The sequence below is a fragment of the Clostridium taeniosporum genome, assembly GCF_001735765.2.
GTDB lineage: Bacteria > Bacillota > Clostridia > Clostridiales > Clostridiaceae > Clostridium > Clostridium taeniosporum.
Genome location: NZ_CP017253.2, coordinates 3,071,074 through 3,186,416 on the forward strand (window position 1 = coordinate 3,071,074; position 115,343 = coordinate 3,186,416).

Consider the following 115,343-nt stretch of genomic DNA (forward strand, 5'->3'; position numbering starts at 1 on the left):
TAACTTCATTATTTAATACTTCAAAGAATACATCTCCTCTTAAAGTATCAAATGTATCCATTATAAATTCATTATTACTTACTGATAATTCAACTTCATCACTACTAAAATTTTCTTCAAAAACCCCATTTAATAAATTAACCAACACTTTTTTAGATGTAGAAAATAAAAACTTCAATATCTCATCAAGTTTTACTTTTTCATTACTAACTGTCAAATTATCACCTACCTTACTCTATCTTAATTATAACCTAAATTTCATATCCTTAAAACAACTAATAATCTTTAAACTTGTACCTGTAAAAATTTACACCCCAGAGGTCAATAAAAAAATTATATATTTATTTTTTATTGAAATTTGATATTATAAAGATAGAAAAAGCTTAGTGCTGAGAACACTAAGCTAATCCTAGAACGTTTTTAAGTTTTAGGGCTATTGATTTTTTATTGGATTGTTAAAAGTTAACTTTTTAATTGTTTTATATGATTTAATAAGTTTTTTCTAAAATAATTATCTTCTTTTGTTATATTATCTTCTAAAAAATCTTTTATTGTTTTTGCAACTCTCTCTCCAGATTTTCCATCTATATATTCACAAAGAATCCTCTTTAAATTATTAATTTCTTTTTTTTGATTTTCAAATATTTCTCTATTATCTAATACTTCTAATAATTCATTTTCTTTTTTCACACTTATAATATGTTTTTTTATTTTTTGATCCATACTATTTTCATCTGTAAGCCATACACATTCTTCATTAAAATCAAAATCAAGTTTTATAATATTTAAATCTGCTAATATTCCCTCTGTCATAACTCCACTGTTGTCTATTAATAATATATCTGTTAATGAAAATACTTTTAATAAATCATATCTATCATCAATTACATTAATAAAATTATCCTGAATATACTTTCTTCTATTTAATTCATTTGCCAAATAAGCAGTACCATGATGCATTTTTACAATTACATTATATTTACTTTGTAAATCTTTAATTGTCTTTATCCACACATTAATTGATGATAATTCACCATATGTTGGTGCATATAAAATAGTTTTTTTATTACTATCTAAATTAAAATCACTTAATGCTTCTTCCTTAATTAAATTTTTGTCATTAAACCACTTATCAAATTTAGGATACCCAATTTTTTCACAACTATTATATATATTCAATTTTGAATAATCATAATTCCCCATGCAAAAAATCGTATCATAATTAATGTTCCACCATCCACATGAATAAACTTCTTTTGACGGCCCACCATATTTCATTCCCAAATTATACTTAGCTATATTCCAAACTTCTTCTCCCATATCTGTATTAGTAATTAAACATTTATATTTAATAGACTGATTTAATACCTCTGAAAGCATTATTATATCTAATTTATTTTTCATTTTTTCTTTAATAAATTTTACACATGAATTATACATATTTGACCACTCATCGTTAAATTTTATACTATCATTAATAATGATTTCAGGTTCTATACCTAATTTATTTAATTCCTTTATTACAGGGTTATATAAATAATAATGTAATGGGGTCTGTATTATAAATGCAACTTTATTCTTTTTATCTTCAAAGTTTTTTTGATAGCTTTTATAAAAATATAATTGTGCCCAGTGATTGTCCGAAATATATCCAAGCCCCATTTCATAAAGATTGTTCATTATCTCTTCTGCTAAAATATAATTTTTTTTCTTTTCTATTAAATATTCTATCAAATAATCAATTGAATACGGTTCAAAAATAATTTTTTGATTTTCCTTAATAGCTAAATCAATAGAATTAAAAATTATGTTCCTTGCAATGTCATATTCATGTAAATCTATATAAAAACTTGCAAGAAAAAAATATAAAAATGAATCATTTTTATTTTCATTAATATAACTATCTAAAATATTTAAAGCTTCATATTCCCTTCCACACAATTTATACAATAAAATTTCAAATATTCTTTTTGAATCGTCTCTCTCTTGAATTTTATTCAAATAATTTTCATAGTATTTATATCTAACATTTTCTTGAAAAAACGCTCTTATGTAACTGATAGATTTTTCTACTTCTCCAGTTTTAAAAAAAGTTAATGCTAATTGCTCCAAATCAGATTTTTGATTATTTCTTATAATTTTTTCTGCTAATAATTTAGCATTTCCGTACTCATTTAATAAATTATACATAGTAAGAACTTCATTGTTAATAATATTATCACCTATATAATTATTGTATTTATTTATACATAACCTTAAAAAATCATTATTAGTATCTAATTTTTCATCACTTATATGACATAACATATTATCTACTAATATACTCCAATCATATTTTTGACTTTCTATTTTTAAACTTTTTCTATATTCTGATGAATTATAACTAGATGTATTAATAACTTCATCTAACTTATATAAAAAATCATCATAATCTTTTGTAATTACTGCTCCAAATTTATCTACAAGTTCTGGTAACATAGTAGTTATAACAGGCAATCCTGCACTTATATACTCGAAAAATTTTAAAGGACTAACACTTGATGTTAATTTATTTTTCTTAAATGCTATAATTGATACATCGACATTACTAGTGTAATATTTTAAACTAAAATAATTTTTTATACCTAAATAATATACATTCTTAAAATCAGGCAACTTTTCCTTAAATATATTTCCCAAAAAAATAAAATTATAATTTGGTCTTTTCTTACATAAAAAGTTTAATAATTCAACATCTACCCATCCAGCTATAGCACCCATAAATAATATTTTAGGACCATTTATCATTTTCAAATCTTCTGGTATTATTTTTTTATCTAACTCATAATCTTTTGTATTAACACCATTTGGAATATAATGTACATTTTTATTATATGGCATCATTTTAGCGCATAACTTTTTGGCTGAAGCTATAACACATTTACTTATGGATGCAAGCTTTCTTTCCTTCTGAATTATGTCTAATTTTCCCCATGCAATATCATGCACAAATTCACTCCAATCATCCATACAATCATATATGATATTTGAGTGTTCATCTAAATCACTCAATAAATCTAAACAATCCGGATGTCCACATAAAAATACTACATTATTTTTTTTATAAAATTTTTCTATTATCGGTAATATACCATTGAAATTATACTCTGAAAATCTATCCAACTCATAAATATTATTATTTGTCTTTTTTACATAAGTACACTCTTTAAAATTTCTAACCAAACTGTTGAAATTTTCCAAGTCTATTTTCTTAATTTCAGAAATATTAATATAAATAACATCATAGCCTTTTAACGCTAAGCAATCAGCTATATGTTGAGGTCTTTGTTTCATTTTATTATCGTTGTAAGATACTGATGATAAAATAACAACTGCTTTCATATTCTAACTCCTTTCCATCTATTAATAAACTGTTAAAAAAATAAGCTCACTCTTGTGAGTGAGCTTATTCAAAATTTAAGTTATCTTAATAATTGAAGAACTCCTTGTGGTTGTTGGTTAGCTTGAGCAAGCATTGCTTGTGCAGCTTGGCTAAGGATGTTATTCTTAGAGAATGTCATCATCTCTTTAGCCATATCAACATCTCTAACTCTTGATTCAGCTGCTGTTAAATTTTCTGAAGAAGTTCCTAAATTATTTATTGTGTGTTCTAATCTATTTTGGAAAGCTCCTAATTTAGATCTTTCAGCAGAAACTTGTTCAATGGCTTTATCAAAAACTTTTACTGCTGCTGTAGCTTTTTCAAATGAACTAACATCTAATGCATATTCATCACTTCCAGAATTATCTGTTAACTTATCTGATTTTGTAAATTTTGCTTCATTAGTTAGAGTTACTTCATCATCAGTTATGGCAACTCCATTTGTTGTATTACCTTTTGTTAATTTAGCTGCTCCTTCAGAAGTCTCGCCTGATATTCCTAAAGCTTTTGATCTCATATCATATATATCAATTTTAAAGCTTTGATTTGCATTGGCTCCTATTTGTAATTGTAAACCACCTGTTGTACCAGATAATTTTTGAGTACCATCTACAAGTTTTTGAGTATTAAATTCAGTATTATTTCCTATTCTATTAATTTCTGAAGTTAATTGATTAATTTCTTTTTGTATCTCTGCTCTATCAGTATCTGTGTTAGTACTATTAGAAGCTTGAACTGCTAATTCTCTCATTCTTTGAAGTGTACTATGAGTTTCATTTAAAGCACCTTCTGCAGTTTGAATTAAAGAAATCCCATCTTGTGCATTTCTTGAAGCTTGATCTAAACCTCTGATTTGACCTCTCATTTTTTCAGAGATTGCAAGACCTGCTGCATCATCTCCAGCTCTGTTTATTCTTAAACCTGAGCTTAATTTTTCCATTGATTTTCCACTGTTGACAGTATTCATTGCCATGTTTCTGTGAGCGTTCATTGCGTTCATATTGTGATTGATTATCATAATAAAATACCTCCTTGAATTTTAAAGTGGACATCCTTTTCCACCGTAATTTGTTTTTTATATTTATAGAAACCCTTACGGGATAACTAACATTATTTAGTTGAGAATTGAGAGTGGAGAGTGAGTTGATAATTTTTCTGTGAAAAATTTTAAATTTACAAATTGAAGTTTTTCTTTAGAAAAACCTCCTAAACTCTCAATTCTCCACTCTCCACTCCCCGCGTTGCTGGACATTTATTTGAAATCAAAAAAAGAGCGATCTTCATTAAAACTTAGCTTCCTGCTAATATTTAATGAAAATCACTCTTCCTGAGCTTGTACTATTATTTAATTTTGTTTTATGCTTTAATCTGTCCAGCTTTGCTTATTCGTATATGAACACTTTGCTAGAACATAACATAATTTTAAAACAAGTTTAAAATATTATTTACATCTTTTTTCGTATACTTCGCCTCTTACGATTTCAATTTCTCTTGGTGCATCAATGGCAAGTCTTAGATTGCCCTCATCAGTCTTTACTACTGCTACCTTTATTTTGTTGTCTATTACTATATATTCACCTGGCTTACGGCCTAAAACTAACATTTAACACAGTCCCCCTAACGCTTGTCGTATAAATAAAAATAGGAGAAACACACCCTATATAACTTAGCTTCCTGCTAAACTTAATAGGTTATATGCTCCTCCTGAGTACCTTCATTGCTTCTTGCAATAAAAGCATTTTAAATTTAAAGTAAAATAACTTCTTGTTATTTTATAAGACAAGCCTCTTCCTGAGACATCTAAATTCATCCTGAATATCTTATATTTATATTATCGTAAGATTTATTATCCACTTTATACTTAATTTAAATATTTTTTCTAAGAGCATAAATAACTTTTATGTAAATTTATTTATTATCTGTAACTCACTCCTTTTAATTATAGCATATATATGGTTTTCTTCAATAAAATTCTAATTTTATTCTTATTAATTTAAGATAATAAAAAAGAATTACTTAATTCATAAAATTAAATAATTCTTTTTAACAGTTTTAAATAATCCTTACATTATATAATTAATAAAATAAATTATCTTTAATATTCTTTTTTACATAAATAAATCTTATGTTATTCACATTATTTATTCCTACTAAAATTTTAATATAATCAACAGTTATAATATTATTTAATTAACATCACATATTTTGTTCATTAAATCATTAATAATTTCTTTCTTAATACATTATTTATTCTTATTAAAATTTAAACATAATAAAAAACCTAACCTTTTTATTTAGTTCATAAACATCCTATACTAAATTCATTTAATTGTGAATATTTTTGAAACATTTCACTCTTTGTTTTTTACTAAACTCTTTTATGATCTTTAAATTATCAAAGTTATTAACATTATCAACAACATGTTGTGGATAACTTCATGCTAGTTACTCAACATATTGTGTAGTCAATAAATTTTTATGGGAATTAAGCTCATTATTTATTACGCTTTTTTGTCATATGCTGTCCTTCATAATAGAACAAGCCTACTAGTCCACGAATCATAGTTTATTTTTAATTTATTTTTAAAAGAAATTCAAACTATAAAGAAATTAATTATTTCATCTCTTCTTATAATCTATATATTGACATCTTGTTTACTTTTTTATAATTTAACTCTAGATTAATATCCTAATTAATACATATTTCACATTAATAATTAAAATTCTTACATATTACAAAGCAATTATATTAACAAAATTTTAATAACATTTCTTGAAGTTCCATAAACTTCATTTAATAAATCATAATTTCAAACTCTTAATAGATCATAACTTTCAGATTTTCTTAGATGGTTAATTATTTAATCAATATCTGAAAAGTCTATATCTTTATACTGTTGTATCAATTATATTACTAAAATTTAATTATTTAATATCTAAAATATCCTTTATTACCTCTCCTGCAATTATCATTCCTGCAACAGGTGGTACAAAAGATATACTACCTGGTATTTGTCTTTTACTAGCACATTTTTTAGTGCCTCCTGTACAAACACAACCAGTTTTACAAGTAACTACATCTTCTGCTTTAGGCTTTAAAGGTAATTCTTCTGAGTATACAACCTTTAATTTTTCTACTCCTCTTTTTCTTAATTCATATCTCATTACTTTAGCTAATGGACAAACTTTTGTTTTAAAAACATCTGTAACTTTAAATTGAGTAGGATCTAATTTATTTCCAGTCCCCATAGAACTCATTATTCTTATATCATTTTTATAGCAATATTCTGCTAATCCAAGTTTTGCTGATACTGTATCTATTGCATCTACAATATAATCAATATCTTTAGGAATTATATCAACTATATTATCTTGAGTAACAAAAGTTTGATGAGTTATAACATTACAATTTTTATTTATAGAAAGAATTCTTTCTTTCATAACTTCAACCTTAGATTTACTTATTGTTTCATATGTAGCATGTATTTGTCTGTTTAAATTAGTTAAACAAACTGTGTCATCATCAACTAGTATTAATTCACCAACACCAGCTCTTGCAAGTGCTTCAACAGTGAAACTTCCAACTCCACCAATTCCAAATATCATTACCTTGCTATTTTTTAATTTATCTAAACCATCTTTTCCTATTAACAATTCTGTTCTTGATAAAGAATGTTGTGCTAACATCTTACTCTCTCCTTACATCTTATTTAAATTATTAAATACATCATATTACACAAAAACTAAATTATATACTCTAACTTGTGAATTAAATTAAGCAATTTTAATAAACAGCTTAAAAACAAAAGTGATATGCCACTTTTGTTAGTTGAGAATGGATAATTGATAGTTGAGAGTTTTAGTGTGTATCTAAACAACTGCACAAGTCTAGTTATATAAATTAGCTTCTTATATAATAATATAAATTATACTATAAAATCTTTTTCTCATATTATATCATAAATAAGAGTATTCTACTCAGTTAACTAGGATATTGTATGACAAAAAAGTGCCTATGTCACTTTTTTAGTTGAAAGTTGATAATTGAGAGTTGAGAGTTTTAGTTGAAAGTTGATAATTGATAATTGAGAGTTGGAGTTTTAGTTGAAAGTCCTATGGACTTTCTAAAAATATATATTTTAAATTCCCAAAAGGAATTTTTTCATTAACTCTCCACTCTCCACTCTCCACTTACCTATTCTCTCAACTATTTATCCCATCTAACCTTAATTTAAATTTATTACTATTAAATTCTCCTCTTAGTGTTTATAATATAAACTAATATAACTTAATTTTTAGGAGGATTTTTATGACAATTGGAATAATCGCTGCTATGGCAGAAGAATTAGAGATATTATTAAAAGATTTAAATCTTGAAGAAAAAAAAGAAAAAGCAAATATGGTTTTCCACAAAGGAACTATAAACGGAAAAAACGTTGTTGCTGTTGTTTGTGGAATAGGTAAAGTAAATTCAGCTGTATGTACTCAAATATTAATATCTGAATATAGTGTTGATAAAATTATAAATGTTGGAGTTGCTGGTGGTATTGGAAAAGATATCTATCCTGGTGACATAGTTGTAGCTGAAAATCTAGTACAACATGACATGGATACTTCAATATTTGGAGATAAGATTGGTCAAATTCCAAGACTGGATACATTTGATTTTAAATGTGATGAAGAAATGGTTGCTGCTGCTAAAAAATCTTGTGAAGAAATTTCTGAATTAAATAGTTTCACTGGAAGAATAGTTTCTGGAGATCAATTTGTTGCTAATTTAGAAAAAATTCAATGGCTTGAAAAAGAATTTGGAGCTATTTCTTGTGAAATGGAAGGTGCTAGTATAGCTCAAGTTTGTTACTTAAATTCAATTCCATTTGTAGTTATTAGGTCAATTTCTGATAATGCAAATAACGGTGCACATATGGATTATGAAAAATTCACTCCAATTGCAGTTAAGAATTCAACTAAAATATTAAACAAAATGATTGAAATACTATAACAAAAGTGGCTGAGCCACTTTTGTTAGTTGAGAGTTGATAATTGAGAGTTGAGAGTTTTGGTAGAGAGTCCTACGGACTTTCTAAAAATATATATTTTAAATTCCGAAAAGGAATTTTTTCATTAACTCTCCACTTTCCACTCTCAATTCTCAACTATTATTATTTCCCTCTTAACTACTAAATTATATAGTTTTTCCTATATTCCAAATTTCATATTCACTAATATCAATGTCGTCATTCCAACTCACACCATATCCACCAACATCCACTTTTGCTTGTTCAAACAATAATTTATTTTTCAAATCACAATAAAAATCATCATTTAGTTTTTTATTAAAATCAACTTCTTTAGTTACCCCATTATCAAATAGAACTATTAATACATATCGCTGAGAATCTATTTTTATTTTTTAATTTTTGGAACATTCATAGTTCTTATTTCAAACCTTCTAATTTTCTAAACTCTTTAGTATTCCACATATCCATTAAATCCTTTTGATACTTCTCAGCCCATTCTTTTACCAACTTTAAAGCTCTATTAGATAAATCTCCCTCTATCATCTCCAATGTATTTATATCTATAACTCCAACATATTCTCCATATATAGCATGAAAATGTGGTGGCGTATGATCATTGGGATACATCTTTACTACTATTCCATAAAATCTTGTAATAACTGGCATGTTATTCACCTCATTTACTTATTTAAGTATATTATATCCTATGATATCTTTTTAATAAACAAAAAAGTAAGATCCAAATTATTGAAACAATAATTTAGACCTTACTTTTTCTTAGTTGAAAGTTGATACCGGTACTAGTCTTATGGAAAAATATTATAAAATATTGAGAGTTGAGAGTTTTTGTAGAAAGTCCATGGACTTTCTAAAAATATATATTTTAAATTCCCAAAAGGAATTTTTTCATTAACTCTCCACTATCAACTCTCAACTCTCAACTCACCTATTATCTCCACTCTCAATTCTCAACTATTTATCACATTCTCAACTACTTTTATTTCATATTAAATTTATCCGTAACTTGAATTTTACAACTTGCTGAATTATCATTTACTTTTTTAGTATCATAAATTCTTGCAAGTTTTATCTTTGATGTTCCCTCATTAATCCACTTAGAACCAACATTTTTAAATTCTAATGTATTAGTATTTCCTGAGCAATAAACAGTTTTTACATAAGCACTATTTTCAGATTCAAATCCGTACAATACATAAATTCCTTCTGCAAAGTTTTCCTTACTTTGAACTATGCAATTGTATTTATTATCTTCATTTTTAGTAGTTACACTACTTATTTCATTATTTAATTTAGATTTATTTACAACTTGCATCTTTTCTGATTCAAAGCTTGTACTATCGTTATCACCTGATTTAGAAATAATTTTTGATACTATATAATCATTTTGATTCATTTCTCCTAATATATCTGTTATAAAAATAGTGGCTTTCAAACCATTTACTTTATCTGGTCTTTCCCATTTTACAGTATCTACAATTTTATTATTAAAATCATACATTTCACATTTCACGTCATACTGAGCTTTATCTTTAATTTCATAATTAAAAGATATATCTTGTTTATCTATATTCAATTTAGATATAGATACATGTGATTTATCTGAGTCATTTGAGCTTGAACTTGAACTACTATGATGCTTTTTAGATTTACTTGATTTCTTATCTGAATCATCATTAGATTTTTCAGAATCATTTTTTTGTTCATTATTATTTGCAGTATTATTATTTGAATTTTGATTTGTAGTTATATCTACATTTCCTGGTGCAAATTCTTTAGTTGCCTTAGGAACTTCACTACTTATACATTCTCCACTTTCAGAGAAAGTATATGTTTTTCCTTCAATAATAACATTACCTTTTTGCATTTCTCCATTCAAAGCTAAGGAATAAACCTTACCATTAACCTTAACTACACCAGTTTGCATTGCCCCAGTTGATGATGTATAGTACCATTTTCCATTATCGCTTAACCAACCTGTTTTCATAGCTCCTGAATTATCAGTACAATACCATGTTCCATTATCATTTATCCAGCCTGTTTGCATTGCACCACTTTGGGATGTATAATACCAATTTCCATTAACACTTATCCATCCAGTCTTTATAGCTCCTGAACCATCTGCATAATACCAAGTTCCATTATCATTTACCCAACCTGTTTTCATATAACCATCTTGTCCAAAGTAATACCAGTGACTATTTATATTTTCCCAACCTATAGAATAAGCACTACCTTTATCATTCCACCATCCATTAGAATCTTGTTTCCATGCTGCTGATGCTCCAACTGGAGATACAGAAGCTATAATTGATAGTGCCATTACTGCTGCTGTAATCTTTTTTAATCTAGCACTTTTCATAAACTTTACCCCTTCCATAATTTAAAGATATTTTTTCATAGCGTACTTTACACTATCCATAATTTCAACTCATAGTATTTTTAAATCAACTAAACTTTTAAATTTACTAAAAATAAATCTCTTAACCTATAATTAGATTTAAACTGGTTAATAATTTATTTAATAGAAAGTAACCTCCTTTTAATAATTTATTTAATAAAAAGTAATCTCCTTAATCATTATTTAATTTTTATCTCTATTTTTCATAGAGTAATTTATACTTTTTAACTAATTAAATACTATATTTCTTTTTCATGTTTACATAAATATGAAGTAACTAATGCTGTTATTGGAACTGTTAATATTATTCCAATACTTCCTGCTAGTCCTTGAATTAATTCCGTACCTATTACATCCAAGTTCATCAATCTATTAAAGGTCATATTAGAAGAATAAATTAGAATCAATAAATTTAAAGAGCCTCCTGCGAAAGCTAAAATTAATGTATTGGACATTGTTCCTATTATATCTCTTCCTATATTCATTCCACTTTTAAACAACTTACTTATTGACATCTCATTATTTATTGAATGAATTTCAAATATAGATGAAGATATTGACATAGCTACATCCATTACAGCACCTAAAGCAGATATTAATATTCCTGCAAACATTATCCCTTTTATTTTAAGACCTGTAGTTTCAGATATATACATAATGCTTTCTGCATCAGTTAAATTTACTCCTGAAAGATTAGCCCATAATCCAAATACATAAGCAAATATACCTGCTATAATAACTCCTGATAAAGTTCCAAGTATTGCTGCTAAACTCTTTTTATTTTTTCCTGATATAAGCATAAGAGTTATTGTTATACTTACAGCAGCCACTATAAGTGATGATAATATAGGACTTACCCCTTTAAGCATTAAAGGCAACATCAAATATATAACACAAACTATTGTAAATATTAATGATACTATTGCCTTAATTCCCTTAAATCCACCTATTAATAATATTGAAATTAAAAATAGTAGCCCCATAGCTATCAATATATGACTTCTTGTAAAACTTGAAATCATCATATCAGTTATCTTTCCATCTTTAATATAAAATGCAGTAATAACTTTGCTTCCAACCTTGGTCTTTGTATTATAAAGTCTACTTATATTATTAAGCACATTGTATTCATTATCTTTGTATGGGCCATCTAAAATCCTAACTTTAACCTTTTGATAGCCTAATTCTATACCCTCAATATACTTATCTTCTTTAAGTTTTTCCTTATTAATTTTAATTACTTCTGCCTTATAATATTCAACACCTCTGTTGGCCTTATCTTCTACAAATCCACCTACAAATATGAATTTTGACATATATATAATAGCCAATCCCAAAACCAAAGTTACTATTATAAATATAATATCTGTTTTATACTTCTTAATTTCCACAGAAAACGCTCCTCTTATTTCATCATCTAATTAACTCTTTTTCTTGTCCAATCTTTGTTTTCCCAATGTTTACTTATAACATTTTCTTCAATACTATTATCATCAGAAGCTAATTTAATTTCACCAGTATTTCTTACTCTTAATCTAGCTCCTTCTGGATCCCATGATGCTAATCCAATTGCAGTAACTTCATCACCAACTTTAATATTATGATTCCATTTACCTAAAGATTTTTCTTTATTAACTCCGTCCCAAATATATCCTTCAACATATATTCTTGATACACCTGTTCCATCATCAATATATAAATTTTGATTGTCCATTCTTACAACTTTTCCTTTTACTTTAACAAGTTTTCCACCATTGCTAGGTAACATGCTATCTTTTGTTGAAAGTTTAATAGGTTTTATATCAACTATATTTTCATCTATTAACTTAACATTTTTAGCTTCAATATCACCTGAAGCAGGGCCATTATCTCTATCTGCTAATGATATTTCAAGTTCACCTTGATATGCATCAACTACACCTGTAATTCTAACTTTTTGACCAACTTTTAATTTAGTGCCAGATACTCCAAATACGCAAGCCCCACCAGTTTCATCTGAAACATAAACAACTTCAAAGAATGAATTCTTAGGTTCTACAGCTTCAGATTGTGAAGTAACATATCCTTCAACAGTAACTTTTTGACCATATAAATCTGGTTTTCCATCATTGTCGCTATCTTTTCTAATATCACCTAATTTAACTGACTTAATTTCTTTCCCTGGCATCATCCAATCTACAATATTATTAGTAATCTTTATATTAGAATACTTTTCTCCATTAGTACCATCAATTTCAAAATCAGAAAAGAAAGTATTTCCTGAAACAGCTATTTTAGCACCATTACTTAATTGTTCTACTCCAAGTGTGTTTACACTTCCCTTTGTAACTGGTACATTATCCCCATCATTATCTGCATCCTTAGTTTCAGTAGTCTCAAATCCCTTTACTAAGAAATCAACGCCATCTGAATTTGCTCCTTTTGCAAGAACTATTGATGCACCATTATAAAAACTATATTGATCCTTACCATTTTTAATTCCATCAATTAAATTATAATTTGGTGAATCATAATTAGTTAAATATAATCTATATGGTTGTCCTCCATTATTCTTTTCATCTATAACTTCATCATCATTTATTCTTAACTTAGTTCCTATAGCTTCTAAAACAGAATTCATTTGACTTCCATTGCTATATTCACCTTTTCCATCTTTATAATCTGCTCTAGTTGATAATATTATATTTCCACCCTTTTCTACATATCTCTTTATAGCTTGTATTTCACTATCATCAAACTTACTTGCCTTAAATCCTGAAGTATCATCATCTTTGCTTTGTGGATTTGTAAGAACTAATACCTTAACATCTTTTAAAGTTTTATCAGTTATTTTATCTTTATTTATTATTGTTAAACCATCTTTTTCAGTTAATAAATTCTTAAATGCAGTATACTTTCCTGCATAATCTCCTGTTATATATTGATTAGAATGATATCCATCAACTAATATCTTTTGAACTTTTTCAGGATCAACAACCTTTACCTTAGCACTAGTAGTAAATGATTTTTCACCCTTTTCTAACTTAACAGTTGCTCTTGCATATAAAGTATATTCCCCTTCTTTTTGTGCTTTCCAATTGAATTTAACGTTTTCAGTTTTAGTACTTTCTATCTTTTCAATAACTTTTTCACCTATTTTATTAGCATCATTTATTTTATTTTTAAAGAATTCAAACTTAACATCTTTAACTTCATTTTCACCATTATTAAAGAATCCAACATTAAATTCTACATTTTCCCCTGGTAATGTCATATCAGTATCTACTTTTGCATTTGATAAACCAACATTTAAAGCATCTCCAACCCATACTGGTGATGTTACTGATATATCCTTATCTTCTTGAACAACCTTAACATAATAATAACTATATTCTGGATCTAAAGAAAATTCCCAATTAACTTCATTAGAATTAAATGTTTTAGAATCAACTTCAACTCCACCATTAGCTATAATTGAAACTTTCTTTATCTTATCAGTAGGATCCTTTGCATTTATTTTAAAATTAAGCTTATCCACATTTCCTAAACAACTTCCCATAACTTCATCATTTACTGTATAATCTATTGTCATATCAGTATCTTCAGAAGCATATACTCTCTTTTCTCTAAGAGCATCATATATAGAATCCCTTGAATTATCATCTGCAAGTACTATTGTTCTAGCATTATTAGATGTAAACCAGTTACCCTTATGATTATCTTGGCTATTAGTTGGTGCAACATGCCAGCCTTTATCTAAAGCTCTTGTATAATATTCATAGCTTGGAAAATATCCTGAACCTCTTATTGGACCTTCACCATTACCTACTTCAATTAAGTTTACATATTTATCTGCACCTTCACTATAGAATCCAAAATCAGCAAAATCACCAAAAGTCTTACCTGGATGATTTAATTGTGATATTGATTGTGGTTGAGTTTGAATAGTTTTATAATAATTAGGTAAATCCATAGCTCTATTAGTTCTTGTCTCAAATCCTGGTGTATTAAATGTATTTATATGACCCCATCCACCAGTAGAGCCTGACCATGTCATTTCATATCCATAAATAGCAGTAAAATTTTCATCTTTATTATATTTATCTGCTATTTTATGAGCTTCCACCCATTCTTTACTAGCTGATCCATCTGCAAGATTTGCTGCTGTATCATTATCAAACCAATTTGAATGATCTGTTACTGCATAATAATCAGCTCCATTTTTCTCTACCCACTTGTAAGCTTCATCTAATGAACCTTTTCCATCTGAAATGTTGGTATGTGCATGAAGTTGTCCAAATAAATGTCTAAAATCACCATCTTTAAATACTCTAAATGTCCATTCTTTAGAAGTTAAATTTCCAACACTATCTTTAACTTCTACTTTAACTATATGTGAGCCATATTTAAGTTTTTCACTAGGTGTATACTCAATAGATTCTTTTGTAATTTTAGATTTTGAGGTAACATCATTATTATCTAAATAAACTTTAATAGATTCTGTTTTTATCTCTTTATCAGACTTAATTGAAGCTTTTATTGTAGAAAACTCTTCCTCTTTAACTCTAGAATTTTCTGCTGGATTAATATTATATATTTCAGGTGCAATACCATTTGTAACTCTTACTGAATAAGTATCTGTATTACTCTCCCCATTTTTATCTTTAGCAGATATATAATATTCAAGTCCTTTTAAATCTAAATTTTCTTTTCCTAAGGTAACACTATATTTATTACCTTCACCTTTAGTCATTTCTAACTTTTTAAATTCTTCAGTTCCAGTAACTTTATAATTTAGCTCTACACAGCTTACTTCAGTTCCTGTTACTTCTGCATCTATTTTAAAATCGTTATTAATATCAGCCTGATTAATAACATCATGTTTTATGTTTAACTTAACAAATTCACCAATCTTATCAAAAGTACAAGATCCACCATAAATTTGAATCGTCTTATTATATACTCCTATAGTACCTTCTACATTTACAGTATCACCTTTTTTTATATCAACTCCACTTGGCATAAAGAAAACATCTAAAGTTTTATCACCTTGTTTTAATTTATAATCTTTTCTTACTCCATTAACTACCATATCTACAACTGCATTTTCTATTCTTATATATTTAGATTCATATTTTCCTGAATTTAATTCTTCTATAGATGCAGTTTCTGGCTCCAAATCTACATTTTTTTCAACAACTTCAATTTTACTTACTTTTAATTGTACTAATTTATGAAAATCACCTTTTTCACCTGTAACTTTAACCTTATCTCCTTTTTTTATTTCATTAAACTTAATTTCAGTTTTATAATTAGATATAGCTATGCCACCGGTTTCATCTTGTATATAAAGTGTTTTATTTCTATCATTGAAAGAAACTACACCTTCTACAGTTGCTTCTTCACCTTTTTTTACCTTTAAAGCATCTTCAATGCTAATAACACTCTTTGCTTCTGTTGAGTCCTCTACTTTTTCTTCAATATTTTCTTTCTCATTAATAATATTCTCTTTTTCATTATTACTATTTTCTTGATCTTTATTAATATCTTCTTTGTCTTTTTCTATATTCTCTTGATTCTTATCAGCATCTTCTTTATTTTTCTCATTAACTTTATTTTCATTTACTTCTTTGTCTGTATTCTTATTGTCTTGTTTATTTTTATTCTTATTATCAGAATCATCTTTTGATTTTATGTCATCGTTTACATCTTTTTCAGAATTAACTTCATCTTTTGAAGCAGTTTCTGAATTACCCTCTAACTTATCTTTATCTGTTACCCCTTTAGAAGCATCATCTTTATTTACATCAGTTTTATCTTTATCACTTTTATCTTTTAAAACCTTGTCTTCACTATTTTCTTCCTTAATATTATTATCTTTAGATTTAGTTTCAGATTTAACTTTAGCTTCATCAGACTTAGTTTTATCAACTTTAGTATCTGAACTATCATTTAAAATTGAACCAATCATATCACCTAAGGCAAAAGCTCTTTCACTTGGTAATACAACAGAAGTAGTTAAAACTGATACAGAAACTAATAACGCAAGTAGTTTTTTATTTTTCTTTAACATTACTTCCCCTCCCATTATTTGTAAATACTGTTATATTTATTAGTATATTATATATAAAATATCTTTTCAATTATTAAAGATATTTTTATAAATTCAAATTATTTATTATAAAAAATTTAACTTAACAATAAATTTTATGATAATATATTGAAAATATACTAATTTATTCAATATGGTCTGTTTTTATTTATCATCAAAAATTCTTTAAACCTATTCCTATAGCCACTTTTGTTAGTTGAGAGTGGATAATTGATAATTGAAAGTTTTAGTTGAAAGTCCTATGGACTTTCTAAAAATATATATTTTAAATTCCCAAAAGGAATTTTTTACCATGCTCTCAACTCTCCACTATTTCCCCTCCACTCTCCACTCTCAACTATTTACCCTCCATTATCAATTCTCAACTATTATTATCTCCCTCTCAACTCCCTTCATCATTCTGAAATTTCACTTACTAAACCTTACATCACTCACCTTCTATAAAACAAAATAATAATATATCAAAATTCCCAAAAGGAATTTTTTCCTACACTCTCAACTCTCCACTCTCCCCTCTCAACTATTTATAATACAAAAAAGATGACAATCACCATATAAAATGACTGTCATCTTTTTTACTAATAGTATTTTTATATTTTAGAAAACTTTTTAAACTTAAGGCATATGAAAATAAATAATAAGTCAAAAATGCTAGTTATTTATTTAAATGTGCCTAAATAATATCCATATATTATTTAGTAGTTTTATCTTCAACTTTTATTGTTTTATCTGCATTAACAGTTATTGTTTTTGTATCTGGAGTTACATAGTAGATTTTTGCTAAATCTAAGCCATCTTTATTATAACCTCTTATAACACGAATAACAGATTTTACTGTATATGTTCCTGGCTTAAATGTATATTTTCCATCTTCATAAGATATACCTTTAGTAGTACCAGCATTGTTAGTAACATATAAATCTCTTGTTACATAATCATAACCATTTTGTTTAAGTTCATTATCAAACTTAAATTCATATGTGTTTGTATTATCTTCATGTTTTACAGTTATCTTTTTAGCAGTAGAAAAAGCATTATCTATATCTTGTTGTACATTAGTTTTATCTTTATCAGTAGATGAATGATGATGATGTGATCCACCACCGCCTCCACCGCCATGTGATCTTTCTTCTTCTTCATTTTCAGCTGGTTTATTTGAATCTTCTTTTACTAAAGTTCCATCAACATTAAATGAATTAGTTACTGCTGGCTTTTCATCTCCAATAGCTTCACCAGTAGCTGCAAATGTATATTCAGTTCCATCAATAGTAATCTTTCCTGTTTGCATTACTCCTGATTCTGCTAAATAATATATTTTTCCATCAACTTCAATTACACCAGTTTGCATTGTTCCTGATGAATTAGCAAAATACCTAGATCCATTATCATTTATCCAACCTTTTTGCATTGCTCCTGATTGGTTCATAAAGTACCATTTGCCAACATCGCTTGCCCAGCCTGTTTTCATTGCTCCTGATGGGCTCATCAAGTACCATTCACCACAATCACTTATCCATCCTGTTCTCATTGCTCCTGATCCATCTGTAATATACCAAGTTCCATTATTATTTATCCAACCTTTTTGCATTACTCCTGATTGGTTCATGAAATACCATTTACCACCATCAGTTACCCATCCTGTTTTCATTGCTCCTGATCCATCTGTAATGTACCAAGTTCCATTATTATTTATCCAACCTGATACCATTGCTCCTGATGGATTCATGAAATACCATTTGCCACCATCATTTGCCCATCCTGTTTTCATATATCCGTCTTGTCCAAAATAATACCAATTACTGTTTATGTTTCTCCATCCAGTTGAATAAGAACTTCCTTCTGTATTCCACCATCCAGTTGAATTTTGCTTCCATGCTGCTGAAGCTCCAACTGGGCTTACAGTTGCTATTGTCATTGCTGCAACTGCTGTTGCAACTATCTTCTTTAAATTTAAACCCTTCATTATTAAATTACCCTCCTTAATTATTTCTAAAATCATACGTAAAATCATTAAGTCAATTTTTAAACTATGTTTTTTAATCTTCTCTTATTAAAAATAACTAATAATATTCCTATAACAAAAATAATAAAACTTTCTTGTAATGACATTGTTAAAATCTTATTTATTATATAAATGGCTGGTTCTTTAAAATATTCAGGGCCAACATTTATACCATTATTACTTATAAAAAAGTAAATTCCAGATAATATTAAAATAAATAATATTCCTATTATCATTAATACTTGTCCAATGTTTTTTAATGTTAATTTAATATTTCCTTCATTTAACTTAACTAAAATTCCAATAAGAATAACTGAAATTAATACAAAAATCAAATTAAACTTATGAAGAAAACTTATTATATTTGATGACACTTTAAATAACTTTGAATCTATTAAACTATTCAAAGTCAACTTTTGAATTTCATTATCTATAAATTTACATGCTTTATCTGATATCTTATCAGATATAGCTCCAATTTTTTCTTCAAATGTTTTAGCACCATCAGAAATAACCGAATCTATAACATCTTTAAATTCACCATTATATAATTTATTATTTTTTATTGCTTGTTCTTTAATTAAGTCAGTTTTACTATCTTTTGAATTTTGGCTGTCATCACTATTAACTTCATTATCTTGTGATGAATTATTATTACTATTATTCTTAGAGTCTGATGAATCTTCTTCATCTAAATATCCATTTTTTCTTAACATATCCCATACTTGTTCTTCACTAATCCCCTTCTCAGCCAATTTTTGTCTTGCTTGTGCTTCTGTTAATCCTTTAGCTTTTAGCAACGCTCTTCCTTTAGCTTCTAATTCAGCCCTAGTGGCTAAATTCGCAAGAACAATTGGTGATCTATTGGAACTATTATGAGAACTAAATGTATAATTCATCTTATATTGATTACCTTGAACTTCGCTTTTCATAAAATTCATATTTTTTATATTAAAATTATTATTAAAAGATACGTTCTTATTAGATGTAACATCTTGTCCTATAATACTTTTTAAAACATCTTTAACTCTTGTTTTATATACTTCGTTATCTATGATCGGTTTATTATTTGTACCATTTTTTAAATCATCTATTATACATGTTAAAACTACATTGCACTCTTTTTTTATATCTTCATCAGTAATAATGGATTTTTTAATATCTTCATCTACATTACTACCTAATAATGAATCCATTTTTTCATATAATTTTTCTTCTACTTTTGTATAAGTATTACTTTCATTCAATAATTTCAAATATATATTTTTATTTAAAACAACCAAATTAACAAAAGTAGATAATATTGAAAGTGTAATACTAGACATTAATAAGATTATGGTTATGAATTTAATACACTTATTTTTCTTCATTATTAATGCCTCCTTATGTTTTATTTTTAAATAATATTAAGTTATACATTAATTACTTTGTCATTTTATAATAATTTAATATTGAATTAGGAGCATATTTTTTTATTGCAGTTTTTAATTGACTCCATGAATCTATTCCAGAAAGTTCATTCTTCATATTATATATATTGTCAGTATTTACTTGGAAAAGTATTTTATTATTTTTTTCTAAAGTTGCTGTTGTTTTTCCATTTATATTTTTACCAATTTTTAAATCTCCATATTTTGCAACTTTAAAATCACGTTTAATTACATTAGCTAAGTTTTCTGCTTCTTCATAGTTATTTAATTTGCCTTTAACAAATTTTTTTATTATATTTAAATTTTTTGTTGTCTTTAATGTGTTTTGATTTTCTTTTATTTTTTCTAGATTTTCTTTTATACCTTTAGTTTTATCAAAAGTATTTATTCCTAAATCTTTTGCTAAATTTTCAAATTCTTTAATTAAACCATCAGTAGCATAATCTTCTATAGGTGTATCTATTCTGATGTCTATACCCTCAATTACTTGATTTTCTTTAAAAAAACTAATAGCAAGTTTCTTAGCTGATGCTTCTCTACCTTCAGTTGTTTGCGCAGCAAAAGCACTAGCTGAAGTACAACAAGCAACAGCTAAACTAATTGCGCATATTGACATTAATCTTTTCATTTTCATTTTTGTTCTATCCCCTTTCAAATATGAAGTTTTACAAGTATAATTTAACGAAGCATTACATAAATGTTTATTTTAGGTAATATATAGTATATAATACTCTATTTATAGTTAAATTACAATAATGTAATTATGTTCTTTATACTCCTATTCATGTATTTGTTTTTAATCAATATTAAAGTTCTAATGACTATAATTCCAATAACGCCACCTGTAAAATCAATTACTACATCCTTAATACTAGAATTTCTACCTGAAATATATAATTGAAAAAATTCGTCACTTACTGCTGCTATTAATACCAAAAATAATGAATAAATCATAGCATTATTTTTATTTAAAACAAAAAAACTAAAAACTCTAAATAATATAATTGATAACATACCAAATTCAAAGCCATGAGCAAATTTTCTTATTACTAAATTAAATTCCTTCCTATTTATATGTGCTTTAGAAATAGTAGGTATACTAATATCACTTTCCTTAATATCTGTAATAACTTTTTCTACAACATTATTACTTCTAACATTAGATTCTTTGCCATTTTGACTTGAATTAAAAAATATAAAACACAAACATAAAATACTTAAAAATATGTAAAAAACTTTTTTCATTACATTAACTCCTAAAATTGTAAATTTATTTATAAATAACATTATAATATATTTATCTCCATTTATTAAATCTTAATTTATTTAAATTATTGCCACCATTTAATAAATCCAGTACTAGTCTTATGGAAAAATATTATAAAATATGGTAACATACAATAAGTAAAGTTAATTTATTAATAATTAACCAATTTTTAAATATTTGCTAAAATATTGAGAGGAGCACAAATATGAAATTAAAGAAATTAAAAAATATAGTTGCTGCAACAGTAGCCGCTTTAGTAATAGCAGTTATGTTCCCAACAGGAGCATCTGCAGCTTGGAAACAAGATAGCAATGGATGGTGGAATACTAAAGGTAGTTCATATTCTGTTGGTTGGGAAAATATAAATGGAACTTGGTATTATTTTGGACAAAATGGTTACATGAACACTGGTTGGATTAATAGCAATGGTACTTGGTACTATGCTGATAATTCTGGTGCTATGAAAATTGGTTGGATCAACAACAATAATAATACTTGGTATTTCTCAGATGGTTCTGGTGCTATGCAAACAGGTTGGATTAACAACAATGGTGCTTGGTATTTCCTAAATGAGTCAGGTGCTATGCAAACAGGTTGGATTAACAATAATAATACTTGGTATTATTCAGATGCAAGTGGAGCTATGCAAACTGGATTAATTACAATAAATAATAATACATATTATTTTAATGAATCTGGCGCTATGCAAACTGGAAACCTAACATTAAATGGTGTAAATTATACATTTGCAACAACTGGTGAAAAAATAAATTCAACTAAAAACAATACTAATGATGTTAATACTAATAACAATACTGATAAAGATACAGCTACTTCTGAAAAATCAAGTAGTTCATCTGGTGGATCAGGTGGCTCTGGTAGATCTGGTGGTGGTTCTAGTAGTAAATCAAAAAAATCATCTAAAATATCTAGTAATTCATCATACTCAGATTTATATGGACGTTGGACTGTAAAAAAACATATAGAATCAAATATAGATTCTACTTTAAAACCTTCATTAATACCATATGCTCTTAATGAAAGTTTTACAGTTAAATCAGATAGAATTAGTTCACTTATTCTTACAATAATCGATCCTATTATAGAAGAAGATAAATTAACAGCTTCAGAATTTGAAGATAAATATGATGATTCATTAAAAAATATTGGAATTTCTGGAGACAAAGTTAAATGTATAACAGTAACTGATAAAGACAATAAGAAACATACAGTTGATGTTTTAGTTGCAGACGATGGTTCTGTATATGCTATAGTAGAAGGTGCTGTATTTAAGCTAGTTAGAAAATAGTAAAAAAGTCCAAGCTCTATTTCTAGAACTAACATTGTAAAAACAAAGTATGAGAATGTAGAATAATTTGTGTAAATTAAATATTTCAATATATTATATAACTGGAAATTTTATTTCCAGTTATATTTTTAATATTTATAAGATATTATTCCAAATCTAACTACATCATCCTAAACATGAATAAAACAAAAGTAACTACTCCACGCTTTAACTCTCAACGTTTCACTTTCCCCTCTAAACTAAAAAGAACAAAAAGCAAATAGGGCTTTTTCATCCTATTTGCTTGTATTTATAATTTATATAAATATGTCTTTTAAATTAGTATTTTAACTAATTAATTTGTTCTTTTCTAATATCATTTATTTGCTGCTGTGTTAATCCAGTCAACTCAATTATGACTTCATTACTCATACCTAACTTTATTGCTTTTACTGCTGTTTCTTTTGCTTTCTTTTCTATTCCTTTTTCTATTCCTTTTTCAATCCCTTTTTCTATACCTTTTTCTATACCTCTTTTTTCTACTTCTGGATCATATAATGTTTTTGTCATTGTACTCACCTCTTCTTCTAATCTATCATCCTTAAAATAATTTCTATTTAAATATTCAATTAAATTCTGTATTGCAAGCAACATCTTATGAAAGTCCTCGCCTACTATTTCATTGTTATCAAATAAATTTTTAGATTCATTTGCTATTTTCAAAGCTATTTCCCTTGCCTCATGTGACAAATCCTTTATTTTATCAATATTATTACTTCTTCTTGCATACTCTAAGTCTTTTCTTAAATTAAATAATTGCAACGGTAAAAAAGGATACATCTTATTTTCTATAAGTTCCTTATCAGTATATTCCCAATATTTCATTACAGGAACTGAATAGATAAAACTTTGTTCATCAGGTAAAACTATTTTTAATTTTATATCATCCTTTATATTATTATTACGCTCAATAAATATTACTTTTTGTTTAGGAAAATATATAGTTTTAAAGTCATCCCTATTTCCCGCTTGTTCTTTACCTTTTTTAAATCCATATTCAAACATTCTTATTACCATTGTACTATCATTTTTAGTCTGAAACTCTAAATGATAACTAACTTTATCGCTAGTTTCATTATTTAGTATGTCAAAGAACACATCTCCTCTCAAGGTATCAAATGTATCCATTATAAACTCATTGTTACTTACTGATAATTCAACTTCATCATCACTAAAATTTTCTTCAAAAATTCCATTTAATAAATTAACCAACACTTTTTTAGATGTAGAAAATAAAAATTTAAGTATCTCATCAAGCTTTACTTTTTCATTACTTACTGTCAAATTATCACCTACCTTCCTCTAATTTAATTATAACCTAAACTTAATTTTCTTAAAACAAAAAGCACATAAGACTTTTTATCTATACATTTTCTCATAATACTTTTGATAATCTCCAGAAGTTACATTTTTCATCCATTCTTTATTATCTAAATACCACTTAATAGTTTTCTTTATTCCAACCTCAAAAGTAGTTTCAGGATACCATCCTAGCTCTTCTTTAATCTTATCTGGAGCTATTCCATATCTTTTATCATGACCTTTTCTGTCTTCAACATACTTTATTAAATTTTCAGTTACAGCCTTATCAACATTTTCATTTATATAAGCTATAACAGTCTTTACTATCTGAATATTAGTTCTTTCATTATGACCACCAACATTATAAACTTCTCCCAGTCTACCATCATTAATGACCATATCAATAGCTTTTGCATGATCTTCTACAAATAGCCAATCTCTGATATTCATTCCATCACCATACACAGGCAAATCTTTATGATTTAAACAGTTATTTATTAATAATGGAATTAATTTCTCAGGAAATTGAAATGGTCCATAGTTATTTGAACATCTTGTTATATTTATAGGCATTTTATAAGTATCATAATAAGCTTTAACCATTAAATCAGAACTTGCCTTACTTGATGAATAAGGGCTATGAGGATCTAAAGGTGTTGTTTCCATAAAGAAACCTGTTTCCCCTAAAGAACCATACACTTCATCAGTTGATACATGTAAAAACTTAACTCCATCTTTAAAACTTCCATCTTCTTTTTCCCAAGCATTCTTTGCACAGTTAAGCATATTAACTGTACCCAATACATTAGTTTTTGCAAATATTTCTGGTTCTTTTATACTTCTATCAACATGAGATTCTGCTGCAAAATGAACCACATAATCTATATTATATTTTTCAAAAAGACTAGAAACCAATTTCTTATCACAAATATCTCCTTGAACAAATATATATCTATCATCATTCTCAACAGATTTAAGATTTTCTAAATTTCCTGCATAAGTTAATTTATCTAGATTAACTATTTTAATATCTTTATATTTATTAAGCATATATAAAACAAAATTTGAACCAATAAATCCAGCTCCACCTGTAACTAAATAAGTCTTCATACTTTATTTCCTCCAATCAATAATATACCTTGTGCACATATTCACAAAATACAAATTTATAATATTTTATACACAAATTATATTTAAATTACAAATTCAATAAACTTGTCTATAATAGAAAATTACACTTTATAAGTATATTTATTATTTATCTAAATTATCTATAAATAATCTAATTCTATTTATCAAATTTTTAATTCCCCTATTCTTATTTTGAAACAGTTACTAATCTTTTCAATTAGCAACGTTCCTAACCTGTATTATTCTCTAATTTCTAAATTCTCTATAAATGATTTTATTGCTTCTTCCCAATCTCTCATTTCATCACCAACAGTATTTCTAAGCATCATATTGTCAAGTGATGAATATTCTGGTCTTTTTGCTGGAGTCTTATATTCTTCTGATGTACAAGGTTTAACTTCACATTTTTCACCAGATAATTCAATTATCATCTTAGCAAAATCATACCAAGTACACTCATTATTTCCCGTGCAATGATATATCCCATACTCTTGTGTTTCTATAAGTTTTAATATATGATAAGCTAAATCATTTGCATGAGTTGGATTTCCTTTTTGATCATTTACTACATTTATAGTATCTTTTTCTTTACCAAGCTTTCTCATAGTATAAACAAAATTATGACCTACATATCCATAAAGCCATGCTGTTCTTACAATAAAATATTCAGTGCAAAATTCTCTTACATAGTTTTCTCCTAAAAGTTTAGTCTTTCCGTAAACGCTATAAGGTGCTGTTAAATCATATTCAGTTAAAGGCTTTTCCCCAATTCCACTAAACACATAATCAGTTGACACTTGAACTAATTTAGCTCTTATTTTCTCACAAGCTATAGCTAAATTTCTAGGGCCAAGAGAATTAACTTTAAATGCAAAATCTTTATTACTTTCACATCCATCAACATTAGTAACTGCAGCACAATTGATTACCACATCTGGATTTAAAGTAATTATCTTTCTATTAACCTCATTTAAATTAGTTATATCTAATTCATCAATATCAAAAGCTATAACTTCTGCTTCTTTTAAATTTTTAGATATTTCCCCTATCTCAGCATATCCTTTTTTTAATATATCTTGAAGTTCCCTGCCTAACTGCCCATTACAACCTGTTATTAATATCTTCATAAATCTAAAACTCCATTCTCATTAATATCTGTATATATTTTCAATATAATTCTTGTCTCTATAAAATATTCTAAATATTTCTTGCATTAAATAACTATATAAATTACAGTAATAACTTGGCATTACAGTTAATTTAAAAAACTTAACTACTAATAATATATTGTAAAATCTTTAATGCAACATATATATAATATTATACACTTTAAAAATGTTAAAATTATTTCATTCAAATAATTATATATACTCTACTTACATTAATTTTATTAAAATTAAACAAACAGCAAAAGTCACTACTCCACGCTTTTTAGTTGAGAGTGGATAATTGAGAATTGAAAGTTTTGGTTGAAAATCCTAAAGATTTTCTAAAAATATATACTTTAAAATTTCCTCAACTCTCCACTTTCCACTCTCAATTATCAACTAATATTTGCTTTAACCTAGATTTTATCAGCCTTTCAGACTTTGAAAATTCTATACTTTCCTATACATTAAAAAAGCCAGAGCTTTCACCCTGACTAAAGTTAATTCTAAATTAAGTATATTTAATTTATCCCTCAACAACTTTAACTTTTTTTCCTTTAAATACAACAGCAAGTTTTAATACATGATTTATATTTCTTTCCTTAAGTTCAGCTTCATACTTATTCTCTTCAATTTGATTTAACGCTTCTTCAATACCTTTTTCTATGCTCTTATTCATAAAATCATCAATCTTTTTAAACTCCATTATAATTCCAAGCTTTGAATTATCTTTAGGAATAAGCATAACATCATATCTTCCATATCCACTTTCCTTATTTGATTTAACCTCATATTCATCAGTAAGAGATACAATCATTCCAAGTACAAAAGCATGATAAACTCTTTCTGGCTCTTCTCCAGATATATCAAAATAGCTTATATTATTTAAAACAAATTTTCCAAAAAATCCACCAAAAGTTTCAACATCCCCAGATACTAATGCCTTTAACATAATTTTATACTTTTCAAATTTTAAACTTTCCTTAAACCACTTCTTAATTAAATTCCTATAAAAAATTAAAACTTCATTATTAGGAATTTTAAGATCACACTCAAAATACCCTTCACTAACTATTGAACTTACAGGTTTTAAATATCCACTTAAAGTTAAAAAGCTCCAAATATTTTCATCATCTTCTTCTACTTCTTTCATCACAATATGATCATCAACTATCTTTTTTATAGAATCCCCTTTTATAAGTTCCTCAAGATTTTTCTTAGTATCTTCATTTCCTTTAGAAAGCAACCTTTTTATCAAATCATTGCTACTGCTGTTTATCCAATAAGGCATAAATCCCATTGCATTATTTTTAATATAATTAAGAACTGACCAAGGATTATATATAACTTTTCCACCAAACATATAGCCATTGTACCATTTTTTAACCTCATCACTTTTTTCCATAAGATTATAATATTTTAATAAATCCATAACCTCATCTTCAGTAAATCCGAATTTATCATTAAAATTTAATCCCAAAATAGTATCTACTTCTAAGTTATTAAGACCTGAAAAAATACTTTCCTTCGCAACCCTAAGTATTCCAGTAACTAAAGCTTTTTCTAAATATATATTATCCTTAAGTGCAGCAGTTAAAATATTTCTTATTAATACAATAGCTTCTTCGTAGTACCCTCTTAAATAAGATTCCTGTACTGGAACATCATATTCATCTATAAGTACAATAACTTTTTTATTATAATACTCATTAACAAACCTCATTAAGTTACTTAATGCTTCTGAAAACTCAACCATAGTGGCTTTACCTTCTAATATTTCTCTAAACTTATCTTTATCAAAATCTGATAGTTTTTCACTTTCAAATAAATAATAATGCTCTCTATATATAGAGTACATTAACGATTTTATTCCATCTTGAAGATTTTCAAAATTAAGATGTTTTTGATTCTTAAAAGAAAGAAAAATAACAGGAAACTCTCCTTGAAGCTTCATTATTTCTTCTTCATTTTCTATTTTTAGTCCCTTAAATAAGTCCCTATTTTCTTCTTTATTTTCTATATCAAAAAAAAACTTTAACATACTCATATTTAAAGTTTTCCCAAAACGTCTTGGTCTTGGCGTTAATATAACTTTTGCCGAATTTTCTATAAACTCTTTTATAAGTAAACTCTTATCTACAAAATAATGATTTTCTCTTATGAGCTCACTAAAATTAGATGTTCCAACCTGAATACTCTTTTTCATTACCGCACCGTTGCCAAAACCTTATAAAACTCTATAAAGCTTGTTTAATTCCCTGTTCAATGTGTCCGATTTTGTAATTCCTAAAAATTACTACTTTCGTTTTATGTGACACTCCGAGGGCTTAACTTCGGATACAACGAATCCTACACCTCAAACATAACTGTTTAAGTAGTTATGCTGAATATCTGCTTAAATTAATTGAAGCATTAAAATCTCTGTCAATTACTGCTCCACATTCTTTGCAGATATAAGTTCTTTCTGATAGTGATAATTTAGCTTTTACATGACCACACTCACTACATATTTTTGATGATGGATACCATTTATCAGCTTCAATAAATTCAATTCCATAGAACTCACATTTATATTGAATTTGTCTTTTAAACTCATATAACCCTTGTTGTGCTATAGCTTTAGATAAATGTTTATTCTTCATCATGCCTTTAATATTAAGTGTTTCCATAACTACTCTTGATGGCTTGGTTTTCACTATCTCAGTAGTTACTTGGTGTAAATGGTTGTTCCTAATATTAGATAATCTTCTATGAAGTAATCTAATTTGTTTTTCAAGTTTTATAATGTTGCTTGTTTTGACGAACTTCCTCCCTTCTTTATTTAACTCATATTTTTTAGATATTTTACGTTGCAACCTACGTAGTCTTTTTTCTAATTTTTTAACTAATCTTGTTTTATTGATATTTTTAAAAGTCATTCCATTGGAGCATATAGCAAGGTCTTTAATACCAACATCTATTCCTATGCTTTCATCTGTTAATTCCACTATTGGATTTTCTATTTCAGTTCCTACAGATAAATACCAATACTTTCCGTCAAAGCTTACTCTTGGATTATTGTATTTAATATTTATAGTTATTTGTTCTGCTGTTATAATCCAACCTACTTTTTCAATAAGAACCATTTTAGGCTTAACTTTTAGCTTCATATTATCATTATAGAATGAAGGTTTGCTTTTTTTTCTACTTTTAAATCTTGGTTTATCGGCTAAACCTTTAAAAAATCTTTTATAAGCTTCACAAGCATCTTTAACAGCCTGTTTTGCTACATTATTAGATACTTCATTAAGCCATAGTAATTCATCTTTTTTAAGTATGGTAATTTCTTTTCTAAGATCATTATTACTAATAAACTTTCCACCATTCTTATAATTTTCTTCTGCCTTGCCAATGTCCAATTATAAATAAATCTTGCAGTACCAACTGATTTCCAAAGTTGTTGTTTCTGCTCTACACTTGGAATAATTCTAATCTTCTTTGACAGTATCATCTTTCAATAACTCCTTAATCATCTTTTTAGCTTTATTGGCTCTTTTACCTTGGAGTCTACAACTAAAAACTGTAAAAATTTGAATTAAATCTTCAACTAATTCCTGTTCTTCTGTCTTTTCAGTATTGTCTATAATTTCAATAGTAGTTCCATATTTATTACATAGATTTTCTATGATTTCAAAACCAAATCGCAATAATCTGTCTTTGTATAAAATTACTATCTTTTCAACTTCTGAATTAGTTATCATATCTATTAATTGATTCAATCCTTTTTTATTGTAGTCAATTCCACTTCCTATGTCAGTAATAACGTCAAAAGAATATCCTTTAGCAATCATATAAGTCTTAACATTTTCTATTTGCCTTGCTAAATCATCTTTTTGCTTATGAGAACTAACTCTACAATATCCTATTACTTTCTTAGTTTTAACTTCAACACCTTTGAGTCCTAAAAAATGATTAAGTTGCTCTTGTGAATAATACCTATAGCCACTTGGTGCTACATGATGTGGTTTTAAAACATTATCCTTATCCCAATTCCTTAATGTATTGTTTAAAATCATTATTGTGCTTTTCACTTACTTTGCATAAATATATAAGACTATGGCCACTTACGATTCCCTCTCCCTTAAATATTAAATATGCTTTTAATGATTTTTCAACTGCTTGCTGACAATGAAATGCTACTACATCATTTCCACACTCATGTTCTTTTAGTATTTTTGCAGACTTAATATCTCTTTCTGCCTTATCTATCCAATCCTTATATCGCAACGTATCAACCATATATTTTCACCCCTGTATTTATAATAGAGTATGCAAAGCTACTTTTGTCATTTATACAATTATTCCATTCCTCATTTGTATATAAAACTAAATCAAATGGAATATTGCTTTCTATATTCACATATATATTTGTTAATAATTCCCTTTTATTCATTGTATCCTTAATAATACATAAGTCAATATCACTATCTTCTCTAAAAATTCCTTTTGCTACAGAACCAAAAAGTATTATCTCTTTGGGATTAAATTTTTCTATTAGTTGTTTCTTTATATAATCTATTTCTTTATTAAAACTATTAACATTCATTCTGAATTCTCCTTTAGTATCTCTACCAAATTTATTAACATTCTTTTTAATAGTCAATATATTTTATCTTCTAATGACCTTTTAAAAAATATATATCATACATCTTATATTATAGCCTATTTATAATGTACTTAAAACAAATAAGAGTATTCAAACTTGTACCTGTAAAATTTTACACCCCAGGGGTAAAAAATGTCCTGATTAATTTTCCTGCTGGCGGTTTATCACTAAATCCACAGATTTCAATATCATCATCCTCATCATCCCAGATTGAAATAATATCACAGGCTTCATCTTTCTTCTTTGGCTTATTTCCCTTTTTCTTATTCTCATCTTTACTAAACACAAATTCTTTATCTAAATCCACTTTATCTTTTGTACTCACATCATTCTTTAATAAGTTCTTATTTAAAGTTGATCTATCATTACTTTCTGAAAGTTCTGTAACATCTATATCTTTGTTTCTATCTAAAACTATTTTATCTTGACTTTTCTCTTTATTATCTAAATTACATTTACTATTTTCTGATTTGTCATTAACTATAATTTTCTGAATATTAACCTCATTTTCAATATTTCCTAATTCCTCTACTTTATCTTCTACACCATAACTATTATCTCTATTCTCTATAAGTTCTTTATTAACTATGCCATCAATATCACTAGACTTATCCACTGCACCTTCCATATTATCCATAGCTTCTAATTTATCTATATTATTATCTTTTTTCTTAGATTTAATATTCTGATGTTTAGCAAAATTTCTAACTCTATAAACATTACCTTCAATTAATTCAACCATTTCTAAATCCATAAATACCTTTAAAGCTAATTTAACCTTTTTCGCACTTCTATTAAATTCTAAAGCTAAAGTTTCAACTGTATAAGGAATACTTTTTGAAAGGTACAAATCTCCTTCTAAATTAACTTTACCTGCTAAAGTTAAAAGTCTAGTCCAAATATAATGAATAAGATCCCTGTCCTCCATTGTATCTATTATCTTAAACTTAGTATCGTTATACATATCTACTCTTAACTTTACTATTTTTCTTTCCATATAAAAAACATCTCCTTTTAATTTTTTATCATATACATTAAGTTTTACTTTTAAATCCATACGCATTTTCTTATATAAGTTATGTATCTTAAGCTTCTAAATATATATATGCATTAGAAATGAATATTACATGAAAATATAAATTTTTTTATAAAAAAACAGATAAGACCTTTAAATCTTATCTGTTATATTGATCGTCACCAGCTTGAACATATTACAAATTTTATACCCTAAAGTAAACTAACAACTAATTATTAATCTTATTTCTTAATTCTCTAACCTTTTCTATAGGTAAGCCTGTTCCTTTAGATACTATTTCCTCGCTTACTCCAAGTCTTAAAAAACCAATAGCATCTTCTATTGCTTTCTTTTCTATCCCTTTTTCTATTCCTTGTTTTAATCCTCTTTCTATAGCATTATTCTGCATTCTTTCTATAGTTTTTCCTAAATTACTAACCATAAAATCTACCTCCTCTTGATTACTTTTTTCAAGAATATCATCAATTTCACCTTGCAGATTATCCCTTACTCTTGGTTTTACTATATTTTTAAGCCAACTTTTAAATACACTAAATTGCTCTGGTGATATCTTTTTCAAAATTAATTCTATATCATTTATCTTTGCTTTATTTAATTTTTGTAATTTCTTCAATTGTAAGTCCTGTTCCAATTGATATTTGTTCTATACTTAATCCCATATTTAAGAGATTTTTTGCCACTTCAATTTTTCCTTGTTCTACACCTTTTCTTTCAGCCTCATTTAATGCACTTATCTTATCTTTTAATATTTTAGAGCGCATTTCATATAATTGCCTTTGATTTTTATCATTACTTATTCTTATAAGTTCATCCTTAGCTTCCCTTATTTCATCTATAGTCATCTCTAAATTTCTAACTTTTTCACTTTCAGGATCTTGTAAAAATTGTGTCCATGCAACTAACAAATCTTTTTCATCACATTCATCCTCTAATTTTGGAATCTCTATAAAATGTATTTCTTCCACATTAGTTAATTCTTCATTAGTATCAACTTCTTTTAATCTATATCTATTATGAAACCTCTTAGTTTTTAAATACTTAAAATTTAAAATATTTATACATACTGTTCTTTTAAGTTGTGAATAATCATCGCCTTCATTTAATTGTTCTTCATAAAGTTTGCTCCAATAATATAAACTTCTTTTTATCATGTTATATTCATTTTTCAATTGTATTTCTATATTTATTATTTCATTATTACTGGTAGTTGCTTTTACATCCAGCCTTGAAAATTTATCTTCTACAAAAGCTTTTTCTATGTCTGTATTTTTTATTTCTACACTTTTTATTGGATCATTATTTTTTAATACTGAATTTAAGAATGATATTAATATCCTTGAATTTTTTTCTGTACCAAAAATATTCTTAAATATAAAGTCAATTTTAGGATCTAGTAAACCTTTTAGCATAAATATACACCTCATCTTTATTACTATACCTTCATTATATCCTAAGTTTCATTTCCGTAAAACAAAAAAACAGATAAGACTTTTACATCTTATCTGCTATGGTGACAGTCACCAGCTTCAACATATTACAAATTTTACACCCAATGGGCAATTAAAGATTTTCCACTACACCTTTTAAATATTCTGTAAACTCTTCATTTATATTAGGCTTTTTTAAAGCATATTCCACAGTAGCTTGTAAAAAACCTAACTTATCTCCTACATCATATCTTCTTCCTTCAAAATCATAAGCATACATAGCTTCTTGCTCCATTAATTCAAGAAGAGCATCTGTAAGTTGGATTTCTCCTCCCTTACCAGGCTCAGTATTTTCTAAAATTTCAAATATCTTTGGTGTTATAATATATCTTCCTAATATAGCTACATTAGTTGGTGCTTCTTCAATAGATGGCTTTTCAACAAGTCCCTTTACCTTATATACTCTATCTTCTATATGTAATCCATCAACAATACCATATTTATTAACATTTTCTCTTGCTACAGTTTGTACACCTAATACACTAGTTTTATACTCATTATAACAATCAATAAGTTGCTTTAAACAAGGTTTTTCTTCATTATATACAATATCATCACCAAGAAGAACCGCAAAAGGTTCATCACCAGTAAAAGCCTTTGCACAATGTATAGCGTGTCCTAATCCCTTTGGTTCCTTTTGTCTTATAAAGTGAATATCAACCATATTAGAAATATCCTTAACCATTTCTAACATTTCCTTCTTACCACTCTTTTCAAGCTCTATTTCAAGCTCTAAAGAACGATCAAAGTGATCCTCTATACTCTTTTTGTTTCTTCCTGTTATAATAAGAATTTCTTCAATACCAGAATCAATAGCTTCTTCTATAATATATTGTAAAGTTGGCTTATCAACTATAGGTAACATTTCCTTAGGTTGAGCCTTAGTTGCAGGTAAAAATCTCGTCCCCAGACCTGCTGCTGGAATTACTGCTTTTCTTATTTTTTTATTCATATTTTTAAATTCCTTTACTATTTTATTTTTAGTTTAATATAAGCAGATGATTTAATTGTCATCTGCTTACTTTTTAAGTTTCTATCTGTATTTTAATATCTTTATTATATGCGATTTAAATATATAATAGGTTTAATTCTTGATAATATTACACCAATTATTCCACCACTAAAATCTACTAAAACATCAATAACGCTAGATGTCCTTTGAATCATAAAAAATTGTAATGTTTCATCAAGTACAGCTGTTAATAATACAACAAACAATGTGTATATTAAACAATTATTAAATTTAAAACTAAGATCATTAAATAATAAGTATAATGAAATTGCTAACATACAATATTCAAATGCATGTGCACATTTTCTTACAACAAAGTTTAATTTCTGTTTTATATTATTACTTTTTAACGAATTAGAAAATTTACATTCATCTACTATTGGTATTACTTGATTAACTATTTTTCTACTTCTCTTCTGAGAATATTTCCCTGATTGACTAGAGTTAAAAAATATAAATATTATACACAATAAAGATAATATTATTAACAATAATCTTCTTTTCATATTATAAATCCCCTAATTGAAATATATTCTTAAGATAAATGATTATAGTACTCTACATACCAATTTGCAAACTTTTGTAATCCTTCTTCTATGCTAGTAGATGGTTTAAATCCTACTGCTTTTTGTAATAAATCTGTTGATGCATATGTTGCTGGCACATCTCCTGGCTTTATAGGTTCAAATATCTTTTTAAATACTATTTCTTTATCCATTGCCTTACTTAAAGCTTTTTCTAATGTTTCTATAAAAGTCATTAATTTTTCTGGATTATTATTTCCTATATTAAATACTTTATTAGGAACTTCTCCTTCAGGAGGATTACTTATGAGTCTTTCAATTCCTTCAACAATATCATCTACATAAGTAAAATCCCTATATAGATCATTGTCAAAATCACCATTATTAAATATCTTAATTGGTTCTCCAGAAAAATATTTATTAGCAAATCCAAAATAAGCCATATCCGGTCTGCCCATTGGACCATAAACAGTAAAGAATCTAAGTCCTGTAGCTGGGATTTTATAAAGGTGACTATAAGTATGAGCCATTAATTCATTTGATTTTTTAGTAGCTGCATAAAGAGATACTGGATGATCAACAAAATCAGATTCTTCAAATGGTACTTTTTGGTTAGATCCATATACAGAACTTGATGATGCATAAACTAAATGTTCAACTGGATTATATCTACATGCTTCAAGTATATTAAAAAATCCTATAATATTACTTGCAATATATACATCAGGATTTTCTATTGAATATCTCACACCAGCTTGAGCTGCTAAATTGATAACAACATTAGGCTTGTACTTTTCAAAAATTTTCATTACCATATCTTTATCTGATATATCACCTTTAATAAAAGTAAACTTCTCAAAAGGTTTTAATTTTTCTAATCTATCATATTTAAGATTTATATCATAATAATCATTTATATTATCAATACCAATTACTTGGCAGCCTTTTTGTAATAGTTTTTTAGCTAAATAAAATCCAATAAAACCAGCTGCTCCAGTGATAAGATACGTTTTATTTATATCTAAAGATTTATTATTCACTTTTTTCCTCCTAAAACTAAATGACTATTGCATAATTTATTTAAAATATCATTTATGTATTAAAATATAATTTAGATATTTTGCAATACTCTCCATATTCCTTTTATTTCTCAAATTTTATGATTAATTTCTAGTTGCTGCTACTTCTGAAATAGTTTCAGACATTCTAATAGTTGGACGACCTATTGAATAATATTCAATTCCATTTTCAAGCATTTCATTTATATCATAAATATTTCTTCCATCATAAACTAAAGATGTTCTCATAAGTTTTTTATAATCTTCAGGCCTTATAGCTTTTATTTCACCCCATTCAGTAAATATAAAGCATACATTAGCATCTTTTAAAGCTTCTTCTGGATTTGAAACATATTTTATATTACCTTGTCCATTTTTTCCTTCTGGATATCTTTTTTTAAAGTTTTCTTCACCTACTGGATCATAAGCATAAACTTGAGCTCCATGTTCTAATAATAAAGGTACATTTTCAAGAGATGGTGCTTCTCTTAAATCATCTGTTCCTGGTTTAAATGTAAGTCCAAGTACTGCTACCTTTAAACCATTAAAAGTAATAAGACGTCTACAAGCTTTCTTATATAACTTTGTCTTTTGGTCTTTATTTACGTCAATGGCTGCTTTAATAGTTCTAAGCTTATATCCATTTTGTCTTGCTAAATATTCAAGTGCCTTTGTATCCTTAGGGAAACAAGAACCACCATAACCAATACCTGAATTTAAAAATTTACTTCCAATACGTTCATCAAAACTCATACCTTTAGCTACATCTTGTATATTAGCTCCTACAAGCTCACAAAGATTGGCAATATCATTCATATAAGATATTTTAAGAGCAAGGAAGTCATTTGATGCATACTTTATCATCTCTGCTGACCTTCTATTAACAGATACTATAGGAAGATTAAAAGGTTCATATATTTTCATAAGTATTTCTTCTGCCCATTTACTTTCAGTTCCTATAATAATTCTTGCTGCATGAAGTGTATCATGTACAGCTGTACCTTGAGCTAAGAATTCAGGATTAGATGCTACTTCTATATTTACATCATTAACTAAAAAATCACTAATAAACTGTTCAACCTTATCATTAGTTCCTACAGGTACCGTAGATTTTACTACTACAAGACAATCCTTTTCTACATTTTCAGCTATCTGTCTTGCAACTGTAGCAATATAACCTAAATTTGCAGAACCATCTGATTGTTCTGGTGTTCCTACTCCTATAAATATAGCATCTGCTTCTTTATAAGCTTTTTTATAATCAGTTGTATAATCAAGCCTACCTTCTGCATAATTTTTTTGCATAAGCTCTTCCAAATCTGCTTCATAGATTGGAGAGACTCCACTCTTCATTAAATTCACTTTATTTTCATCAATATCTACACAGGTAACTTGATGACCAGTTTCGGCAAAACAAACGCCTGCCACAAGTCCTACATACCCTGTTCCTGCTACCGCTATTTTGTACATAATATACCACCTTAATTTTAAAAATTATTAATCGTTAGCTTCAACGTATTTTTCTTTAGTAAACTTAACCTTAAATTTTTCTAATATTCCATTCATTTCTTTGCGCATACTAGGGAATAAATACAACACTCCAAAATAAAATAATGAACATATTATAATTGATGTAAAACTCCATAATAAATTATTATTAATTTGTTTTAATAAACAAATTAATATTCCCATAGCAAATGTAGAAACGGCTGTTGGCATAACATTTTTAAATACTCTTTCTATAGGAAATTTGATTATGAACTTCATTATAATAAAATGAACTAATACAAACTCCATACGTATCCACGATCTAGCATAAACAAATAACCAAAATCCATATTTCGAACTTATTATACAAACCGGAATAAGAACTACTAAATGTAATATTTGGGCTAAAAAAGATATTTTAGGTTTTCCTTTAGCTCTATATACTTCACTACAAAGATCTCCTAAAATTATTTTTATTGCATTTGTTAAAGCACATACTCCTATAATAGCGCTTGCCTCATTCCACTTACTTCCTAACATTATTGATGTAGCTAAATCACTATATAAATATATTCCTACACCTAAAGGAAATATTAATATAGACATATTTCTTTGTGTATTAAAATACATTTTATTAAAGTTTTCATTATCATGTTGTAAACGAGATAAAGCTGAAAAGAATACTGGTACCACTGATGCAAATATTAATGACATAACAATCCCTACCATAGAACTTGCTGTTTTATATATACCCAAATAGTATTGATTGAAAATGTTTCCTATAACTAATATATCAATCCAACAGCTAAGCCAAATAGAAATAGATTCAATTAATGACCAAATGCTAAAAGATAGCATTTCTTTTAATAAATCTATCTTATAAAATAATCCAATCTTCCATTTCGATTTCATAGTAAGTATAACTGCATTTGAAAGTTGTATAATAATAGAACCAATAATAAGAGCCCAATACCCTTCAACTAAAAATGTTAATGGAATTGTTACAATAAAAGGTATACACACTGATACCATTCTAACTGAAAAAAGAGTTTTAAAATCAAAATCACGTCTATATAGCGCCATTTGTATACTTGAAAAAGATGTAAGTAATAATTGAACACAAGCTATAGCAATAACATTACCCAATCCTGGATTACCAACCATAACAGCTATTTGTTCTCGGAATACTATAATAATTGCCCACAAAAAAATAGATATTACAAAATTTGTCCAAAAAGCTACATTTGCATTTTTGAATTTTTCATCTTCATCATTAAATTCATGCTGTACTAAATATTTTTGAAATCCAGCATCAGTAAACATATCTGCAAAACTCATAATCATAGTTACGGTAGCCACTACTCCAAAAGCTTCTGGTGAAATAATTCTAGCTAAAATCATATTTATAATAGGACTAACTAATTTAGCAGCTATTTCCGTAATGGTAGACCATTTAGTTGCATTTATAAATTTACTTTTAATGTTTTCTTCTTTCATTATAATTTTTCTCCTTAGAATCAATAAAATTTAATTTTTATACTCCCATTTAATAAAATATAAATTAACATTTTTTATAGGTTATTCAATTAAATTTTCTGTTTTATTTTTAAATTTTTTGATTCAAAACCTGACGCCAAATAAATTAATACTAAAACTTTTATTGCCATATTTCCGCCAGTTAATAAATCTCCTTTAGCATGGACTAAAAAATAGTACACTGCTAAAAAACTTATTATAATATTTAATCTTTTGTAATTTAAATATTTAATATTATTCTTTATTTTATTAAATATTTTAAAATAAAAATCATATAAAAAGACACTAAAAATACCACTAAATAATAAGTGTCTCATATAACCAGCATCTGTACTCATATAATATCCAATACCATTTTCATTAATATATCTTCCATCACCTATTATTAGCGTTTTAAATGACACTGGAAAATACATTTGTTTTAATACATTAGTTGAACTCATTTCAAAAGATTTATTACGAAACAAATTAATAAATGCTTCAAAAGCAAATGGTATAATTTTTTCTTGAACAAGTATAATAAAATCACTAAATATTAAATTTAAAAAAACTATAGAAATAAAACATATAATAAATAAAAATAATATAAATTTAATTTTTCTTATATTTATACATTCTTTATATTTTTTTTTATAATTAATAACTAATATAAGAAAACTAATAAAAACTCCAATTAATCCAGTTCTAGCTGTAACTATTGTAGCAAAGCATATAACTAAATAAGATAACGATAACTTAAATATTTCTTTGTTATTTTGAAATTTGTTAATTAAGTAAACATCAATTATTAATCCAATTGACAATACAAAAGATAATTCATATGTAGTGTTCGACGCTACACCTAATCCCCTAATACCATCATACCTTAATCCCATATCATATAAAGATTCGCCTGTTTTTAAAATAGAATATATAAATATCTTTATTTTTTCGCTAATAAGCATAAGTATTACTAAACATGATTGAATAAAGCATATAGAAACTATTCTTCTTAATACATATTCAATACTTATACTATTCTTCTTATTAATAAGATATATAATAGTTAAACTTCCTAGTAAATGTTCTATAATAAATAAGAAATAGGAATATGTTATTGTAAAATCAAATGTGTTGTGAATTAATGTGAAAAAAATAGATCCTATCAATAAAAACAGTGAATATTTAAAGCAAAATTTTGCCTCTTTATTATTAAAAAACATTGATTTTTTTTTCATGGTAATTTGAATAAATAATATTACTATTCCCATTATAGTAAATAACTTTGCTGTTCCAAATGGCAAAAATGTAAATGGTATATTAAAAACGAATAAAAACATCATAATAGTAATAAATATATTATTTTTTATCATATAAACTTCATTAAAATCTGTGTATTTTCAGTAAAAGAATATTTATTAATAATCTTCCTAAAATTATCAGATTTTAATTTTTCTCCTTTTTTAAAAATTTCTACTACTTCTGAATTATTTTCAATTAAATATCCTGTCTTATTATTTATAATTGTTTCTTTTACTCCAGCTCTATTTCTTCCAATTGCAGGTGTTCCACAAAATTGAGCTTCTAAATATACCAATCCTAACGATTCTTCATAATTAGATAAAAGCCAAAAATAGTCTACAGATGAATAATATTTTCTTAATTTGTCTCTATCAACTCTATCTATAAAATGTACATATTTCTCTAATCCATCTTTTTTAATTATTTGTTTAAACTTTGTTTTGAAATTTCCTTCACCAATAATTATCCAATGATATTTAAAATCTTTAGCTATAGTTTTAAATATATTATACTTATCTAAATATCCTTTATTTTCCACAATTCTTCCAACAGATAAAAGCAATTTTGATTTATTTTCTATATTTAATTCATTATATAAATTAATTGGATCATAGTAGAAAATTTTATCATCTATACCATTATAAATAACTTTTATTTTATTATCTAAATTAGTCCATTTAGAATATTTTAAAAACTTATTTTTCATATAATTACTAACAGATATAATACAATTACATTTATTAAGTAATTTATTATATTTATTTTTGAAATCTATAATTCTAAACCATCTACTTGGATTTATACATATAGCTTCTGGTTCATTACCATGAAGAAAAACTATGGTTTTCTTAAGTAATATATCATTAAAATAATAAGACCCAACCATACATGCACCAATATCATTTAATATTATTTTGTCATAAGTTTCTAATGGAAGTTTATTTATTTTATTCCAAAAATTATAAAATCTTATTTTAGGTATAGTTTTTACCTCTATTAATTTATATTCCGATTTATAATCTCTTCCAATATAATTTGTGACTAATGTAACTTCATCATCATTATTTAAAAATTTCCTAACTAAATCTTTAGCAATAACTCCTGCCCCTCCAACTAATGGTGGGTATTCATGTGAAATAATTAAAATATTTCTATTCATTTTTCCTCATCCTTATATTACATCTTCTAAGTACTAACCCTTTATAAAATATTAATTTAAACGGAACAATTAATTTAATTAATATAATTAACTTCTCTTTAAATTTCAAATTTTTAATATACCTTAAAGCACCTAATTTATTATTATTATTAATGTATTGTGTAGCTAAATTATAATATTGATTCTGTATTTTATTCCGAACACTATTAGGATTAATTCTGTATAATAACAATGATTTGTTTAGATAATAAAATTTTTTATTATCTTTATTTAACCTTATCCATAGTTCTTTATCTTGCCCAGTCCAATATTCTTCATTATATCTGTACTCTTTTAATAAACTTCCCTTAACAATCACTGTAGGATGAGGTATAAAATTATTTAACTTTAAATATTTTAATATCTTCTCAACAGTCTTAGGTCTCCAAGAACTACATAGCTTATTATTATTCTCATCTATTAATATAGTATCTGAAAAAATAATATCAATTGTATTGTCTTTGTTTAATATATTAATTTGTTCTTCAAATCTATTATGTAAAGCTATGTCATCACTATCCATACGAGCAATGTATTCACCTTTACAAATATTAATCATATTATTTAATGACTTAGTTAACCCAATATTCTTTTTATTATTAACTATAATAATTCTATTATCTAATTCAGAATATTTTTTTATAATTTTCAATGAATTATCTTTTGAAAAATCGTTAGTTATAATAAACTCAAAATTCTTATATGTTTGATTTAATATGCTTTCTATTGATTGTGATAAATATTTTTCATTATTATAAACTGACATTATTACTGATATTTTAGGATTTAAAATTTTAATCATCCTCCTTAATTAATTTCTAAATACAATTCTTGATATTTTTTAGACATAATTTCAGCACTTAAATTATTTTCTATTAATTTCACACACTTTTCTGATATCTCATTATAGTCTATATTTTCTATAGAAACTATTTTTTCTATTAAATCCTTAGAACTTCCTATTTCAAATATTTCACCTGTTGTATTATCAAAATTCAGTATTTCATTATGTGGTGGAATATTAGATAATATACAAGGTAAACCACAAGCCATTGCTTCTATTACCGTATTAGGTAAGCCTTCTGCTTTAGATGCTGAAATTAAATAATCAGATGCTTGTAAATATTCATACACATTTGATACAAACCCTAATAATTTAATATTTTCATTATGTTCTATTTCTTTTAAACAAATGTCCTTTAGTTTTCCATTTCCTAGAAAATATAATGCTTTATCATTTAAATTTTTAAAAGCTTTGATTATAGTCAATGGATCTTTTCTATCACTTAAATGTCCTACTGAAATAAATATTTTTTTGTTTAATGGCAAATTTAATTTTTCTCTTAATTTTTTTTTCTTTCTTCATTAACTATACTATATTTATCTAAATCTACACCGTTTTGAACATATCTAATATCATAATTATTTTTCTCTTTTAGCATATCTGAAACTGATTTTGAGCATGCTCTAGCGCAATTAATTTTCTTTAACTGTTTTAAGTGTAAATAAGCCATTATGTATCCTTTAATCTTTCCATATGTCATTGGATAATCATAATATGGATAATTATGCAATGTAGAAAAAGTTTTAACACATTCTAATTTTGAAATCAAAAAATCTGCTCTTATTCCATGTCCATGTACAATATTTATATTATTTTCTTTTATTATTTTAATAATATTTTTTTTAGACTTAAAAATCCCTTCAAATCTACTGAATCCTAAGTTTAAAATTTCACATCCTAAATCTATGAAATCATCTTTTCTGCTATTATCGCCTTCATTGGATAATGAAATTATATATACTTGAAATTCCCTTTTATCTAAATATTTCACTATATTATATAATATATTAATAGGTCCACTTCTTTTTAATGTAGATACTACATATGCTATCTTTATCATTTTATATTAATAACTCCTATAATTTTTTTATTTACATCAATATTTCTTTCTAAGATAGGTATCCGATATCCATTGAAACAACCAAATAGGTGAAATAAACACAACAATCTGACTTGTTGCAACAATAAACAAATCAATAAGTCCTGAATATCCTTTTTTCCAAAAGTCATGCATCATAGATATATTGCTCCTACATTTTGTCCAACTCTTCCGTCTTTTTAAATTATCCTTATTAGCCCTAAATAACAATAAAGATTTATTTATATTTTTTGCTACATATCCAGAATTCAACATTCTAACAAATAAATCAAAATCTTGATTTCTTCTATAATCTCCATATCCACCACAACTTAAAACTTCTGACTTTTTATACATAACAGTTGGATGATTAAATGGGTTTCTTCTTCTTGAAAACTTTAAAATATCCTCATGATTTATTGGAACAACTCTTGAAGATATAATATCAGTAGGTTTATCATAAAATTCATCAATAATTGTACCTACTATGCTTAATTTGTTATTATTTTCAAATTCTTTTATTTGCAATTCACACCTTTTATCGATAGATATATCATCTGTATCCATTCTTGCAACTAATTCATTTTTGCATTTTTTTAATCCTTCATTAAGTGCTTTACCAAGACCAACATTATTCTTTAAATTAACTATAGTAAATAGGTTAGGATACTTTATCTCGAAATTATTAATAATTTCATTCAATTCTTTAGTTAATGCTCCATCTTTAACTATAACAATTTCATTTGGTTTTAAAGTTTGATTTATCATACTTTCTATACTAAGTTTAAAATATTTAGGATTTTCATTCTTATATACAGACATCAAGACACTATATTTATTTTCTCTCATCAATCAATACACTCCATATTTTTATTAAAATACTATTCTTTTAATCATGTATTCCTACAGCAACTTCATTTTTGACATCATAAATTTCTTTATAATACATACATGTTTCTTTTAATCCTTCTTTTAAACTATATTCAGTATTCCACTTTAAAAATTTATGTGCCTTTTCATTTTTTAAACTGCTTTCTTTTATATCTCCATTTCTTTCTTGCTTATAAATAGCTTCTAAATTACTATTTAATAAGTCTTTCATTGTTGCAAAAAGTTCGTTAATTGAATTTTGTTTTTGTGTGCTTATATTGCAAATTTTATTATCTCCATTGGTAAGTGCTAATAAATTTGCTTTAGATACATCTTTTACATAGACGAAATCTCTAGTTTGATTTCCATCTCCAAAAATTATAGGTGATTTATTTTCTAAAAATTTATCTATAAATATAGATATTACTCCACCTTCCCCTTTGGGATCTTGTCTTATTCCATATACATTTGCATATCTAAATATTGTATATTTTATATCATAAAGTCTAGAGTATGTCTTTATATAATGTTCTGGAGTATGTTTTGATGTTCCATAAAATGATATCGGATTAATTGGATGCTCTTCATCTACTGGTAAATATTTAGGATTTCCATATACTGCTGCTGAAGATGGATATATTATTTTTCTCACTCCAAATTTTCTACAACATTCTAGTATATTTATAGTTCCTTTAATATTAACTTCTGCATCTAATGAAGGCTTTTTGAGAGATGTTTGCACATCAATTTGAGCTGCATTATGTATAACTATTTCAGGTTTTTCTATTGTAAATACCAATTCAAGTTCTTCTGCATTAACTATATCACATTTATAAAATCTAGCATTTTCATTCACATTTTCTCTCTTTCCTTGTGAAAGATTATCAACTATCACTATCTCATGATTTTCTTCTATGAGTAAATCTGCTATATTAGATCCTATAAATCCAGCTCCACCAGTTATTAAAATTTTCATATTAACTACCACCTTTTTTATTATCTAGCACCATTTCCTGTTAGTACTATTTTTACTGTTTTTAACATTATTTTAAAATCCTCAATAACACCTCTATTTTCTATATATTTCAAATCTAATTCTAATTTTTCTAACGGTGTTATATCGTATCCCCCATTTATTTGAGCATATCCTGTAAGCCCAGGTATTACCAATAATCTCTGTTTAAAATTAGGTATATCCTTTGAGAATTTTTCTATAAAATATTCTCTTTCCGGCCTTGGCCCTACTATGCTCATTTCACCTTTTAATATGTTAAAAAGTTGTGGTAATTCATCTATTCTGGTTTTTCTTATGAATTTTCCAATTTTAGTAACTCTATTATCATTTTTACCAGCCCATTGAGGTCCATTTTTTTCAGCATCAGTATACATAGACCTTATCTTATAGACACTAAATTTTCTCCCATTTTTACCTAACCTTTCTTGGCTATATATAGGATTACCTTTAGATTCTAGCCTTACCAATATACATGTAACTAAAATTATAGGTACTGCTATTACTAAAGCTATTATGGAAAATAATAAATCGAGTATTCTTTTTATAAATTCATAAAGCTGTTTTTCTTTATAGTTAATATTTAATTTTTTTTCTACTTTTATGTAAGTTTTATCCAAAGTTTCCACTACATTCACCCCTAACTAGCATGTCCATTAGTAAGCACTAAAACAAAGACTTTTTATTATAAATACTTAATATTTAAAATTATTCATTCCTTGAATTAATACTGTTTCTTCCTGAAACATACCAGCAGTGTATTAACTGTGGTTTTAAATAAAAAATTTTCTTGGTTATATTGAAATTATTTTCTGTTTTTTGCACAAAAATATATAATATTAAATTTAACTGCTTGGATTAACAATAAACAAAATTTAATACTATTTATTCTAGTTCTGTATATTTAATTTATGAGTTGTTTTTTATAGAAATTATGTATATAATCCCCTTTCGTATGTAAATAATTATACCATATTAATACTACACTGTTAAAGTTTTGTTTATAATTATTAATTTTTTATTAAATTTAAAAGATAAATAAAAGATTTTTGTCTTTTTATTAATTTATTAAAAGTTTTTTATATATATTTATCGAAAATAGTATTTATAGTAAAATTTGGTTTAATTCAGATTATCTGGTTATAAATAATTTTTTATATTTATTATCTTTTAAAGAAAGAAAAGAAAGATTTTTTCTTTTTAATTTTTGTGCCCAAAAATTCTATATCTTCATCATTTAACATTTTCTTAGAGCTATCTATAAATATTTTTTCTGAATTTTTATTTTTACTATTTGCTAATTTTATTGCATTTAAAATTCCTGTTGTTCTACTTTTTGTATTGTGTGCATCTGATCCTATGAAATTATAAATTCCATTTTTCAATAAAATTTCAGCAGTTTTCTTAGCTTCTGTTCCAAATAATCCTTCTAAACTTCCTGCATTCATTTGAAATAAATATCCTTCATCAATAAATCTATTAACAATCATAGGATTTTTTATAATTTCTCTATATCTTTCTGGATGTGCTATTACCGGGGAAATATTTCTAACTTGAAGCTCATAAAGTATATCAAAAACATTATCATCAAATTTAGTCATTGGAAATTCAATAAGCATATATCTTGAATCATTTATTGTTCCAATCTTTCCATCTAAATAATACTGTATTATATTTTCTGTAAAATATATTTCTTGTCCACTATATACTTTTAAATCTATTCCCTCTTTTTCTATAGCTGAATTAATCTCTTTAACATATTGCTTAACCTCATCAATTGTAGCTTCACCATATTCCATAAGATAATGAGGAGTTGCTACTATTTCCTTAGTGCCATCTCTTTCTGCATTTCTTAACATTTCCAAAGTCATTTCCATTTCTTTAGATCCGTCATCTATTTTAGGTATTATATGTGAATGAATATCAATCATTATTTTTTCCTCCTTTTTTTAGTTGAAAGTGGAGAATTGAGAGTTTTGGTTGAAAGTCTAAAGACTTTCTAAAAAAACATATAAATTAAAATTCCCCAAGGAATTTTCTCCTCCACTCTCAACTCTCCACTATCAATTCTCAACTAATTAAGTAAAGCCAATGTTGTTAAAATAAACAAGCATTGGCTTTTTAATCTCTATTTTATAAATTATTTATCATCTTCATGTTCTTTTCTTTTCATTTCACCATCAGTTCCATAATAGTAATAATATTTTCCCTTTGTATTTTCTACTGCGTGTAATACACATCCTATTATGTTAGCACCAACCTTTGTCAAAAGATTTTTTGCTTCTATTACTGATTCTATTTTAGTTCTTTCAGCTCTGGTTACAAGTATTGTTCCATCTACTTTTGTTGAAAGAACTTGTGCATCTGTTACTGCTCCAAGTGGTGCACTATCTAATATTATAGTGTCATATTCTTTCTTTAACTCCTCTAGTAATCTAGACATGGCTGTTGAAGATAACATTTCTGCTGGATTAGGTGGAATTTTTCCTGAAGTTAGTACATGTAAATTTTCATTACGCTTTTGTATTACCTCATCTAATTTAGATGTTCCTAAAAGCACTTCTGATAGTCCTACCAAATTAGACATTTTAAAATTTTTATGTACTGAAGGTTTTCTTAAATCACAATCTACAATAATAACTCTTTTTTCATTTTGAGCAAATGATAAAGCTAAATTTCCTGAAACAGTTGATTTTCCTTCTGCTGCTTCAGCACTTGTAATTACTATTGTTTGTATTTCTCTATCGAAAGATGAGTATTGTATGTTTGTCCTTAATGTTCTATATGATTCTGATACTATAGACTTAGGTTTCTTTTCTACAACAAAACCTTTATAGTTTTGATTTTCTAATGCTTTATCTAACTTACTTTTAAAAAACATTTTTTAACCCCTTTAATTAAAATTAACATCATCTGGAATAACACCTATTACTGGTAAGTCAAGTATACTTTCAACTTGTTCTTTTGTTTTGAATGTATTATCCATAAACTCTATTAAAAAGCTTAATCCCACACTTATCATTAAGCCTAATAAAAATGCTATTGCTATATTTAATTTTTTATTAGGGCTTACTGGTTTTTCTGGAGTTCTAACTTCTTCTATTACCTTTACATTACCATTAGGTATAAGATCAGTTGAAGATTTCATAAATTGATTAGTAATAGAGCTTACCACTTCTTTAGATATGTTTTTATCAGTATTTACATAACTGATTTCTAAAATTTGAGTATCTGCTCTTGGTGTAACTTTTAAATCATTAAGTATTTTTTCAGATTTTAAACTTAAATCTTCACTTTGTATTGCTTTTTCAACTAAATCATTTGTTTGAATTACTTCTGCATATGTTTTCAATAGTTTTTGATACATTTGTACATCACTACTATTGTAATTTTGTACTTGAGTTTCATTACTTTCTTTACCTATAAATAGCTTTGTACTTGCTTCATATTTAGGCGAAATAACAAAAAAACTCATAATCGCTGAAAAAACTGTAGCTATAATAGTTATTGAAAGTATCATTTTCCATCTTTTCTTTAAAACATCTACTATGTCTTCAATTCTTATAACTTCTTCATTCATTATTCAATTTCTCCATTAAATATATTTTTTATTTTCATACATTATAATATTTTACCATCAAAGTCTTATTATGTTAAGACCACAAATTAGTTTTTATTCCAAAATATTATTCATATAACATATTTTCGTGTATTTTTATTTACTCTTTAATGTATTTTTTAAAATTTATTCCAAATATAAATTCTCCATTAAAGGCTTCTCCTGCTTTAACATGTCCAATTTCTTTAGGTATAACTATTATTCCATTAGCCCTACTCATAGTCATTAAATGATTAGAACATTGAGATCCAACTTTATATGCATAATAATTTCCATCTTTCTTCTTTATTTCAACATATACATATTTTTCTCTGCCTATTTCACATTCAAAATCATACATTGCTATAACTTTAAATTGTTCTGAATGAAAATCATCTTTTCCCATAATTTTTTCAATAGTTGGTTTCACAAATTTTTCGAAAGTTGTTATTAATGATGATGGATTTCCTGGAAGTGCAAAAAATAGTTTTTCATTAAATGTAGCAAATGTTACTGGCTTTCCAGGTTTGATTGCTATTTTAGAAAATTTAATATCTGCTCCTATTTCTTTTAAAATATCTTTAACAAAATCATAGTCTCCAACAGATGCTCCCCCTGAAGTGATAACAATATCTGCTTTTTCTAAAGCATATTTCATTTTTTCTTTTAAATTTTCTCTATCATCAGAAACAATTCCTAAAGATAAGACTTCTGCATTTAAATTTGTTACTAATGCTTTTAATGAATATTCATTACTATTTCTTATCTGACCATTTTTAATATCAGAATTTATATCAACAAGTTCATCACCAGTAATAATAAGTGCTACAGTTGGTGCTTTATAGACCTTAACGCTGCTATATCCAAGTGATGCTAATACTCCTATTTCTACTGGTCTTATAACAGTATCTTTTTTAATGGCTAAATCACCTATTTTAATTTCTTCACCAAACTTAATTATGTTATTGTTTTCATTTATTGGTTCAAATATAAAAAGATTATCATCTTTGATTTCAATATCCTCGATTTTTACAACTGCATCTGCTCCTTTAGGGATTGGTGCACCAGTCATTATCTTATAAGCTTCTCCATTTTTTAAAGTGTCATTAATAAAATCTCCTGCCTTTATAATGCCTTTTACCTTAAGCTTACAAACATTCTCTTTACTACAATTAAGTGTATCTTCACTTTTTATAGCATATCCATCCTTAGATGATTTATTAAATGGTGGTAAATTATCCTTAGAATATATATCTTCTGCTAAAACCCTATTAACGCTACTTAATAAATCTTTGTTTTCTGTTCCAATTATTTTTGTTTCTTTACAAATGACATTTAATGCGTAATCTATATTAACCATATTAATCTCCCTTTCATACAATAACTTTTATTTTTAATACCTTTTACATATTATCTACCTAATTTTAATTATTGATTTTTTGCTTTAACTTAACAATATTTAAATTTATAAATTCTATATACTAAATATAAACTCTATTTACTAGATATAAAATAAATTTAGTTCATTTATAAATGCTTCAAACATTATGTTACCTTAAACTTGTTCCAGTTAAGACTATTTATTTGAAAATTTTACTTTATTTTTAATATTCTCTTTATATTTTTTAAATCCTTCTTTGTATTTAGCCCTGTTTTAAATACATGTTAATATATGTAATATACAAAATCACATATATATTAACATTCTATTAAAACAGAGCCTACATTTTTATAAAATATTATTTTACTCTGACTTCTCTCTTAATAAAACTCTAATAGTTAAAATCATAATAAAAGATAAAATATATAAAATTCCAGCAAAAGCTGTTGCCATTTTAATATCTGTTTGCATATATGTATATATTTGAAGAGGGATTGTCCTTGTTTTATTCATAACATTTCCTGCAAACATTAATGTAGCTCCAAACTCTCCTAAGGCTCTTATCCATGATAATATAAGTGCAGATATTACAGTCCTTTTTAACATAGGAATTATTACTTTTATGATAGTAGTAATTTTACTTGCACCTAATACATAACTTACTTCAAAAATTTCTTTAGGTATATCCTGTATTGAATTTTTTAATACCTTTATATAAAGTGAAGATGATACAAATAATTGAGCTATTATTACAGCTATTGGAGTAAAGGTAATACTATAACCAAGTTTTGAAAATATACTTCCTATAATTCCATTATCCCCAAAGGCTAAAAGTAGCCCAATACCTACTACTGCTGGTGGCAATACTATTGGAAGTTCTACTATAATATCTACAATTTTAGGGATTTTGTTTTTAGATATTTTAGATAAATAAAAAGCCGTAGGTGTCCCAAATAAGAATGTTAATAATAGAGATATTAATGAAGTTTTCATACTTAATTTTAAACAATAAATATTATCTACATTATTAATGGTTTCTAATATTTTTTTTATTCCTGAATACTTAATTAATCCTATTATGGGAACTATCAAAAAACATACATATATAACTATTAGTGCAAAAAATATATAACTTAATGATTCTTTATTTTTAAAGATTTTATTCTTTTGTTTTTTTACTATATATTGTTCTTTATAATTATTTATTATCATAAATTTCTCCTAATTATAATATACGTGAAAAAATAACAAGTTAATATATTACTCCATTTTGCATGGATATTTAACTTGTTATTTTCTTTCCTAAGCTTAACTCTATATAATGCCTTAAAATTTATTAATCTACTTTAGACACATGAAATAAAATAATAAATCAAAAAGGCGTTGTATATTTTGTGTCAGACAAGAAAGTGAATTTAGTTAATATAAAGCTATTAGCTACATTTGCTAACGCAGCATCACACAAAATAGACTAGCATACTGGTCTATTATTTTTTTGACTATGCCTTAAATCCATGTTTTTTTAGTATTTCTTTTCCCTTGTCACTAGTTAAATACTTAATAAACTCATTAGCATTTTCATTATCAGAACTCTTGATCTTAGCTATTGGATATTGTACTTTTAAATCTTCAAATTCCTTTAGCTCTATAATATCTAAGTTTTCTTTATTATTTTCATTTACATCGGTTCTATAGACTATACCTATATCCCCTTCTCCTAAAGCTACTTTGCTTACAACACTTTTTACATCTAATTCTTGACTTCTTATATTATTAATTATATTTTTATAAGTATCTTCATTGATATTTTTTTCTGCTAATTGATTATCTAATGCTTTATGAAAATAATTTCCTACAGGCACAGATTTATCTCCAGCTATTATTTTAATTTCTGGTTTAGATAAATCTTCAAATTTATCTACAACAACACTACTCTTTTTATTCTTACATAATATAAGATTGTTTGCTGCAAATTTAACGCTATCTGAAACATAATCCTCTTTTGTCAACTTGTCCATATACTTAATATTAGCAGATGCAAATACATCAGCTTTGCTTCCTTGTTCAATTGATGTAACTAAAGCTTGACTTCCTGCAAAATTAAATACAACATCAATATTTTCATCTTTCTTAATTTCTTTACCTATTTCATTAAAGCATTCTGTAAGACTAGCTGCTGCAAATACAGTTACTGATTTCTCCTTAGGTTTTTGAGCACCACATCCGTTTAAACTAAATAAAATCACACTAAGTATAATAAAAATACCAATATTTTTTATACTATTTTTTCCTACTATTTTGTTCATCTATTATTCCCCCTACTAGATTATTTATATAACTATAATATCAACATTCACTTAAAACATTATAAAACTATTATTTTATCTCCTGGCTTTATCCTTCCGCCCTTAATTACTCTTGTAAATATACCCTCTCTAGGCATAACACAGTCACCAACTAATTTTTTTATTTGGCATCCTTTATGACATTCTTTCCCAATTTGTGTTACCTCTTGAACTGTTTCCCCTATTTCTAATCTTGTTCCAACAGGTAATTCAAAAAGAACTATACCTTCTGTAGTTATATTTTCTGCAAAATTTCCATAAGTAAGATTTTTTGCTCCTAAGTTATTCATCTTATCTATACTTTCTTTTGCTAATAAACTTACTTGTCTATGCCATTTACCTGCATGAGCATCATTTTCTAGTCCAAATTCTTCTATAAATACTCCCTCTTCTATAGGTTTCTTTACAACTCCCTTTGTGCTACTTATATTAATAGCTACAACTTTCCCTGTTAAATTCATTAAATTAGTCCTCCTAAAACATTATTAGATACTGTTTTAAACATGTATTAATATATGCAATATGTAAAAGTGGCATTGTAATTGAACTTTTAGAATACTTTATGAGTATTGTCACATTTACTGCTTGTCTAAATTTTATATTTGGAGCAAGCTAAAATGAGACTATACTTATTTTAGTATTCTTAAGTTTAATTACCTATCCAGCTTTACTTATGCATATATAAATACTCTGCTAAAACAAAGCCAATTATTAAATTTTTGTGTTTATTTTTTAATATACTCTCCACTTTTTCCACCAGTCTTTTTTATAAGAGTTATATTTCCTATTTCCATATCTTTATCTACTGCTTTGCACATATCATATATTGTAAGAGCTGATGTAGACACTGCTGTTAATGCTTCCATTTCAACTCCTGTTTTTCCTACAGTAGATACTGTGGCTTGTATTTTTATTTCATCTTCATTAATCTCAAATTTAATGTCCGCTCCAGTTATAAAGATGTTATGACACATAGGTATTAAGTCTGATGTTCTTTTAGCTCCCATAATTCCTGCTACTTGAGCAACTGATAATACATCACCTTTTTTTATTTTTCCATTCTTTATTAAATCTACAGTTTCTTTTTTCATTTTTATACTTCCAATTGCTATTGCAACTCTCTTTGTATCATTTTTTTCATCAACATTTACCATATGAGCTCGTCCATCTTCATTAAAATGTGTAAATTCCATAATTACCCTCCTATAGTGGTCATTGTTCTATTTATGTAATCCCCTTGTTCTAAATTGTGTTCTTTAGGTTTATTTTTTACTATCTTAACAATTGTATTATCTATATTTTCACCATTTCTTAAAACTTTACCGATATCTATCTCATCATCTGAATGAAGACAAGTTTTAACTTTTCCATCTGCAGTCAATCTAAGTCTATTGCAGTTATCACAAAACTTACAAGAAATAGGATTTATAATTCCAACCCTTCCTTTTCCATCAGGTAACTTGTAATATTTTGCTGGTGATGATTTATCTTGGCTTTCTATTTCTATCAATTCTTTATTTTTTTCTAAAACAATATCATTTGATAGATATCTATTTAAAGCCCAATATTTAAGTTCTCCTATAGGCATTAATTCTATAAATCTAACATCTATTTCTTCATCTCTTGTTAAATTAATAAAATCTTCAATCTCATCTTCATTAAAGTCTTTAATTAAAACTATATTTAACTTTATTGGGGTAAGTCCTACTTTTTTTGCTTCTTTTATTCCTTCTAAGACTTTGTTAATATCTCCACCATTTGTTATATGTTTATATTTATTTTCATTTAAAGTATCTAAACTTATGTTAACTCTATTAAGACCAGCTTCTTTTAACTTTTTTGCATATTCCTTTAAAAATACACCATTGGTTGTTAATGCTAAATCTTTTACCCCTTCAATTTCAGATATTCCTTTTATTAAACTTAATACACCTTTTCTAACCAAAGGTTCTCCACCAGTTATACGTATCTTATCTATTCCCTTATTTACAAAAGACTTAGCTATTTCAAGAAATTCTTCTATTCTTAAAATATCATTATGACTACACTTTTTTATTCCTTTTTCTGGCATACAATATTTACATCTCAAATTACAAAGTTCAGTAACAGATATTCTTAAATAATTTATCCTTCGTCCATATGAATCTATCATTTAATACTAATGCCTCCGCTGTTAAAATTATTTAAATCCTCATAATTGTTTAAATTAATAAACATATTTAGATTTTTATCATATCTTCTAGCCTCATGTTCCTGTATATACAAAGTTTTTACGTTATTAACTAAATAAAACAAAGATTTTTTATCTGTGAAAACTATTTCTTCTATATATTTTATTATATTTTTGGAATAAAATCCATTAAATGGCTGTATATTATTATTTATTTTAGTTATGCAAGCATCTATATTTAGATTTTCTATTTTTTCTTTCATAAATTTTATATAATTTAAATTTATATTGGGCATATCACAAGCTATAAAATAAACATATTTTGAGCTACTTTCCTTAAGCCCAACATGTATTCCACTTAATGGTCCTTTTTCTTTTATTTCATCACAAACTATTTTGCATAAAAAATCTTTATACTCATTTTTTTTGTTGGTAACTATAATAATCTCTTCAAATTCTTTTTTTAAAGTATCTATTAAAACATTAATTAATCTCTTCTCATTTATCTTTAAAAATTGCTTATCAAAACCCATTCTTGAACTTTTGCCACCTGCAAGTATCACTGCAGTTTTGAATTTTTTCATAATATTCCTCTTAAAAAATCAAGTTTATTTTTACCAATTTTAACTTATATTAGTTATGTAGTTATTTTTCATAGCGTACTGTACACTATAATAAATTAAATTTTAAACATATAAATTAAAATCATATATGGCAAATTTAAGCATACAATAAAAGACCATGGTAAAACATAGTCTAATATTTTCAAATAGACTATGTTATCTATTTAAGTTTGCTAAATCTTTAAGTGCATTTACTCTCTTTTTATTAACAGATTCCTTAAAATCTTCTTCGCTAACAACTCTTAATGCTGCTGTTGGACAGATTTCTACACAAGCTGGTCCATTTTCTCTACCAATGCATAAATCGCATTTATTAGCTACTAATTTTTCTATAGATTTTAACTTGCCAGAATCCATAGATTTTAATCCATTTTGCATTACCTTTTGGCCATCTTTATATTCTTCTACCATATCAATTGCTCCAAAAGGACATGCTATTAAACATGTTTTACATCCAACACATGTTTCCTTATTAATTATAATTACACCATTTTCATTAGTAATAGAGCCGTTTGGACATGCATTAGCACAAGGTGCATTCTCACATTGTCTACATTGAACTGCTACAGTAATATTTGCTTTTTTTACAACAGTTAAACGTGGATTAAATTCCATCTCATTTGGATCACCTAAAAACATATTTTCTTTTGTATGAGCTGCCACACAAGCTACTTGGCATGTTTTACAACCTATACATTTATTAGAATCTCCTATAACAAAACTATTCATTATTAAACTCTCCTATCTATATTTAAAACATTAATACATATGTATTTTATTAATTTTTATTTTTTTCTCACTGTATATTTGGTATGTAATAACTCATGAGAAATGTGTCCTAAAGGTTCATTTAGAAAATCATTATATAATTTTTTAATATCTGGATTTTCATGAGATTTTCTAATTTCAGAATCACAATCATGTTTATATATTGCTTCTTTTCTACTCTTATAAGCCAATTCTGTATCTTCCTTTAATAAAAGTTTAGGTTGACCACCTCCACTAATACATCCTTGTGGACATGTCATAACTTCAATAAAGTCGTACTCACACTTACCTTGTTTTACTTTTTCAAGTATTGGAACAACATTTTTCAATCCTGAAACTACAGCAATTTTTAATTGTAATTCTCCTACATTAACTACTGCATCTCTTATTCCTTCTCCCCCTCTAATAAATTCTAAATCTATCTTTGGGATTTTTTCTTTTGTTATTAGTTCATATCCTGTTCTTATAGCAGCTTCCATAACTCCACCAGTAACTCCAAATATAGTACCAGCACCACTATAATTTCCTAATGGTTTATCAAAATCTTCTTCTGGTAAGTTTTTGAAATCAATTCCATTATCCTTTATCAAGTAAGCTAATTCTCTAGTAGTTATTACAAGATCCACATCCTTAAATCCACTTGAATCCATATATTTTCTATCACTTTCATATCCCTTACATGTGCATGGCATAATAGCTACATTAAAAATTTTAGCTGGATCTATATCTTCAATTTTTGCTCCATAAGTTTTGAATATAACTCCTGCCATCTGTTGAGGTGACTTACAACTTGATAAATGACTTAATAATTCTGGATATTCTTGTTCCGCAAATTTTACCCATGCTGGACAACAAGATGTAAACATAGGTAACTTTTCTTTCTTTAGAATCCTTTGTATAAGTTCATTTCCTTCTTCAATTATAGTTAAATCAGCTGCAAAATTTGTGTCATAAATTTTATCAAATTTTAAGCATCTAAGTGCTGCCGCCATTTTACCTGGTGTTAATGTACCAAATGGTAGTCCAAATTCTTCTGCTAATGCAACCCTAACTGCTGGTGCACATTGTACTATCTTATGTATGCTACTGTTATTTAATATTTCTTTTACCTTTTTTACTTGTCCCATATTATAAGCTGCAAAAAGTGGTTCTGTTGTTTCTTCTAACATACCTCTCTTTTTAAGCTTTTCTTGTACTTTAATATCATTAATATTAAAAATTTGTTCATAAGAACTACAAGCCTGAACACATTGTCCACACATAACACAAATATCATTATTTATTTTTTGTGGATTACCAAACTCACCTTCTATTGCATTAACAGGGCAAACTTCTGCACATTGTCTACAACCTGTACATAATTCTTCATCTATATTAATTACATTTACATTTTGTAACATCAAAAAATCTCCTTCACTATTTTTTTCAATGTGCCTAGAACTTATTAACCAAACTATTTAATCCTAAAGCCGCTGAAATTTTTTTATTTTGCTTTTCTTCTGATGTATTAACTAAACTTAAAGCATCCTTAGGACATGCTTTTACACAAGCAGGAGTTCCAGTTTCTATACATAAATCACACTTATATGCAGTAACCTTTGATTTATCTTTAAATTCATTATTAGATTTTTCTTTTAAACCTTTTTGCATTAGTGATTTTCCACCTTCATATACTGGCAATACTTCTATTGCTCCAAAAGGACAAGCTAATACACAAGACTTACATCCTATACAAGTTTTTTCATCTATAAAAATAATATTATCTTGCTTCTTTATAGCTCCTACAGGACATACATTTCCGCATGGAGCATCTTCACATTGTCTACATTGAATTGGTGCTGTTTTTTTATTAACCTTAACAATATGTAATCTTGGTATAACAGGAACTTTTACAGTTCCTACTGTTAATCCAACGTTATTATCTTTGTTATGTGCTGCAAAACAAGCTAATTCGCAAGCTTTACAACCTACACACTTACTATTATCACTTATAACAAAAGAATTACCGCTTGACTTCAAACTTCTTCACGCCTTTCTTAATTTAATCTATCTAAAATAAAATTCTTTGCTTATTTGCATATATGTTCATCTTATTACCTCTAACAAAACCTATTAAAGTAATATTAAGTCGTTTAGCAAGTTCTAAAGATAAACTTGTAGGAGCTGATTTTGATATAATAATTGGTATTTGTAATTTTGCAGCTTTTAGTATCATTTCTAATGACACTCTCCCACTTAATATTATTATTTTATCTTTTAAAGATATATCTTTTATAAGTGCTTCTCCTATAACTTTATCTAGTGCATTATGTCTTGCTACATCTTCTGAAATAACCCTTATATCCTCTGTATCACATAATGCTACACAATGAACTCCCCCTGTTGTTTTAAATACTTCTGAATAATCAAGATTTTTCTTCATGAATTCAAAAACCTTATTAGATTCTAAAGTTATGTTGCTATCTACCGGTTTACAATTTATATCATTAAAAAAATCCACACTGTTATTTTGTAATTTAACTTTTTTTGAATAAACACTCTCTTTAACATTGTCTAGATTTTTTATTTTTACATCTACAACTCCATTTGCTTCATCTATATTAAGATTAATTATATCCTTCTTAGAATTGATAATTCCCTCTGTTCTTAAAAAACCAATTGTCAATTCTTCAAACTTTTCTGGACTGCAAAATAATGTTGCTAATTTCTTTGAATTCAAAAAAATACTTAAAGCATATTCACGAACTAATATTTCACTTACTTCAAATACTTCATCTTTTTTTATTTTAATAGCATTACAATTTAAAACTTTATCCATTGTTGTTTTCCTTCCATATACTCATTATGCTTGTACCCTAAAATTATCTATTAAATTAACAATGTTCATATAAATACAAAACTGTATAATAGATTAATTACATTTAGAAAGTAACAAATCAGTATAATTTTCTTTTTTATCTGTCTTATTAAAAATTTTTTGCTCAATAAAATTAGCTATAGAATATGCATCATTTAAATCTAGAATAGGAATATCTAAATTTAATTTTTCATTACTTGCCACAGCTAAAAAAGTTTCTTTATTAAAATTCATATCTTCATAAAGTAATTTATTATCAATTTCTTTTCTATAAACTTCTATTTTGGGATATTTATTACTTTTGAATCCTTCTACTATAACAATATCTATATTTTCAAAAAATTTTATAATATCCTCTATGTTCTTTTCCTCTTTTTGAATTTGAATCATAGCTAATTTCTCATTAGATGAAATAATTACATTATCTGCTCCAGCTTTACTAAATTTATAACTATCTTTGCCTTCTTTATCTATTTCAAACTTATGTGCATCATGTTTCAAAACTCCAACTTTATATTTTCTAAGCTTAAAAATTTTGATTAACTGTTCTATTAATGTTGTTTTTCCTGTTCCAGACTTAGTAGCAACTATTGAAATAACAAAAGGCTTATTATTTTCTAAATATAAATTTTCCATTAAAAACTTCTCCTGCTTTAGCATTTCCAACTTCTTTAGGTATAATTATTATTCCATTAGCTCTACTCATGGTCATTAAATGATTAGAACATTGAGAACCAACCTTATATGCATAATAATCTTTATCTTTCCTTTTTATTTCAACATACACATATTTTTGTCTACCTGGTTTTCCTTTAAAATCATCCATTAATGTAACAGGAAATTCTTCTAAATTAGAATTTCCTTTTCCCATAATTTTTTCAATAGTTGGCTTTACAAAGTTTTCAAAGCTAGTTATTAATGATGATGGATTTCCTGGAAGTGCAAAAAATAATTTTTCATTAAATGTAGCAAAAGTTACTGGCTTTCCTGGCTTAATTGCTATTTTTGAAAACTTAATATCTGCTCCTATTTCTTTTAAAGTATCTTTAACAAAATCATAGTCTCCAACAGATGCTCCTCCTGAGGTAATAACAATGTCTGCTTTTTCTAAAGCATACTTAATTTTTTCTTTTAAAATTTCTTTATCATCAGAAACAATTCCTAAAGATAAAGCTTCTGCATTTAAATTTGTTACTAATGCTTTTAATGAATATTCATTACTATTTCTTATTTGTCCATTTTTAATATTAGACTTTATATCAACAAGTTCATCCCCAGTAACAATAAGTGCTACAGTTGGTGCCTTATAGACCTTAACACTGCTATATCCAAGTGATGCTAATACCCCTATTTCTACGGGTCTTATAATATTGTTTTTATTGATTGCTAAATCACCTATTTTAATTTCTTCGCCAAATTTGATTACGTTGTTATTTTCCTTTACCTGTTCAAAAATAAGAAGTTTATCTTCTTTACTTTCAACTTTTTCAATTTCTATAACTGCATCTGCTCCCTTAGGAACCGGAGCTCCAGTCATTATCTTATAAGCTTCTCCATTTTTTAAAGTGCCATTAAGAAAATCTCCAGCTTTTATAATTCCTTTTATTTTAAGCTCACAAATATTTTCTTTACTACAGTTATATGTGTCGTTACTTTTTATAGCGTATCCATCCATAGCTGATTTATTAAATGGTGGTAAATTATCCTTAGAATATATATCTTCCGCTAAAACTCTATTAATACTACTTAATAAATCTTTATTTTCTATTCCAAGTATCTTTGTTTCTTTACAAATCATATTTAGTGCATCATCTATATTAACCATATTAAAATTCCTTTATATTCATTTTTCTTCTTATTTTTTCATATTCATCTTTTACATATGATTCTGCCCAATCTTGATCATCAATTTTTTCTACTTTAACTGCACAATATTTAAATTCAGGAGTTTTACATATTGGATCTAAAGAATCATTAGTTAATTCATTACAAGCTCCTATCCACCAATGATATGTCATAAATGTAGATCCTTTTTTTGTTCTTTCGCTTATTGAAGCTCTAGATATAACACTACCTCTTCTTGAAGTTATTCTAACTAGCTCTCCATCTTTTATTTTAAGATTTTCACCATCTTCAATACTCATACTAATGAAACCTGGCTCATCTGCTAAACTTCTTAATGCTCTACAATTTCCAGTCATTGTTCTTACTGAATAATGTCCTACTTCTCTAACTGTAGCTAAACTTAATGGATACTCTTCATCTGGAACTTCCATAGGTTGTCTCCATTCGCAAGCAAATAATCTTCCTTTTCCATTATCAGTTGAGAATTTATTTCCTGAATATAAATATTTAGTTCCATTATGTTGTTCATTAGGACATGGCCATTGAACGCCTCCTAGTTCATCAAGTTTTTTATAACTTGCTCCTGCAAAATCTGGACATAAACTTCTCATTTCATCCCATATTTCTTCTGTGTTCTTATAACTCATTTCATATCCCATAGCTGTTGCTATATCACATATAATTTGCCAATCTGTTTTTACATTACCTTTTGGTTCAACAGCTTTTCTAATTCTTTGGAATCCACGATCTGCTGATGAATAAACTCCATCATGTTCACCCCAACTAGTTGCTGGTAAAACTACATCGGCATGAAGGGCAGTTTTATTCATAAAAATATCTTGTACTATTACTAATTCCATTTTATCTAAAGCTTCTCTTAATTCAGCTGCATTTGGATCACTTTGTACTGGATCTTCTCCAAATATGTAATATGCCTTTAATTTATTTTCTTTTAATACTAAATGTGGTACTTCTGTTAAGAAATATCCAACCTTATCAGATAACTTAACGTCCCAAGCTTTCTCAAATTTTTCTTTAACCTTTTTATCTGTAACTTTTTGATATCCTGGATATACATTAGGTAAAGCTCCCATATCACAAGCACCTTGAACATTATTTTGACCACGAACAGGACCAATTCCTACATTAAGTTTTCCAAAATTTCCTGTTAAAAGTGCTAATGATGCTAATCCTTTTACTACATCTACAGCTTGTGAAAATTGGCATACGCCCATTCCATAAAGAATAGTTGCAGTTTTTGCTTTTGAATATTCTCTCATAGCCTTTCTTATGTCATCAGCTTTAACACCAGTGATCTTTTCTGCATATTCTGGAGTATACTTTTTAACATTTTCTTTATATTCTTCAAATCCTTCTGTATAGTTTCTAACGTATTCTTTATCATATAATTCTTCATTTATTAATACATTACCAAAAGCATTTACTAACACCATATTAGTTCCACCTTTTATAGGTAAATGTAAATCAGCAAATTTTGAAGTTTCAGTTATTCTTGGATCTGTAACAATTATTTTTGCTCCTTTTTCTTTAGCTTTAACTATTCTTCTTGCTACAATTGGATGAGTATCTGCTGCATTATAACCAAAAACAAATACTAAATCTGTATCCTCTATTTCTTCAATAGAGTTAGACATTGCTCCATCACCTAATGAGTAAGATAATCCTGCTACTGAAGGACCATGACAAACTCTTGCACAATGATCAACATTATTAGTTCCAATTACAGCTCTCATAAATTTTTGCATTATATAATTAGCTTCATTTCCAGGACCTCTTGCTGCTCCTGTTCCCATAATAGCATCTGGACCATATTTTTCTTTTATAGCTGTTAACTTTTCTGCGACAAACTTAGTTGCCTCTTCCCATGATACTTCTTCTAATAAACCATTCTTTCTTATCATTGGTTGCTTAATTCTAGCAGTTAATATTTTAGGATCATTTAAAAAATCCCAACCATAATGACCTTTTAAACATAATTTTCCTTCATTAGTTCTTCCATTAGCTGGTTCAGCTCTAACAATTTCACCATCTTTTACTACTAAATAAAGCTGACATCCACTTCCACAGTATGGGCATACCGTTAACACTTTCTTTTCCATATTAAAAATTCTCCTTTAGTTTAAAATATTTGTTTTTTTAACTATATTTGTAAAAATAAAAAAAGCCAGTACAAAGTGTCTACTAACACAAAGTACTGGCTTATCAAAAAGCTAAGATATTTCTTTCTCTTCAATCAAACCATGTTTTTATTGATTTTTATTAATTTTTATTACTATTTCTCTATCTCTATTTTCTAAATTATGTATTTCCCAATCATAATCAAAATCTTTTCCAATAACATCATGAACTTCATCTAAAAATTCATCTTCAAGATGTGGCTTTATATATTTCCAATATTTTTTCACTTCATTGCAAGCCCCTTGGTTAACTAAAATTTCAGATAAATTAGAAAGTATTCCTTTAATGTGTATAACTATAAGATTTTTATTTATATTTACTTTAACATTATCAGGACCTTTTCCTCTATAATATTTAACAATTCTTATTGATAATTTTCTTATTTTCTCTTGTAATTCTAACTCTTCACTAAGCAAACTTACACCTCAATGCCATAATAATGGTATTCATAAATATCATTTTAACTCGACAAAATTTAATAGTCAAATAAACATTTTATCTTTTTCGACTATATTCTGTAATTTTCAACCATATTATCATAATAGCACATGATTTTCTTTATCATTCTATATGATAATAAGTTTTAACTATATAATATATGATTCAATTTAAAAACTTGATAATATATAATTTAATTTGAAAACTTATTTAGTTATATTATAATTATGGCTTGTATATTAAAATATATAATATAATAAAATTATTAATTAGGAGATTAGATATGATAAAAACAGCTATACTTACTATGAGTGATAAAGGATATATTGGAGAACGTAAAGATATCACAGGACCAACTATTAAAAACATTCTTCCAGAAGATACATATTCTTTAGTTTATTATAAAATGCTACCTGATGAAATTGATAAAATAACTGAGGAATTAGTCTATCTTTGTGATGAACTAAAAGTTAACTTAATTCTTACAAATGGTGGCACTGGATTTTCCAAAAGAGATGTAACTCCTGAAGCAACTTTGCAAGTATCTGAAAAATTAGTTCCTGGATTTGGAGAAGCGATGAGAGCTGCTTCTTTAAAAATAACACCAAAAGCTATGTTATCAAGAGGTATTTCTTGTATAAGAAATGAAACCTTAATTATAAACTTACCTGGGAGTCCTAAAGCTGCTACTGAAAATTTAGAAGTAATTTTAGATGCCATTCCTCATGGTATTGATATATTAACAGGAAATGCAACTGAGTGTGCAACACCTAAAAAATAATATTTAGCTATATGTTAATTTAATTCTTATTATTGTAATAAATATATATTAATTTAATTCTTATTATTGTAATAAGGCACATGAAATAATTGAATGTGTCTAGATGATGTGTCTATAATTTTTTTCTAATCCACATCATAATTATGTATTAATTTTAATCATAAAAAGTGGACATACCTAATTATCAATTGAAAGTGGAGAATTTAGAGCTTAAAATTCCATTAAGGATTTTTGCCTTAACTCTCCACTTTTCATTGTTAATTCTCAACTAAAATTTAATTTGAATTACATTTTATCAGTCTTTTAAACTTTGAAACTTAATAATCTCTTATACATTTTATGATTTATCTTCTACATTTTATGATTTATCTTCTTTTCATTTTAATCTTTATTTTTACTGTTCAAGTACATGGTCAATCTTTTTTATTTATCTTTTTAGAAACCAATAACTTATTCACATTTTAATTTTTTTATCAACAGTAATAGAATTTATTATTATAAATTTGTGGATACTTTTTAAAATTTATATCTTTAAACTGTGGATACACTTTATCTTTTTCTGATATAATTAATTTTTCTATTTTTTCTAAAGGCCATTTTATATTTATATCTGGATCATTCCACATGATTCCACCTTCATCTCCTGGTGCATAAAAATCTGTACATTTATAATTAAATATAGCTTCATCTGAAAGTACTAAAAATCCATGTGCAAACCCTTCTGGTATATAAAATTGTTTTTTATTTGTCTCACTTAAAATAATGCTTTCCCACTTTCCAAAGGTTGGTGAACCATATCTTAAATCTACTGCTACATCAAAAACTTCACCTTTAATTACTCTAACTAATTTTCCTTGACTATGCTCTTTTTGAAAATGAAGTCCTCTAAGAACTCCCTTTGTTGATTTAGATTCATTATCTTGAACAAAATTCATATCTAGCCCAGCTTTTAAAAATGGTTTTTTATTATATGTTTCCATAAAATACCCTCTTTCATCTTTAAAAACTTCAGGTTCTATTACATACAATCCACTTATTTTAGTTTCATTAATATTAAAATTCCCCATATACCCAATCCCCTTACTAAAATTATTTTATATACTAATTCATACTACTTTATTAGCATTTTTATATCCAAAAACTTTATAAATAATATATTTTTAAAATTAAGTTAGAATTTTCTTCTTCATTTTGCACTCTCCCCTCTTAACTATTTATCCTCCTCTCAAATCTCAACTAATATTTAATTTAACTTAGATTTCATCAAGCTTTTATAATTTTCTGTCTAATAAAAAACAAGCTAGTAAATCGCCATTATCAAGTGAATAGAAGGCGATTTACTAGCTTGGACTTTTTTCTCATTTTAATTTGTGAATAAATAATCCACTTCTTAATTTAGGTTCAAACCACGTAGACTTAGGTGGCATTACCTCTCCTATATCAGCAACTCTCATTATATCTCTAACTTCTGTTGGATACATTGAAAATGCTATTTTCATATCTGTATTTGCTCTACGTTCTAACTCTTTTAATCCTCTTATTCCTCCTATAAAATCTATTCTGTCAGATGTTCTTACATCTTCTATTCCCAATATAGGATGTAATATATTTTCTTGCAATATTGATACATCTAAACTTAATATAGGATCTTCTTCATTAAAAGTTTCTTTCTTTGCTTCTAACACATACCATCTATGTTCTAAGTACATACCAAACATATGCTTTTTATAAGGCTTAAATGGCTCAGTAGTTGGAGCATCTGATATATAAAATTTATCTTCTAATTTCTCAAATAACTCATATTTAGTTAATCCATTTAAATCTCTAACTACCCTATTATAATCCATTACCATTAAATCATTATCAGGAAATGCTACTGCTAAGAAATAATTAAATTCTTCTTTTCCTGTATAGTTAGGATTTTCTTTTCTTCTTTTTAATCCAACTTTAACTGCTGAAGCTGCTCTATGGTGTCCATCTGCTATATATAAACAATCTATTTCTTTAAATAAATCTATTATTTCATCTATTATAATATCATTATCAATTGCCCAAACAATATGGGTTATTCCATCTTCTGATACAAAATTATATAGCGGCTTTCTTTTGCTTTCATTCTCAATCCACGCTTCAATAATTTCTGATGCAAGTTGATCTTCATTATAAGTTAAAAATATAGGTCCTGTGTTTGCATCACAATAATCCACATGATTTATTCTATCTTCTTCTTTATCTTTTCTTGTAAATTCATGTTTTTTAATAACACCCTTTAGATAATCATCAATAGACGCACAAAATACTATTCCAGTTTGAGATCTTCCATCCATTATTTGTCTATATATATACAGACATGGATTAATATCTTGTATATAATCACCATCATCAAGCATTTTATTTAAATTATCTCTTGCTTTTTCATAAACCTTTTTATCATGTACATCTATTGAAGGATCTAAATCTATTTCTGCTCTATCAATATGAAGAAATGAATGTGGATTTCCTTTTGTCATTTTTCTAGCTTCTTCACTATTCATAACATCATATGGTAGAGCTGCTACTTTTGATGCTAATTCGCTAATTGGTCTAATACTTTTAAAAGGTCTAATTACAGCCATTTAAACTTCCTCCTAATTATTTAAGTATTCTTATTTTATCTATAAATGTATATCTAAAATTCATTTAAAATAAAATATTTAATATCAATTAAAAGTATACTTCTTAGTATTCTTTATATATATTGTAAACAATCTCACCAAATTAATAAACCACTTTATTTATTTTTAGTACATTTTAATGTATATTAAAAAAATCGCTAATAATTGAAACTACCTCATCACCTATCCTATTTTGTGCTTCTTTAGTTGCTGCACCAATATGAGGAGTTACACTAACTTTAGGATGATTTATTAAAGCTTCATTCTTAGTTGGCTCTTCTTCAAATACATCAATTCCAGCACCTGCTATAACATCATTATTTAAAGCTTCTAATAATGCTGATTCATCAACAACTTTTCCTCTAGCACAGTTAATTAAATAAGCATTTTTCTTCATTAAATTCAATTCATCTTTTCCTATTAATGCTCCACTTTTTTTATCATATGGAACATGCAGTGATATAAAATCCGACTCCTTTAACACCTCTTGAAATGATAAAAATTTATAACTTAATTCTTCATGTTTCCCTTCTATTGTGTTATATATAACTTCCATTCCTAAAGCTGTTGCTTTTTTAGCTAAGGCCTGACCTATTCTACCCATTCCTATTATCCCAAGAGTCTTTCTGCATAGCTCTACGCCTTGATATTTTTTCTTATTCCACTCACCATTTCTCATAGTTACATTTGCTATTCCTATAAATCTTGAAAGTGCAAACATATGAGCTAATGCAAGTTCTGCAACTGAATCAGAGCTTGCTGATGGAGTATTAGTTACATGTATATTGTTTTTACTAGCATAGGGTATATCTATATTATCTGTCCCTACCCCTGCTCTAATTATTAATTTAAGCTTTCCATTTGCTTCTTTATCTATTACATCAGCAGTAACTTTAGTAGCCGACCTTATTACCAATACATCAAATTCTTTTAATTTTTCTCCTAATATATCTTGATCAAAATGTTCATTTACAACTTCAATGCCTAATTTTTCTAAGTTTTCTATAGCTTTAGGTTGCAAACCATCGTTTGTTAATACCCTAATCATAAAAATCCCCCATTCTTTTTTAAGTTGAAAGTGGATATTTAACTCCACTTTCAATTCTTAACTTTTTTTTAATATAATTTAGACATCTGAAAAGAACCTTTTAATAATGCTCTTTCAAATGCCTCAATAAGATAATATCTTGATTATTTTAGTGTTCCTAAGTTCAATTACTTAGTTCACAAACTTTATACTATAATTCCAACATAATCATAAAATACATCTACAGTCCTAAAATTTCTTCTATATTTTTAAGCAATTCTTCTATATCTTCAACGGTACAATCAGCCATATGAGCTATTCTAAATGTCTTTTCCTTTAAATCTCCATATCCATTAGAAATCTGAAACCCTCTTTTGCCAAGCTCTTTATTTAAGTCTGCTACGCTTATTCCCCTTGTATTTTTAATTGTTGTTAATGTATTAGATAAATAATTTTCATCTGGGAAAATAGCAAAATATTTTTTAGCCCATTTTCTAACTATTTTTGCCATTTCAACATGTCTTGCAAATCTATTTTCTAATCCTTCTTTATTTAATATATTATCTAGTTGATAATCTAATGCAAACATATGAGAAAGTGATGGTGTTGAAGGGTATTGATAATCTTTCTTTTGAATATATTTATATAGTTTTAATAAATCTAAATAATATCCTCTATTAGGAACCTTTTCAGCTCTTTCTTTTGCTTTTTCTGAAAAAGTACATATTGATAATCCTGGTGGTAAGCCTAATGCTTTTTGAGATGAAGTTATACAAACATCTATACCCCATTTATCAACTTCTATTTTTGTTCCTGCTGCTGAACTTACTGCATCAACAATAAAGACTATATTCGGATACTTCTTAACTATTTTCCCAATTTCATCAACTGGATTCATTATTCCTGTTGAAGTCTCATTATGGGTAACAGCAATTAAATCGTATTTACCTGTACTTAATACTTTTTCTACTTCTATAGGATTTATAGCATGTCCCATTTCAATATCAAATAAATCTACTGGAACATTATTATTTACTGCCATCTCATACCATCTTTTCCCAAAAGCCCCTACAGAAAATACAGCTGCTCTTTTAGCAGTACAACATCTTATAGCACCTTCCATGAGTCCACTACCAGAAGTTGTAGAAAGCAATATTTCGTCCTTAGTGTAAAATAGCTTCCTTAAATTATCACTTATTCTTCTTTGTAAAATTGATGCATCTTTGCTCCTATGCCCAATCATAGAAGTTGCCATTTTTTCAAGGACATCTTTTCGAACCTCTACTGGTCCTGGAATAAATAATTTCTTATGCATTTAAAAATCACCCCATTTTATTGATAAGTTATATTGCTTATTAAGCTTATCTTTACATTAATTTATTTATATATTTCACTTTTTATTTACACATAACTCAATATCTCAACAGTGAAATCCCACTATTTACACTCGTTAAATTTTTAACGATATTTTTGATATTCTTTCACTTTTCTTGTTAAATTTTTAACGATACCTTTTAAGCCTTATATATTGCCTTATAATCATATAAATCTACATACTCTAGCATTTTTATATACCTTTAATATATTTATGCTGATAATATATCAATTGTGAAATATATTCATTATTTATATATTGATTATCAAATATATTTGTGAAATATATAAATAATTCATAAAATAAATGGAGTTATTATTTTTAAATTTAACATATTTTTACATTTATTATTATTGTATAATAATAACATTATTGTATTATTTTTTCAATATTTTCTTATTGTAATAACATATTTTCATTATCAATAAATTTAAAATCTTATATTTGATTTTTTTAATCTATAAAAAATATAAACATCTCCTTAGCCTATCCCCTATTATTATTTGAAATCAAATAACTTATATTCATATATGTCATTCTTTTTCAATTAAAATTAGAATATAAAAAAATCACCAAGGCTACTGTGGAGCCGTCGATTTTTTTAGCCATGCACCCTTTTTAAACTTGGTTGAAAGTCTTAAGAATTTCTAAAAATATATATTTTAAAATTCTGCTAGGAATTTTTTCCTTAACTCTCCACTTTTCACTCTCAATTATCAACTAATACTTGATTAAGCCTAGATTGTATCAGTCTTTCAAGCTTTAAATATTCTATAATTTCACGGACATAAAAAAGAACATTTAATAATTTTTAAATTATTAAATGTTCTTTTTTTATATTTATCTTATTTTTCATTTAAATCTATTCTTTATCAAAATATAATACCGATTCCGTCTCTCTACAATATTTTACGCATATACATTGTGCTAATTTTCTTGGACATCTATAACATAAACAAGTTATATCATTTGAATTACATCTTCCACTTTTAAATTCTGGACAGTCTTCACAATTGACTCCATTTCCTGCTGGCATAATATCAATTCCTTTCTTTCAGTTAGGCACATTCAAGTAATTTATTTTCATATGCCTTATAATATAATAATTGTATTACTAAACTATAATACCATTATTTAAAATATAAATTCAAAATTTAAATTAATATTTCTCTTTTCTTAAACACAAAATGTGCAATTGTATAACTTATAATTGTTGTTATAACCATTATTATTATCCCATTTATAGGGGTCATATTTACATTTCTATATATATACGCCACATTACCTGTTATTACAGAGCTTACTGCAGCATAACTTAAAAAATTAAGATGTGCAAAATTTGATAAAAAATGAAATACTTGAAACATTATAGTTCCTGATGCTGTTATAATAATAGATATTGCTGCTGTAACATTAGTGCTCTTAAATACTGTTGATATCAAAAACACTACAGAACAACAAGTTATTATAAATATCATTTGTAATAACAATGATTTTACAATCAATTCATTAAAAGTTCCTATGTTTCCTGTATTAGATATTCTAATTAAATCTGGATATTTCTCAGATGATATATTAGAAGCTTGTAACATATATCTCACTCCCATTGTTTTAGGATAAGTTCCAACATCAAAACCTTTTATAATTCCAATTCCTAAAAAAGTTAATATTTCCGTTGATACGATCATTGTTAATACTGTGATTGTAATTGCTATAAATTTGGATAATAATATTTTTCCTCTTGATATTGGTTGAACTAATAAAGTTTTTAATGTTGCTGGAGTATATTCTCCTGATACAATGTCACTCATAAAAACAGATATTCCTACAGCTAATAAGCCTATTCCCAACATAGCTATAACAGAATCAATATAATTATAAGTATTAAATTCATATCCATTTAACGGTTTTATATTATTTTCTTTTAAATATTTAAGTTTATCTATCCTTTCAGAAATCCATGTTTTGTTTTCTTCTGTAATATCTTTATTTTTTAAATTCTCTTCATTTTCTCTTATTTCTTCTTCAACTTCAATTTTCCATTGATCTGGATTATTGGGTTTGTTTATTTGATCTTCATATCTTTTCTTTTTTTCTTGGTAACTTTTTAAATCTCCATTTAATTTTTTTAAATATTCTTCGTCATTACTATTTTTAATATTATTCATTTCATCTTCAGCATATTTAATACTTTTTTCAACTTGTTCTAATTTATATTGTGGAGAATTATATAGCTGTCTATTTTTATTCTCATGATATAATCCAAACATACAAATACCCATAAATACTAAAAATAAACTAAATACAATCCATGTTTTAGTTCTTTTAAATATCTTTATAATTTCATTTTTTATTAATAAAAATATCATTCTATGAAAGAACCTCCATTCATAAGTTCCATATATCTTTCTTCTAAATCTTGTTTATTTTTATAAACCTCAGAAATTTCCACGCCTTTACTTACTAATTTATTTACTAATTTAGATGTCATATCTTTCTCTAAAAGCAACGTTATTCTTTCTCCATTAACTTTACTTCTAATAACATATGGCAATTTCTTAATTATATCTAGTACTATATTTATTGGAGTGTTAGTTTTTAAAATTATATCATCTTTTTCAGAATATATACCTTTATTGTCCATTTTCTCTATAGACTGAATTATACCTTTGTTTATAAATGCTACTTTATCACATAAATTCTGAATCTCGCTTAATATATGAGAGGAAATAAATACTGAAATTTTCTTTTCTTTAGATGCCTTTTTTAAAATTTCTCTAAATTCTAATATCCCTGCTGGGTCTAATCCATTCGTAGGCTCATCTAATATAAGTAATTTAGGATTTCCAATTAAAGCTGCTGCAAGGCCTAGTCTTTGTTTCATTCCAAGAGAATACTTTGAAATTTTATCATTCATCCTGTTTTCAAGGCCAACAAGTTTTATCAACTCTTCTACCTCTCTTTTAGATACTCCTCTAATTCTTGCTATTTGCATTAAATTTTCCTTTCCTGAAAGATATCTATATAACTCAGGACTTTCAACTACAGCACCCACATTTTTTAATGCTTTTTCTTTATTTTTGCTTAAATCATATCCACAAATCTTTATTTCTCCATTAGTTGGCTCTATCAATCCGACTATCATTCTTATAGTTGTAGTCTTTCCCGCACCATTTGGACCTAAAAAACCAAATATCTCTCCTTGATTTATAGAAAAATTTATTCCTTTTATTATTTCAGTATTTCCTAATGTTTTATGAAGATTTTTTATTTCTAAAACATCCATTTGTTTTCCCCCTTAACATTACCTATAATTAGAATTATAAGTACAACTAATTAATAAATATATATATAAATTCTTAAAATTTATTAAATATATATTTAAATTGTAAATTCTAGCATAAAACATATCTTTAAATTTATTATTTTATTAACACTAGTATCATATATTCCTTAAGAACATTATATTTTTCTTATATATTAATAATTTTAATATAGAACAAAAAGCTCATCCCTTTTTAGTTGATTAAACCTAGATTTTATCATTCTTAAAAATTAAAAAACGTTTATAATTTCCTAGACATAAATAAAAATAGAGCTTGTATTATTTAATCTAAATAATAAACACAAAACTCTATCTCATATAATTATTCGTTTTTATAATTTTCATATAGTAATATATTCTTCTAAATAATAAAAAATTCTACTTAATCTATTACAAAAATATCTGTACTATAGCTAATAGTATTACCCCTGGTATACCTAAAAACCCTGCAATTAATGCTGTGATTGGGTTTATTGGTAATTGAAAATTAAAATTAACTCCTACAAAATTTACTGCATATAATATAACAACTCCAAGTATTCCATTTATAAGGATTTTTAATGGCCATTTTAGTAATTTTATTATAAAAAATAATAAAACTAGTCCTATTAATCCATATATTATATATTGTTCACTCATACCCCTGCTCCCCTCTAAGGCACATTCAAATAAATAACTAGTCATTATGCCAATTTATTTTGTGAGCTCTTTCTTTCTTGGAATCTACTAATAGCACAACTATTAGCAAAATCCAAGTCATTATATTTCACAAAATATCCCTGGCATCTTTGACTTGGTATTTATTTTCATATTCCTAAATTTATTATTTTATACAAATATTTTTTTGCCAAATATAATTATCAGTTACTTTAATTCCTTTAGATTTAGCTATAAGTAATAAATAATCATATCGTTTCTTTGCCATTTCCTCTGCATATATAGCTACTTCTATTAATTTAGGATCATCAACATTATCAAACATGCTTCTTGCTGCATCAATCTGAAACTTAGCATCTTCTAGCTGTTCTAATAATTCTTCATTAATATCTACTTTTTCATTTTTATTAATTAAATACTCAATTATTTTATTTTTATTCATATAAATACCTCCAAACGTAGCTATTACAATTTTTGCCATAGGTTTGAATGTATATACTTAAATTATGAATAATTTTAATTATTTACTAAATTATATAAAAGTTCAATGAAAAAATAAAGGATTTAAACTATTCTCCCTAGTTAAAAATAAAAATATATAAAATTAAAAACTAAGAATTTCTTTATTAAATATATAATTTCAACCATTTTTATATAATCTAAATTATATTTTTTTAATATTTAATAAATTAATATATAAATAATAGTAACAAAACTTTATGAAATCCATATTATATTACTATAAAAGCTTTTCACTCATATCAAATAAAAAAAGTTCTAACTCCCATCTATATAACACCTTTTTTATGGAACCCAATTCCTATTGGGTTCCATTTTTATTTTCTATAAGTTACTTTTAAATTTATTTTCAATTAGACAGTAATTTTAAACCATCTATATTTCTTTTCTTCCTTCTAATGCTTTAGATAGTGTTACTTCATCTGCATATTCTAAGTCTCCACCTACTGGGATTCCTGCTGCAATTCTAGTTACTTTCACATCTAGTGGCTTTAATATTTTAGCTATATACATAGCTGTTGCTTCACCTTCTATATTAGGATTAGTAGCTAATATAACTTCCTTTATATCTTCATTCATTCTTGCTACAAGTTCTCTTATTTTTATATCTTGAGGACCTCTGCCTTGCATTGGTGATATATTCCCATGCAAAACATGATATAATCCGTTAAATTCTTTTACTCTTTCCATTGTCATTATATCTTTAGGTTGTTCAACAACACATATTATACTCTTATTTCTACTAGGATTTGAACATAATGCACAAGGGTCTGTATCTGTGAAATTTCCACATACTGAACAATATTTTATTGTTCCTTTAGCTTTTACTAACGCAGTTGCAAACTCTCTTACTTCATCATCTGGAAGATTTAATATGTGTAAAGTTAATCTTTGTGCTGTCTTTTTGCCTATGCTTGGCAATTTGGCAAACTCTTCAATCAATTTTTCTATGGCTACTGGATAAAATTCCATATTTTAATCTCCTTTATGTGTTTTTAGATATTTAAAAGCATACAGCTTGAAGATACACCTTCTATTCTGTATGCTTTATTTATGCTTAGGATCTTAATTTTATCTTTTAAAATAATCCTCCTGGCATTCCACCAGTTAATTTTCCCATTTTACTAGCAGTTTCTTCTTCTGCTTTTCTTAAAGCTTCATTAACTGCTGTAAGTACTAAATCCTCAAGCATTTCTACATCATCTGGATCTACTACTTCTGGCTTTATATTAATAGATTTAATTTCTTTTTTACCAGTTACTGTTACAGAAACAGCGCCACCACCTACTGATGTTTCAAATTCCTTTGTTTCAAGCTCTTTTTGCATATCTTCCATTTGTTTTTGAAGTTTTTGCGCTTGTTTCATAAGATTGTTCATGTTTCCTCCGCCGAATCCGCCGGGAAATCCTCCTTTTGCCATACAAATCCTCCTCTTAGGCACATTCAAATAAATAACTAGTCAATATACTAGTTTGTTTTGAGAACTACTACTTCCTTGGAATCTACTAATAACATAACTATTATAAATACCCAAGTCATTATATTTCACAAAATACCTTTGGCATCTTTGACTTGTTATTTTTTTATATACCTTAATAAATTTCTACTATTTATTATAAAACATTTCTTTATTGTTTACTACATTAAAATATCTATTCTATTCATCTAATACTTCAAAAGGAACTCCTTCTAATTTTTGCTTTAATAATTCCTCTTTACTCAATTCATCAGCTTGATTATTTTCAACTTCATATCTTACCATTATTTTATCTTTTAGTACTTCTGAAAATACTTCATTAACAGTTTTTCTGTATTCTGACTTTTCTAATCTATTTTTATTAAATGCATATGAAGATTCATATATTAAAGTTACTACCCCTTTATCAAATTTATATGGCTTTGCTGTAACTATAGATGCATATATAACCATAGCTCTTCTACCTTTAAATGCTTCTAATATTTCTGACCAAGCCCTCTTTATATTATCTATTGTTAAAGATGATTCTACATTAATATTATTTTCATTTTGTAAAATATGATTTTCTTCTTTCATAACTTTATTTTGCTTAGTAACTTTTTTATTAGATACTAATTCATTTTCAGATACATTTTTACTTGTTTGCGAATTTGATAATACCTGTATCTTTCCACTTTTTAAATTTTCTTCTAACTTATTTATTCTAGCAAGCATAACCTCACTTGATGTATCATACTCTATTTTACACATTTTTATTATACTAAGCTCTAAATATAATCTACTTTGTTTACTTACCTTAGAATTATTTTCTCCTTCTTGAAGAATTCTAATACCTCTCATTATTTCTTCAATACGAATCTTCTTTCCTTGCTCTTTTATAAGCTCAATATTTTCAAGAGACATATCTAAGATTTCTTCTGGTGTATTAGATACTTTAACCATAAGTAAATTTCTAAAATGACCTATAAGATCTTTTATAAATAAATGAATATCCTTACCTGAAAAAACCATCTTATCAATAATAACCATAGCTTTTTCTATATTTCTTTCTATTATTGAATCAGTTATTTCAAACAAATATTCATTTGTAACCAATCCTAAAATACTTATTAAATCATCGTATTGGATATTATTATCTCCCATAGCTATCGCTTGATCTAATATACTTAAAGAATCTCTCATAGCTCCATCAGCAACTCTAGCGATTAAGTCTAAACTTTTATTATCAACTTTAACATTTTGTGCTTCTGTTATCTTTTTTAATCTAGCTGAAATTTCTTTTTGATTTATTCGCTTAAAATCAAATCTTTGACATCTAGATAATATTGTTATTGGTAATCTTTGAGGATCAGTTGTTGCTAATATAAATATAACATTACTTGGTGGTTCTTCTAATGTTTTTAAGAAAGCATTAACTGCTCCTACTGATAACATATGAACCTCATCTAGTATATATATTTTATATTTTCCCTCTTGTGGGGGATATTTTGTATCATCAATTATATCTCTAATTCTATCTATACCATTGTTAGATGCTGCATCTAATTCTGTAACATCCATTGATAAACCTTCATTTATTTTTTTACACATTTCACATTCATTACAAGGTTCACCATCTTGAAAGTTAAGACAATTTAAAGCTTTTGCCATAACTTTAGCAGTGGAAGTTTTACCTGTTCCTCTAGTACCGCAAAAAAGATATGCATGAGCTATTCTATTATTTAAAATTTCATTTTTTAATGTTGTTGTTATATGTTCTTGACCTACTACATCATTAAATGTCTTAGGTCTCCATTCTCTATATAAAGCTGTATATCCCAAAGGTTTACTCCACCTTTCTTTTTTCCCTTAAATCTTATATTTATTATACACTAATAATTATAAAATGATAAATTATATATAATATTAAACTTAAGCTTTAATATTTTTTTAAAATCATCTTTTTAAATAGTATAGTTAATCTGTCTATCTATAAATATGTAATCTTATAATATATATTTATCTATGATAAAATACTTAAGAATACATTTAATAAAAAATAGGAGGAATATAATTATTATGAGTTTATATGATGATAAATATTTAGCTATAGCTAGTGATATCCTTGAAAATGGTTATTATGATAATAATAGAACTGGTATGCCAACTTATAAGCTACCACATCAAATAATGCAATTTAATTTAGAAAGAGAATTTCCTATATTAACAACTAAATTTGTCGCTTTTAAAACATCTGTTAAAGAAATTTTGTGGATAATGCAAAAACAAAGTAATAATATTAAAGATTTAGATGGTCACATTTGGGATGAATGGGCTGATGAAGATGGTTCTATAGGTAAGGCCTATGGATATCAAGTAAAAAAATATCACCAAATTGATAATCTTATAAAGTCATTAAAAGAAAACCCACAAGATAGAAGAATGATGATTAATATATGGAACTGGGAAGATATGCCTGAAATGAATTTAGCTCCATGTTGTTTCTTAAGTATGTGGGATGTTACAGATGGTAAACTTAACTGCATGCTAGTACAAAGAAGTGGAGATTTACCACTAGGAGTTCCATTTAATACTAGCCAATATGCTGTATTAACACATTTAATAGCTCAAGTAACAGGACTTAAACCTGGATTATTTACTCATGTAATAAATAATGCACATATTTACGAAAATCAAATTGAAGGAATGAAAACTCAATTAGAAAGAAAAGATAAAGCTTATGAGGCACCAAGACTTTGGATAAATCCTGAAATTAAAAATTTCTATGATTTTACGCCTGATGATATCAAATTAGAAGGATACAAGCATCACGAAGCGATAAAAATGCCTGTTTCTGTTTAGAAGTTAAAAATTTAGAGTTAAGAATTGAAAGTTTTGATATATTTTAAAATTACATTATAAATTTTTATTAACTTTCTGTTTTTCTCTTTAATTCTAAATTCAAACTTTTTTATATAGTTTAAAATTCGGTCTATATTTAGTAAAGTATTAATATATGCATAGATAAATTTAGATAAAATAATTAAACTTAAAAATATTAAATAAAAAATATATAATAAAAAATTATAAACTTTTAGTTACTTATTTAAAAATTTCAAAAAAGTTTATTTAAGAATTTTATGATTTAAATAAAAAGTAAGGGGGCTTATATATGTTATCAATAATAGTAGCTATTGCTGAAAATAATGTTATTGGAAATGATAATAAATTAATATGGCATATTTCTGAAGATTTAAAAAGATTTAAAGAGATTACAAGTGGAAAAACTATTTTAATGGGTAGAAAAACTTTTCAATCTCTTCCTGGAATATTACCTAACAGAAAACATGTTATATTAACTAGAGATAAAAATTTTAACATTGATTCTAATTCTGTGGAAATATTACATAATTTCGATGAACTATTAAATAAATATAGTAAATCTGATGAAGAAGTATTTGTAATAGGTGGTGGAGAAATCTATAAACAACTATTACCTCATGCTAATAAATTATATCTAACAAAGATTTATAAAGAATTTGATGGTGATACATATTTCCCACAAATAAATTATAATGAATTTAAAATCGATTATGAATCAGATATTAAAATTAATGATAAAAACCAATTAAAATACAAATTTATAAATCTAAGCAAAATAAATTAAATAACGCTTTTTTAGTTAAAAGTGAATATTAAAAAGATAAGAAAATGAGGGTATTTAAAAATAAATACCCTCATTTTCTTATCCTATTGATTTGTCCTATATTGTTAATCCTATTGAAGAATAACCTAATTTAAGTCGAAAAAAAATCCTTCATTCTTAGTGAAGGTTTATGTATATAAACCGTGCACCTCGCTTCGATAAAAATTTCCTATACGTTACCTCTGCAGTTAGCTCAGACCAGATTGATCCACGGCACATGCAGTGTGCACTTATCGCTGCTTCCTTCCGGATCTGACGAGGTTCATACGCTTTCATTGCGTGGGACCCAGTCATCAACACCACTTACAAAGGTCAGACTATAAAAAATCAATACCTCTACGAGGAATTAAATCCTGCTATAGCGGATTGCAGGTTACAGGGCACCGCTAACTCCCCATCTAGCACGGAATGGTGGTATGAAGAGGATTCGAACCTCAATAACATTTTTTCTTAATGAAAAAACTATGCCTCCATTAGGCATCAAACCATATAATCACTATGCTTTTTTGATACTTTTATATAATAGCATATAAAATTTATAAATACAAGACTATAGTAACAATATACTTTTGTAAATTCATACGTTTTTATGAATTTATTTTAGATTTTTCCTTTAATGTAAATAACTAAAACTTAAAATAACATTTTTAATACTATACTTGCTTTTAAATTTTCAATAACTATTAAAATATATCTATTTTTAATTTATAATATCATATATATTTTTTTCATTCAACCTTTTCATTCTAATATGATTTATTATATATCACCATAATTTATATTTTTAATAACACCATAATAAAAAAAATTGCTAAGCAACCATGGAGTGTCGATTTTTTTTAGCTATGTACCCTTTCCAAATGTAGTACAGGAATAATGATACGGTATATAATTATTTTTTTATCCTTTATGGATACTCATAATATCTTTAAAATTCAGTATTTTATAAGTTATCTACATATTCTTTAGTAATATAATTTTATAAGAACTAAAAAAAATCTCTCTCTACAAAAAGTAGAAAGAGATTTTTTGGCGGAGAAAAGGGGATTTGAACCCCTGATAGAGCTCGCACCCTATACACGCTTTCCAGGCGTGCTCCTTCAACCACTCGGACATTTCTCCAAAGGTATAATGCTTTTTTATAATATCATATAAAAAAAGCTAATTCAACTGAATATTTTGGTTACTTATTTTTAATTTTTCTAATATAAATAATAAAACAAATCCCAAAAATTATTCCTACTATACTTATTAGTTGGGCAACTCTCATTCCTCCAAACATCAAACTGTCAGTTCTAAGTCCCTCAACAAAAAATCTACCTATAGAATATAAAATAATATAACTAGAAATAACTACTCCATTATTATTTTCTTTCTTCTTATAAAGTATAATAATTAAAATAGTACATATTATCAAATTCCAAACAGATTCATATAAAAATGTTGGATGATAATATGTTCCATTAATGTACATTCCTTTTTGTATGAATTGTGGAAATTTACTTATAAATTCATAAGTTACTTCTCCTCCATGTGCTTCGCTATTCATAAAGTTACCCCATCTACCAATAGCCTGAGCTAATATTATAGATGGCGCTACCACATCTAAATAAGCTAAAAAATTTATTTTTTTACTTTAGCATAAATAAATGCTGCTATTATTCCACCTATTAATCCACCATGTATAGCTAATCCACCTTGTCTTATATTAAATATATCTATTAAATTATCTTTATAATTTTCAAACTCAAATAAAACATAATATAATCTTGCTCCAATAATAGCAGCTGGAAAAGCTACAAGAAATCCATCACTTAAAATATCAAAGCTTAGATTTTTCTTATTACAATTATGATAAGCTAGTATTAATCCAAAAAAGACTCCCATCAAAATAATTACTGCATACCATCTAATATCAAAATTTCCTATTTTGAAAGCTACTGGATTCATAAATATCTCACTCCTTTTCATTTGTATCTTATATTATTAATTTAAAATTAACCAAACTTTTTATCATACTTAGAGCTTATAACCTTATAAATAACATTGCTTAAAGTTATTCCTAATATACATCCTACTAACACATCTGATGGATAATGAACATATAAATACATTCTTGAAAATCCTATAAGTGCTGCTAATATAAATGCACCAATACCCATCTTTTTATTTGCTATATAAACAATAGTCGCTGCTGCAAATGAAGACATAGTATGTCCAGATGGAAAAGAAAAACTTGTAGGTGCCTTTATAAGCAATTCTATATTTTCAATAGAATTAAAAGGTCTCATTCTGCCAACTAAAGGTTTTATAATTCCATCGCCAATTAGTGCTCCAATACATAATGTACATAACATTATGAAACCATATTTTCTGTATTTTTCGCTACATATAAATGCTATTCCTATAACTATCCATATAAATCCCATATTTCCCAAAGAAGTTATTATCGGAATTATCTTGTCCATAAATGAAGTATGTAAATTATTCTGTATAAACTCCAAAATTTTATTATCAAACATTTGAATATACTGCATTAAATTCCTCCAAAATAATAGTTTTTTTATAATATATATTGTAAATAAAAATTATTATAACAATTACTATTTAAATTTATTTTTATTATTTTCTCTTTTTAATCTAAAAAATTCTATAAGTAAATTAGAACATTCCTCATCATATAACCAATTAACATTAACAAAAGACTCTAATCTTCTATTATGTATGAGATTTATCACAGATCCACAAGCTCCCATATCTTTATTAAAAGTTCCTATACATAACTTAGATATTCTGCTTTGAATTATGGCACTGGTACACATAGAGCATGGTTCTAAAGTAACATACATCTCTGTTCCATTTAATCTCCAATCGCCTAAAATTTTAGATGCTTTTCTTATAGCTAAAATTTCAGCATGAGCTGTTACATCTTTTAATGTCTCTTTCAAATTATGTGCTTTTGATATAATAACTCCGTTTTTCACTATAACTGCACCTATTGGGATTTCACCTTTTGACATTGCCACCCTAGCCTCTTCCTTAGCAATATCTAAAAAATTCATATTTCTTTCCTCCATCAAAGTTTCTGTAAAACTAAATATTATATTTTCTACACTTATATTTTAATAACTTTATATTTAAAATTCTCTAAAAAATTTTTTTCCTTAACTCTTAACTTTCAACTATCAATTCTTAACTTACCTGTCATCTATAATATTAACTATTATTTGCTAATAAATATATACAAATAATGATTAAGAGACTGCTGATTATTCTAGCAGTCTCTTATAATTATTCATTTTCTGTTTCTCTCTCTGGTTCTATCTCTATAAATATTCTAACTTTTTTAATTCTATTCTTATCTATATTTTCTACGACAAATCTTATATTATCGCATTTAATTTCTTCATTTTCTTCTGGCATTCTTCCAAGCTCTCCAATAATAAATCCTCCAACAGAATCAAACTCATCAGATTCCATATCAATACCTATTAAATCTCCAACATCATGAAGTCTTACACTACCATCTACTATATATTCATTATCTTTAATAACTTCTATACTTGTATTAACTTCATCATACTCATCTTCTATATCTCCGACAATCTCTTCTACCAAATCTTCTATAGTAACTATTCCAACAGTACCACCATATTCGTCTAATACAACTGCTATATGATTTCTTGTTTTTTTCATCTCTTTAAATAATTCTAAAATCTTTTTAAATTCAAAAGTATAAAAAGGTTCTCTTATATATTGTGACATATTAAAATTTTGTCTAGGATTTTCAATCATTAATAAATCCTTAACATTTAATATACCAATAACATCATCTATAGTTTGATTATAAATAGGTATTCTTGAAAATTGCTCTTCTTTTATAATTTTTAAAACATCTTCATAAGTTGACTCTGAGTCTAATGCAGTAACATCTACTCTTTGAACCATTACATCTTTTACTTGGAGATCTGCAAAATCAAATACATTGAAGATCATTTCTTTTTCAACGTCTTCTAATACCCCTTCTTCTTCACTTACATCTACCATAGTTTTTAATTCTTCCTCAGTAATAAAAGGTTCTGTAGCTTTAGGATTCCCTCCTAAAATTCTTATAAAAAATGATGATATTGCTGTAAATATATATACAAAGGGCTTAAATATAATCACTGTTAACTTTATAGGTTTACTAACTTTTAAAGCAACCGATTCTGATTTTTGCTTAGCAATGGATTTAGGTGTTATCTCACCAAAAATTAATACTAATACAGTCATAACCCCTGTAGCAACTCCTACACCACCTGCACCAAATATATTTGTTGCAAGCATAGTAGCAAGACCTGACGCTGCAATATTTACTATATTATTTCCTATTAATATGGCTCCTAATAACTTATTAGGATCTTCTGTAAGCTTATCTACTAACTTAGCTCCTGGTACACCTTCTTCCACCATATGCCTTAATCTAATTTTATTTACTGACATTAGTGCTGTCTCTGACATTGAAAAAAATCCTGATAACATAAGTAAAATTACTAATGTTGTTATCTCCCACGTATAACTAGGGTCCAAAAAAAATCACTCTCCTAATTGTTTTAATAATTATATTTTACTCAACATTATATCATAATATTATAAAAAGTAATATCTTGGATTAATATAAAAAACATCAGCTAATTTATAATACTGATGTTTTTAGTTGATTTTTTAATAATATCGATATCTAGCATTCTTAAAGTAACTTTATTAGTCCTTAAATCTTTATACTAGATATCAATCTATTATTAATATAAATTTATTATTTTAAATCTTTTAATGTAGGCATTGATGATATTGCTCCATAATTAGTACATGTTATTGCTCCTACTTTATTAGCAAATTTAATTATATTTTTCCATTGTTCAAAATCTATATTCTTCTTATCTTTAATTTCTGAAACTTGCTTTAACACAGCACCTACAAATGAATCTCCTGCTCCTGTTGAATCTACTTGTTTAATTTTTATTGAAGGTATTACTTCGTTTTCACCAAGTACACTTAAGTAAGTTCCTTTTGAACCTAAAGTAATAGTTACTACTTTAACTCCTAATTCATGTAATTTTTTAACTCCTTTTTCTAAATCCTTTTCTTTTGTTATTAATGTTAATTCTTCATCACTTAATTTAGTAAAATCACTCTTCTTTAAAAATTCTATGCAGTCTTTTACAAATAACTCTAATTTATCATCAGTTATTAATGCGTCTCTGTAATTAGGATCAAATGATATGTATATATTCTTAGACTTAGCATAATCTAATAATTTATAATAAGTATTTTTTAATTCACCATCTAAAAATCCAGTTGCTGATCCAAAATGTACTATGTCATTCTCTTTTATTTCTGATATATCAATATTATCAAATGAATATTCACCATCACTACCTCTTAAAAAGTCAAAATTACGTTCACCGTTTTCATCTATTCCAACTAACGCAATTGTAGTACTTCCTTTTTCAACTGTCATATCTGTATTTATATTTAACTCTTTTAATAATTCAACTAAATATTTACCAAAGAAATCATCTCCAACTTGTCCTAAAAAGTATGAATTTCCTTCTAATTTACTTATACTAGCTGCAACGTTTGCCGGTGCTCCACCTGCTTTTTTCTCAAATTTTTCTCCATATTTTAATCCTTTGTTATCAACACATACCATGTCTATTAAAAGTTCGCCAATACAAAAAACATTACTACTCATATACTACACTCCTTAAATTTCATACATTTAATTTATTAATACTCTATCTATATTATCACATTTTTTCTATATTTAACTGTAATTTTATTTCTTCACTTAAAATTAATTTTATAATATATGTATTTTAATAAATTTTTTACATATGTGTTAGTATGATGACAGTCATAGATTAGATTTTGTTGAAGTTTATTAATTGTAACTTATATAAATCAAATTCCTTATCTCTGACTTCTATATCTTTATTTTCTCTTAAAAGTTTTAATTTCTTTTTATTATAAAACCAACAAAAAGGAATTTTTTCATCAACTCTTAATTATCCATTGTCAATTCTAAACGTACCTATATTCTTAATTAATATTTGCTTATATTCTTAATTAATATTTACTTATATTCTTAATTAATATTTACTTAAACTAGATTTTATCAAGCTTTTAAGTTTTAAGAATTCTATAATTTTCTGTAAAATAAAAGTCATATCACTTAAATGACATGACTTTTGATTTACATATTATTTTTAATATAAATATTAACTAATTTCTCTATTTCGTTATTTAATGCTAATTGAACTATTTTCCCATTATTTAACTCAAAGTTATATTTATTAAGACCTTCAATATTAGTTGTATAAAATTTCTTTATTCTTGAATTATTTTCTTTATTAGATTCTGATAAATATAAATGTGTTACCGAATGTTTGTCCATCTTTAAAACAACTTTTCTCTTACTCATATTAAATATTTTTGTTATAGTTAACGTTCCATCAAAAAATTCATATTCATAATCAACATACATACACATGCTTGTCAAAAATAAAACCACTGATAATAAAATTAATGATATCGCTATTAGTAATGATAAAAAAATTATGAATAATGATAATATAAATAACACTAGTGAAATCTTTTTCACAACCTGGCTACTTTTTTGTGATCTATCTGAAGGAATAAATTGTTCAGCAAAAATCTCCATGCAATATACTTCCTCTCTTTGTATTATAACTTATACTTTTAATAATTACTTAATTTGTATAACATGAATTTAGTTTACATATATATATTTTAATTGAATTTACTAAAAAATGCATTATAAAATTTAATATTTTTACATTTTTGTTAAACTGCACAAAAATAAATACATAATTATCCATAGACCTTCCAACAATATAATTTCCTAAAGAATAAAAAAGGCTTAACCATTACAGTTAAGCCATTATCCATATAAATATGGTATCCCCAGTAGGAATCGAACCTACATCTGTCCCTTAGGAGGGGACTGTTCTATCCATTTAACTATGAGGACTTAAATTATTAAATTATATTATAAATTTTATTATAGTTATTATCTATTGTCAAGTAATGCTATTTATTCAAGGCATCTCCACAACGCTCATCTAAAATATCATCTTTTATTGATGTTAATATTTTAATATAAAGATGAATCTACTTTTTACAATCCTTAAGCGAGAGTCAAAAAACAAATATCTAAATTATATATATTGAGATATGGAATATATAAAGTGACATTGTAATTAGACTTTGAGAATTGTTAATTAGTATTGTTACATTTATTGCTTATCTCAATTTTATATTAGGAGTAAGCTAAAATGGAACTATGCTCATTTTAGCATTCCTAAGTCCAATTACTGAGTCCACTTTGCTTATACATATCTCAACATGCTTATTTAAGTTTTTTACTAAGTTCTAAATAGCTATCTTCTACTTCTTCTAATGGTAAATTACCTTTTATTAGTTCTTCTTCTGATTTATGTTTTAATTTATTATAAAATTCTAATCCCATTTCTATAATATTCTTATCATTATTAGTTTTATCTATAATATAAAATAATATATCCTCTGCTTTATCTAACTTATTCATCAATTCATAGAACTTAAAGATTTGCATATCACTTTCTAATGGAATATCATATTGTCTTAAATTATTTATTAAGGTTTCTATGTCTTTAATATATTTATCAGTATTTAATTCTTCTTCATCATATATTTCATAAAAAGCTTCTAATGACTTTAAATAATAATTTAGCATCTTTGTTTCATCATTATCTTTTAAACATATTTTTCCTTGTAGTTGTAATAATTCACCTAATGCAATATATTTTCCTAAATTATATGATGCATCTCTACTAATTATTTCTCTAACACTATTAAATGATAATGTATCAATAGCATTTATATCTAACCCAACTAGATTTTTAAGCTGATTATTTACTGAATTTTTAGCCTTTTCTATCTCGCCATTTATTAAATCCTTATCTACTTCTTCTTTTATTAAATCTAAGCTATTTTCCATCTCTTTCATATAATCATTTTTAAACATATTCTCTCACTTCCCAATACCTAATATTCAAATTTAAATACCTTATTAACTTTCTTTCTTACTACATCAACTATTTTAGTGATTAATGGAGCTGATAATACTATTATTGCTAATGATATTACCCAATGTCTTAATTTTAACTTTTCTAATGTAAAAATTATTCTTCCTATTGGTGTAATAAATGCAAGTACAACTATTCCAAACATCAAAATTACCAAGCAAAACTTAAAAGTAGTTAAGGGTCTTGATACTTTTAATAAAATAATCATACTAACTCCTGCAAACATAAGTAGTGCTAATGTTCTACTATAGTCTATTGAAGCTCCTATATAAAATGCACTCATAAATGTTAATGTTGTAAATAAAGCCAAAAATATACCATTTGGAATACTTACAGTTAAAATTCTATGTAAAAATCCTTTCTTTACTCCACCTCGATTAGGAAGTAAAGCTAAAAAGAATGCCGGAATTCCAATAGCACAACTTCCCACTAATGACATTTGTATTGGTAAAACTGGGAATGGTAAAAATAACAATGAAAAAACCAATGCTAATATTATAGAATATACTGTCTTAGATAAAAATAATTCAGCTACTCTTTCTAAATTATTAATTTGCTTTCTTCCTTCTTCAACAACTTTAGGTAATGCTGAAAAATCTGATTTTAATAATACTAGCTGGGCTACTGCTTTAGTTGCATCTGATCCATTGGCCATAGCTATTCCACAATCTGATTCTTTTAACGCAAGAACATCATTTACTCCATCACCAGTCATGGCAACAGTATGATCTAAAGCTTGAAGTGATTTTACTATTCTCTTCTTTTGATGAGGTGTTACTCTTCCAAAAACAGTATTATTTTTAATCATCTCATTGAATTTTTCTTCATTTTCAGGAAGAGTTCTAGCATCTATTACATTTTCCCATCCTTTTACTCCTGCCTTTCTAGCAACAGTTGAAACAGTAAGTGGATTATCACCTGATATTATCTTTACTTCTACATCTTGCTTATCAAAATATTCTAATACAGCTGGTGCTTGTTCTCTAATTATATCTTCTATTAGTATTAATGCTACTGCTTGAATTTCTCCTGTTAATTTATAGTTAAGTTTATTGTTTCTAACTTTAGCTAATAATAATACTCTTCTTCCTTTTGCAGCTTCATCTTCTACTAATGATTTAATTTCACTATATTCTTTATTTAATATAATTTCTGGTGCTCCCATTACCCAAGTACCTAATTCTTCAAAAGTAGCACCACCCCATTTTCTTTTAGATGAAAATACTATTTTATCTGTACATTTTATTTCAGTATTGAAATCTTTATATCTTTCTACTATAGCCTTTTGAGTTGCATTATTACTTGGTAAATTATATGTAAGCGCTGATAATACTTTATCTATTTCTTGTGATTTAATATTGCTAATATTTTTTATGTCAACTAACTTTAAATTTCCTTCTGTCAATGTTCCTGTTTTATCTAAACATAATACATCAACTCTTGCTAACACTTCTGTTGAACACAATTCTTGAACTAGTGTGTCATATTTAGCTAATTTTACTATTGCAACTATAAATGTAGCACTTGTTAAAAGAACTAATCCTTCAGGAACCATTCCTATAATTCCAGCAACCGTTCCTATAGATGCTTGTTGCCATGTTACATTGTTTAGCATAAGTTGAGTTACTGTAAGCAAAATAGATAAAGGTATTATTATCCAAATTATTACTTTAAATATTTTATTTATTGATTTTTGTAACTCTGAATTTATTAACTTAAACTTTTTAGCTTCTTCTGCAAGTTTAGATGCATATGTTTCCTTTCCTACACTGGTTACTTTAGCATATGCTTCTCCCGCTACAACAAAGCTTCCTGAAAACAATTTATCATTACTGTATTTTATTATAGAATCTGATTCTCCAGTTAGCATAGATTCATCAACCTCTAGTTCCTCTGATGAAATAACTTCACAATCAGCTAATATCTGTGAACCTGTATCTAAATATAATATGTCATCTAATACTATTTTCTCTAAAGATATTTTTTTTATCTCTCCATTTCTTAAAACGTTAGCATATGCCTCACTTATAACAGATAATTTTTCTAATGTTTTTTTTGCTTTCAATTCTTGTACTATACCAATTAAAGTATTAACTAATATAACACCTGCAAATATTGAATTTTTAGGTGATCCAGCTATTATAACTACTATTGCTAATATAATATTTATAGCATTGAAACTAGTAAATAAATTAGCTCTAATTATCTGCCATAATGTTCTTGAAGGGGCTTTAGGAACATAGTTAACTTTTCCCTCTGATATTCTTTTAGCCACTTCCTCATCACTAAGACCTATAATATCATTGTTTTTCTCTAGTACATTTATACTCATTTAATCCTCCTATCTTTTTTATTTATAGTAATATTTTATAAACTAACAATACTTTATACCTTAATTATATACTTTTTTGTATTATTTTCCTTTAATTTTATATTAAAATAATTTTAAATATATCTTGTTATTTTAAATATATCTTTCTATAAGTTTTAAAAATATTATTTAAGGATACAATTAAATTATATACTTATTGTATTAAAATTATATACTTATGTTTTAAGTATTTGTTGCTATCTTTTAAATAATTCATTTTTATAATATACTATATTATGTAGTAATTAAATTTAAGGATGTGTAAAAATGATAAGAACCATAATATTTTTTATAATTATTGTTTTTAGTTTATTATTGGTATCTACGCATACATTTAAAATTAAATCTTTAGAGAAAAAAGGAAAATTAGAAGAAAAAAATAAACTTATTCATAAAGTTACTTCTAATTGGGCAAAATTTATAATGAAAGCTTCCGGTGCTAAAATTAATGTAATAGGTTTGGAAAATATTCCTAAGGATGAGACCATACTATTTATATCTAATCATCAAAGTAATTTTGATATTCCACTATTGATGAGTTCTATCGATGTACCAAAAGGATTTATTGCAAAAAAAGAATTAGAGACAGTTCCTTTTATTAGTACATGGATGAAACATATAAATTGCGTATTCATTGATAGAAAAAATTTAAGAAAATCTGCTGAAGCAATAGTTCAAGGAATTAAAATACTTAAATCTGGCTATTCAATGGTTATATTCCCTGAAGGAACTAGAAGTAAAGGAAAAGATATTGGAGATTTTAAATCAGGTAGTTTTAAATTAGCTTTAAAATCAAAGTGTGTTATAGTTCCCCTAACTATTAATGGAACATATAAGTTATTAGAAGAAACTAATAGAATAAAACCTTCTGATATAGAACTTATAATCCATAAACCAATTTATACAAAAAATTTAACAAAGGAAGAACAAGAAAAACTTCCTAATACGGTTAGAACTATAATATGTAGTAGATATAAAAGTAATTAATAATCATAATTACAAATTCTCAATACTTTCAAAATTTGTAATTTTTTTAGATTTGACATTATATAAACTACTCTGTTAAACTTATTTTATTTGGCTTATGTAAATTAAGTAATATTAAAGTAACTAATTTTAGATAAAAGAAACGAGGATATTTAATGAACGATAACAAATTTTATTCTTTAGGTCTTAAAGACACAATTGTAAAAGCAATCGAAGATTTAGGATTTAAAAGCCCTTCTCAAATCCAAGAAGAAAGCATACCTGTAACGTTAGAAGGTTTTGACTTAATTGGTCAAGCACAAACTGGTACAGGAAAAACTGCTGCGTATGGTTGTCCTATACTTAGCAGATTAAATGATACGAACGGAATTAAAGCACTTATTTTAGCTCCAACAAGAGAGCTTGCTGTACAAGTAAATGAAGAGTTTAAAAAACTTTCAAAATATGAAAAAATAAATGTATTACCTGTTTATGGTGGGGAATCTATAGATAGACAAATTAAAGCATTAAGAAGAGATAATATTGATATTGTTGTTGGAACTCCTGGAAGAGTTCTAGATCTTACAAAAAGAAAAATACTTAAATTAGATAAGATAGAATTCTTAGTATTAGATGAAGCTGATGAAATGCTTAATATGGGATTCATTGATGATATTGAAACTATAATAAGTAATACACCAGAAGAAAGACAAACTTTATTATTTTCTGCTACAATGCCTGGTCCAATAGCTAAATTAGCTAAAAATTATATGAAACCAGATGCAAAACACGTTGCAATAAAAAGAAGTTCTCTTACAGTTTCTAAAATAGAACAAAATTATTTTATGATTAATAACAAACATAGACTTGAAGCACTTTGTAGATTATTAGATTTAGATAACCCTTCTTCTGCTATAATCTTCTGTAGAACTAAAAGAGGTGTTGATGAGTTAGTTCAAGAACTTCAAGCTAAAGGTTATGTAGTTGAGGGTATGCATGGTGATATGTCTCAAGTTCACAGATTAACTACTTTAAAGAAATTTAAAGAAGGTTCATTGAATTTACTTATAGCAACTGATGTAGCTGCTAGAGGTATAGATGTTGATGGTATTACCCATGTAATAAATTATGATTTACCACAAGACGTAGAATCATACGTTCATAGAATCGGAAGAACTGGTAGAGCAAATAGAACTGGTACAGCTTATTCTTTAGTAACTCCAAAGGAAATGAGTATGCTTAAACAAATTCAAAGAGTAACTAAGAGTACAATAAAAGAAAAACCTGTTCCAACCGCTAAAGAAATACATAATAGAAAATTTAATAATATTGTTAATGAAATTAGAGAAACTATTGATGGTGGAGATTTTGAAAAATTCATTCCAAGTGCTATAGAACTAAATGAAGCTTATGATCCTGTTTCTATAATAGCATCTTTAATGAAAATAAAATTTGAAAGTGAAAGCATATTTGAATATAATACTGATAGCTTAGATGCACCAAGTGCAAAAAGTGATGTACGTTTATTCTTCTCTGTTGGAAAAAGAGATGGCTTAACTCCAAAAATATTAATAAATTATATTAAAGATAAGAGCAGAATAAGACCTGCTGCTATAGGTAAGATAGATCTTATGGATAACTTCTCATTTGTAACTATAGATTCAGATGTTTCTTCTAAAGTTTTAGATAAATGTATCGGTGGAAAAATTAATAGAAAAAAAGTTAATGTTGAAATAGCTAATAAAAGAAAATAACATTTAAAACTTTGTAAAAATTAGGGGAGATTCTATCTTCCCTAATTTTTATTTTCTATATAATTTTTAACATCTATTATTTTTGAATTTTTATTTAGTGCATATTTTTTAGGCATACATATTCTAAGCATGCCATTTTCTAATATTTTCATAATTTTGCTTTCATCTACAGATTCTATATTTTTAAATACTTTCTTATAATTTTTCCTCATTCTATAATTTGAAGAAAACATTCCTATATGTTGTGCTTCTTTTTCTATCTTATTTAAGTTTATAGATATTACTCCAGGATTATATTGTATACTGGTTTGTCTTAAATCAACCCCCTCTAATTCAATAGTTAATATATATATATCCTCATATTCTTCTAATCGTATAAACTCAGCTTTATCTTCTTCTTTTTCTTGTGGTTCTTCATTATTTTCTTCTTCATGCTCATTATATTCATTACTAAATTCATTCATTAAACTTGATAAATCTATATCATTAAAAAATGAACTTATCATATTTCCTAAATTATCTATATTTATACTACTCCAAAAATTAAATGGAAACATTCTAAACATAAATTTACTCCTTAATAATTGCTTTAATTTATATTATTAAAAATAATTTTAAATGTTAAAATTATTATTTTTATAGTATTAAGGAGTTAGATTTTGTTTTTTTACTAAGTTTACTTTATTTACTTCTATATTAATGTATCCTATTTTTACTATTTAATACTTTCCTAAAAAATTCTATATCATTTATTGTTTGACTTCTTAATGATTCATCTAAGCCCCCTCTCCCCAATCTATCACATAACGAAACTAACACTATATCATCTATATTAACATCTCTTAAAATTCCTTCTATATCTTGAAATTTAGTATTTTTAATAACAAATAAACTTTGCATATGCCATCTTATTAATCTTGCCACATACTCCACAAATTCTTCGTTTTCATTAAAATAATCAAAAAATGATTTAACCATTTTTGCACCTACTTTATCATGATCATAAGAAGTTAATCTTCCTTTTCTCATTTTAGTAGTAGGCTTTTTACCTATGTCATGTAATAATAACGTCCACATAAATATTTTTTTATCACTACTAAGCTCTCGTCTTTTAGCCCCTTCATCAACTACCATCATAGTATGTATAAATACGCTTCCCTCTGGGTGATACTTTGGGTTCTGAGATACTTCATTCAAGTCTTTAATCATTGATAATGGATATTTATCAAATTTTCCTTCATGTAAGGCTTTGCTTAAAAACAAAGATGGTTTTTCATCATTAAGTAAATGCTTTTCTATATCTAAAAATATTCTTTTCTCTTCCATTTCACTATTCTCCTAATTAAAATATATAACTAAAATTAGTATTCCAAAAAAGCATTTTTATTATTATTTTAATTTAAAATAAATTAATACACATTCAAATAAATAACTAATCAATATGCTATTTTATGAACTACTTCTTCCTTTGAACTACTAATAGCACAACTATTAGTAGAACCCAAGTCATTGTATTTCACAAAATATCAGTGGTATCTTTCACTTGTTATTTATTTTCATATACCTAAAGTATCTTTAAGCTCTCTATTATAAGTTGTTTTATTTCATCAAATTTATTAGGCATTTCTCCATCTTTCCCTATTAATTGTAACAAATTTATCATATCTCTTAATTTCGATATCTTATACCAATCCTTCGTTAATTTTACTGTAGAATAATTATTGTATTCTTTTTCAAATATATCTAACAAATTTTTATTAAAATATTTATAATATCTAAAAAATTGTCCTATATCAGCTATTGCATGTCCAGCCATTGTAAATTCCCAATCTATTATACCAACTAGACTATCATTATTGATTAATATATTAGTTCCTTGAAAATCTCCATGAACTAATGAAATATCTTTATCTAAATCCACTAATACATCTTTATAGTCTTTAGCTATATTAAGTATTTTTTCTATTATATCTTTACCAAGTCTCTTATAACAATTATCATTAATAAATAATTCATACCATCTATATGTTGGAGAAAATACTTTTTTTGTATTTAAATTACAGTCCAAATCACCTAATTCATTAAATTTATAATTATGTATGAATGCTAAACTTTTCGCTACTTCCCTAACTAATTTTTCATTAATACAATATCCATTTCTTAAAGCTTGTGATAATGTTTTTCCATCTATATATTCATATATTCCAAAAGTTCTATTATTTATAATATTACTATTACATATAATATAAATATTTTGAACTGAAATATCATTTTTAAGTATACTTAATAGATTTTTCTCTCTTTCATAATGGTAATCATACTCTGGAAATATTTTAAGCATATACTTATTATTTTTATTAGTTTTTATTATATAATTACTGCTTCTACACCCTTCGTTAATAGGTTTTATACTCTCTACCCTCTCACTTAATAAAGTCTTCTTAAAAAGCTTATTTGCTATATTTAAATCTATACTAAAGAAAGGCAAAGTCCTTTCCCAATTGTATTCCATAAAATATCCTCCATATTTAACTTATATTTATTATTTACTTTTCAAATATCATTTCTTCATAGCATACTTTACACTATCTTTATTTATAAAACTTTTTTCTTTAAACTATTAAATGATTTTACCTTATAGATTATTATTTTATATACTATTTAAAATATAATACTAGATTTAATTATAATAGAAAAAGAGATTTAAAGAAAAATTTTCTTTAAATCTCTTTTCTAATTATTGCTATTACATATTAATTAAATTATCTTACTTCAAAAGATTCACAATCTGTACATTGTACTTGTCTTGGATTTGATTCATGTGTACCAATACTAATTTCATTTAATGTACAATAATTTTGTGACCCATTATGATGTCTACATGCTGAAACAGAACATTTTATACTTGAATTTTTTTCCATTCTCCTCACTCCTCTTATAATTTGTTACAAGAGTATTATGTGCCTTTTATATCTCTTTATACTTCTATTAAATTTTAAATTGCTGATAATTATTTAATCTATGATAGTGCATTTTTACTTGAATAATTTTACAGTTGAATAACCAAATAGATTTCTAAGCTATTTTTAATGTTTTAAAAATTTCGTCTAACGGCTTTCCGTTAGCGGCAGCCTTATAGATATATATAATTTTAGATTTTTCTAAATCTTTCTTAGCACAGTTATATCCAGTATTAAAGTGGTATGAGCTATTAGAATACAATTTACAATAGGTATAATTTATTATCATTATTGTAAGATATCTGTTGATGCTCTTTTCACTTCTTACTTGATATCCATTAAGACCTAAATAAGATTTACAATCTCTAAAAAATGGCTCAATCGCCCATCGGTCAGTATATTGAGTTAAGATATCTAAAGGATTTAGTGATGTATCTAAAGAAATAAATGTTTTTAATGCTCCTTCTTTTTGAAATGAATCTTTAGGGTAGCTAAGAACAATTGAAACATTTTTTCTATCTTTTAAATCACCAACATAGTTGTAAATATAGTATTGTTTATCTTTAACGGTGACAAGGTTAAAATCATCTATATTTAAAGTTGTTGCAAATTTGTGAAGTTTGATTCCTAATCTTTTATGTCCTTCGGGATAAATAACTCTATTAGTTTTTAAAGCTCCTATATAGCTGTAACCAGCTTTTATGGAACTATTAAAAATAGCTTTACAACTATACCAGCTATCGCACAAAACATAACCTTTATTTTCAGGTTTAGGTAGTGATTCAACTAAATTTTGAGTTAATTCTATTTTACTCATAGAATCTTTATCATAGATATCTATTGAGTAAGGAAGTACTAACCCATCACAAGAAAGCAATGAAACTAAAATTTGATGACCATATACTGTTTTACCTTTTAAATGAGAATTATGAAATGAACACTTTTCAATAATATTTTTAGCCTTTGACGAGGGCTTAGTTTTCTCTGAAATAGTGTCATCAATAATAAAATATATAGGTTTTTTAGTTTCTTTTGATTTATTCCATATTAGTTGTAAAACTAGGGACTTCAATGATTTGCTTAAAAGTGTTTCATTCCAAGTACTCTTTGATAAAAATCTTGTGATACTTGTTCGATGCGTATGCGAAGCAAGCTCCGCTATATCAGACACTTTACCATTGTAACCTCTTGAAATCATTGCATTCATGATACTTTCTAGATGATTTAATTGTGGCTTAGTTAGATATAAATCAAAATTTAGTTGTTTAAAAAAATTGTGTATTGATAGTTCATCTGATATAATTGTGTTCTGAAACATTTATGTATAGCTCCTTGCTGTCGTTGTTGTGTGGGAACTCAATTATAACAAGGATTTATCATAAATGTTTTTTTATTTTATTCAGTTGTAAAATTATTCAAGCATTTTTGCACTATTATAGTTTAATGTATATTTTGGTAAATTTACACATATAAAATTTCTAGTAATATAATATTTAGTGTTAAAACTATTTTAATTTAGGAGTTGATGAAATTGTCAGGTAATATTTTAAATTATTATGCTTCTGCCAACACTTCAAAAGGATTTCGTAATTTATTTTCATCTAATTTAAATAACTTAGATAAAATATATATTCTAAAAGGTGGGCCTGGCTGTGGAAAATCTACACTTATAAGATTTATTGGAGACAAATGGTGTAATAAAGGTTATGACATAGAATTTATTCACTGTTCTTCTGATAATGATTCTCTCGATGGAGTAATAATACCAAAAATTAAATTAGCAATAGTTGATGGTACTGCTCCTCATGTTATAGAACCAACCGCTCCTGGAGCTATTGAAGAGTATGTAAATTTAGGTGTAGCTTGGGATACTAAAAAATTAAAAAACTATACAAGAGATATTTTAAAAATAAAAAATCATATTTCATTTTGTTACGATAATGCATATAAGCTATTTGAAAAAGCCCTTGTAATACATGATGATTGGGAAAAAATATACATTGAAAATATGGATTTTGAAAAAGCAAATAAACTAACAGAAAATGTTATAAATAAACTTGTAGAAAATAATAAATTCAATAAAACTGCTATAGTAAAAGATAGATTCTTAGGAGGCTCTACACCTAAAGGTCCAGTTAATTTTGTTGAAAATTTGACCAAAAACGTTTCTAACAGATATTTTATAAAAGGAAGACCTGGCTCTGGAAAATCCACTTTATTAAAAAAATTAGTTAAAGAATGTATAGTACGAGGAATTGATGCCGAAGTTTATCACTGTGGATTTGATCCTGATAGTTTGGATATGGTAATAATGAGAGAATTAGATGTTTGTATTTTTGATTCAACTGCCCCTCATGAATATTTTCCTGTTAACGAAAAGGATTATATAATAGACATGTATTCAGAATTAATCACTCCAGGTACTGATGAAAAATATGCTAATAATTTATCCATTATTCAAACTAAATATAAAGAAACAGTTTCAAAAGGTACTTTATATTTGGCAAAAGCTAAATCTTATCATGATGATCTAGAAAAGATTTATGTAAATGTAACAGATTTTAATAAAATAAATGAGATAAGAGAAAACTTAATAGAATTAATAAAAACATTTGAATAAAACTAAGGCATATTTAAATAAATAATTAGTCAGTATTCCCATTTGTTTTGTAAACTACTCCTTCCTTAGGTTCTACTAATAGCACAACTACTAGCATAACCTAAGTTATTGTATTTCACAAAATATCAGTCACATATTTCACTTGTTATTTCTTTTTATATGCCTAATATCTTCTAATAAATATTTAAACTAAAAAACTTTTAAACTATTTATTAATTTTAATTATTAAAAAAGGACTGTAGTAATGAATATTCTTCATTATTTCAGTCCTTTTTAATATATTCTAATTTATATATTTATTAAAATTAAAAATTATTATATCTAAATCTAGTTTACAAAAGTAGCTATATTTTTTATGTATCTACTTGCTACTGTTATAGCTTCTCTCTTAGTATCATATATGCTTTCTTCACCAATTAAAGCTGCAATTCCCATATTTCCAAGAACATTTCTTGGTTGCTCTTGAATATGTGTAATTAAAAGTTTTATCTTATTTTTTTTACACTGTTTAAGTAATTTCTTTAATGCATCTATTGCCGAAGCATCTATTGCATAACTATGTCTCATGTCTAATATAAGAACTTCTGCTGTTGGTTTTACAGAATTAACTTTAAATAAAAAGTCTTGTACTATTCCAAAGAATAACGGTCCATCAACTTGGTATACTAATATCTTTCCATCTGCTTCTTTTAGCATATCTAAAACTTCTTTATCAAAAACCTCTTCATCTACTAAATCTCTAATAGCAGTTGTTTCACATACCCTCTTCATAAATAAGAACATAGCCATAAGCATACCAAATCCAATTGCTACTACCAGGTCAAACACTATAGTAAAAAAGAAAGTTACAACTAATACAATAACATCACTCTTAGGAGCCTTTAATAATGACTTAAATGCTCTCCATTCACTCATATTATAAGATACAACAGCTAATATTGCTGCAAGAGATGTCATTGGTATTAATTTAGCCACAGGCATTAAAATTAACATTATAGCTAATAATGTTATAGCATGTACAATTCCTGCAATTGGACTTTTTCCACTATTTTTAACATTTGCTGCTGTTCTTGCTATAGCACCTGTTGCTGGTATTCCCCCAAATAGACCTGATACAATATTACCAACACCTTGTGCAACAAGTTCCATATTAGAATCATGAGTGTCTCCAATCATTCCATCAGATACTACAGCTGATAATAACGACTCTAATCCTGCTAATATCGCAATTGTCATTGCTGGAGCAAACAATTGATTTATTGTACTTATACTTAATTTAGGTAATATTGGCATAGGTATTGATGATGTTAATGTGCCAAATCTATCTCCTATAGTCTCTACTGGTAATTTAAATATCATTACTAATAAAGTAGAAACAATTAGTGCAACTAATGAGCCTGGTATTGTTTTATTAACTTTTGGCCATAAAACAATAATAAGTATACATAAAATTCCTATTAATAATGTATAAATATTTAATGTATTCATATGTAAAAAATAACTTTGCCATTTTTGAATAAATTCTGCTGGAACATTATCTATTCTTAAACCAAAAAAATCTTTTACTTGAGTAGATAATAAGGTTATTGCTATCCCGCTAGTAAAACCTACAGTTATCGTTTGAGGTATGTATTTAATTACTGTTCCAAACTTTAATAGTCCCATTATAACTAAAATAATTCCAGCCATTATTGTTGCAGTAATTAAACCATCTAATCCATATTGTTGAATAATAGAATAAATTATAATTACAAAAGCTCCAGTTGGTCCTCCAATCTGTACTTTACTTCCACCTAGAAGTGAAATTACAAACCCTGCAAAAATAGCAGTAATAAGTCCTTTTTCAGGAGATACCCCTGATGATATTGCTAATGCTATTGATAAAGGTAACGCTATTATAGCAACTATAATTCCAGATATAATATCTTTTGCTATCTGATTTTTAGTAATTTCTTTTCCCTTTATCATTGTAAGTAGTTTAGGTAACATTATTTATATCTCCCCTTATCCCTATTGTTTAAAATTATATTTTTAATTAAATTTTACGTTCTAATCAAAAATAAAAGTTATGTCAAAATTAGACGCAACCCTTTTATATTACTCCTAAACATTTCAACAGTCAAAAGTATTTTAATAACTTGACTTGTGCACTAAATTCATCAATTTTACCAAATGGCTTAAAATCAAGGTTTATTAAATATTAAAGAATAAATTTTAGATATACTCTACTCAATCTTTTATACAAATTTAGTTTATTATTTTAATATAACTAGTTAAAGTCTATTTAATTCTAAAATTTATGCTTAAAAATAATAGAATGTTGGCTTTTTAGAATATATGTCCAAATCGCTGCACAAATCTAGTTAATAATTAAATATAAATACGTATTAAAAATAAATATTAGAAAAAAACAAAATTAAAGAGATTTGAAATCTCTCTAATTTTATTTAAAATCACCCTCAATTTTTCACTTATTACTTATTGCTAAATTTCCTAGCCCCTATATAATAGTTATTTATAAAAATAACATATTATCTAATTTTTCTTTGAGTTTATCAGTTATATTAGTTAGTGGTAATCTAACTTCATCAGAATCAATTAATCCTATCTTTTTTAAACAGTATTTTAATGGAGTTGGATTAGGTTCTTGAAATAATAATGGTATAAACTTTGAAATATCACTCCATATTTTTAATGCTTCTTTATGATTATTATTTTGTATATAATCATATATTTTTATAAAACTTTCTGTATTTAAACTTGCAGATGCTAAAATTCCACCATCTCCACCAAGTGCTAATGTTGTATAAAAAAGAGCATCTTCTCCTGTTAATATTGAAAAATTATCATTTGGTCTATTTAATAATAATTCAGAAGTTTGATTTATATTTCCCGAACAATCTTTTATCCCAATGATATTTTTTAGCTCTGCTAATTTATATATAGTCTCATTTTCTATATTAACTCCAGTTCTATAAGGAATATTATACATTAATATATTCATATCTGTTGATTCTGATATACTTTTAAAATGTTCATAAATACCTCTTTGGTTTGGTCTAGAATAATATGGTGCTACTGATAATATTCCATTTACCTTATTATCTTCTGCTATCTTTAATTTTTTTATTACATCTAAAGTATTATTTCCTCCAAGTCCTACATATACTTTTGTTCTACCATTATTATATTCCATTGTTTTTGATAGTACTTCATTATATTCAAAAGATGATATTGTTGAACTCTCCCCAGTAGTTCCTAATGGAATTATTCCATCTACGCCTTTTTCTATATAATAATCCACTAATTTTTTATAGCAAACAAAATCAACACAATTATCTTTAAATGGTGTTACAAGTGGTATTATTACGCCTTTTATTTTCACAAATAGCCCCCCTAAAAATACAAACATATTTTCACTAATTTTAACTGTTATTTAGTTATTCAATTTTGTATTTATTTTTCATAGCGTTTTACACTATTAAATATTAATATAAGAAAACCCGCTATAGAATTACTATAACGGGTAGAGTTCGATTGCTAAAGCTTATAAAGATATTGCTATTATAAAGAAATATTAATAATATCTCATTACATCCTTGTAGCTCTCCACTTACGTGACAGTTATACATATATTTTATGCATACCCAGAAATAAATTTTTGCTTGATTCATTTCTTCGGCCATTATACCTTTCCTTATTAATCAACATCTGCCGACTCCTAATAAGTACTCTTTATAAACAGCTCCTCTACCTTAGGTTTTCCCTATTCATTTTGCTCATTATATCATTTTTAAACATTACTGTAAAGTACTTACAAGATATATTTTATATAATAGTTATCTTTTTTGTTTATAAAATTTAAATCCATATCTATATATTTAACTTTAATTAAAAAATATAAATTAATTTACTTGACTTACATATTAAATTCTAATATTTTACCACATTATTTAAAATGAAGATTTATTAAATATAGAAAATAAATTATATATATCATATTTAATTTTTTATATAAATTTCATTTACTTTCCATATATAAGAATTTAAATTTATACAATTCTAAAATGTATACTTGAAAATAATAAAATATTAACCTTTTGTTACATATATCCATATAACTGTATAAGTCTAATTATATTTTTTTAATCAACTAGGCAATTGCTCAACTAAAATTTTTTATTTTAAAAAATAAATCATATATAATATATTTAATTTTTCCTACTTATTGTTATAAATATACATACCATCTATAATTATATTATCTTAAATAATAAGTTATAAAGGAGAAAAATTTTATGGAATCTATAACTATGCTTGGTACTGGTTCTGCTATGGTAACTAAATGTTATAATACCTGCTTTACCATATCAAAAGATAATGAACATTTTCTTATAGATGCTGGTGGCGGAAATACTATATTATCAAATCTTGAAAAAGTTAATATAAAAATAAATCAAATTCATAATATGTTTATATCGCATAATCATAATGACCATATTCTAGGAAGCATATGGATTATTCGTGCAGTTGCTAATGGAATTATAAATAACAAATATGAAGGTATCTTTAATATTTATTGCAACAAAAAATCTATTGAAGCTATAAAATCTATTTGTTCTTATGTTCTTCAAAATAAATTTCTAAAATTATTTGATGATAAAATAATTTTTAATGAAATTGAAAATAATACCCAAGTTGATATATTAGGACGAAAAACAATATTCTTTGATATACATAGTACTAAAGAATTACAATTTGGTTTTAAAACCTACTTAAACACTGGAAAAGTATTAACTTTCTTAGGAGATGAACCATATAGAGAAAATGTAAAAGATTTTTGTAAAAATGTAGATTATTTACTTCATGAAGCATTTTGTTTATATTCTCAAAAGGATATATTTAAACCATATGAAAAACATCATGCAACTGTAAAAGATGCATGTAAAAATGCCAAAATGTTAAATGTACAAAATATTATACTATATCATACCGAAGATAAAAATTTATTACATAGAAAAGATCTATATGTTAATGAAGGTAAAAAAGAATTTGATGGCAACATATATGTTCCAGATGATTTAGATGTAATAAACCTATAAATAAAATATTTGTTACATAATCATAAACGATTAAAACCATGCATTTAACAAAACTCACCTTTTTATTAATGCATGGTTTTTATTCATAAAAATTTATAAATATTAGTTTTAGCCACATTCCTTTTATTTTCTTATTATATTCAGTCAATTATAATTATTAAACGTAAATATGTATCTACATGTAGTTTAATCTAAATTAAATCAAATATAATCTTTATAAATAATAAAGCAATAGTTATAAATATTATTGGCCTTATTATCTTATCTCCACTCTTAATAGCTAAATGAGCTCCTAAATAGTTTCCTGCTATAGCACATACTGCTGCAGGTATTCCAATAGAAAACATAACTTTTCCACCTATTATATATGCAACTAATGCAGAAAAATTTGAAGCTAAATTTACAATCTTAGCATTTCCAGATGCAGTTATAAGATTAAATCCTAATATTCCTGTAAAACATATAACTAGAAATGTACCTGTACCTGGTCCAAAAAAACCATCATATGCACCTAAAAGTAATCCAATAATAAAAGATAAAAAGTATAATTTCCAATCTAATATTTGTTTTTTAGTTTTAACACCAAAATTTCTATTAAGCAACAAAAATAGTGAAACAATAGGTAAAATTATTATTAAACAATAATTTAAATATTTTTCGTTTAACAACAATACCATTTGTGCACCAAACCATGATCCAATTAAAGCTCCTCCAGCAGATAATACTGCTGACTTTATTTGCATATTTCCACTTTTAAAAAACTTCATTGATGAAATTGAAGTCCCAATACAATTGGCAAATTTATTAGTTCCATATGCTATATGAATTGGTATTCCAGCAAAAATATAAGCAGGTAAAGATATAATTCCTCCTCCGCCTGCTACAGCATCTACAAACCCTGCTAAAAATACAAGTGGACATATTATTAATAGCATTCCCATTATAATTCCCCCAATTATTTATTTCTTATAATTTTAAGTAGAATATAGATAAGTGTCAAACTATTAAACATCTGTCCTTACTCTATTATCAATTATTTTTATAATAATATATTTTAGCTCCTAAGGCTTGTAATAATATAAATATTAATATAACTATACTCATTATCATAAAAAATTCTTCTGGTAATACATTAATTATTGGATCTACTCTTGAATCAAATAACCAATAATTATTTCTAAAAATAATGCGATGAAATAAATTAAAGGTTTTAGAAAAATTGATTAAAATACATAATATTACAAATGTAAAAAATATCAATATATAATTAGCACTGTTGTTTAATATTTGTGTTAAATCCACATAATTTGAATATTTTATTTTATGTTTTATAAGAATATAAATCCCTAAAAGTATCATAACTACAAAAATATATATGTTAATATACATAAATATATTTTTTACCTCTTGGAAATGAATTTCACCTTGCATACTCATAGAGAAATTTGGAAATGATAATTTATCTATAAATGGATTCTGTAAATATACTATTAACTTTCTATAATTAAACATTAATTCTTCAACAGTTAATTCACTATATTGTGATAAATTATATTTATAAATAGTCCATTTATATATTGGAGTTAAGTTTAGAGTTATAATTACAGAAATTGAAATCATAAATAGAGCATTAAACATACCTAATATATAATTTATAAATTTTTTTGTTTTATATGAATTCTGTAATTCATTAATCATGACTTATTACCTCCAATTACTAATTTTTAATATGATCATACAATTTAATATACTATCTATCTTTTAATTATATGCTAATAAAAATTTAAATAATATAAATTATGTAATATATTTAAATAATCACTAATAAAAAATATATATAATTATGGTTAAACTAAAATATTATATATATTCACTTATTAATTTGTTATATTAATTAAAATTTTATTACTATAAATTAAATATAATAATTAGAATCAGTTCTCTATATAACTTTTTATAAACTAAAAAGAGATAGTTATTATAACTATCTCTTTACACTTACCTGGCAACGTCCTAATCTCCCACACAGTCTCCCATGCAGTACCTTCAGCGCTATGGATCTTAACTATCCTGTTCGGAATGGGTAGGAGTGTTACTTCCATGCCATCATCACCAGATGCTATGATTCTCCAAATCTTTAATTTGGTTAAGAATCTTATACTCCTCAATTTATCTGAGTGAGTTTCATTTGAAAGAATGTTCTTTCAAAATTGCACATAATTTGTATACAATATTTATTGGTCAAGCCCTCGACCTATTAGTATCAGTCAGCTAAATATGTTGCCACACTTACACCTCTGACCTATCAACCTTGTAGTCTTCAAGGGGTCTTACTAGCTTACGCTATGGGAAATCTCATCTTGAAGGAGGCTTCACGCTTAGATGCTTTCAGCGTTTATCCCGTCCCGACTTAGCTACCCAGCTATGCTTCTGGCGAAACAACTGGTACACCATAGGTCGGTCCATCCCGGTCCTCTCGTACTAAGGACAGCTCTTCTCAAATTTCCTGCGCCCGCGACGGATAGGGACCGAACTGTCTCACGACGTTCTGAACCCAGCTCGCGTGCCGCTTTAATGGGCGAACAGCCCAACCCTTGGGACCTACTTCAGCCCCAGGATGCGACGAGCCGACATCGAGGTGCCAAACCTCCCCGTCGATGTGAACTCTTGGGGGAGATCAGCCTGTTATCCCCGAGGTAGCTTTTATCCGTTGAGCGATGGCCCTCCCACGAGGTACCACCGGATCACTAAGCCCGACTTTCGTCCCTGCTCGACTTGTAGGTCTCGCAGTCAGGCTCCCTTCTGCCTTTGCACTCTACGAACGATTTCCGACCGTTCTGAGGGAACCTTTGGGCGCCTCCGTTACTTTTTAGGAGGCGACCGCCCCAGTCAAACTGCCCACCTAACAATGTCCTGTCACCAGATTCATGGCATCCAGTTAGAATTCCAGTACTATCAGGGTGGTATCCCAAGGATGACTCCATCAAAGCTGACGCTCTGATTTCCCAGTCTCCCACCTATCCTGTACAGACAATACCGAAATTCAATGCTAAGCTACAGTAAAGCTCTACGGGGTCTTTCCGTCCAATCGCGGGTAGCGAGCATCTTCACTCGCACTACAACTTCGCCGGATTTGCAGTTGAGACAGTGCACAAGTCATTACGCCATTCGTGCGGGTCAGAACTTACCTGACAAGGAATTTCGCTACCTTAGGACCGTTATAGTTACGGCCGCCGTTTACTGGGGCTTAAGTTCACACCTTCGCTTACGCTAAGTGTTCCCCTTAACCTTCCAGCACCGGGCAGGCGTCAGCCCCTATACATCAGCTTTCGCTTTAGCAGAGACCTGTGTTTTTGTTAAACAGTTGCTTGTGCCTATTCTCTGCGGCCTGCTCTCGCAGGCACCCCTTCTCCCGAAGTTACGGGGTCAATTTGCCTAGTTCCTTAACTGCAATTCTTCCGCCGGCCTTAGGATTCTCTCCTCACCTACCTGTGTCGGTTTGCGGTACGGGCACTACTTCTCTTTCTAGATGCTTTTCTTGGAAGCATGGAATCAGATACTTCGGTTCCGTAGAACCTTCCCCATCACGCCTCAGGATTGTTAGAACGGATTTGCCTATTCTAACTCCCTAAACGCTTAGACTAGCATCCAATAGCTAGCACATCCTATCCTTCTCCGTCACACCATCGATAATAACGATAATAGTGGTATCGGAATATCAACCGATTGTCCATCGCCTACGCCTTTCGGCCTCAGCTTAGGTCCCGACTAACCCTCAGCGGACGAACCTTCCTGAGGAAACCTTAGGTATTCGGCCTGTAGGATTCTCACCTACATCTCGCTACTAATGCCAACATTCTCACTCGTAATCAGTCCACCGCTCCTTACGGTACGACTTCAGCCCGATTACGACGCTCCTCTACCGCTCACACAAAGTGTGAACCCGTAGCTTCGGTGGTAAGTTTGAGCCCCGGACATTTTCGGCGCAGGATCTCTTGACTAGTGAGCTATTACGCACTCTTTTAATGAGTGGCTGCTTCTAAGCCAACATCCTAGTTGTCTTAGAAATCCCACATCCTTTTCCACTTAACTTACACTTTGGGACCTTAGCTGACGATCTGGGCTGTTTCCCTTTTGACTACGGAACTTATCTTTCGCAGTCTGACTGCCGGACTGATAGTATCTGGTATTCGGAGTTTGATAAGGTTCGGTAAGCGCTATGCCCCCTAGCCCATTCAGTGCTCTACCCCCAGTACTCACATTTTCCGACGCTAGCCCTAAAGCTATTTCGAGGAGAACCAGCTATATCCGAGTTCGATTGGAATTTCTCCGCTATCCACAGCTCATCCCATGCTTTTTCAACAGCAACGTGGTTCGGTCCTCCACGAGGTTTTACCCTCGCTTCAACCTGGCCATGGATAGGTCACCCGGTTTCGGGTCTACAGCATGCAACTAGTCGCCCTATTAAGACTCGGTTTCCCTTCGGCTCCGTACCTTAAGTACTTAACCTTGCTACATACCGTAACTCGTTGGCTCGTTCTACAAAAAGCACATCATCACACACATAAGGTGCTTTGATCGGTTGTAGGCACATGGTTTCAGGTTCTATTTCACTCCCCTCCCGGGGTTCTTTTCACCTTTCCCTCACGGTACTGCTTCACTATCGGTCATCAGGTAGTATTTAGCCTTGGGAGGTGGTCCTCCCTGCTTCCCACAAGGTTTCACGTGTCTCGTGGTACTCTGGATCAGAACTTGATTGTTATAACTTTTACTTACAGGACTATTACCTCCTACGGTCCAACTTTCCAGTTGTGTTCGGTTAATTATAACTTCTCGTTAATGTTCTGTCCGCAACCCCAAAGATAAATCTTTGGTTTGGGCTCTTTCCCTTTCGCTCGCCGCTACTAAGAAAATCGATTTTTCTTTCTCTTCCTCCAGGTACTTAGATGTTTCAGTTCCCTGGGTTTACCTTCATAAAGCTATGTATTCACTTTACGATACATGGGGTTTCCCATGTGAGTTTCCTCATTCGGACATCTCCGGATCTCTGGCTATGTGCGCCTACCCGAAGCTTATCGCAGCTTATCACGTCCTTCATCGGCTCCTGATGCCAAGGCATTCACCATGCGCCCTTTGTAGCTTGACCTATTTATCTAATTTTAACAATTAATGAATAGTTCTTGTAAATACAAAGAATAATTCTTGGCTTGGTGTATTATATACAATTTATTATGTGCAATTTTCAAAGAACATTTTGAAAGACTTAATCTTTCAAAATTGAACAGAAATCATTAAATAAACCTTCTTATATTAATAAAGCATCATTTTAATTACTAGTTAAACGTCTTGTTAACTAGATTTCTCCATAGAAAGGAGGTGATCCAGCCGCAGGTTCTCCTACGGCTACCTTGTTACGACTTCTCCCCAATCGCTGACCCTACCTTAGGTCGCTGCCTCCCTTACGGGTTAGCTCACGAACTTTGGGTATTGCCAACTCTCATGGTGTGACGGGCGGTGTGTACAAGGCCCGGGAACGTATTCACCGCGACATTCTGATTCGCGATTACTAGCAACTCCAGCTTCATGTAGGCGAGTTTCAGCCTACAATCCGAACTGAGACTGGTTTTAAAGTTTAGCTCCACCTCACGGTATTGCGTCTCTCTGTACCAGCCATTGTAGCACGTGTGTAGCCCTAGACATAAGGGGCATGATGATTTGACGTCATCCCCACCTTCCTCCGCGTTAACCACGGCAGTCTCGCTAGAGTGCTCAACTAAATGGTAGCAACTAACAATAAGGGTTGCGCTCGTTGCGGGACTTAACCCAACATCTCACGACACGAGCTGACGACAACCATGCACCACCTGTCTTCCTGTCGCCGAAGCGACTTCCTCTATTAAGAGTAATTCAGGAGATGTCAAGTCTAGGTAAGGTTCTTCGCGTTGCTTCGAATTAAACCACATGCTCCGCTGCTTGTGCGGGCCCCCGTCAATTCCTTTGAGTTTTAATCTTGCGACCGTACTCCCCAGGCGGAATACTTAATGCGTTAGCGGCGGCACAGAAGCCATGACAGCTCCTACACCTAGTATTCATCGTTTACGGCGTGGACTACCAGGGTATCTAATCCTGTTCGCTCCCCACGCTTTCGAGCCTCAGTGTCAGTTACAGTCCAGAAAGTCGCCTTCGCCACTGGTGTTCTTCCTAATATCTACGCATTTCACCGCTACACTAGGAATTCCACTTTCCTCTCCTGCACTCTAGATATCCAGTTTGGAATGCAGCACCCAGGTTAAGCCCGAGTATTTCACATCCCACTTAAATATCCACCTACGCTCCCTTTACGCCCAGTAAATCCGGACAACGCTTGCCACCTACGTATTACCGCGGCTGCTGGCACGTAGTTAGCCGTGGCTTCCTCCTTGGGTACCGTCATTATCGTCCCCAAAGACAGAGTTTTACAATCCGAAGACCGTCATCACTCACGCGGCGTTGCTGCATCAGGGTTTCCCCCATTGTGCAATATTCCCCACTGCTGCCTCCCGTAGGAGTCTGGGCCGTGTCTCAGTCCCAATGTGGCCGATCACCCTCTCAGGTCGGCTACGCATCGTCGCCTTGGTAAGCCATTACCTTACCAACTAGCTAATGCGACGCGGGCCCATCTCATAGCGGATTGCTCCTTTTATTGCTGTTTCATGCGAAACTACAATCTTATGAGGTATTAATCTTCCTTTCGGAAGGCTATCCCTCTCTATGAGGCAGGTTGCCCACGTGTTACTCACCCGTCCGCCGCTAATCCACTCCCGAAGGAGCTTCATCGCTCGACTTGCATGTGTTAGGCACGCCGCCAGCGTTCGTCCTGAGCCAGGATCAAACTCTCAATAAAAAGTTTAATCTTGACTTACTTTAATAAAGAATTGCTGGTTTATTTTAATGTTTCTTCTGTTCAATTTTCAAAGACCAAATTTTTCTTTCGTTGACTTTCTTGTCAACTTTTGTTTTATCTCGTCACCCTCAAGCGACTTAATCAGTATAACACTTAATCAAATCTCTGTCAACAAGTTTTTTTAATAAGTTGAAATCTTATTTCTTAACTCTTTTATTAAACTTGTTTGTTGCTTTCATCAGCGACGTGTTTTATCTTATCACTTTATTTAAATGATGTCAACACTATTTTTATTCTTTTTTTATAAATTTATTTTTAACATAATTAATTACTTTTTGAGGATCAACTTCTGGTATAGCTTTGTGTTTAAAAATCAATACTCCCAAATCCATAATTGGCTTTAAGTAATTTATTGTATCAATATACCCTAATTTCATTCTCTTCTCAGCACTTTCTGGAACAAAATCTAGTATACCATCTAATACACCTTCTTCCATAGCAGATGGATATATTTCTATTATTCTTGTATTAGGAAACAACTTTTTATTTATGTGAGAATCCTTAGAAAGATGGACAACTATTATCATGTCACAATTCTCACCATAAACAGGTTGAACTGGAACATTATCTGCCATTCCTCCATCTAAATATTTTATAGACTCAAACTCTTCTGATTCATATATCATAGGTAATGCTGATGATGCAAATAAAATACTTTTTATATTCTCTTCATTGTATCTATTAATTTTAAAATACTTTGGTTGAAATGTTGTTAATTCTGTACAAGCTACATAACACGGTTTTTCACATTCTTCTATTATTTTAAAATCAACATATTTATTCATTATATCTGTCAATCCCTCTCTTGAAAGATTTCCAGTATCAATCATTTTAGGCATACATTTTTTTACTAGATTCATATTTTTTAATCCTAATGATATTAAAAATCCCTTAATATTTAAATCCTTTTTATCTATAGGAAGCACCTTTTCTTTTGATATATTAAGCCATGCTTCAATTGCTTTTTCTATATCACCTTGACAAAATAATATAGCATTTAATGCACCAATTGATGTTCCTGAAACAACTTCTATATATCTATCAATTCTCAATTCTTTTAAAGCTTTCCATACTCCAATTTGATAAGCACCTCTTGCTCCTCCCCCTGATAACACTAATCCTATTTTCATATTAAATTATCCCCCCTAAGATGTTAATAGATATACTAGCTATTCGTACTCTTATTATATCCAATTGATTCTAAAATAATTAAAGCTGTATCCTCAATAGCTCTTTGTGTTATGTCTATTCTCTTACAGCCTAACTTCTTCATTATCTTATCTGAATACTCTAATTCTTCTAATATTCTTTCATCGCCAGCATATTCAATACTAGAAGATATTCTATGAAATTTATCTAATCTCTTTTTTCTAATTTCTATTAATTGAAAAGGATCTATTGTCAAACCAAAAACTTTCTTTTTATCTATATTATATATTTCATCTGGTACACCTATTTCGGGCATAAGTGGTATATTTATAGCTTTAATCCCTTTATTAGCTAAATACATACTTAAAGGAGTCTTAGAAGTTCTTGATAATCCAATTAAAACAACATCTGCATTCTTTAATCCACCATAATCTTTGCTATCATCATATTGCATAGCAAATTCCATGGCTTCTATTCTTTTGTAATATATCTCATCTATCTTTCTCATAGCTCCTGGTTTATATTCTGGTTTAGCATCTAATATACTTGATATAGAATCTATAATAGGACCTAAAACATTCATTATATAAATATTTTCTTCATAACATTTTTTACTTAAATATTCTCTAACTTCTACAGTTATTATTGTTGATATTATTATTTTTCGTTTAACTTTAGCTATTTCAGGAAAAATATAATCAACATCTTCTATTGTTTTAATATATGGAACCCTTCTTATTTTTATTTTTTCTTTAAATTGAGTAGCTACTGCCAATGTTACTTGATGAGCTGTTTCTGCTATAGAATCTGACATAGCAAAAATAGTTAACATAATTAACTCCCCTCTCAAACTTTTATACTAAACTTTTTCTCTAATATAATATTTTACTTAATTTTACCATTTTTTATTACATTCATTATAAAATTTTTATAAATAAAAATATATAAAAAATTATTTTTACGTTAATTTATATAGTAATAAGAATGAATTTTAAAATTTTATATGATAAACTTTAAGATAATAAAATAAAATTATACTAAAAACTGTAGCAAGGAGAGAAATTATGAATAATAAAAAACTTTTAACAGTAGGAATTTTACCACTCATGTGGTTTTTATATTTTTTATTTGAATTATTTACAGGTAGAATTATAAATACACCTACAATAATATTAAATATATTTCTTATGTTTTTATTTGCTTTAGTTGGATTATTTATTTATAAAATAAGTTGTACAAATAACAATGGTTTTAAATTTAAGACAATATTTAAAATATTTATCTCTTTAATGTTAATTGATCAAGGAATAAAAATACTTATAAAGCTTTTCTATTTTGATAGCTATATAAATATACTTCCTAATCTATTGTCTTTTAATCCAATAATTAATACCGATGGCTCATGGTTAAATGCAAGATTTGGGACTGATATAAGCTTTTCCATATTAATATTTTTTAATATTATTGCTCTTCTTTTATTTATAGAAATATATCGTTACTACTTATATAAAGATAATAAAGACTTTTGGGCAGATATGTCATTTTTATTTATATTTTGTGGAGCTCTTTGCTCATTGATTGACAAAATATTTTATGGTGGAAGTTTAGACTTTATTGGGATTAGCAATTTATTTATTGCAGATATAAAAGATATTTATATAAATTTAGGAATATTATTTTTCATACTTACTTTATCTAACAATGGATATCTTTCTTCAAATGAAGAAACTACATTAAAAGAAGATCTAAAAAACTTAAAATGTTTTTTAACTTTTATAAAAAAAGATATTTCTAGCAAATTTAAATTATTAAAAAATAAGTAAATTAAAATATTTTAATTAATATATTTACTTTTTAAATAATTAACTACATTTCGTTTTTATTGAAAAATTTAAAATAAAAATTAAACATTAATATATAAAAGGAGAAATACTTATGATTAATACACCAAAAGCAAATAGATTACATATATCTATTTTCGGAAAAAGAAATGCTGGTAAATCAAGTTTAATTAATACTCTAACAAATCAACCACTATCATTAGTTTCAAATACTCCTGGAACTACAACAGATCCAGTATCAAAAGCCATGGAACTACTTCCCTTAGGGCCAGTTGTTATTATAGATACTGCTGGATTGGATGATACTGGTGATTTAGGTGAACTAAGAGTTGAAAAAACAAAAGAGGTAATGTTAAAAACTGATTTAGCAGTATTATTATTTTCTGCTGAAGAAAATGATATTGAAGATGAAAAAAAATGGCTAAAAGATTTAAAAGAAAAAAATATACCTACAATAGGGGTAGTAAATAAAATAGATTTAGGTATTAGTAATTTAGATATATTGCAAAATGAATTTGATATTCCCTTTGTAGAAGTAAGTTCTAAGGAAAAAATAAATATAGGTAAATTTAAAGAACTACTTATAAAAAATGCACCAATTGACTTTGAAATGCCTACTATACTTGGAGATATTGTTAAACCAAAAGATAGAGTTATATTAGTTGCTCCTCAAGATATACAAGCTCCAAAAGGAAGGCTTATATTGCCTCAAGTACAAATAATCAGAGATATTTTAGACAATGATGCTATGGCTCTTACAGTTAAAGATACAGAACTTGCAGATTTATTGAACTTAATTAAAGATCCTTCTTTAGTAATAACTGATTCTCAAATGTTTAAAAAAGTAAATGAAATAGTACCAAAAAATATAAGACTGACTTCATTTTCTATATTAATGGCAAGATATAAAGGGGATTTAGATTTATTTATAAGAGGCGCTAAAGCAATTAATGAACTAAAGCCTAATGATAAAGTACTAATAGCAGAAGCTTGTACTCATCATGCACTAAAGGGTGATATAGCAAGAGAAAAATTACCTTTATTACTTGAAAAAAAGGTTGGTGGAAAATTAGATATAGTAAATGTAACAGGAAACGATTTTCCTAAAAACTTATCTGATTTCAAATTAATTTTACATTGTGGTTCTTGTATGTTTACAAGAAAGCAGCTATTATCCAGATTAGAAATAATTAAAGAAAAACATATTCCTATTACTAATTTTGGAGTTGCATTAGCAGAACTTAATGGAATCCTTGATAGAGCCTGTAATATATTAATTTAAAATTCTATATGTTATATATACTTTTAAAACTATAATGGAATTTGTATTGTTATTTCATAGAAACAATCTTTAATAAAACTATAAATATAAAATTAACATAATATATTATAAAAAAAGATATCCTATTAATTTATAATACATAGGATATCTTTTTTATGTTATTAGATGTATATTTTAATTATTTAAATTAGCTTACTACTTTAAATAAAAAAATCGTTCCTTTAAAACAAAGAAACGATTTGGTGGCTCACCCGGGAATCGAACCCGGGACACCATGATTAAAAGTCATGTGCTCTACCGACTGAGCTAGTGAACCATACTTTACCTGGCAACGTCCTAATCTCCCACACGGTCTCCCATGCAGTACCTTCGGCGCTATGGATCTTAACTGTCCTGTTCGGAATGGATAGGAGTGTTACTTCCATGCCATCATCACCAGATCTTTTTGAAAGAATTATTCTTCTAGTTGAAATCATTTATTTTATTTAGTGACCTCAACAAGACATTATTATATAGACTTTCTATTATTATGTCAACAATAAATTTTGACGTATATCGACATTATATTAAAAATACGATTAAATTCTTTAAATTACTATTAATTGCTTGTATTTTCGATTGTTTGTTGAAATAATATTGTTAAAAAGCTTATGAAGAATTTAAACATATAATTCTTTAATCTAGCTGACTCTATAGATGTACTGGTTCCAATAATATGATTTTTAGGAAGTCCTAATATCTTATACACATAATAATAAATTATATTAACATATTGGAAACAATAACAAAGTATCCCTTAAATCTACTTTCCATAATAGGTTTAACTATTGATTTTATTATCTTAGATGATAGT

Annotated in this window: 96 protein-coding genes, 3 tRNA genes, 4 rRNA genes, 1 other RNA gene, 3 pseudogenes and 1 riboswitch (2 of these 108 only partly in view); of the genes and pseudogenes, 11 read left to right on the plus strand and 96 right to left on the minus strand. The window is 27.0% G+C overall.

What is annotated here, in order from left to right:
• From BGI42_RS13805 to BGI42_RS13825, 5 genes are all read right to left on the minus strand, one after another.
• On the minus strand, positions 1-217 hold the 5' end (the start) of the coding sequence (locus BGI42_RS13805) for an RpnC/YadD family protein (RefSeq protein WP_069680844.1). It extends 728 nt beyond the left edge of the window; only the first 217 of its 945 coding nucleotides appear in the window; its start codon is at positions 215-217; the stop codon falls past the left edge of the window.
• 245 nt (positions 218-462) lie between these two features.
• Positions 463-3,381, minus strand: coding sequence for a CDP-glycerol glycerophosphotransferase family protein (locus tag BGI42_RS13810; RefSeq protein WP_069680845.1), 2,919 nt, complete (start codon positions 3,379-3,381; stop codon positions 463-465).
• 80 nt (positions 3,382-3,461) lie between these two features.
• Positions 3,462-4,439, minus strand: coding sequence for a flagellin Hag (hag, locus tag BGI42_RS13815; RefSeq protein ID WP_069680846.1), 978 nt, complete (start codon positions 4,437-4,439; stop codon positions 3,462-3,464).
• A 423-nt stretch (positions 4,440-4,862) separates the two neighbouring features.
• Positions 4,863-5,024 (minus strand): carbon storage regulator, encoded by a 162-nt coding sequence (locus tag BGI42_RS13820; RefSeq protein WP_069680847.1) that lies wholly within the window; start codon positions 5,022-5,024, stop codon positions 4,863-4,865.
• 1,322 nt (positions 5,025-6,346) lie between these two features.
• Complete coding sequence (locus BGI42_RS13825) at positions 6,347-7,108, minus strand: tRNA threonylcarbamoyladenosine dehydratase (protein ID WP_069680848.1); 762 nt, start codon at positions 7,106-7,108, stop codon at positions 6,347-6,349.
• A 622-nt stretch (positions 7,109-7,730) separates the two neighbouring features.
• Here BGI42_RS13825 and BGI42_RS13830 point away from each other — a divergent pair.
• Positions 7,731-8,423 (plus strand): 5'-methylthioadenosine/adenosylhomocysteine nucleosidase, encoded by a 693-nt coding sequence (locus tag BGI42_RS13830; protein WP_069680849.1) that lies wholly within the window; start codon positions 7,731-7,733, stop codon positions 8,421-8,423.
• Between the two features lie 183 nt (positions 8,424-8,606).
• Here the strand turns inward: BGI42_RS13830 and BGI42_RS13835 are convergent, their stop codons facing one another.
• The 9 genes from BGI42_RS13835 to BGI42_RS13875 form a co-directional block, all read right to left on the minus strand.
• The gene (locus tag BGI42_RS13835; protein WP_069680850.1) at positions 8,607-8,831 is read right to left on the minus strand and encodes a DUF2442 domain-containing protein; all 225 of its coding nucleotides are present in this window, start codon (positions 8,829-8,831) and stop codon (positions 8,607-8,609) included.
• A 28-nt stretch (positions 8,832-8,859) separates the two neighbouring features.
• On the minus strand, positions 8,860-9,108 hold the full coding sequence (locus BGI42_RS13840) for a DUF4160 domain-containing protein (RefSeq protein WP_069680851.1): 249 nt from the start codon (positions 9,106-9,108) through the stop codon (positions 8,860-8,862).
• Between the two features lie 331 nt (positions 9,109-9,439).
• A complete protein-coding gene (locus tag BGI42_RS13845) occupies positions 9,440-10,822 on the minus strand; it encodes a PspC-like choline-binding domain-containing protein (RefSeq protein WP_069680852.1) in 1,383 nt (460 codons plus the stop codon).
• A 278-nt stretch (positions 10,823-11,100) separates the two neighbouring features.
• Positions 11,101-12,252, minus strand: coding sequence for a YibE/F family protein (locus BGI42_RS13850; protein ID WP_084023893.1), 1,152 nt, complete (start codon positions 12,250-12,252; stop codon positions 11,101-11,103).
• Between the two features lie 26 nt (positions 12,253-12,278).
• Positions 12,279-16,913: a CehA/McbA family metallohydrolase gene (locus BGI42_RS13855; protein ID WP_069680853.1), complete on the minus strand. Its 4,635-nt coding sequence runs from the start codon at positions 16,911-16,913 to the stop codon at positions 12,279-12,281.
• A 730-nt stretch (positions 16,914-17,643) separates the two neighbouring features.
• Entirely contained in the window at positions 17,644-18,915 is a 1,272-nt protein-coding gene (locus tag BGI42_RS13860; RefSeq protein WP_069680854.1) for a PspC-like choline-binding domain-containing protein, read from the minus strand.
• Positions 18,916-18,974: 59 nt separating this feature from the next.
• Positions 18,975-20,324 carry a regulatory protein RecX gene (locus tag BGI42_RS13865; protein ID WP_069680855.1) on the minus strand — a complete coding sequence of 450 codons (1,350 nt, stop codon included), beginning with the start codon at positions 20,322-20,324 and terminating at the stop codon, positions 18,975-18,977.
• 52 nt (positions 20,325-20,376) lie between these two features.
• Positions 20,377-21,018, minus strand: coding sequence for a hypothetical protein (locus tag BGI42_RS13870; RefSeq protein ID WP_069680856.1), 642 nt, complete (start codon positions 21,016-21,018; stop codon positions 20,377-20,379).
• Positions 21,019-21,131: 113 nt separating this feature from the next.
• Positions 21,132-21,629: a VanZ family protein gene (locus tag BGI42_RS13875; protein ID WP_069681096.1), complete on the minus strand. Its 498-nt coding sequence runs from the start codon at positions 21,627-21,629 to the stop codon at positions 21,132-21,134.
• Positions 21,630-21,856: 227 nt separating this feature from the next.
• On the opposite strand from BGI42_RS13875, the gene BGI42_RS13880 reads away from it, so the two are divergent.
• Positions 21,857-22,960, plus strand: coding sequence for a PspC-like choline-binding domain-containing protein (locus tag BGI42_RS13880; RefSeq protein WP_069680857.1), 1,104 nt, complete (start codon positions 21,857-21,859; stop codon positions 22,958-22,960).
• Positions 22,961-23,290: 330 nt separating this feature from the next.
• On the opposite strand, the gene BGI42_RS13885 is transcribed toward BGI42_RS13880, so the two are convergent.
• The 42 genes and pseudogenes from BGI42_RS13885 to BGI42_RS14090 all read right to left on the minus strand — a co-directional run bounded on the left by BGI42_RS13885 (position 23,291) and on the right by BGI42_RS14090 (position 63,851).
• The gene (locus BGI42_RS13885; RefSeq protein WP_069680858.1) at positions 23,291-24,283 is read right to left on the minus strand and encodes an RpnC/YadD family protein; all 993 of its coding nucleotides are present in this window, start codon (positions 24,281-24,283) and stop codon (positions 23,291-23,293) included.
• 75 nt (positions 24,284-24,358) lie between these two features.
• The gene (gene rfbB, locus BGI42_RS13890; RefSeq protein WP_069680859.1) at positions 24,359-25,411 is read right to left on the minus strand and encodes a dTDP-glucose 4,6-dehydratase; all 1,053 of its coding nucleotides are present in this window, start codon (positions 25,409-25,411) and stop codon (positions 24,359-24,361) included.
• Between the two features lie 260 nt (positions 25,412-25,671).
• Positions 25,672-26,559: a dTDP-4-dehydrorhamnose reductase gene (gene rfbD / locus BGI42_RS13895; RefSeq protein ID WP_069680860.1), complete on the minus strand. Its 888-nt coding sequence runs from the start codon at positions 26,557-26,559 to the stop codon at positions 25,672-25,674.
• A 547-nt stretch (positions 26,560-27,106) separates the two neighbouring features.
• Positions 27,107-28,786 (minus strand): AAA family ATPase, encoded by a 1,680-nt coding sequence (locus BGI42_RS13900; RefSeq protein WP_069680861.1) that lies wholly within the window; start codon positions 28,784-28,786, stop codon positions 27,107-27,109.
• Between the two features lie 172 nt (positions 28,787-28,958).
• Positions 28,959-30,070: pseudogene (locus BGI42_RS13905) on the minus strand (RNA-guided endonuclease InsQ/TnpB family protein).
• A complete protein-coding gene (locus BGI42_RS13910; RefSeq protein WP_069680862.1) occupies positions 30,048-30,635 on the minus strand; it encodes an IS607 family transposase in 588 nt (195 codons plus the stop codon). Before BGI42_RS13910 ends, BGI42_RS13905 begins: the two are co-directional and overlap by 23 nt.
• Entirely contained in the window at positions 30,601-30,858 is a 258-nt protein-coding gene (locus BGI42_RS13915; protein ID WP_069680863.1) for a HEPN domain-containing protein, read from the minus strand. Before BGI42_RS13915 ends, BGI42_RS13910 begins: the two co-directional genes overlap by 35 nt.
• Positions 30,851-31,165, minus strand: coding sequence for a nucleotidyltransferase domain-containing protein (locus tag BGI42_RS13920; RefSeq protein ID WP_069681097.1), 315 nt, complete (start codon positions 31,163-31,165; stop codon positions 30,851-30,853). Before BGI42_RS13920 ends, BGI42_RS13915 begins: the two co-directional genes overlap by 8 nt.
• Positions 31,166-31,337: 172 nt before the next feature.
• The gene (locus BGI42_RS13925; RefSeq protein WP_069681098.1) at positions 31,338-32,222 is read right to left on the minus strand and encodes a phage replisome organizer N-terminal domain-containing protein; all 885 of its coding nucleotides are present in this window, start codon (positions 32,220-32,222) and stop codon (positions 31,338-31,340) included.
• Positions 32,223-32,469: 247 nt separating this feature from the next.
• Positions 32,470-32,874: an RpnC/YadD family protein gene (locus BGI42_RS13930; protein WP_069680864.1), complete on the minus strand. Its 405-nt coding sequence runs from the start codon at positions 32,872-32,874 to the stop codon at positions 32,470-32,472.
• On the minus strand, positions 32,849-33,670 hold the full coding sequence (locus tag BGI42_RS13935) for an Rpn family recombination-promoting nuclease/putative transposase (RefSeq protein WP_069680865.1): 822 nt from the start codon (positions 33,668-33,670) through the stop codon (positions 32,849-32,851). The genes BGI42_RS13930 and BGI42_RS13935 overlap by 26 nt, the downstream gene beginning before the upstream one ends.
• A 151-nt stretch (positions 33,671-33,821) precedes the next feature.
• A complete protein-coding gene (gene galU / locus BGI42_RS13940) occupies positions 33,822-34,700 on the minus strand; it encodes a UTP--glucose-1-phosphate uridylyltransferase GalU (RefSeq protein ID WP_069680866.1) in 879 nt (292 codons plus the stop codon).
• 104 nt (positions 34,701-34,804) lie between these two features.
• On the minus strand, positions 34,805-35,266 hold the full coding sequence (locus tag BGI42_RS13945) for a VanZ family protein (RefSeq protein WP_069680867.1): 462 nt from the start codon (positions 35,264-35,266) through the stop codon (positions 34,805-34,807).
• Positions 35,267-35,295: 29 nt separating this feature from the next.
• Positions 35,296-36,324 (minus strand): SDR family NAD(P)-dependent oxidoreductase, encoded by a 1,029-nt coding sequence (locus tag BGI42_RS13950; protein ID WP_069680868.1) that lies wholly within the window; start codon positions 36,322-36,324, stop codon positions 35,296-35,298.
• Positions 36,325-36,447: 123 nt separating this feature from the next.
• The gene (locus BGI42_RS13955) at positions 36,448-37,812 is read right to left on the minus strand and encodes a UDP-glucose dehydrogenase family protein (RefSeq protein WP_069680869.1); all 1,365 of its coding nucleotides are present in this window, start codon (positions 37,810-37,812) and stop codon (positions 36,448-36,450) included.
• 27 nt (positions 37,813-37,839) lie between these two features.
• A complete protein-coding gene (locus tag BGI42_RS13960; protein WP_069680870.1) occupies positions 37,840-39,327 on the minus strand; it encodes a lipopolysaccharide biosynthesis protein in 1,488 nt (495 codons plus the stop codon).
• Positions 39,328-39,416: 89 nt separating this feature from the next.
• A complete protein-coding gene (locus BGI42_RS13965) occupies positions 39,417-40,718 on the minus strand; it encodes an oligosaccharide repeat unit polymerase (protein ID WP_069680871.1) in 1,302 nt (433 codons plus the stop codon).
• Positions 40,715-41,806 (minus strand): glycosyltransferase family 4 protein, encoded by a 1,092-nt coding sequence (locus BGI42_RS13970; protein WP_069680872.1) that lies wholly within the window; start codon positions 41,804-41,806, stop codon positions 40,715-40,717. The genes BGI42_RS13965 and BGI42_RS13970 overlap by 4 nt, the downstream gene beginning before the upstream one ends.
• The gene (locus tag BGI42_RS13975) at positions 41,799-42,647 is read right to left on the minus strand and encodes a glycosyltransferase family 2 protein (RefSeq protein ID WP_069680873.1); all 849 of its coding nucleotides are present in this window, start codon (positions 42,645-42,647) and stop codon (positions 41,799-41,801) included. Before BGI42_RS13975 ends, BGI42_RS13970 begins: the two co-directional genes overlap by 8 nt.
• Before the next feature lie 5 nt (positions 42,648-42,652).
• Positions 42,653-43,174 (minus strand): glycosyltransferase, encoded by a 522-nt coding sequence (locus BGI42_RS13980; RefSeq protein ID WP_105165934.1) that lies wholly within the window; start codon positions 43,172-43,174, stop codon positions 42,653-42,655.
• A gap of 14 nt (positions 43,175-43,188) precedes the next feature.
• Complete coding sequence (locus BGI42_RS13985) at positions 43,189-43,749, minus strand: glycosyltransferase (RefSeq protein ID WP_105165935.1); 561 nt, start codon at positions 43,747-43,749, stop codon at positions 43,189-43,191.
• A gap of 36 nt (positions 43,750-43,785) precedes the next feature.
• Positions 43,786-44,616: a glycosyltransferase gene (locus BGI42_RS13990; protein ID WP_069680875.1), complete on the minus strand. Its 831-nt coding sequence runs from the start codon at positions 44,614-44,616 to the stop codon at positions 43,786-43,788.
• 40 nt (positions 44,617-44,656) lie between these two features.
• Entirely contained in the window at positions 44,657-45,613 is a 957-nt protein-coding gene (locus BGI42_RS13995; protein WP_069680876.1) for an NAD-dependent epimerase/dehydratase family protein, read from the minus strand.
• A gap of 20 nt (positions 45,614-45,633) precedes the next feature.
• Positions 45,634-46,278: a sugar transferase gene (locus BGI42_RS14000; RefSeq protein WP_242984732.1), complete on the minus strand. Its 645-nt coding sequence runs from the start codon at positions 46,276-46,278 to the stop codon at positions 45,634-45,636.
• A 534-nt stretch (positions 46,279-46,812) separates the two neighbouring features.
• Positions 46,813-47,580 (minus strand): tyrosine-protein phosphatase, encoded by a 768-nt coding sequence (locus tag BGI42_RS14005; protein WP_069680877.1) that lies wholly within the window; start codon positions 47,578-47,580, stop codon positions 46,813-46,815.
• Positions 47,581-47,789: 209 nt separating this feature from the next.
• A complete protein-coding gene (locus BGI42_RS14010) occupies positions 47,790-48,530 on the minus strand; it encodes a CpsD/CapB family tyrosine-protein kinase (protein WP_069680878.1) in 741 nt (246 codons plus the stop codon).
• 12 nt (positions 48,531-48,542) lie between these two features.
• A complete protein-coding gene (locus BGI42_RS14015; RefSeq protein WP_069680879.1) occupies positions 48,543-49,229 on the minus strand; it encodes a YveK family protein in 687 nt (228 codons plus the stop codon).
• A 139-nt stretch (positions 49,230-49,368) separates the two neighbouring features.
• A complete protein-coding gene (locus BGI42_RS14020) occupies positions 49,369-50,607 on the minus strand; it encodes a molybdopterin molybdotransferase MoeA (protein WP_069680880.1) in 1,239 nt (412 codons plus the stop codon).
• A 384-nt stretch (positions 50,608-50,991) separates the two neighbouring features.
• Complete coding sequence (locus tag BGI42_RS14025) at positions 50,992-51,840, minus strand: ABC transporter permease (protein WP_069680881.1); 849 nt, start codon at positions 51,838-51,840, stop codon at positions 50,992-50,994.
• A 287-nt stretch (positions 51,841-52,127) separates the two neighbouring features.
• Positions 52,128-52,934: a molybdate ABC transporter substrate-binding protein gene (gene modA, locus BGI42_RS14030; protein ID WP_069680882.1), complete on the minus strand. Its 807-nt coding sequence runs from the start codon at positions 52,932-52,934 to the stop codon at positions 52,128-52,130.
• Between the two features lie 59 nt (positions 52,935-52,993).
• Positions 52,994-53,434, minus strand: coding sequence for an MOSC domain-containing protein (locus tag BGI42_RS14035; RefSeq protein WP_069680883.1), 441 nt, complete (start codon positions 53,432-53,434; stop codon positions 52,994-52,996).
• A gap of 264 nt (positions 53,435-53,698) precedes the next feature.
• Positions 53,699-54,166 carry a cyclic pyranopterin monophosphate synthase MoaC gene (moaC, locus tag BGI42_RS14040; protein ID WP_069680884.1) on the minus strand — a complete coding sequence of 156 codons (468 nt, stop codon included), beginning with the start codon at positions 54,164-54,166 and terminating at the stop codon, positions 53,699-53,701.
• A 2-nt stretch (positions 54,167-54,168) separates the two neighbouring features.
• Complete coding sequence (gene moaA / locus BGI42_RS14045; RefSeq protein WP_069680885.1) at positions 54,169-55,125, minus strand: GTP 3',8-cyclase MoaA; 957 nt, start codon at positions 55,123-55,125, stop codon at positions 54,169-54,171.
• Entirely contained in the window at positions 55,122-55,727 is a 606-nt protein-coding gene (gene mobA / locus BGI42_RS14050; RefSeq protein ID WP_069680886.1) for a molybdenum cofactor guanylyltransferase, read from the minus strand. The genes moaA and mobA overlap by 4 nt, the downstream gene beginning before the upstream one ends.
• Positions 55,728-55,922: 195 nt before the next feature.
• On the minus strand, positions 55,923-56,495 hold the full coding sequence (locus BGI42_RS14055) for a 4Fe-4S dicluster domain-containing protein (RefSeq protein WP_069680887.1): 573 nt from the start codon (positions 56,493-56,495) through the stop codon (positions 55,923-55,925).
• A 56-nt stretch (positions 56,496-56,551) separates the two neighbouring features.
• On the minus strand, positions 56,552-57,934 hold the full coding sequence (locus tag BGI42_RS14060; RefSeq protein WP_069680888.1) for a [FeFe] hydrogenase, group A: 1,383 nt from the start codon (positions 57,932-57,934) through the stop codon (positions 56,552-56,554).
• A gap of 34 nt (positions 57,935-57,968) precedes the next feature.
• Positions 57,969-58,553, minus strand: coding sequence for a 4Fe-4S dicluster domain-containing protein (locus BGI42_RS14065; RefSeq protein ID WP_069680889.1), 585 nt, complete (start codon positions 58,551-58,553; stop codon positions 57,969-57,971).
• A gap of 31 nt (positions 58,554-58,584) precedes the next feature.
• A complete protein-coding gene (fdhD, locus tag BGI42_RS14070) occupies positions 58,585-59,352 on the minus strand; it encodes a formate dehydrogenase accessory sulfurtransferase FdhD (RefSeq protein ID WP_069680890.1) in 768 nt (255 codons plus the stop codon).
• A gap of 93 nt (positions 59,353-59,445) precedes the next feature.
• A complete protein-coding gene (gene mobB / locus BGI42_RS14075; RefSeq protein ID WP_069680891.1) occupies positions 59,446-60,027 on the minus strand; it encodes a molybdopterin-guanine dinucleotide biosynthesis protein B in 582 nt (193 codons plus the stop codon).
• The gene (locus tag BGI42_RS14080) at positions 60,002-61,216 is read right to left on the minus strand and encodes a molybdopterin molybdotransferase MoeA (RefSeq protein ID WP_069680892.1); all 1,215 of its coding nucleotides are present in this window, start codon (positions 61,214-61,216) and stop codon (positions 60,002-60,004) included. The genes mobB and BGI42_RS14080 overlap by 26 nt, the downstream gene beginning before the upstream one ends.
• A 1-nt stretch (position 61,217) precedes the next feature.
• Entirely contained in the window at positions 61,218-63,356 is a 2,139-nt protein-coding gene (gene fdhF / locus BGI42_RS14085) for a formate dehydrogenase subunit alpha (RefSeq protein ID WP_069680893.1), read from the minus strand.
• A 147-nt stretch (positions 63,357-63,503) separates the two neighbouring features.
• The gene (locus BGI42_RS14090; protein ID WP_069680894.1) at positions 63,504-63,851 is read right to left on the minus strand and encodes a Na-translocating system protein MpsC family protein; all 348 of its coding nucleotides are present in this window, start codon (positions 63,849-63,851) and stop codon (positions 63,504-63,506) included.
• 305 nt (positions 63,852-64,156) lie between these two features.
• Here BGI42_RS14090 and BGI42_RS14095 point away from each other — a divergent pair, with 305 nt between their 5' ends.
• Positions 64,157-64,654, plus strand: a complete 498-nt coding sequence (locus BGI42_RS14095) for a MogA/MoaB family molybdenum cofactor biosynthesis protein (RefSeq protein WP_069680895.1) — start codon at positions 64,157-64,159, stop codon at positions 64,652-64,654.
• Positions 64,655-65,127: 473 nt separating this feature from the next.
• On the opposite strand, the gene rfbC is transcribed toward BGI42_RS14095, so the two are convergent.
• From rfbC to dnaX, 12 genes are all read right to left on the minus strand, one after another.
• Entirely contained in the window at positions 65,128-65,721 is a 594-nt protein-coding gene (rfbC, locus tag BGI42_RS14100) for a dTDP-4-dehydrorhamnose 3,5-epimerase (protein WP_069680896.1), read from the minus strand.
• 291 nt (positions 65,722-66,012) lie between these two features.
• On the minus strand, positions 66,013-67,269 hold the full coding sequence (locus BGI42_RS14105; protein WP_069680897.1) for a DUF1015 domain-containing protein: 1,257 nt from the start codon (positions 67,267-67,269) through the stop codon (positions 66,013-66,015).
• Between the two features lie 175 nt (positions 67,270-67,444).
• Positions 67,445-68,356, minus strand: a complete 912-nt coding sequence (locus BGI42_RS14110; protein WP_069680898.1) for a D-2-hydroxyacid dehydrogenase — start codon at positions 68,354-68,356, stop codon at positions 67,445-67,447.
• Between the two features lie 220 nt (positions 68,357-68,576).
• A complete protein-coding gene (locus tag BGI42_RS14115; RefSeq protein WP_069680899.1) occupies positions 68,577-69,650 on the minus strand; it encodes a pyridoxal-phosphate-dependent aminotransferase family protein in 1,074 nt (357 codons plus the stop codon).
• Between the two features lie 922 nt (positions 69,651-70,572).
• Entirely contained in the window at positions 70,573-70,746 is a 174-nt protein-coding gene (locus BGI42_RS16285) for a hypothetical protein (protein WP_192875382.1), read from the minus strand.
• Positions 70,747-70,864: 118 nt separating this feature from the next.
• Positions 70,865-72,079 (minus strand): ABC transporter permease subunit, encoded by a 1,215-nt coding sequence (locus BGI42_RS14120; RefSeq protein WP_069680900.1) that lies wholly within the window; start codon positions 72,077-72,079, stop codon positions 70,865-70,867.
• On the minus strand, positions 72,076-72,996 hold the full coding sequence (locus tag BGI42_RS14125) for an ABC transporter ATP-binding protein (protein ID WP_069680901.1): 921 nt from the start codon (positions 72,994-72,996) through the stop codon (positions 72,076-72,078). The genes BGI42_RS14120 and BGI42_RS14125 overlap by 4 nt, the downstream gene beginning before the upstream one ends.
• Positions 72,997-73,425: 429 nt before the next feature.
• Positions 73,426-73,674, minus strand: a complete 249-nt coding sequence (locus BGI42_RS14130; RefSeq protein ID WP_069680902.1) for a pro-sigmaK processing inhibitor BofA family protein — start codon at positions 73,672-73,674, stop codon at positions 73,426-73,428.
• Positions 73,675-73,858: 184 nt separating this feature from the next.
• On the minus strand, positions 73,859-74,134 hold the full coding sequence (locus BGI42_RS14135; protein WP_069680903.1) for a DUF2508 family protein: 276 nt from the start codon (positions 74,132-74,134) through the stop codon (positions 73,859-73,861).
• 452 nt (positions 74,135-74,586) lie between these two features.
• Positions 74,587-75,183 (minus strand): recombination mediator RecR, encoded by a 597-nt coding sequence (recR, locus tag BGI42_RS14140; RefSeq protein WP_069680904.1) that lies wholly within the window; start codon positions 75,181-75,183, stop codon positions 74,587-74,589.
• Between the two features lie 106 nt (positions 75,184-75,289).
• The gene (locus BGI42_RS14145) at positions 75,290-75,631 is read right to left on the minus strand and encodes a YbaB/EbfC family nucleoid-associated protein (RefSeq protein WP_069680905.1); all 342 of its coding nucleotides are present in this window, start codon (positions 75,629-75,631) and stop codon (positions 75,290-75,292) included.
• 237 nt (positions 75,632-75,868) lie between these two features.
• Positions 75,869-77,509 (minus strand): DNA polymerase III subunit gamma/tau, encoded by a 1,641-nt coding sequence (gene dnaX / locus BGI42_RS14150; protein WP_069680906.1) that lies wholly within the window; start codon positions 77,507-77,509, stop codon positions 75,869-75,871.
• Between the two features lie 237 nt (positions 77,510-77,746).
• Here dnaX and BGI42_RS14155 point away from each other — a divergent pair, with 237 nt between their 5' ends.
• Positions 77,747-78,529: a thymidylate synthase gene (locus BGI42_RS14155; protein WP_069680907.1), complete on the plus strand. Its 783-nt coding sequence runs from the start codon at positions 77,747-77,749 to the stop codon at positions 78,527-78,529.
• Positions 78,530-78,839: 310 nt separating this feature from the next.
• Positions 78,840-79,334: a dihydrofolate reductase gene (locus BGI42_RS14160; RefSeq protein ID WP_069680908.1), complete on the plus strand. Its 495-nt coding sequence runs from the start codon at positions 78,840-78,842 to the stop codon at positions 79,332-79,334.
• Positions 79,335-79,514: 180 nt separating this feature from the next.
• On the opposite strand, the gene ffs is transcribed toward BGI42_RS14160, so the two are convergent.
• The 11 genes and pseudogenes from ffs to BGI42_RS14215 form a co-directional block, all read right to left on the minus strand.
• Positions 79,515-79,780: signal recognition particle sRNA large type (gene ffs, locus BGI42_RS14165), an RNA gene on the minus strand.
• 623 nt (positions 79,781-80,403) lie between these two features.
• Positions 80,404-80,495, minus strand: a tRNA-Ser gene (locus tag BGI42_RS14170).
• 61 nt (positions 80,496-80,556) lie between these two features.
• Positions 80,557-81,323 (minus strand): annotated as a pseudogene (gene lgt / locus BGI42_RS14175) (prolipoprotein diacylglyceryl transferase).
• A gap of 47 nt (positions 81,324-81,370) precedes the next feature.
• Positions 81,371-81,910 (minus strand): phosphatase PAP2 family protein, encoded by a 540-nt coding sequence (locus BGI42_RS14180; protein ID WP_069680910.1) that lies wholly within the window; start codon positions 81,908-81,910, stop codon positions 81,371-81,373.
• Between the two features lie 66 nt (positions 81,911-81,976).
• The gene (locus BGI42_RS14185; RefSeq protein WP_069680911.1) at positions 81,977-82,435 is read right to left on the minus strand and encodes a nucleoside deaminase; all 459 of its coding nucleotides are present in this window, start codon (positions 82,433-82,435) and stop codon (positions 81,977-81,979) included.
• A gap of 229 nt (positions 82,436-82,664) precedes the next feature.
• On the minus strand, positions 82,665-83,942 hold the full coding sequence (locus tag BGI42_RS14190; protein WP_069680912.1) for an HlyC/CorC family transporter: 1,278 nt from the start codon (positions 83,940-83,942) through the stop codon (positions 82,665-82,667).
• A gap of 226 nt (positions 83,943-84,168) precedes the next feature.
• Positions 84,169-85,107: a carbohydrate kinase family protein gene (locus tag BGI42_RS14195; protein ID WP_069680913.1), complete on the minus strand. Its 939-nt coding sequence runs from the start codon at positions 85,105-85,107 to the stop codon at positions 84,169-84,171.
• A 501-nt stretch (positions 85,108-85,608) separates the two neighbouring features.
• Positions 85,609-86,076, minus strand: coding sequence for a hypothetical protein (locus tag BGI42_RS14200; RefSeq protein ID WP_069680914.1), 468 nt, complete (start codon positions 86,074-86,076; stop codon positions 85,609-85,611).
• Positions 86,077-86,331: 255 nt separating this feature from the next.
• Positions 86,332-86,406 (minus strand) — tRNA-Arg (locus BGI42_RS14205).
• 378 nt (positions 86,407-86,784) lie between these two features.
• Positions 86,785-87,441 carry a DUF6483 family protein gene (locus BGI42_RS14210; protein ID WP_069680915.1) on the minus strand — a complete coding sequence of 219 codons (657 nt, stop codon included), beginning with the start codon at positions 87,439-87,441 and terminating at the stop codon, positions 86,785-86,787.
• Between the two features lie 20 nt (positions 87,442-87,461).
• Positions 87,462-89,834: an HAD-IC family P-type ATPase gene (locus BGI42_RS14215; protein ID WP_069680916.1), complete on the minus strand. Its 2,373-nt coding sequence runs from the start codon at positions 89,832-89,834 to the stop codon at positions 87,462-87,464.
• A 306-nt stretch (positions 89,835-90,140) separates the two neighbouring features.
• Here BGI42_RS14215 and BGI42_RS14220 point away from each other — a divergent pair, with 306 nt between their 5' ends.
• Complete coding sequence (locus BGI42_RS14220; protein WP_069680917.1) at positions 90,141-90,860, plus strand: lysophospholipid acyltransferase family protein; 720 nt, start codon at positions 90,141-90,143, stop codon at positions 90,858-90,860.
• A gap of 155 nt (positions 90,861-91,015) precedes the next feature.
• Positions 91,016-92,593 carry a DEAD/DEAH box helicase gene (locus BGI42_RS14225; protein ID WP_069680918.1) on the plus strand — a complete coding sequence of 526 codons (1,578 nt, stop codon included), beginning with the start codon at positions 91,016-91,018 and terminating at the stop codon, positions 92,591-92,593.
• A gap of 41 nt (positions 92,594-92,634) precedes the next feature.
• On the opposite strand, the gene BGI42_RS14230 is transcribed toward BGI42_RS14225, so the two are convergent.
• The 5 genes from BGI42_RS14230 to BGI42_RS14250 all read right to left on the minus strand — a co-directional run bounded on the left by BGI42_RS14230 (position 92,635) and on the right by BGI42_RS14250 (position 96,871).
• Entirely contained in the window at positions 92,635-93,159 is a 525-nt protein-coding gene (locus BGI42_RS14230) for an Hsp20/alpha crystallin family protein (RefSeq protein WP_069680919.1), read from the minus strand.
• A gap of 130 nt (positions 93,160-93,289) precedes the next feature.
• The gene (locus BGI42_RS14235) at positions 93,290-93,919 is read right to left on the minus strand and encodes an HDIG domain-containing metalloprotein (protein WP_069680920.1); all 630 of its coding nucleotides are present in this window, start codon (positions 93,917-93,919) and stop codon (positions 93,290-93,292) included.
• Positions 93,920-94,157: 238 nt separating this feature from the next.
• On the minus strand, positions 94,158-95,105 hold the full coding sequence (locus BGI42_RS14240; RefSeq protein ID WP_069680921.1) for an aminoglycoside phosphotransferase family protein: 948 nt from the start codon (positions 95,103-95,105) through the stop codon (positions 94,158-94,160).
• Between the two features lie 250 nt (positions 95,106-95,355).
• Complete coding sequence (locus BGI42_RS14245) at positions 95,356-95,514, minus strand: DUF1540 domain-containing protein (RefSeq protein ID WP_069680922.1); 159 nt, start codon at positions 95,512-95,514, stop codon at positions 95,356-95,358.
• Positions 95,515-95,668: 154 nt separating this feature from the next.
• Positions 95,669-96,871, minus strand: a complete 1,203-nt coding sequence (locus tag BGI42_RS14250) for an IS701 family transposase (protein ID WP_069678787.1) — start codon at positions 96,869-96,871, stop codon at positions 95,669-95,671.
• A 207-nt stretch (positions 96,872-97,078) separates the two neighbouring features.
• Between BGI42_RS14250 and BGI42_RS14255 the strand changes: the two genes are divergently transcribed.
• On the plus strand, positions 97,079-98,173 hold the full coding sequence (locus tag BGI42_RS14255) for a PRK06851 family protein (RefSeq protein ID WP_476695893.1): 1,095 nt from the start codon (positions 97,079-97,081) through the stop codon (positions 98,171-98,173).
• A 327-nt stretch (positions 98,174-98,500) separates the two neighbouring features.
• Here the strand turns inward: BGI42_RS14255 and BGI42_RS14260 are convergent, their stop codons facing one another.
• Both BGI42_RS14260 and dapA read right to left on the minus strand, forming a co-directional pair.
• A complete protein-coding gene (locus tag BGI42_RS14260; RefSeq protein ID WP_069680924.1) occupies positions 98,501-100,162 on the minus strand; it encodes a SulP family inorganic anion transporter in 1,662 nt (553 codons plus the stop codon).
• 526 nt (positions 100,163-100,688) lie between these two features.
• Positions 100,689-101,558 carry a 4-hydroxy-tetrahydrodipicolinate synthase gene (gene dapA / locus BGI42_RS14265; protein WP_069680925.1) on the minus strand — a complete coding sequence of 290 codons (870 nt, stop codon included), beginning with the start codon at positions 101,556-101,558 and terminating at the stop codon, positions 100,689-100,691.
• A 209-nt stretch (positions 101,559-101,767) separates the two neighbouring features.
• Positions 101,768-101,934, minus strand: a riboswitch (Lysine riboswitch).
• 537 nt (positions 101,935-102,471) lie between these two features.
• On the opposite strand from dapA, the gene BGI42_RS14275 reads away from it, so the two are divergent.
• Positions 102,472-103,275, plus strand: coding sequence for an MBL fold metallo-hydrolase (locus BGI42_RS14275; protein ID WP_069680926.1), 804 nt, complete (start codon positions 102,472-102,474; stop codon positions 103,273-103,275).
• Between the two features lie 191 nt (positions 103,276-103,466).
• Here the strand turns inward: BGI42_RS14275 and BGI42_RS14280 are convergent, their stop codons facing one another.
• The 7 genes from BGI42_RS14280 to BGI42_RS14310 form a co-directional block, all read right to left on the minus strand.
• The gene (locus BGI42_RS14280; protein ID WP_069680927.1) at positions 103,467-104,216 is read right to left on the minus strand and encodes a sulfite exporter TauE/SafE family protein; all 750 of its coding nucleotides are present in this window, start codon (positions 104,214-104,216) and stop codon (positions 103,467-103,469) included.
• Between the two features lie 88 nt (positions 104,217-104,304).
• Complete coding sequence (locus tag BGI42_RS14285; RefSeq protein ID WP_069680928.1) at positions 104,305-104,973, minus strand: TIGR01906 family membrane protein; 669 nt, start codon at positions 104,971-104,973, stop codon at positions 104,305-104,307.
• A gap of 302 nt (positions 104,974-105,275) precedes the next feature.
• Positions 105,276-105,392 (minus strand): 5S ribosomal RNA (rrf, locus tag BGI42_RS14290).
• Positions 105,393-105,512: 120 nt separating this feature from the next.
• Positions 105,513-108,421 (minus strand): 23S ribosomal RNA (locus tag BGI42_RS14295).
• Between the two features lie 223 nt (positions 108,422-108,644).
• Positions 108,645-110,158: ribosomal RNA gene (locus BGI42_RS14300) — 16S ribosomal RNA — on the minus strand.
• Together the 16S, 23S and 5S rRNA genes form the textbook arrangement of a ribosomal RNA operon.
• Before the next feature lie 290 nt (positions 110,159-110,448).
• Positions 110,449-111,348, minus strand: coding sequence for a patatin-like phospholipase family protein (locus BGI42_RS14305; RefSeq protein WP_069680929.1), 900 nt, complete (start codon positions 111,346-111,348; stop codon positions 110,449-110,451).
• A 35-nt stretch (positions 111,349-111,383) separates the two neighbouring features.
• Entirely contained in the window at positions 111,384-112,199 is an 816-nt protein-coding gene (locus tag BGI42_RS14310; RefSeq protein WP_069680930.1) for a pyruvate, water dikinase regulatory protein, read from the minus strand.
• A gap of 232 nt (positions 112,200-112,431) precedes the next feature.
• Here BGI42_RS14310 and BGI42_RS14315 point away from each other — a divergent pair, with 232 nt between their 5' ends.
• Both BGI42_RS14315 and hydF read left to right on the plus strand, forming a co-directional pair.
• A complete protein-coding gene (locus tag BGI42_RS14315) occupies positions 112,432-113,190 on the plus strand; it encodes a signal peptidase II (RefSeq protein WP_069680931.1) in 759 nt (252 codons plus the stop codon).
• Positions 113,191-113,302: 112 nt separating this feature from the next.
• Positions 113,303-114,490 carry a [FeFe] hydrogenase H-cluster maturation GTPase HydF gene (gene hydF, locus BGI42_RS14320; protein ID WP_069680932.1) on the plus strand — a complete coding sequence of 396 codons (1,188 nt, stop codon included), beginning with the start codon at positions 113,303-113,305 and terminating at the stop codon, positions 114,488-114,490.
• Positions 114,491-114,730: 240 nt separating this feature from the next.
• On the opposite strand, the gene BGI42_RS14325 is transcribed toward hydF, so the two are convergent.
• The 3 genes and pseudogenes from BGI42_RS14325 to BGI42_RS14335 form a co-directional block, all read right to left on the minus strand.
• Positions 114,731-114,806: transfer RNA gene (locus BGI42_RS14325), tRNA-Lys, on the minus strand.
• 7 nt (positions 114,807-114,813) lie between these two features.
• Positions 114,814-114,930 (minus strand): 5S ribosomal RNA (gene rrf / locus BGI42_RS14330).
• 224 nt (positions 114,931-115,154) lie between these two features.
• Positions 115,155-115,343: pseudogene (locus tag BGI42_RS14335) on the minus strand (lactate/malate family dehydrogenase) (its annotated part continues 230 nt past the right edge of the window); the annotation flags it as partial.

What these genes read in the sequence shown, in the direction of transcription:
- BGI42_RS13810 (WP_069680845.1), bottom strand. Translation starts at nt 3,381, where the DNA reads ATGAAAGCAGTTGTTATTTTATCATCAGTATCTTACAACGATAATAAA.
- hag (WP_069680846.1), bottom strand. Translation starts at nt 4,439, where the DNA reads ATGATAATCAATCACAATATGAACGCAATGAACGCTCACAGAAACATG.
- BGI42_RS13820 (WP_069680847.1), bottom strand. Translation starts at nt 5,024, where the DNA reads ATGTTAGTTTTAGGCCGTAAGCCAGGTGAATATATAGTAATAGACAAC.
- BGI42_RS13825 (WP_069680848.1), bottom strand. Translation starts at nt 7,108, where the DNA reads ATGTTAGCACAACATTCTTTATCAAGAACAGAATTGTTAATAGGAAAA.
- BGI42_RS13830 (WP_069680849.1), top strand. Translation starts at nt 7,731, where the DNA reads ATGACAATTGGAATAATCGCTGCTATGGCAGAAGAATTAGAGATATTA.
- BGI42_RS13840 (WP_069680851.1), bottom strand. Translation starts at nt 9,108, where the DNA reads ATGCCAGTTATTACAAGATTTTATGGAATAGTAGTAAAGATGTATCCC.
- BGI42_RS13845 (WP_069680852.1), bottom strand. Translation starts at nt 10,822, where the DNA reads ATGAAAAGTGCTAGATTAAAAAAGATTACAGCAGCAGTAATGGCACTA.
- BGI42_RS13855 (WP_069680853.1), bottom strand. Translation starts at nt 16,913, where the DNA reads ATGTTAAAGAAAAATAAAAAACTACTTGCGTTATTAGTTTCTGTATCA.
- BGI42_RS13860 (WP_069680854.1), bottom strand. Translation starts at nt 18,915, where the DNA reads ATGAAGGGTTTAAATTTAAAGAAGATAGTTGCAACAGCAGTTGCAGCA.
- BGI42_RS13865 (WP_069680855.1), bottom strand. Translation starts at nt 20,324, where the DNA reads ATGAAGAAAAATAAGTGTATTAAATTCATAACCATAATCTTATTAATG.
- BGI42_RS13870 (WP_069680856.1), bottom strand. Translation starts at nt 21,018, where the DNA reads ATGAAAATGAAAAGATTAATGTCAATATGCGCAATTAGTTTAGCTGTT.
- BGI42_RS13875 (WP_069681096.1), bottom strand. Translation starts at nt 21,629, where the DNA reads ATGAAAAAAGTTTTTTACATATTTTTAAGTATTTTATGTTTGTGTTTT.
- BGI42_RS13880 (WP_069680857.1), top strand. Translation starts at nt 21,857, where the DNA reads ATGAAATTAAAGAAATTAAAAAATATAGTTGCTGCAACAGTAGCCGCT.
- rfbB (WP_069680859.1), bottom strand. Translation starts at nt 25,411, where the DNA reads ATGAAGACTTATTTAGTTACAGGTGGAGCTGGATTTATTGGTTCAAAT.
- rfbD (WP_069680860.1), bottom strand. Translation starts at nt 26,559, where the DNA reads ATGAAGATATTAATAACAGGTTGTAATGGGCAGTTAGGCAGGGAACTT.
- BGI42_RS13900 (WP_069680861.1), bottom strand. Translation starts at nt 28,786, where the DNA reads ATGAAAAAGAGTATTCAGGTTGGAACATCTAATTTTAGTGAGCTCATA.
- BGI42_RS13910 (WP_069680862.1), bottom strand. Translation starts at nt 30,635, where the DNA reads ATGATTTTAAACAATACATTAAGGAATTGGGATAAGGATAATGTTTTA.
- BGI42_RS13915 (WP_069680863.1), bottom strand. Translation starts at nt 30,858, where the DNA reads ATGGTTGATACGTTGCGATATAAGGATTGGATAGATAAGGCAGAAAGA.
- BGI42_RS13920 (WP_069681097.1), bottom strand. Translation starts at nt 31,165, where the DNA reads ATGAATGTTAATAGTTTTAATAAAGAAATAGATTATATAAAGAAACAA.
- BGI42_RS13925 (WP_069681098.1), bottom strand. Translation starts at nt 32,222, where the DNA reads ATGGAAAGAAAAATAGTAAAGTTAAGAGTAGATATGTATAACGATACT.
- BGI42_RS13935 (WP_069680865.1), bottom strand. Translation starts at nt 33,670, where the DNA reads ATGCTAAAAGGTTTACTAGATCCTAAAATTGACTTTATATTTAAGAAT.
- galU (WP_069680866.1), bottom strand. Translation starts at nt 34,700, where the DNA reads ATGAATAAAAAAATAAGAAAAGCAGTAATTCCAGCAGCAGGTCTGGGG.
- BGI42_RS13945 (WP_069680867.1), bottom strand. Translation starts at nt 35,266, where the DNA reads ATGAAAAGAAGATTATTGTTAATAATATTATCTTTATTGTGTATAATA.
- BGI42_RS13955 (WP_069680869.1), bottom strand. Translation starts at nt 37,812, where the DNA reads ATGTACAAAATAGCGGTAGCAGGAACAGGGTATGTAGGACTTGTGGCA.
- BGI42_RS13960 (WP_069680870.1), bottom strand. Translation starts at nt 39,327, where the DNA reads ATGAAAGAAGAAAACATTAAAAGTAAATTTATAAATGCAACTAAATGG.
- BGI42_RS13965 (WP_069680871.1), bottom strand. Translation starts at nt 40,718, where the DNA reads ATGATAAAAAATAATATATTTATTACTATTATGATGTTTTTATTCGTT.
- BGI42_RS13970 (WP_069680872.1), bottom strand. Translation starts at nt 41,806, where the DNA reads ATGAATAGAAATATTTTAATTATTTCACATGAATACCCACCATTAGTT.
- BGI42_RS13975 (WP_069680873.1), bottom strand. Translation starts at nt 42,647, where the DNA reads ATGATTAAAATTTTAAATCCTAAAATATCAGTAATAATGTCAGTTTAT.
- BGI42_RS13985 (WP_105165935.1), bottom strand. Translation starts at nt 43,749, where the DNA reads ATGATAAAGATAGCATATGTAGTATCTACATTAAAAAGAAGTGGACCT.
- BGI42_RS13990 (WP_069680875.1), bottom strand. Translation starts at nt 44,616, where the DNA reads ATGAGAGAAAATAAATATAGTGTCTTGATGTCTGTATATAAGAATGAA.
- BGI42_RS13995 (WP_069680876.1), bottom strand. Translation starts at nt 45,613, where the DNA reads ATGAAAATTTTAATAACTGGTGGAGCTGGATTTATAGGATCTAATATA.
- BGI42_RS14005 (WP_069680877.1), bottom strand. Translation starts at nt 47,580, where the DNA reads ATGATTGATATTCATTCACATATAATACCTAAAATAGATGACGGATCT.
- BGI42_RS14010 (WP_069680878.1), bottom strand. Translation starts at nt 48,530, where the DNA reads ATGTTTTTTAAAAGTAAGTTAGATAAAGCATTAGAAAATCAAAACTAT.
- BGI42_RS14015 (WP_069680879.1), bottom strand. Translation starts at nt 49,229, where the DNA reads ATGAATGAAGAAGTTATAAGAATTGAAGACATAGTAGATGTTTTAAAG.
- BGI42_RS14020 (WP_069680880.1), bottom strand. Translation starts at nt 50,607, where the DNA reads ATGGTTAATATAGATTACGCATTAAATGTCATTTGTAAAGAAACAAAA.
- BGI42_RS14025 (WP_069680881.1), bottom strand. Translation starts at nt 51,840, where the DNA reads ATGATAATAAATAATTATAAAGAACAATATATAGTAAAAAAACAAAAG.
- modA (WP_069680882.1), bottom strand. Translation starts at nt 52,934, where the DNA reads ATGAACAAAATAGTAGGAAAAAATAGTATAAAAAATATTGGTATTTTT.
- BGI42_RS14035 (WP_069680883.1), bottom strand. Translation starts at nt 53,434, where the DNA reads ATGAATTTAACAGGGAAAGTTGTAGCTATTAATATAAGTAGCACAAAG.
- moaC (WP_069680884.1), bottom strand. Translation starts at nt 54,166, where the DNA reads ATGGAATTTACACATTTTAATGAAGATGGACGAGCTCATATGGTAAAT.
- moaA (WP_069680885.1), bottom strand. Translation starts at nt 55,125, where the DNA reads ATGATAGATTCATATGGACGAAGGATAAATTATTTAAGAATATCTGTT.
- mobA (WP_069680886.1), bottom strand. Translation starts at nt 55,727, where the DNA reads ATGAAAAAATTCAAAACTGCAGTGATACTTGCAGGTGGCAAAAGTTCA.
- BGI42_RS14055 (WP_069680887.1), bottom strand. Translation starts at nt 56,495, where the DNA reads ATGAATAGTTTTGTTATAGGAGATTCTAATAAATGTATAGGTTGTAAA.
- BGI42_RS14060 (WP_069680888.1), bottom strand. Translation starts at nt 57,934, where the DNA reads ATGTTACAAAATGTAAATGTAATTAATATAGATGAAGAATTATGTACA.
- fdhD (WP_069680890.1), bottom strand. Translation starts at nt 59,352, where the DNA reads ATGGATAAAGTTTTAAATTGTAATGCTATTAAAATAAAAAAAGATGAA.
- mobB (WP_069680891.1), bottom strand. Translation starts at nt 60,027, where the DNA reads ATGGAAAATTTATATTTAGAAAATAATAAGCCTTTTGTTATTTCAATA.
- BGI42_RS14080 (WP_069680892.1), bottom strand. Translation starts at nt 61,216, where the DNA reads ATGGTTAATATAGATGATGCACTAAATATGATTTGTAAAGAAACAAAG.
- fdhF (WP_069680893.1), bottom strand. Translation starts at nt 63,356, where the DNA reads ATGGAAAAGAAAGTGTTAACGGTATGCCCATACTGTGGAAGTGGATGT.
- BGI42_RS14095 (WP_069680895.1), top strand. Translation starts at nt 64,157, where the DNA reads ATGATAAAAACAGCTATACTTACTATGAGTGATAAAGGATATATTGGA.
- rfbC (WP_069680896.1), bottom strand. Translation starts at nt 65,721, where the DNA reads ATGGGGAATTTTAATATTAATGAAACTAAAATAAGTGGATTGTATGTA.
- BGI42_RS14105 (WP_069680897.1), bottom strand. Translation starts at nt 67,269, where the DNA reads ATGGCTGTAATTAGACCTTTTAAAAGTATTAGACCAATTAGCGAATTA.
- BGI42_RS14110 (WP_069680898.1), bottom strand. Translation starts at nt 68,356, where the DNA reads ATGATTAGGGTATTAACAAACGATGGTTTGCAACCTAAAGCTATAGAA.
- BGI42_RS14115 (WP_069680899.1), bottom strand. Translation starts at nt 69,650, where the DNA reads ATGCATAAGAAATTATTTATTCCAGGACCAGTAGAGGTTCGAAAAGAT.
- BGI42_RS16285 (WP_192875382.1), bottom strand. Translation starts at nt 70,746, where the DNA reads ATGCCAGCAGGAAATGGAGTCAATTGTGAAGACTGTCCAGAATTTAAA.
- BGI42_RS14120 (WP_069680900.1), bottom strand. Translation starts at nt 72,079, where the DNA reads ATGATATTTTTATTAATAAAAAATGAAATTATAAAGATATTTAAAAGA.
- BGI42_RS14125 (WP_069680901.1), bottom strand. Translation starts at nt 72,996, where the DNA reads ATGGATGTTTTAGAAATAAAAAATCTTCATAAAACATTAGGAAATACT.
- BGI42_RS14130 (WP_069680902.1), bottom strand. Translation starts at nt 73,674, where the DNA reads ATGAGTGAACAATATATAATATATGGATTAATAGGACTAGTTTTATTA.
- BGI42_RS14135 (WP_069680903.1), bottom strand. Translation starts at nt 74,134, where the DNA reads ATGAATAAAAATAAAATAATTGAGTATTTAATTAATAAAAATGAAAAA.
- recR (WP_069680904.1), bottom strand. Translation starts at nt 75,183, where the DNA reads ATGGAATTTTATCCAGTAGCCATAGAAAAATTGATTGAAGAGTTTGCC.
- BGI42_RS14145 (WP_069680905.1), bottom strand. Translation starts at nt 75,631, where the DNA reads ATGGCAAAAGGAGGATTTCCCGGCGGATTCGGCGGAGGAAACATGAAC.
- BGI42_RS14155 (WP_069680907.1), top strand. Translation starts at nt 77,747, where the DNA reads ATGAGTTTATATGATGATAAATATTTAGCTATAGCTAGTGATATCCTT.
- BGI42_RS14160 (WP_069680908.1), top strand. Translation starts at nt 78,840, where the DNA reads ATGTTATCAATAATAGTAGCTATTGCTGAAAATAATGTTATTGGAAAT.
- BGI42_RS14180 (WP_069680910.1), bottom strand. Translation starts at nt 81,910, where the DNA reads ATGCAGTATATTCAAATGTTTGATAATAAAATTTTGGAGTTTATACAG.
- BGI42_RS14185 (WP_069680911.1), bottom strand. Translation starts at nt 82,435, where the DNA reads ATGAATTTTTTAGATATTGCTAAGGAAGAGGCTAGGGTGGCAATGTCA.
- BGI42_RS14195 (WP_069680913.1), bottom strand. Translation starts at nt 85,107, where the DNA reads ATGAGTAGTAATGTTTTTTGTATTGGCGAACTTTTAATAGACATGGTA.
- BGI42_RS14200 (WP_069680914.1), bottom strand. Translation starts at nt 86,076, where the DNA reads ATGGAGATTTTTGCTGAACAATTTATTCCTTCAGATAGATCACAAAAA.
- BGI42_RS14210 (WP_069680915.1), bottom strand. Translation starts at nt 87,441, where the DNA reads ATGTTTAAAAATGATTATATGAAAGAGATGGAAAATAGCTTAGATTTA.
- BGI42_RS14215 (WP_069680916.1), bottom strand. Translation starts at nt 89,834, where the DNA reads ATGAGTATAAATGTACTAGAGAAAAACAATGATATTATAGGTCTTAGT.
- BGI42_RS14220 (WP_069680917.1), top strand. Translation starts at nt 90,141, where the DNA reads ATGATAAGAACCATAATATTTTTTATAATTATTGTTTTTAGTTTATTA.
- BGI42_RS14225 (WP_069680918.1), top strand. Translation starts at nt 91,016, where the DNA reads ATGAACGATAACAAATTTTATTCTTTAGGTCTTAAAGACACAATTGTA.
- BGI42_RS14230 (WP_069680919.1), bottom strand. Translation starts at nt 93,159, where the DNA reads ATGTTTAGAATGTTTCCATTTAATTTTTGGAGTAGTATAAATATAGAT.
- BGI42_RS14235 (WP_069680920.1), bottom strand. Translation starts at nt 93,919, where the DNA reads ATGGAAGAGAAAAGAATATTTTTAGATATAGAAAAGCATTTACTTAAT.
- BGI42_RS14240 (WP_069680921.1), bottom strand. Translation starts at nt 95,105, where the DNA reads ATGGAATACAATTGGGAAAGGACTTTGCCTTTCTTTAGTATAGATTTA.
- BGI42_RS14245 (WP_069680922.1), bottom strand. Translation starts at nt 95,514, where the DNA reads ATGGAAAAAAATTCAAGTATAAAATGTTCTGTTTCAGCATGTAGACAT.
- BGI42_RS14250 (WP_069678787.1), bottom strand. Translation starts at nt 96,871, where the DNA reads ATGTTTCAGAACACAATTATATCAGATGAACTATCAATACACAATTTT.
- BGI42_RS14255 (WP_476695893.1), top strand. Translation starts at nt 97,079, where the DNA reads ATGAAATTGTCAGGTAATATTTTAAATTATTATGCTTCTGCCAACACT.
- BGI42_RS14260 (WP_069680924.1), bottom strand. Translation starts at nt 100,162, where the DNA reads ATGTTACCTAAACTACTTACAATGATAAAGGGAAAAGAAATTACTAAA.
- BGI42_RS14275 (WP_069680926.1), top strand. Translation starts at nt 102,472, where the DNA reads ATGGAATCTATAACTATGCTTGGTACTGGTTCTGCTATGGTAACTAAA.
- BGI42_RS14280 (WP_069680927.1), bottom strand. Translation starts at nt 104,216, where the DNA reads ATGGGAATGCTATTAATAATATGTCCACTTGTATTTTTAGCAGGGTTT.
- BGI42_RS14285 (WP_069680928.1), bottom strand. Translation starts at nt 104,973, where the DNA reads ATGATTAATGAATTACAGAATTCATATAAAACAAAAAAATTTATAAAT.
- BGI42_RS14305 (WP_069680929.1), bottom strand. Translation starts at nt 111,348, where the DNA reads ATGAAAATAGGATTAGTGTTATCAGGGGGAGGAGCAAGAGGTGCTTAT.
- BGI42_RS14310 (WP_069680930.1), bottom strand. Translation starts at nt 112,199, where the DNA reads ATGTTAACTATTTTTGCTATGTCAGATTCTATAGCAGAAACAGCTCAT.
- BGI42_RS14315 (WP_069680931.1), top strand. Translation starts at nt 112,432, where the DNA reads ATGAATAATAAAAAACTTTTAACAGTAGGAATTTTACCACTCATGTGG.
- hydF (WP_069680932.1), top strand. Translation starts at nt 113,303, where the DNA reads ATGATTAATACACCAAAAGCAAATAGATTACATATATCTATTTTCGGA.